94 protein-coding genes, 1 tRNA gene and 5 pseudogenes are annotated in these 109,092 nt (G+C 35.8%); 54 read left to right on the plus strand and 46 right to left on the minus strand.

Going from position 1 to position 109,092, the window contains the following annotated elements; all coding sequences use genetic code 11:
* Positions 1 to 231: 231 nt before the first annotated feature.
* Positions 232 to 1,281, plus strand: a complete 1,050-nt coding sequence (gene allD / locus ABN256_RS09560) for an ureidoglycolate dehydrogenase (protein ID WP_196553344.1) — start codon at positions 232 to 234, stop codon at positions 1,279 to 1,281.
* An 82-nt stretch (positions 1,282 to 1,363) separates the two neighbouring features.
* On the opposite strand, the gene ABN256_RS09565 is transcribed toward allD, so the two are convergent.
* The 5 genes from ABN256_RS09565 to ycaO all read right to left on the minus strand — a co-directional run bounded on the left by ABN256_RS09565 (position 1,364) and on the right by ycaO (position 9,259).
* Positions 1,364 to 2,242, minus strand: a complete 879-nt coding sequence (locus tag ABN256_RS09565) for a BPSS1780 family membrane protein (protein ID WP_196553343.1) — start codon at positions 2,240 to 2,242, stop codon at positions 1,364 to 1,366.
* 545 nt (positions 2,243 to 2,787) lie between these two features.
* Positions 2,788 to 3,528, minus strand: coding sequence for a pyruvate formate lyase 1-activating protein (gene pflA, locus ABN256_RS09570; RefSeq protein ID WP_036938126.1), 741 nt, complete (start codon positions 3,526 to 3,528; stop codon positions 2,788 to 2,790).
* A gap of 109 nt (positions 3,529 to 3,637) precedes the next feature.
* Positions 3,638 to 5,920 carry a formate C-acetyltransferase gene (gene pflB, locus ABN256_RS09575; protein ID WP_196553342.1) on the minus strand — a complete coding sequence of 761 codons (2,283 nt, stop codon included), beginning with the start codon at positions 5,918 to 5,920 and terminating at the stop codon, positions 3,638 to 3,640.
* 54 nt (positions 5,921 to 5,974) lie between these two features.
* Positions 5,975 to 6,829: a formate transporter FocA gene (gene focA, locus ABN256_RS09580; protein ID WP_109408791.1), complete on the minus strand. Its 855-nt coding sequence runs from the start codon at positions 6,827 to 6,829 to the stop codon at positions 5,975 to 5,977.
* A 672-nt stretch (positions 6,830 to 7,501) separates the two neighbouring features.
* Positions 7,502 to 9,259 carry a 30S ribosomal protein S12 methylthiotransferase accessory factor YcaO gene (ycaO, locus tag ABN256_RS09585; protein WP_196553341.1) on the minus strand — a complete coding sequence of 586 codons (1,758 nt, stop codon included), beginning with the start codon at positions 9,257 to 9,259 and terminating at the stop codon, positions 7,502 to 7,504.
* 228 nt (positions 9,260 to 9,487) lie between these two features.
* Between ycaO and ansB the strand changes: the two genes are divergently transcribed.
* The gene (ansB, locus tag ABN256_RS09590; RefSeq protein ID WP_196553340.1) at positions 9,488 to 10,525 is read left to right on the plus strand and encodes an L-asparaginase 2; all 1,038 of its coding nucleotides are present in this window, start codon (positions 9,488 to 9,490) and stop codon (positions 10,523 to 10,525) included.
* A 69-nt stretch (positions 10,526 to 10,594) separates the two neighbouring features.
* Here ansB and ABN256_RS09595 read toward each other — a convergent pair whose 3' ends face one another.
* Complete coding sequence (locus ABN256_RS09595; protein WP_196553339.1) at positions 10,595 to 12,025, minus strand: MFS transporter; 1,431 nt, start codon at positions 12,023 to 12,025, stop codon at positions 10,595 to 10,597.
* 136 nt (positions 12,026 to 12,161) lie between these two features.
* Here ABN256_RS09595 and serC point away from each other — a divergent pair, with 136 nt between their 5' ends.
* From serC to kdsB, 11 genes and pseudogenes are all read left to right on the plus strand, one after another.
* Complete coding sequence (gene serC / locus ABN256_RS09600; RefSeq protein ID WP_197269377.1) at positions 12,162 to 13,250, plus strand: 3-phosphoserine/phosphohydroxythreonine transaminase; 1,089 nt, start codon at positions 12,162 to 12,164, stop codon at positions 13,248 to 13,250.
* Between the two features lie 193 nt (positions 13,251 to 13,443).
* Positions 13,444 to 14,730 (plus strand): 3-phosphoshikimate 1-carboxyvinyltransferase, encoded by a 1,287-nt coding sequence (gene aroA, locus ABN256_RS09605; protein ID WP_349439419.1) that lies wholly within the window; start codon positions 13,444 to 13,446, stop codon positions 14,728 to 14,730.
* 313 nt (positions 14,731 to 15,043) lie between these two features.
* The gene (cmk, locus tag ABN256_RS09610) at positions 15,044 to 15,730 is read left to right on the plus strand and encodes a (d)CMP kinase (protein ID WP_109408797.1); all 687 of its coding nucleotides are present in this window, start codon (positions 15,044 to 15,046) and stop codon (positions 15,728 to 15,730) included.
* Between the two features lie 173 nt (positions 15,731 to 15,903).
* Positions 15,904 to 17,577 (plus strand): 30S ribosomal protein S1, encoded by a 1,674-nt coding sequence (gene rpsA, locus ABN256_RS09615; protein ID WP_036938108.1) that lies wholly within the window; start codon positions 15,904 to 15,906, stop codon positions 17,575 to 17,577.
* 63 nt (positions 17,578 to 17,640) lie between these two features.
* Complete coding sequence (gene ihfB, locus ABN256_RS09620; protein WP_006537420.1) at positions 17,641 to 17,928, plus strand: integration host factor subunit beta; 288 nt, start codon at positions 17,641 to 17,643, stop codon at positions 17,926 to 17,928.
* Positions 17,929 to 18,347: 419 nt separating this feature from the next.
* Positions 18,348 to 20,713: pseudogene (locus ABN256_RS09625) on the plus strand (DNA internalization-related competence protein ComEC/Rec2).
* A gap of 36 nt (positions 20,714 to 20,749) precedes the next feature.
* Entirely contained in the window at positions 20,750 to 22,495 is a 1,746-nt protein-coding gene (gene msbA / locus ABN256_RS09630; RefSeq protein ID WP_072069672.1) for a lipid A ABC transporter ATP-binding protein/permease MsbA, read from the plus strand.
* Positions 22,492 to 23,481, plus strand: coding sequence for a tetraacyldisaccharide 4'-kinase (gene lpxK, locus ABN256_RS09635; protein WP_349439420.1), 990 nt, complete (start codon positions 22,492 to 22,494; stop codon positions 23,479 to 23,481). Before msbA ends, lpxK begins: the two co-directional genes overlap by 4 nt.
* Positions 23,482 to 23,996: 515 nt before the next feature.
* Positions 23,997 to 24,212, plus strand: coding sequence for a cold-shock protein (locus ABN256_RS09640; protein ID WP_023581324.1), 216 nt, complete (start codon positions 23,997 to 23,999; stop codon positions 24,210 to 24,212).
* A 414-nt stretch (positions 24,213 to 24,626) separates the two neighbouring features.
* Positions 24,627 to 24,806 (plus strand): Trm112 family protein, encoded by a 180-nt coding sequence (locus tag ABN256_RS09645; RefSeq protein WP_004244593.1) that lies wholly within the window; start codon positions 24,627 to 24,629, stop codon positions 24,804 to 24,806.
* Between the two features lie 4 nt (positions 24,807 to 24,810).
* Positions 24,811 to 25,572, plus strand: coding sequence for a 3-deoxy-manno-octulosonate cytidylyltransferase (kdsB, locus tag ABN256_RS09650; RefSeq protein WP_196553336.1), 762 nt, complete (start codon positions 24,811 to 24,813; stop codon positions 25,570 to 25,572).
* Between the two features lie 81 nt (positions 25,573 to 25,653).
* Here the strand turns inward: kdsB and elyC are convergent, their stop codons facing one another.
* Positions 25,654 to 26,484, minus strand: coding sequence for an envelope biogenesis factor ElyC (elyC, locus tag ABN256_RS09655; protein ID WP_349439421.1), 831 nt, complete (start codon positions 26,482 to 26,484; stop codon positions 25,654 to 25,656).
* A gap of 377 nt (positions 26,485 to 26,861) precedes the next feature.
* Between elyC and cmoM the strand changes: the two genes are divergently transcribed.
* From cmoM to ABN256_RS09695, 8 genes are all read left to right on the plus strand, one after another.
* A complete protein-coding gene (gene cmoM, locus ABN256_RS09660; RefSeq protein WP_109408802.1) occupies positions 26,862 to 27,635 on the plus strand; it encodes a tRNA uridine 5-oxyacetic acid(34) methyltransferase CmoM in 774 nt (257 codons plus the stop codon).
* Positions 27,636 to 27,644: 9 nt separating this feature from the next.
* Positions 27,645 to 28,967, plus strand: a complete 1,323-nt coding sequence (mukF, locus tag ABN256_RS09665; protein WP_072069667.1) for a chromosome partition protein MukF — start codon at positions 27,645 to 27,647, stop codon at positions 28,965 to 28,967.
* Positions 28,948 to 29,679, plus strand: coding sequence for a chromosome partition protein MukE (mukE, locus tag ABN256_RS09670; RefSeq protein ID WP_166539631.1), 732 nt, complete (start codon positions 28,948 to 28,950; stop codon positions 29,677 to 29,679). The genes mukF and mukE overlap by 20 nt, the downstream gene beginning before the upstream one ends.
* On the plus strand, positions 29,676 to 34,136 hold the full coding sequence (mukB, locus tag ABN256_RS09675) for a chromosome partition protein MukB (RefSeq protein WP_340895829.1): 4,461 nt from the start codon (positions 29,676 to 29,678) through the stop codon (positions 34,134 to 34,136). Before mukE ends, mukB begins: the two co-directional genes overlap by 4 nt.
* Before the next feature lie 225 nt (positions 34,137 to 34,361).
* Positions 34,362 to 35,075, plus strand: coding sequence for an acid phosphatase AphA (gene aphA / locus ABN256_RS09680; RefSeq protein ID WP_072069664.1), 714 nt, complete (start codon positions 34,362 to 34,364; stop codon positions 35,073 to 35,075).
* Positions 35,076 to 35,426: 351 nt separating this feature from the next.
* On the plus strand, positions 35,427 to 37,154 hold the full coding sequence (ldtD, locus tag ABN256_RS09685; protein ID WP_349439422.1) for a L,D-transpeptidase: 1,728 nt from the start codon (positions 35,427 to 35,429) through the stop codon (positions 37,152 to 37,154).
* 329 nt (positions 37,155 to 37,483) lie between these two features.
* Positions 37,484 to 38,032, plus strand: a complete 549-nt coding sequence (gene mepK / locus ABN256_RS09690; protein ID WP_072069662.1) for a peptidoglycan L,D-endopeptidase MepK — start codon at positions 37,484 to 37,486, stop codon at positions 38,030 to 38,032.
* Between the two features lie 37 nt (positions 38,033 to 38,069).
* Positions 38,070 to 38,720, plus strand: coding sequence for an MBL fold metallo-hydrolase (locus tag ABN256_RS09695; protein ID WP_072069661.1), 651 nt, complete (start codon positions 38,070 to 38,072; stop codon positions 38,718 to 38,720).
* A 155-nt stretch (positions 38,721 to 38,875) separates the two neighbouring features.
* Here ABN256_RS09695 and ABN256_RS09700 read toward each other — a convergent pair whose 3' ends face one another.
* From ABN256_RS09700 to pncB, 4 genes are all read right to left on the minus strand, one after another.
* Positions 38,876 to 40,066: an amino acid aminotransferase gene (locus ABN256_RS09700; RefSeq protein WP_340895838.1), complete on the minus strand. Its 1,191-nt coding sequence runs from the start codon at positions 40,064 to 40,066 to the stop codon at positions 38,876 to 38,878.
* A gap of 412 nt (positions 40,067 to 40,478) precedes the next feature.
* A complete protein-coding gene (locus ABN256_RS09705; protein ID WP_269436239.1) occupies positions 40,479 to 41,591 on the minus strand; it encodes a porin in 1,113 nt (370 codons plus the stop codon).
* 340 nt (positions 41,592 to 41,931) lie between these two features.
* The gene (gene asnS / locus ABN256_RS09710) at positions 41,932 to 43,332 is read right to left on the minus strand and encodes an asparagine--tRNA ligase (protein ID WP_072069658.1); all 1,401 of its coding nucleotides are present in this window, start codon (positions 43,330 to 43,332) and stop codon (positions 41,932 to 41,934) included.
* Between the two features lie 257 nt (positions 43,333 to 43,589).
* Entirely contained in the window at positions 43,590 to 44,804 is a 1,215-nt protein-coding gene (gene pncB, locus ABN256_RS09715; protein WP_115350973.1) for a nicotinate phosphoribosyltransferase, read from the minus strand.
* A 341-nt stretch (positions 44,805 to 45,145) separates the two neighbouring features.
* Between pncB and pepN the strand changes: the two genes are divergently transcribed.
* From pepN to ABN256_RS09730, 3 genes are all read left to right on the plus strand, one after another.
* The gene (gene pepN / locus ABN256_RS09720; RefSeq protein ID WP_349439424.1) at positions 45,146 to 47,761 is read left to right on the plus strand and encodes an aminopeptidase N; all 2,616 of its coding nucleotides are present in this window, start codon (positions 45,146 to 45,148) and stop codon (positions 47,759 to 47,761) included.
* Between the two features lie 204 nt (positions 47,762 to 47,965).
* Positions 47,966 to 48,976: a quinone-dependent dihydroorotate dehydrogenase gene (gene pyrD / locus ABN256_RS09725; RefSeq protein WP_036912193.1), complete on the plus strand. Its 1,011-nt coding sequence runs from the start codon at positions 47,966 to 47,968 to the stop codon at positions 48,974 to 48,976.
* Between the two features lie 218 nt (positions 48,977 to 49,194).
* On the plus strand, positions 49,195 to 49,746 hold the full coding sequence (locus ABN256_RS09730) for a cell division protein ZapC (RefSeq protein ID WP_340895846.1): 552 nt from the start codon (positions 49,195 to 49,197) through the stop codon (positions 49,744 to 49,746).
* A gap of 268 nt (positions 49,747 to 50,014) precedes the next feature.
* On the opposite strand, the gene ABN256_RS09735 is transcribed toward ABN256_RS09730, so the two are convergent.
* Positions 50,015 to 51,139 (minus strand): YcbX family protein, encoded by a 1,125-nt coding sequence (locus ABN256_RS09735; protein WP_349439425.1) that lies wholly within the window; start codon positions 51,137 to 51,139, stop codon positions 50,015 to 50,017.
* Positions 51,140 to 51,246: 107 nt separating this feature from the next.
* Here ABN256_RS09735 and rlmKL point away from each other — a divergent pair, with 107 nt between their 5' ends.
* The 7 genes from rlmKL to rmf all read left to right on the plus strand — a co-directional run bounded on the left by rlmKL (position 51,247) and on the right by rmf (position 60,035).
* Positions 51,247 to 53,361, plus strand: coding sequence for a bifunctional 23S rRNA (guanine(2069)-N(7))-methyltransferase RlmK/23S rRNA (guanine(2445)-N(2))-methyltransferase RlmL (gene rlmKL / locus ABN256_RS09740; protein ID WP_196553329.1), 2,115 nt, complete (start codon positions 51,247 to 51,249; stop codon positions 53,359 to 53,361).
* 6 nt (positions 53,362 to 53,367) lie between these two features.
* Positions 53,368 to 55,299 carry an ABC transporter ATP-binding protein gene (locus ABN256_RS09745; RefSeq protein ID WP_196553328.1) on the plus strand — a complete coding sequence of 644 codons (1,932 nt, stop codon included), beginning with the start codon at positions 53,368 to 53,370 and terminating at the stop codon, positions 55,297 to 55,299.
* Between the two features lie 89 nt (positions 55,300 to 55,388).
* The gene (gene pqiA, locus ABN256_RS09750; RefSeq protein ID WP_349439426.1) at positions 55,389 to 56,678 is read left to right on the plus strand and encodes a membrane integrity-associated transporter subunit PqiA; all 1,290 of its coding nucleotides are present in this window, start codon (positions 55,389 to 55,391) and stop codon (positions 56,676 to 56,678) included.
* On the plus strand, positions 56,671 to 58,323 hold the full coding sequence (pqiB, locus tag ABN256_RS09755; RefSeq protein ID WP_196553326.1) for an intermembrane transport protein PqiB: 1,653 nt from the start codon (positions 56,671 to 56,673) through the stop codon (positions 58,321 to 58,323). Before pqiA ends, pqiB begins: the two co-directional genes overlap by 8 nt.
* Positions 58,323 to 58,895 (plus strand): membrane integrity-associated transporter subunit PqiC, encoded by a 573-nt coding sequence (pqiC, locus tag ABN256_RS09760; RefSeq protein ID WP_340895860.1) that lies wholly within the window; start codon positions 58,323 to 58,325, stop codon positions 58,893 to 58,895. Before pqiB ends, pqiC begins: the two co-directional genes overlap by 1 nt.
* Before the next feature lie 89 nt (positions 58,896 to 58,984).
* Positions 58,985 to 59,398 (plus strand): ASCH domain-containing protein, encoded by a 414-nt coding sequence (locus ABN256_RS09765; protein WP_340895863.1) that lies wholly within the window; start codon positions 58,985 to 58,987, stop codon positions 59,396 to 59,398.
* Positions 59,399 to 59,864: 466 nt separating this feature from the next.
* On the plus strand, positions 59,865 to 60,035 hold the full coding sequence (rmf, locus tag ABN256_RS09770; protein ID WP_023581348.1) for a ribosome modulation factor: 171 nt from the start codon (positions 59,865 to 59,867) through the stop codon (positions 60,033 to 60,035).
* A 399-nt stretch (positions 60,036 to 60,434) separates the two neighbouring features.
* On the opposite strand, the gene fabA is transcribed toward rmf, so the two are convergent.
* A complete protein-coding gene (gene fabA / locus ABN256_RS09775; RefSeq protein ID WP_072069647.1) occupies positions 60,435 to 60,953 on the minus strand; it encodes a bifunctional 3-hydroxydecanoyl-ACP dehydratase/trans-2-decenoyl-ACP isomerase in 519 nt (172 codons plus the stop codon).
* Between the two features lie 83 nt (positions 60,954 to 61,036).
* Positions 61,037 to 62,779, minus strand: a complete 1,743-nt coding sequence (locus ABN256_RS09780) for an AAA family ATPase (protein WP_349439427.1) — start codon at positions 62,777 to 62,779, stop codon at positions 61,037 to 61,039.
* A 364-nt stretch (positions 62,780 to 63,143) separates the two neighbouring features.
* On the opposite strand from ABN256_RS09780, the gene matP reads away from it, so the two are divergent.
* Positions 63,144 to 63,605, plus strand: coding sequence for a macrodomain Ter protein MatP (matP, locus tag ABN256_RS09785; protein WP_072069645.1), 462 nt, complete (start codon positions 63,144 to 63,146; stop codon positions 63,603 to 63,605).
* A gap of 184 nt (positions 63,606 to 63,789) precedes the next feature.
* On the opposite strand, the gene ompA is transcribed toward matP, so the two are convergent.
* Positions 63,790 to 64,881 (minus strand): porin OmpA, encoded by a 1,092-nt coding sequence (gene ompA, locus ABN256_RS09790; RefSeq protein WP_072069644.1) that lies wholly within the window; start codon positions 64,879 to 64,881, stop codon positions 63,790 to 63,792.
* 349 nt (positions 64,882 to 65,230) lie between these two features.
* Positions 65,231 to 65,782, minus strand: coding sequence for an SOS-induced cell division inhibitor SulA (gene sulA, locus ABN256_RS09795; protein ID WP_115350979.1), 552 nt, complete (start codon positions 65,780 to 65,782; stop codon positions 65,231 to 65,233).
* A gap of 230 nt (positions 65,783 to 66,012) precedes the next feature.
* On the opposite strand from sulA, the gene ABN256_RS09800 reads away from it, so the two are divergent.
* Positions 66,013 to 66,621 carry a TfoX/Sxy family DNA transformation protein gene (locus tag ABN256_RS09800; protein WP_072069642.1) on the plus strand — a complete coding sequence of 203 codons (609 nt, stop codon included), beginning with the start codon at positions 66,013 to 66,015 and terminating at the stop codon, positions 66,619 to 66,621.
* Between the two features lie 75 nt (positions 66,622 to 66,696).
* Here ABN256_RS09800 and yccS read toward each other — a convergent pair whose 3' ends face one another.
* The gene (gene yccS / locus ABN256_RS09805; RefSeq protein WP_072069641.1) at positions 66,697 to 68,865 is read right to left on the minus strand and encodes a YccS family putative transporter; all 2,169 of its coding nucleotides are present in this window, start codon (positions 68,863 to 68,865) and stop codon (positions 66,697 to 66,699) included.
* A 113-nt stretch (positions 68,866 to 68,978) separates the two neighbouring features.
* Here yccS and helD point away from each other — a divergent pair, with 113 nt between their 5' ends.
* Positions 68,979 to 71,030, plus strand: coding sequence for a DNA helicase IV (gene helD, locus ABN256_RS09810; protein ID WP_349439428.1), 2,052 nt, complete (start codon positions 68,979 to 68,981; stop codon positions 71,028 to 71,030).
* A gap of 2 nt (positions 71,031 to 71,032) precedes the next feature.
* Here the strand turns inward: helD and ABN256_RS09815 are convergent, their stop codons facing one another.
* A complete protein-coding gene (locus ABN256_RS09815; RefSeq protein WP_072069639.1) occupies positions 71,033 to 71,491 on the minus strand; it encodes a methylglyoxal synthase in 459 nt (152 codons plus the stop codon).
* Between the two features lie 137 nt (positions 71,492 to 71,628).
* On the opposite strand from ABN256_RS09815, the gene ABN256_RS09820 reads away from it, so the two are divergent.
* On the plus strand, positions 71,629 to 72,042 hold the full coding sequence (locus ABN256_RS09820) for a CoA-binding protein (protein WP_072069638.1): 414 nt from the start codon (positions 71,629 to 71,631) through the stop codon (positions 72,040 to 72,042).
* A gap of 79 nt (positions 72,043 to 72,121) precedes the next feature.
* On the opposite strand, the gene hspQ is transcribed toward ABN256_RS09820, so the two are convergent.
* Complete coding sequence (hspQ, locus tag ABN256_RS09825; RefSeq protein WP_181879868.1) at positions 72,122 to 72,442, minus strand: heat shock protein HspQ; 321 nt, start codon at positions 72,440 to 72,442, stop codon at positions 72,122 to 72,124.
* 197 nt (positions 72,443 to 72,639) lie between these two features.
* On the opposite strand from hspQ, the gene ABN256_RS09830 reads away from it, so the two are divergent.
* Positions 72,640 to 72,921 (plus strand): acylphosphatase, encoded by a 282-nt coding sequence (locus tag ABN256_RS09830; protein WP_072069637.1) that lies wholly within the window; start codon positions 72,640 to 72,642, stop codon positions 72,919 to 72,921.
* 38 nt (positions 72,922 to 72,959) lie between these two features.
* Here the strand turns inward: ABN256_RS09830 and tusE are convergent, their stop codons facing one another.
* A complete protein-coding gene (gene tusE / locus ABN256_RS09835) occupies positions 72,960 to 73,289 on the minus strand; it encodes a sulfurtransferase TusE (RefSeq protein WP_072069726.1) in 330 nt (109 codons plus the stop codon).
* A 182-nt stretch (positions 73,290 to 73,471) separates the two neighbouring features.
* Here tusE and ABN256_RS09840 point away from each other — a divergent pair.
* A tRNA-Ser gene (locus ABN256_RS09840) sits at positions 73,472 to 73,559 on the plus strand.
* Between the two features lie 161 nt (positions 73,560 to 73,720).
* A pseudogene (locus tag ABN256_RS09845) lies at positions 73,721 to 73,987 on the plus strand (Arm DNA-binding domain-containing protein); the annotation flags it as partial.
* Between the two features lie 73 nt (positions 73,988 to 74,060).
* On the opposite strand, the gene ABN256_RS09850 reads toward ABN256_RS09845, so the two are convergent.
* Complete coding sequence (locus ABN256_RS09850; RefSeq protein ID WP_231619318.1) at positions 74,061 to 74,261, minus strand: hypothetical protein; 201 nt, start codon at positions 74,259 to 74,261, stop codon at positions 74,061 to 74,063.
* Between the two features lie 42 nt (positions 74,262 to 74,303).
* On the opposite strand from ABN256_RS09850, the gene ABN256_RS09855 reads away from it, so the two are divergent.
* The 4 genes and pseudogenes from ABN256_RS09855 to ABN256_RS09870 all read left to right on the plus strand — a co-directional run bounded on the left by ABN256_RS09855 (position 74,304) and on the right by ABN256_RS09870 (position 76,319).
* Positions 74,304 to 74,570 (plus strand): phage tail fiber protein, encoded by a 267-nt coding sequence (locus tag ABN256_RS09855; RefSeq protein ID WP_196553318.1) that lies wholly within the window; start codon positions 74,304 to 74,306, stop codon positions 74,568 to 74,570.
* 152 nt (positions 74,571 to 74,722) lie between these two features.
* Complete coding sequence (locus tag ABN256_RS09860) at positions 74,723 to 74,959, plus strand: hypothetical protein (RefSeq protein WP_349439429.1); 237 nt, start codon at positions 74,723 to 74,725, stop codon at positions 74,957 to 74,959.
* 777 nt (positions 74,960 to 75,736) lie between these two features.
* Positions 75,737 to 76,048 (plus strand): annotated as a pseudogene (locus tag ABN256_RS09865) (colicin E3/pyocin S6 family cytotoxin); the annotation flags it as partial.
* Positions 76,049 to 76,064: 16 nt separating this feature from the next.
* On the plus strand, positions 76,065 to 76,319 hold the full coding sequence (locus ABN256_RS09870; RefSeq protein ID WP_196553317.1) for a colicin E3-like toxin immunity protein: 255 nt from the start codon (positions 76,065 to 76,067) through the stop codon (positions 76,317 to 76,319).
* A 360-nt stretch (positions 76,320 to 76,679) separates the two neighbouring features.
* Here the strand turns inward: ABN256_RS09870 and ABN256_RS09875 are convergent, their stop codons facing one another.
* From ABN256_RS09875 to ABN256_RS09905, 7 genes are all read right to left on the minus strand, one after another.
* The gene (locus ABN256_RS09875) at positions 76,680 to 76,910 is read right to left on the minus strand and encodes a DNA polymerase III subunit theta (protein WP_196553316.1); all 231 of its coding nucleotides are present in this window, start codon (positions 76,908 to 76,910) and stop codon (positions 76,680 to 76,682) included.
* A 713-nt stretch (positions 76,911 to 77,623) separates the two neighbouring features.
* Positions 77,624 to 78,073, minus strand: a complete 450-nt coding sequence (locus ABN256_RS09880) for a hypothetical protein (RefSeq protein WP_349439430.1) — start codon at positions 78,071 to 78,073, stop codon at positions 77,624 to 77,626.
* A 238-nt stretch (positions 78,074 to 78,311) separates the two neighbouring features.
* Complete coding sequence (locus ABN256_RS09885) at positions 78,312 to 79,244, minus strand: nucleoside hydrolase (RefSeq protein WP_349439431.1); 933 nt, start codon at positions 79,242 to 79,244, stop codon at positions 78,312 to 78,314.
* A 76-nt stretch (positions 79,245 to 79,320) separates the two neighbouring features.
* On the minus strand, positions 79,321 to 80,508 hold the full coding sequence (locus ABN256_RS09890) for a NupC/NupG family nucleoside CNT transporter (RefSeq protein WP_196553314.1): 1,188 nt from the start codon (positions 80,506 to 80,508) through the stop codon (positions 79,321 to 79,323).
* Between the two features lie 52 nt (positions 80,509 to 80,560).
* A complete protein-coding gene (locus ABN256_RS09895; RefSeq protein ID WP_340895988.1) occupies positions 80,561 to 81,760 on the minus strand; it encodes a ribokinase in 1,200 nt (399 codons plus the stop codon).
* A gap of 283 nt (positions 81,761 to 82,043) precedes the next feature.
* Positions 82,044 to 82,238, minus strand: a complete 195-nt coding sequence (locus tag ABN256_RS09900) for a hypothetical protein (protein ID WP_196553312.1) — start codon at positions 82,236 to 82,238, stop codon at positions 82,044 to 82,046.
* 664 nt (positions 82,239 to 82,902) lie between these two features.
* Positions 82,903 to 83,355, minus strand: a complete 453-nt coding sequence (locus ABN256_RS09905) for a multidrug/biocide efflux PACE transporter (RefSeq protein WP_196553311.1) — start codon at positions 83,353 to 83,355, stop codon at positions 82,903 to 82,905.
* Between the two features lie 100 nt (positions 83,356 to 83,455).
* On the opposite strand from ABN256_RS09905, the gene ABN256_RS09910 reads away from it, so the two are divergent.
* A complete protein-coding gene (locus tag ABN256_RS09910; RefSeq protein WP_072069628.1) occupies positions 83,456 to 84,328 on the plus strand; it encodes a LysR family transcriptional regulator in 873 nt (290 codons plus the stop codon).
* A 68-nt stretch (positions 84,329 to 84,396) separates the two neighbouring features.
* Here ABN256_RS09910 and ABN256_RS09915 read toward each other — a convergent pair whose 3' ends face one another.
* The 3 genes from ABN256_RS09915 to dkgB all read right to left on the minus strand — a co-directional run bounded on the left by ABN256_RS09915 (position 84,397) and on the right by dkgB (position 86,242).
* Positions 84,397 to 84,735, minus strand: coding sequence for a DUF1869 domain-containing protein (locus ABN256_RS09915; protein ID WP_196553310.1), 339 nt, complete (start codon positions 84,733 to 84,735; stop codon positions 84,397 to 84,399).
* A gap of 4 nt (positions 84,736 to 84,739) precedes the next feature.
* Entirely contained in the window at positions 84,740 to 85,072 is a 333-nt protein-coding gene (locus ABN256_RS09920; protein WP_196553309.1) for a TehB family protein, read from the minus strand.
* A gap of 366 nt (positions 85,073 to 85,438) precedes the next feature.
* A complete protein-coding gene (gene dkgB, locus ABN256_RS09925; protein ID WP_197269368.1) occupies positions 85,439 to 86,242 on the minus strand; it encodes a 2,5-didehydrogluconate reductase DkgB in 804 nt (267 codons plus the stop codon).
* A gap of 377 nt (positions 86,243 to 86,619) precedes the next feature.
* On the opposite strand from dkgB, the gene cbpA reads away from it, so the two are divergent.
* The 3 genes from cbpA to ABN256_RS09940 all read left to right on the plus strand — a co-directional run bounded on the left by cbpA (position 86,620) and on the right by ABN256_RS09940 (position 89,899).
* On the plus strand, positions 86,620 to 87,561 hold the full coding sequence (cbpA, locus tag ABN256_RS09930) for a curved DNA-binding protein (protein ID WP_196553307.1): 942 nt from the start codon (positions 86,620 to 86,622) through the stop codon (positions 87,559 to 87,561).
* Entirely contained in the window at positions 87,561 to 87,869 is a 309-nt protein-coding gene (gene cbpM, locus ABN256_RS09935) for a chaperone modulator CbpM (RefSeq protein ID WP_349439433.1), read from the plus strand. The genes cbpA and cbpM overlap by 1 nt, the downstream gene beginning before the upstream one ends.
* Positions 87,870 to 88,402: 533 nt before the next feature.
* On the plus strand, positions 88,403 to 89,899 hold the full coding sequence (locus tag ABN256_RS09940; protein ID WP_196553305.1) for a C69 family dipeptidase: 1,497 nt from the start codon (positions 88,403 to 88,405) through the stop codon (positions 89,897 to 89,899).
* Positions 89,900 to 89,972: 73 nt separating this feature from the next.
* Here the strand turns inward: ABN256_RS09940 and ABN256_RS09945 are convergent, their stop codons facing one another.
* Positions 89,973 to 90,869, minus strand: a complete 897-nt coding sequence (locus ABN256_RS09945; protein ID WP_115350998.1) for an AraC family transcriptional regulator — start codon at positions 90,867 to 90,869, stop codon at positions 89,973 to 89,975.
* Between the two features lie 357 nt (positions 90,870 to 91,226).
* Here ABN256_RS09945 and ABN256_RS09950 point away from each other — a divergent pair, with 357 nt between their 5' ends.
* The 4 genes from ABN256_RS09950 (at position 91,227) to lpxL (ending at position 95,078) form a co-directional block, all read left to right on the plus strand.
* Entirely contained in the window at positions 91,227 to 91,559 is a 333-nt protein-coding gene (locus tag ABN256_RS09950) for an MliC family protein (protein WP_349439435.1), read from the plus strand.
* A gap of 629 nt (positions 91,560 to 92,188) precedes the next feature.
* Entirely contained in the window at positions 92,189 to 93,046 is an 858-nt protein-coding gene (locus ABN256_RS09955; protein ID WP_196553303.1) for an alpha/beta fold hydrolase, read from the plus strand.
* Between the two features lie 425 nt (positions 93,047 to 93,471).
* Positions 93,472 to 93,684: a transcription antiterminator/RNA stability regulator CspE gene (gene cspE, locus ABN256_RS09960; RefSeq protein WP_193014255.1), complete on the plus strand. Its 213-nt coding sequence runs from the start codon at positions 93,472 to 93,474 to the stop codon at positions 93,682 to 93,684.
* 464 nt (positions 93,685 to 94,148) lie between these two features.
* A complete protein-coding gene (gene lpxL / locus ABN256_RS09965) occupies positions 94,149 to 95,078 on the plus strand; it encodes an LpxL/LpxP family Kdo(2)-lipid IV(A) lauroyl/palmitoleoyl acyltransferase (RefSeq protein ID WP_340896001.1) in 930 nt (309 codons plus the stop codon).
* Positions 95,079 to 95,457: 379 nt separating this feature from the next.
* Here the strand turns inward: lpxL and ABN256_RS09970 are convergent, their stop codons facing one another.
* Positions 95,458 to 95,769: a YmdA family protein gene (locus ABN256_RS09970; RefSeq protein WP_349439436.1), complete on the minus strand. Its 312-nt coding sequence runs from the start codon at positions 95,767 to 95,769 to the stop codon at positions 95,458 to 95,460.
* Between the two features lie 523 nt (positions 95,770 to 96,292).
* Here ABN256_RS09970 and ABN256_RS09975 point away from each other — a divergent pair.
* A complete protein-coding gene (locus ABN256_RS09975; protein WP_196553300.1) occupies positions 96,293 to 97,045 on the plus strand; it encodes a class I SAM-dependent methyltransferase in 753 nt (250 codons plus the stop codon).
* 607 nt (positions 97,046 to 97,652) lie between these two features.
* On the opposite strand, the gene ABN256_RS09980 is transcribed toward ABN256_RS09975, so the two are convergent.
* Positions 97,653 to 99,074, minus strand: a complete 1,422-nt coding sequence (locus ABN256_RS09980; RefSeq protein WP_349439437.1) for an SMI1/KNR4 family protein — start codon at positions 99,072 to 99,074, stop codon at positions 97,653 to 97,655.
* Positions 99,075 to 99,846: 772 nt separating this feature from the next.
* On the opposite strand from ABN256_RS09980, the gene ABN256_RS09985 reads away from it, so the two are divergent.
* Both ABN256_RS09985 and ABN256_RS09990 read left to right on the plus strand, forming a co-directional pair.
* Complete coding sequence (locus ABN256_RS09985) at positions 99,847 to 100,782, plus strand: 5'-nucleotidase (protein WP_196553298.1); 936 nt, start codon at positions 99,847 to 99,849, stop codon at positions 100,780 to 100,782.
* 259 nt (positions 100,783 to 101,041) lie between these two features.
* Positions 101,042 to 101,221 (plus strand): hypothetical protein, encoded by a 180-nt coding sequence (locus ABN256_RS09990; protein ID WP_115351004.1) that lies wholly within the window; start codon positions 101,042 to 101,044, stop codon positions 101,219 to 101,221.
* Between the two features lie 151 nt (positions 101,222 to 101,372).
* Here the strand turns inward: ABN256_RS09990 and ABN256_RS19220 are convergent.
* Positions 101,373 to 101,519, minus strand: a pseudogene (locus ABN256_RS19220) (DUF1543 domain-containing protein); the annotation flags it as partial.
* A 288-nt stretch (positions 101,520 to 101,807) separates the two neighbouring features.
* On the opposite strand from ABN256_RS19220, the gene ABN256_RS09995 reads away from it, so the two are divergent.
* Positions 101,808 to 101,987, plus strand: a complete 180-nt coding sequence (locus ABN256_RS09995) for a hypothetical protein (RefSeq protein ID WP_196553297.1) — start codon at positions 101,808 to 101,810, stop codon at positions 101,985 to 101,987.
* 357 nt (positions 101,988 to 102,344) lie between these two features.
* Here ABN256_RS09995 and ABN256_RS10000 read toward each other — a convergent pair whose 3' ends face one another.
* From ABN256_RS10000 to ABN256_RS10050, 11 genes and pseudogenes are all read right to left on the minus strand, one after another.
* The gene (locus ABN256_RS10000; protein ID WP_349439438.1) at positions 102,345 to 102,941 is read right to left on the minus strand and encodes a hypothetical protein; all 597 of its coding nucleotides are present in this window, start codon (positions 102,939 to 102,941) and stop codon (positions 102,345 to 102,347) included.
* 698 nt (positions 102,942 to 103,639) lie between these two features.
* On the minus strand, positions 103,640 to 104,299 hold the full coding sequence (locus tag ABN256_RS10005; protein ID WP_164526101.1) for a hypothetical protein: 660 nt from the start codon (positions 104,297 to 104,299) through the stop codon (positions 103,640 to 103,642).
* The gene (locus ABN256_RS10010) at positions 104,299 to 104,724 is read right to left on the minus strand and encodes a hypothetical protein (RefSeq protein ID WP_164526102.1); all 426 of its coding nucleotides are present in this window, start codon (positions 104,722 to 104,724) and stop codon (positions 104,299 to 104,301) included. The genes ABN256_RS10005 and ABN256_RS10010 overlap by 1 nt, the downstream gene beginning before the upstream one ends.
* Positions 104,714 to 105,562 (minus strand): ParA family protein, encoded by an 849-nt coding sequence (locus ABN256_RS10015; RefSeq protein WP_164526103.1) that lies wholly within the window; start codon positions 105,560 to 105,562, stop codon positions 104,714 to 104,716. The genes ABN256_RS10010 and ABN256_RS10015 overlap by 11 nt, the downstream gene beginning before the upstream one ends.
* A gap of 80 nt (positions 105,563 to 105,642) precedes the next feature.
* Complete coding sequence (locus ABN256_RS10020) at positions 105,643 to 106,818, minus strand: tyrosine-type recombinase/integrase (protein ID WP_164526104.1); 1,176 nt, start codon at positions 106,816 to 106,818, stop codon at positions 105,643 to 105,645.
* A 1-nt stretch (position 106,819) separates the two neighbouring features.
* The gene (locus tag ABN256_RS10025; protein WP_164526105.1) at positions 106,820 to 107,032 is read right to left on the minus strand and encodes a hypothetical protein; all 213 of its coding nucleotides are present in this window, start codon (positions 107,030 to 107,032) and stop codon (positions 106,820 to 106,822) included.
* A gap of 60 nt (positions 107,033 to 107,092) precedes the next feature.
* Positions 107,093 to 107,485: a chromosome partitioning protein ParB gene (locus tag ABN256_RS10030; protein ID WP_164526106.1), complete on the minus strand. Its 393-nt coding sequence runs from the start codon at positions 107,483 to 107,485 to the stop codon at positions 107,093 to 107,095.
* 2 nt (positions 107,486 to 107,487) lie between these two features.
* On the minus strand, positions 107,488 to 108,171 hold the full coding sequence (locus tag ABN256_RS10035; RefSeq protein ID WP_349439439.1) for a hypothetical protein: 684 nt from the start codon (positions 108,169 to 108,171) through the stop codon (positions 107,488 to 107,490).
* Positions 108,172 to 108,173: 2 nt separating this feature from the next.
* Positions 108,174 to 108,347: a DUF7167 family protein gene (locus ABN256_RS10040; protein WP_173403211.1), complete on the minus strand. Its 174-nt coding sequence runs from the start codon at positions 108,345 to 108,347 to the stop codon at positions 108,174 to 108,176.
* Positions 108,348 to 108,386: 39 nt separating this feature from the next.
* On the minus strand, positions 108,387 to 108,869 hold the full coding sequence (locus ABN256_RS10045) for a single-stranded DNA-binding protein (RefSeq protein ID WP_349439440.1): 483 nt from the start codon (positions 108,867 to 108,869) through the stop codon (positions 108,387 to 108,389).
* Positions 108,859 to 109,092: pseudogene (locus ABN256_RS10050) on the minus strand (exonuclease); the annotation flags it as partial. The gene ABN256_RS10045 and the pseudogene ABN256_RS10050, both read right to left, overlap by 11 nt.

A 109,092-nucleotide genomic window follows, 5' to 3' on the forward strand; every position in this document is an offset into this window, starting at 1 on the left:
AGTCAGTGGAGCAAGAAATTGTTCCACTTTTTTGTTTATAACAAGGGCTATTATAAAAAGGTTTTTAATAAAGAAATGACTATTTAACAAAAATATAACGCAATCCTTCATTGGTTAAACCGATCACGGCAGATCCTATTTATGCTGTTAAATTAGACCTATCGCTCGAATTTACCTCAATTATTTTATGACGTTTCTATTTACATAGAACCCTACAAAAGAGCATATTCTATGATAGTTTCTAAACCGCAGTTACATCAATTAATCAAAAATAAATTACATCATGCAGGACTAAATGAAGCGCATGCAGATACGGTGGCTGATGTCTTAGTCCATGCTGATGGTAAAGGCATTCACTCTCATGGTGCTGTGCGTGTAGAGTATTATGCAGAGCGCATTAGCAAAGGTGGTACAAATACCACACCTAACTTTACTTATACTGAAACTGGACCTTGTAGCGCTGTATTTGATGGCGATAATGGTGCTGGGCATGTTGCAGCTAAAGATGCAATGGAACGTGCTATCAAAATGGCACAAGACAAGGGCGTTGCTGTTGTCGGTGTTCGACGCATAGGTCACAGTGGAGCACTATCTTATTTTGTCGAGCAAGCATCACAAGCAGGAATGATTGGTATCTCACTTTGCCAATCTGATCCTATGGTTGTTCCTTTTGGTGGCTCAGAAGTGTATTACGGTACAAACCCTATCGCGTTTTCTGCCCCAGGTGTAGGTGATAAACATATTACATTTGATATGGCGACAACCGTGCAGGCATGGGGTAAGGTACTAGATGCACGTTCAAGACATACTGATATTCCTGATACTTGGGCGGTAGATGAAAGCGGAAAACCTACGACAGATCCTTTTGCGGTAAAAGGCTTATTGCCTATTGCTGGTCCTAAAGGTTATGGCTTGATGATGATGGTCGATGTGTTGTCAGGTATTTTGCTTGGACTTCCTTTTGGTAAACATGTTAGCTCGATGTATCACGATTTAACGCAAGGACGAGAGTTGGGTCAATTGCATATTGTAATTAATCCAGCATTCTTTACTGATGCGACATTATTTAGAGAGCATATCTCACAAGTTATGGGGGAATTAAATGCCATTAAGCCGGCCCCTAATGTTGAAAAAGTCCTTTATCCTGGTGAAAATAGTCAAATAGAAGAACAGAGAAGTGAAAGTGAAGGTATTGAAATTGTTGATGAAATTTATGACTATTTAATATCTGATGCACTTTACAATAAATCTTATGATAATAAAAATCCGTTTGCGGGTTAATGATAATAGCTATTTATACTAGACAATAAAAAGCAGTAGAATTTACGCTCTACTGCTTTTTTATTTAAGTTAATGCTAAGAATTAACTAACTAATTTACCAATATTAGACTCAGCGGTTTTATTTAGAGAAATTGTTCCATTTCCACCGTTATTTCCTTGATTTCCTATATTATGGTGATAAAAAACGTCACGATAAGAACCATACATTGCAGTATAGGAAAGAGGGATGGTAATAAGTAAACCTAAACCAAATGGAATAATACTAATAGCAATAATAAAGAACAGTAAAATAAAGAAGAAGAAACCACCAGATAAGTTTATTTTTACTGCTGAAAGGCTTGCTTTAACTGCAGGGAATGCTTTATAGCCATTGACTAATACCAGAGCTGGTACAAACCAATAGGCTGCAGTGCTTAACGCGCCAAAAATAGCGATAATAACAAAAAATAATGTAAACCCAGATGAGTTATCCATCATCATTTCAGCAATGATTTCGTCAGGGTAATCGCTATTGATAGCATAAAAAATATCCATCATAGCAGCACTGCTGACGACAACCGCAAGAATAATCCCTACGAGTAAGATAAGAAAGCTGATCCCATAAGCGCCCATTAAACTGAGATAGCGCTTGTTATAAAAACCAAAAAATAAATTATCAACATCAATACGCTGTGTTTCATACTGTTGATGAGCAATTGCCACGACACCTGCGGCTAATACAGTAGTAATAAAAGGTGAGATGATTGGACCAATTAGTGGAATAAACCCAAGAATGGTCGAGATAATAAGACTAACGATAAAGTAGATAATAATAACGCCTATCCACATCCAAAAACGTTCTTTTATTAAATCCCATCCTAGCCCTAACCAGCGAACACCGCCTGAGGCACCTCGCGCTTGAGGGATAGGCGTAAATACCTCTTGTGGTTCTGTTTGCGATGAATTGTTGTCTTGTTCCATTTCCTGTACCTTAATCCCAATATCTTTGTTTATAAATATAAGCGCTCTATAATATCTTTTTGTTTTGTTATTAATCAACTGTATTAAACTTAATATAGGTTAAGGATAATCTTATTATGAGGTTAATTTTATTTTGCCTATAAAAATATTCGATGTGAGTTTGATAAAAGCAGAATAAAGATAATTAATTGTCTTTTTGATAAAGGATTAGTTTATTTATAGGCATATAGAAAATTTACAGTTCAATTATGATGAAGTACTACATTGCTCACTTTAAGTTGATACCATCTTTCTTATATTAAAATATACGTGAATTAAATAAGAAGTATATCATGGGGAATAAAACAGGCGCTAAACCTGCTGCAAAAGCGACAGGTGAAACAGATAAGCGATGAAGAGTAACACCTGTAAGTAAGAAGAAACTCCCTGATTTTAAAGTTCATGATCATAAAAAAGGTGATTAATATAAGCTTTTGCTAATTTTAGTAAAACAAAAAAGCAGCGCTAAAAACGCTGCTTCTTAAATTAATTTTAAGTAGAAAAACTTAATACATGACTTTATGGCCGTAAGACTCAAGAATAGATTTTACATTTTCCATTGTCTCTTTTGACGGTGGATGAATACCATCTAATTTGTATTCTTCGCCTAAAGCGACCCATTTATGTTTGCCGAGTTCGTGGTAAGGTAGTAGCTCTACTTTTTCAATGTTTTTCATATCTTTAATAAATTCGCCTAAACGATGAGCAGAATCATCATCATCAGACCAACCCGGAACAACCACATAACGAACCCATGTTTTTTGGCCTCGTTTTGCTAAATAACGCGCAAATTCAAGTGTACGTTGGTTTGATACGCCCACTAATTTTTGGTGAATTTCATCATTGACTTGTTTTAGGTCGAGCATCACCAAGTCAGTAGCATCCATTAATTCATCAATAACGGGATCATAACGACGAACAAAGCCGTTAGTATCTAAGCAAGTATGGATATTTTCTTTTTGACATGCGCGGAACCAATCGCGCACAAACTCTGCTTGCAAAATCGCTTCGCCACCAGAAGCAGTAACACCGCCACCAGAAGCATTCATAAAATGACGATAGGTTACCGCCTCTTTCATTAATTCATCAACTGTGACGATTTGCCCACCATGAGTATCCCATGTGTCACGGTTGTGACAATAGAGGCATCTCATTAAGCATCCTTGAAAGAAAACAATGAAACGTATTCCGGGACCGTCAACAGTACCGCAGGATTCAAATGAGTGGATACGACCAAGTACGGACATAACAGGGTTACTCCAAAACTGTCTAGATAAAAAGGCCCCAAAGTAGGGGCCTTTATTCTAAGCGATTTTATCTACTTTCTCAGTAAATAAATGCATATAGTTATCTTTATTACATTGTTTGTGTAAATGTACGGGTGATAACGTCTTGCTGTTGCTCTTTAGTCAGTGAGTTAAAGCGAACTGCATAACCAGAAACACGGATAGTTAACTGAGGATATTTCTCAGGATCTTCCATTGCTTCTAACAGCATTTCACGATTCATCACGTTAACGTTCAGATGTTGACCACCTTCAATGCCGGCTTCATGGTGGAAATAACCATCCATCAGACCCGCAAGGTTCGCTTTACGAACATCATCATCTTTACCTAATGCATTAGGTACGATTGAGAAGGTGTAAGAAATACCGTCTTTTGCATAAGCAAATGGCAGTTTAGCAACTGAAGTCAGTGAAGCAACAGCACCTTTTTGGTCACGACCGTGCATTGGGTTAGCACCTGGTCCGAATGGTGCGCCTGCACGACGACCGTCTGGAGTGTTACCTGTTTTCTTACCGTAAACAACGTTTGAAGTGATAGTCAGGATAGACTGTGTAGGTACCGCATTACGGTAAGTACGCAGTTTCTGAATTTTCTTCATGAAACGTTCAACTAAGTCACAAGCGATATCATCTACACGAGAATCGTTGTTACCAAATTGTGGGTATTCGCCATCAATTTTGAAGTCAACTGCTAAGCCGTTTTCATCACGGATTGGAGAAACTTTTGCATATTTGATAGCAGACAATGAGTCAGCTGCAACAGACAGACCTGCGATACCACATGCCATTGTACGATATACATCACGGTCATGAAGTGCCATCAGAGCTGCTTCATAGCTGTATTTATCGTGCATGTAATGGATAACGTTCAGTGCAGTTACGTACTGAGTTGCTAACCAATCCATAAAGTGGTCCATTTGGTTCATCACAGTATCGAAGTCTAAGACTTCATCCATGATTGGCGCATGTTTTGGACCTACTTGGATCTTCAGTTTTTCGTCAACACCACCATTGATGGTATACAGTAAGGTTTTCGCTAAGTTTGCACGAGCACCGAAGAACTGCATTTGTTTACCAACAACCATTGGGCTAACACAACATGCGATTGCATAGTCATCGCTGTCGAAGTCAGGACGCATTAAGTCATCATTTTCGTACTGGATTGAAGAAGTATCGATTGAGACTTTCGCTGCGTATTTTTTGAAGTTGATAGGCAGTTGTTCTGACCACAGGATGGTCATGTTTGGTTCCGGAGATGGACCCATTGTGTACAGGGTATTTAAGAAACGGAAAGTATTCTTAGTTACCAGAGTACGGCCATCTAAACCCATACCAGCTAAAGATTCTGTTGCCCAGATTGGGTCACCAGAGAACAGTTCATCATATTCAGGAGTACGTAAGAAACGAACCATACGTAATTTCATGACTAAGTGGTCAATTAATTCCTGAGCTTGTTCTTCTGTCAGTAAACCAGCTTCAATATCACGTTGGATGTAGATATCTAAGAAAGTAGATACACGACCAAATGACATTGCAGCACCGTTTTGAGATTTAACAGCGGCTAAGTAACCGAAGTAAGTCCATTGTACTGCTTCTTTTGCGTTTTGAGCTGGGCGAGAAATATCGTAACCGTATTTCGCAGCCATTTCTTGGATTTGACCTAAAGCAGCATGCTGCTCTGCGATTTCTTCACGCAGTTGGATAGTCATTTCCAGATCTTCGCCTTTTTCCATTCTTTCTTGTAAAGAAGTGAACTGAGCGAATTTGTCTTTACGCAGGAACTCGATACCGTACAGTGCAACACGACGGTAGTCACCGATGATACGGCCACGACCATAAGCATCTGGTAAACCTGTTAAGATACCAGATTTACGGCATTTCATGATGTCTGGAGTATAAACATCGAAAACGCCTTGGTTGTGAGTTTTACGATAATCAGTAAAGATTTTTTTCAGTTCTGGGTCCAGCTCACGGTTGTAAGCGTGGCAAGAACTTTCAACCATACGGATACCACCGAATGGGATGATCGCACGTTTCAGAGGTGCATCAGTCTGTAAACCTACGATTTGTTCTAAATCTTTAGTGATGTAACCCGCATCGTGTGATGTGATAGTTGAAGCAACAGAAGTATCAAAATCAACCGGCGCATGCGTACGGTTTTCGATTTTGATGCCTTCCATAACTTGTTCCCAAAGTGTATCAGTTGCTTTAGTGGAACCTGCTAGGAAAGATTCGTCGCCTTCATATGGAGTATAGTTTTTTTGGATAAAATCACGAACGTTAACACCGTTCTGCCATTCACCTTCAGAAAAACCTTTCCATGCTTCAGCAAATTTTTCATTTAAATCAGACATGATACTTCTACCTTTTTACAATGGAACTTAAGAAATCAGTCATACCTGCACGGATTAATGTTTGTCACCGCGCAGATGCATTAACCAGTATACCAGACCGACTAGGACTGCCCCGCCAATAATGTTACCGATAGTGACAGGCAATAAATTATCAGAGAGAAAATTTGATACCGTTAAATTTGAAAATTGTTCGGGTGATGCACCTACTTTAGTCCAGAATTCTGCGGGTGCAAAATTCTTAATAACAATACCTAAAGGAATAAGAAACATGTTAGCGATACTGTGCTCAAAACCGCTAGCAACGAACATACCGATAGGTAAAATCAGTGCAAAAAGCTTATCAATGAGTGTACGACCTGCATAGCTCATCCATACTGCAAGACAAACCATTAAGTTAGCTAGAATGCCTAAACAGACTGCTTCGATAAAGGTGTGTTCAACTTTATGTTGTGCAGTTTGTAAAACGTTTAGCCCCCAAAGCCCATTTGCAGCCATATGTTGGCCAGCAAACCACATTAAGGCAACAAAAAAGAGTGCGCCAATGAAGTTACCAAGATAGACATTTATCCAGTTAGCAAACATTTTGCCCCAAGATATACGTCCAGTCGCTTTAGGAATAATAGTCAGAACAGTTGAGGTAAATAAATCTGCGCCACAAACGACGACGAGCATTAACCCCAGAGAGAAGCAGATCCCGCCAACTAATTTAGCCAGCCCAAATGGAACAGATGCGGTGCCTGTAGTAGCAGTAATATAAAAAACAAAAGCAATTGATATAAACATTCCCGCAGTAAATGCAGATAAGTAAGTCGTTGGAATATGTTTATTTGCTTTATAACAACATGCATCATCGGCAACTTTTGCCATATCAGCAGGTGATAATAAATTAAAAGGGCTGTCAGCTTTCATACTAACACTCTCTTATATGTTGGAATAATTATAGCACGCAATAATAGTAGCAAAGGGGCTTACTTCTAAAATTGATATGGATCATGGTCGCTTATTAGAAACCCGTTTTTAGTGCGTAAAAACCCGTTATTTATGCTATAACCATTTGATTAATAAAGTAAAAAAATTTTTTAAAAATTATCAAAAAATTTTAGGGTAGCTGGATAAATAAAGTAAAAAGTAAAGATAAAGTATTATTTAGACTCCGTATGTTAAGAATTAAAAATCAAATTTAACGCCTTATTTACTTTTGCTATAAATATAAACATTACTTTATTTGTGGTTAATCAAGATTGATTACTCCAGACATATAACCATTATAAAAATAAGGTTTTTAAATTTTTGAGATCTGGTTAAACAAATAGCAATTTAAACTACACTTAAGCACTATTCTTAGTGCAAAAGTTTAATATCCATTTATAGTGTCGTATTAAATATCTCAAATCGTCACTTTTGCCATATTTTGGCAATTTTGTCGGATGGCATATTTGTCAAGTTGACAAAATTGTCAAAAATTTATTTTTAGCAAAATAAAACACTCTACTTTTCAATAGAGTGTTTCAATTTAAATACGCGCTTATTATTCAGTTAAATCTAGTGATTATTTAATAAGTCATCCTAAATAAAATAGGCTTATTTGTTCGATTGACGTTTTGCTTTTTGTAATTTTTCATAAGCAGCAAGTAGCGACTGATGAATAGGTAAATTTGTTAAGTCAGCATCGATAGGCTGTAAACCATAAAATGCTTGTTTACCTTGTATTGCGTTTAAGGCTGCTTGTAATGTTTCTTCTCCATACATACGAGAGAATGCATACATGTATTGCGCAGGTTCACGTTCAGTCTCTTGTTGTAATAATAAGAGATTGTGTAAGCAACGATAATAATTTTGGCGTTCTGGCGTAAATAAAGAAGCATTGAAATCTTGAGTCCATTCAACCCAAACAAGCGCTTGGTCAAGATCACCACCAGCAAGTGCAAGCATGGATTTTAATTCACCCACTCGCAAATGGCTCCAGCCATTATCTTTACCCGGTGCAATACCAATCATTTCTCTGATGCGAGTAAAGTCGTCTAAACCATCTTCATCAAATTGACCGATAAGTGATAAATATTCTTCTTTTGTACCTTCGCTTGTTGGTAACGAAAGAATGGTATCACGCCAATGTACACCCATAATGTTATTGGCTAACTGTAGATCTTCTGCAGGGTAAATATCCGATAAACCAGGCACTAAAATACGGCATGCATAAACGCCTAAGTGTGAGTAATCCATAATATAGACTTCAGCATCACACTGTTGACATAGTGCCATTAAGGTATGGAACTCTTCTTCAGTGGTGCCACTGAAATTCCAATCAGCAAAAGTATAATCGGCATCTTTCTTAAATAGATCCCAACTAATTAAACCACTTGAATCAATGAAATGTGTTTCAAGATTGGTGTGATCACCCACTTCTTCATCATCAAAGCTTGGTGGGTTGAAAACATCAAGATCTTTAAGACTACGGCCTTGTAATAATTCAGTGACAGTACGCTCTAAAGCGACACCAAAATCAGGATGAGCTCCAAAAGAAGCGAAGCAAGTTCCATTTTGTGGGTTAAATAACACGACACAAATAACAGGGAATTTTCCCCCTAAAGAAGCATCAAAGCTAAAGATTGGGAAACCTTCTTGCTCTAAGGTATTAATCGCTTCAATAACAGCAGGGTAGCGAGCTAAAACCTCTTTAGGAATTTCAGGTAAGCTAATTCTTTCGGTGATAATGCGGTTTTTCACATAGCGTTCAAAAACTTCTGAAAGCCCTTGGACACGAGCTTCATTCTTAGTGTTACCCGCAGACATACCATTAGAGGCATACAAGTTAGCGATAATATTTACAGGAATATAAACCGGTTTTTCATCTGATTGACGTATAAATGGTAGTGCGCAAATTCCACGATCATGATTACTTGATTGTAAATCAACTAATTCACTACCACATAACTCACCTTCAGGATCATAAAATTCACGTAAACGTGCATCCAATAAGCCCGTAGGAACAGAATCATCCTCAGTGAGAGGGAACCATTTTTCACTTGGATAGTGAACAAATTCACCTTCTGCAATATCAGTACCTAGCCAGAAATCAGAGAAGAAATAATTAGTTGAAAGACGTTCAAAGTATTCGCCTAATGCGGAAGCTAATGCTGCTTTTTTGCTGGCACCTTTACCGTTAGTAAAACATAAAGGGCAATCTTTATCGCGAATATGAACAGACCAGACATTAGGAACTGGGTTTAACCATGAAGCTTCTTCGATGTTAAAGCCTAAGTCGGTTAATTTTTTTTGGAAGCTAGCGATAGAATCTTCCAGTGCGGCATCTTTGCCAGGAATGAATGTTTGTGACATGGCAGGTTTCATTAATATTTTGCGGATGATAGTTAGGGGCACATGATACTGAAATCCCTTGTTAAGCACTAATAATTTCTCTTATTTCGAACAGGCTAACCATATTCTTCACTAATAAATTGTTTAACATATGAGTTTTTTTAATAAATACGTTCGATTTATCACGGAATTAATAATTTTAAATCATCATAATTAGATTTATTTATAAACTCATAAGGGATCAGTTCGATGATGAAAAAAACATTGCTTGCCAGTCTATTAGCTGTAGTTAGTGGTTCTGTTTTCGCCTTACCTAATGTCACCATTTTAGCGACTGGTGGTACCATCGCAGGTGGTGGTGATTCAGCAACAACATCAAGCTATACAGCGGGTAAATTAGGTATTGATACGCTAATTAATGCCGTACCTGAGGCTAAAAAAGTCGCTAATTTAAAAGGCGAGCAAGTCGTTAACATTGGTTCTCAAGATATGAATGACCAAGTATGGCTTAAGCTGGCTAATAAAATTAATGCAGATTGTGATAAAACGGACGGATTTGTTATCACTCATGGTACTGATACCATGGAAGAGACGGCTTACTTTCTGGATTTAACAACAGCCTGTAAAAAACCAGTTGTTATGGTTGGTGCAATGCGTCCTGCAACTGCATTAGGTGCTGAAGGTCCTTTAAATCTTTTTAATGCAGTTGTGATTGCCAGTGATAAAGCCTCTGAAAATCGTGGTGTGTTAGTCACTATGAATAATGCGGTGATCGGCGGTAAAGATGTCGTGAAAATGAATACGACTGAAGTACAAGCATTCCAGCCGGTTAATGCAGGCGCTCAAGGTTACGTACACAACGGCAAGGTACATTATTATACTGCAGCATTACCTCATGCTGATAAGCCTGCGTTTGATATCAGTAAACTAACTGAATTACCAAAAGTGGGTATTGTTTATAACTATTCAAACGCTTCTAATTTACCAGCAAAAGCTTTTATTGATGATGGTTACAAAGGTATTGTCAGCGCCGGTGTTGGTAATGGTAACTTATATACTGATATTTTTGATACTTTAGCTGATGGCGCTAAAAAAGGTGTCGTAATTGTTCGTTCAAGCCGTGTACCCGTTGGTTTCACTACACAAAATGGCGAAGTCGATGACGTAAAATATGGTTTTGTGGCATCAGAACGCCTGAATCCACAAAAAGCAAGAGTATTATTACAATTATCACTCACACAGACTCAAGATCCTGCTAAGATCCAAGAAAATTTTGAAAAGTATTAATTTAAAATAGCTTGAATAATAACAAGGCCTCATTAAAGAGGCTTTGTTATTTTTAGCAATAAAATCAGGTTAATTTTTTTTGGTTCGAGACACGACTATTTGTGCTGTAAAGAAAGCAATTAGCGGAGTTACTGCAAAAACAATAAATAACCAATGTGCTGCATTTTGTGCACCCTCCAATCCCCCTGGCTCAGTCAAACCAGCCATATTAACGACAGTACCTGATATCGAAGCACCAACTGCGGCTGAAAATAATTGAATTGTCGTAATTGATGTCGCTGCTTTTTGAGCCTCTTGCCCCTGAGAGACATGTAATACACGGGTTAAATAATGAGGCCAAGCCATACCAATTCCTGCACCAGTAAAAAAGAGTGCTACACAAATAACGACAATTTGCCCATAAGGTAATGTGACGTTATTGGATATAAATAAACCAAGGATCACTATGGCAGAAAAATTAATCATAGGGCCAAAGCGCATTAAGCGTTGAGCAGTATATTGTTGGCTAGATGAAGAAATAATCGCAGAAAAAGACCAGCCAGCGCCCACTAATGCTGCTAAATAACCGGAAAGCAATGGGGTAATATTATGAATAGTCTGTAAAAAATAGGGCACAAAAACTTCAGTTTGTACACTTATACCTAATAATGCCATGGTGAGATAAATAGGGGCTAAAGGTGCAGAAAAAGAGAATGTCCCTTTAGGAAATAAGCCATCATTTGATTTTTTATCTATGTGTATTAAAAGTAAAATAAAGATAATAGCAAAGAAAAATGATAATACATGATACAACGTGGTGTTATAAAGACTGCCGATTGAAATAGATAACACAGCAACCATTAATAGAAAAAGTTGCTGATAGGGCAAAGGCGATTTGGCGATGATATTATCAGCATTATTTTCAGTAGGAAGAATAGTAAATAATAAAATAGCATAAGGAATACCTACGAATAGAATAGACCAAAATGCACCGCGCCAAATATCATATTCTGCAAATACTCCACCTAATGCAGGGCCTAACAGTGTTGATATTCCCCACATACTTGACATTAATGCCATAGCTCTAGACCAAAGTGGCTGTGGAAACATCACTCTAACTAGAGAATAAGCTAGTGCAAGCAACATGCCGCCACCCGCCCCTTGAATAAATCGGCCTAACAGCAATATCTGCATAGAAGGTGCTGTTGCACAGATAACGGAACCGATTAAAAAACAAAGCGTAGCAATCATGTAACTATTACGAGGTGCAAATTTGCTCAACAAACGAGACGTCAACGCGGAAAAAAGAATAGAGGCTAAAATAAAAACAGTCGTATTCCATGCATATAAATTGAGCCCACCTATATCTCGGACAACTGAAGGTAGTGTTGTTATCGTGATATAAACATTAATTGCATGTAATGCAACGCCTCCTGCTAAAGCTAGCGATTTTAGACTATTTTTTCCATGAAGAAGCATTCCCCAGCTTGCTTCTTCTTTTTTATTCACACTCCCCGACATAAAACACTCCTAATCGTTATTTTTACGCACTGCGTATTATGCGTTAGCTCACAATAATCATTGCGCCAATTTAATGAGAATGATACAACCGATAAAGGTCATTTTGTAAAAACATATTCAGATAGGGTGAATTTGAATGAGTCAGGTATATAACTTTAGTGCAGGTCCGGCTATGTTACCGGCAGAAGTCCTTCGTCGTGCAGAATTAGAATTATGCAATTGGCATGAACTTGGGCGCTCGGTCATGGAAATCAGCCACCGCAGTAAAGAGTTTCTTGAAGTTGCTCATCAGGCAGAGCAAGATCTTCGTGATCTTCTCAATGTGCCAGAAAACTACAAAATTCTTTTTTGCCATGGTGGGGCGCGAGGCCACTTTGCAGCTTTACCTCTCAACTTATTAGGTGAGAAGACAACGGCTGACTATATTGATGGTGGCTATTGGGCGAAAAGCGCAGCTGAGGAAGCTGAAAAATATTGTTCGCCAAATATCATTAAAATTAAAACAGAAATTGATGGTAAAATTGGTATTAAGCCAATGAAAGAATGGCAATTAAGTAATGATGCTGCTTATGTACATTATTGCCCAAATGAAACTATCGATGGTATCGCCATTCATGAAGAACCCAATTTTGATGACAACAAAATTGTTATTGCAGACTACTCATCTTCTATTTTATCCCAACCACTAGATATTAGTCGCTTTGGTGTAATTTATGCTGGTGCACAAAAGAATATTGGCCCTGCGGGTTTAACCATCGTTATTATTCGTGAAGATCTATTAGGTAAAGCTCGTAAAGAAACACCATCAGTGTTTGATTATACAGTGCTCGCTGAAAATGACTCAATGTTTAATACACCACCTACCTTTGCTTGGTATTTATCAGGTATGGTCTTTAAATGGCTAAAAGAGCAGGGTGGTTTGCAAGAAATGGCAAAACGTAACTATGAAAAAGCGACGCTTCTTTATAGTGCTATTGATAACAGTGATTTTTATATCAACCGTATTGCAACAGAAAATCGCTCATTAATGAATGTACCTTTCCAAATGTCTTCTCCTGAATTAGATTCAGTCTTCTTAAAAGAGGCAGAAGCACAAGGCTTAGTCGCATTAAAAGGTCATCGTGTATCAGGTGGTATGCGTGCATCAATTTATAACGCAATGCCATTAGCTGGTGTTCAAGCATTAGTTGATTTTATGGCTGATTTTGAGCGTCGCCACGCATAATTGATACATTATATGTTTAGGAAGCCTATGTGAAAGTGGGTTTCCTTTTATCCAAAGATGTTGATAATGATAATCAAATTATCCCAGTACTAAAAATAAATAAAAAATAATAAGTACCTAAGTCGTTTTCTTATTTTTTGATTAAACCGTATCCCATCTTATTTTATTTGTTTATCGGAGTTCTTACCTGTTTATGGAATCGTTGACATTACAGCCTATTGCTCATATTGAAGGCACTATTAATTTACCAGGTTCAAAAAGTGTCTCTAATCGTGCGTTATTATTAGCCGCTTTAGCTAAAGGTAAAACACGTTTAACTAATCTATTAGATAGTGATGATATTCGTCATATGCTAAATGCATTAAAAGCATTAGGTGTGCAGTATCAATTATCAAATAACAATACAGTCTGTGATATAGAGGGTTTAGGTGGTGAATTTAAAACTAATTCACCATTAGAACTCTTCTTAGGTAATGCAGGTACAGCAATGCGTCCATTGGCAGCTGCATTAAGTCTAGGCTCGCATGATATTGTATTGACGGGTGAGCCACGAATGAAAGAGCGTCCCATTGGGCACTTAGTTGATGCTTTACGCCAAGGTGGAGCGAGTATCGATTATCTCGAACAAACGGATTATCCACCTATTCGTTTACGTGGAGGTTTTAAGGGGGGGAATGTAGAAGTCGATGGCAGTGTTTCAAGCCAATTTTTGACCGCCTTATTAATGACCGCTCCATTAGCTGAGCAAGATACAACTATTACAATTAAAGGTGAGCTAGTATCAAAACCGTATATCGATATTACCTTAGCATTGATTAATACCTTTGGTGGCAAGATTGAAAATCAAAATTATCAACAATTTGTTGTGAAAGGCGGCCAACAATATCAATCACCTGAAAAATACCTTGTAGAAGGAGATGCATCATCAGCATCTTATTTCTTAGCAGCCGCGGCAATTAAAGGTGGAACAGTCCGAGTGACAGGTATTGGCAAAAATAGTTTGCAAGGCGATATTCATTTTGCTTCTGTACTTGAAAAGATGGGAGCGAAAATACGTTGGGGCGATGATTATATTGAATGTGAACGTGGCTCGTTAAAAGGCATCGATATGGATATGAATACTATTCCTGATGCAGCAATGACCATTGCTACTACAGCACTATTTGCAAAAGGTGATACTGTTATTCGTAATATCTATAACTGGCGAGTAAAAGAGACCGACCGATTGGCTGCAATGGCTGCGGAGTTGCAAAAAGTAGGTGCAATTGTAGAAGAAGGGCATGATTACTTAAAAGTAACGCCACCACAGCAGTTAACAACTGCAAATATCAAAACTTATAACGATCATCGTATTGCTATGTGTTTTTCGCTGGTGGCATTGTCTGACACACCTATTACTATTCTTGATCCGGGTTGTACAGCCAAAACATTCCCAGATTATTTTGATAAGTTAGAAACTCTTTCTCAGCATCATGGTTAATATCCATTATATTTAATAAAAACCAGTCAAATTTAAATCAGTTAAATCGGCAGTATTGGACTTTTAAAAGCACAATATTGCCGATTTTTTATTATATTCGGATAAAATTTTCTAAAAAATAACCTATCTATAAAAAATTGTATTGAATAAATCTCTTTGGCCTTTATCTGCTTGTTTCTTCCTATACATTGTATGCGTATAATGACGCGCATACATTAATACTGTTTTTCTCTGTTTGAATTTTAAGCCTGTTATATCAATGTAATAAGCGCGATAAACACAGAAATACAGTGCCCACGAAAAGGAGAAACTCATGGCGGTTATCGTCCCTGTTATAACTGTTGATGGGCCTAGCGGAGCCGGTAAAGGAACATTGTGCCAAGCATTGGCGAAAGCGTTTGGCTGGCATTTACTCGATTCTGGCGCTATTTATCGTGTATTGGCATTAGCTGCATTACATCATCATGTCGATATTACTTCTGAAGATGCATTAGTACCTCTAGCAGCAAATTTAGATGTACGTTTTGTTCCTAATGAGAATGGCTTAAGTGTTATTCTCGAAGGTGAAGACGTGTCGAATGAAATTCGTACTGAAACAGTTGGGAACACGGCCTCACAAGCAGCAACTTTTCCTCGTGTAAGAGAAGCATTATTGCGTCGTCAGCGAGCATTCCGTACAGAACCTGGTCTTATTGCTGATGGGCGAGATATGGGAACGATAGTTTTCCCTGATGCTCAAGTGAAAATTTTTCTTGAAGCCAGCGCAGAAGAACGAGCGCGTCGTCGCATGTTACAGTTGCAGGAAAAGGGCTTTAATGTTAACTTTGAGCGCCTTTTATCTGAGATAAAAGAACGCGATCACCGTGACCGGAATCGCGCGGTTGCGCCACTTGTTGCAGCGAAAGATGCATTAATTCTCGATTCTACAAGTTTGTCTATCGACGAAGTTATTGAAAAATCGTTAACTTATGCTAAAAAAAATCTGCAATTATCAGCGTAATTAATTTTTATTTCGTTTATACTAGGTAATTATCAAAATCGGGTTGACGTGTTAATGAAAACACAATAATGCCCGATGACCTTGTCACAAAGGATGTAACGAGGTATGTGAAACAACCCCATTCGGCCGGATGCTAAATGGACGTTAATTAAATTTACTTGAAGATCATTAACATGACAGAATCTTTTGCTCAACTCTTTGAAGAATCCCTAAAAACAATCGAAACTCGTCCTGGCGCTATCGTTCGCGGCGTTGTAGTTGCTATCGATAAAGACGTTGTTCTGGTTGATGCAGGTCTGAAATCAGAATCTGCTATTCCTGTAGAACAATTCAAAAACGCTCAAGGCGAATTAGAAATCCAAGTGGGCGACGAAATTGATGTTGCTCTGGACGCGGTTGAAGATGGCTTCGGTGAAACCGTTCTGTCTCGTGAGAAAGCTAAACGTCACGAAGCGTGGCTGATGCTGGAAAAAGCTTACGAAGAAAACGAAACTGTTGTTGGTATCATCAACGGTAAAGTTAAAGGTGGTTTCACTGTTGAACTGAACGGCATTCGTGCGTTCTTACCAGGTTCACTGGTAGACGTTCGCCCAGTTCGCGATACAACTCATCTGGAAAACAAAGAGCTTGAGTTCAAAGTCATCAAATTAGACCAAAAACGTAACAACGTTGTTGTGTCTCGTCGTGCGGTTATCGAATCTGAAAACAGCGCAGAACGCGATCAGTTATTAGAAAACCTGCAAGAAGGCATGGAAGTTAAAGGTATCGTTAAGAACCTTACTGACTACGGTGCATTCGTTGATCTGGGCGGTGTTGACGGCTTACTGCACATCACTGACATGGCTTGGAAACGTGTTAAACACCCAAGCGAAATTGTCAATGTTGGCGACGAAATCACTGTTAAAGTCCTGAAATTCGACCGTGAACGTACTCGTGTATCATTAGGTCTGAAACAACTGGGCGAAGATCCATGGGTAGCTATCGCTAAACGTTATCCAGAAGGTACTAGACTGACTGGTCGTGTAACTAATCTGACTGATTACGGCTGCTTCGTAGAAATCGAAGAAGGCGTTGAAGGTCTGGTACACGTTTCTGAAATGGATTGGACTAACAAAAACATTCACCCATCTAAAGTTGTTAACGTTGGTGATGTTGTTGAAGTTATGGTTCTTGACATCGATGAAGAACGTCGCCGTATTTCACTGGGTCTGAAACAGTGCAAATCTAACCCATGGCAGCAGTTCGCAGAAACTCACAATAAGAACGACCGTGTTGAAGGTAAAATCAAGTCTATCACTGACTTCGGTATCTTCATCGGTTTAGACGGCGGTATCGACGGTCTGGTTCACTTATCTGACATTTCTTGGAATGTTGCAGGTGAAGAAGCAGTTCGTGAATACAAAAAAGGCGACGAAATCGCTGCTGTAGTTCTGCAAGTTGATGCTGAACGTGAACGTATCTCACTGGGCGTTAAACAATTATCAGAAGATCCATTCAATAATTACCTGTCTGCTCACAAAAAAGGTGCTATTGTTTCTGGTAAAGTAACTGCTGTTGACGCTAAAGGCGCAACTGTAGAATTAGCTGACGGTGTTGAAGGTTACCTGCGTGCTTCTGAAGCTTCACGTGACCGCGTTGAAGATGCAACTCTGGTTCTGAATGTTGGCGAAGCTGTTGAAGCTAAATACACTGGCGTTGACCGTAAAAACCGCGTTATCAACTTATCTGTTCGTGCTAAAGACGAAGCAGACGAGAAAGACGCTATCGCTTCTGTAAACAACAAAGAAGAAGTTGGTTTTTCAAACAACGCTATGGCTGAAGCTTTCAAAGCAGCTAAAGGCGAATAATTTAAGTTATTAACGGAGGCAACGTTAATCGTTGCCTATATATCGGTAGTTTAGGGAGGTAATATGACCAAGTCTGAGTTAATCGAGAGACTTGCAGGCCTACAATCTCATCTTTCGGCTAAGACGGTTGAAGAAGCTGTAAAAGAAATGCTTGATCATATGGCTGATACTTTAGCTGATGGTGAGCGTATCGAAGTCCGCGGATTCGGCAGTTTTTCTCTACACTACCGTGCGCCGCGTACGGGTCGTAACCCGAAAACTGGTGATAAAGTAGATCTGGAAGGTAAATACGTTCCACACTTTAAGCCAGGCAAAGAGTTACGTGACCGTGTAAATATTTATACGGAATAATAACTCCTGTCGAAATGGCACGATGTTAGTTAACTTTCTCAAAAACGGTGCTTCGGTGCCGTTTTTTATTATCTTTTATTTGTGTTGATTATTTTTGATTACTTACATACATTAGTTTTTGATTGTTAGTCCTTTACTTCATTTACCATATTTACTTATTTTCCTTTTCGTTCCCCTTTTTATTCTCTTTACTTACTTTTCTTTGTGTTACTTTATTGTATTTCTCTCGTTATTTCTTTATTTAATTATCACAATTGTTGACTTGTTTTGTTTTTTTCGAGTTTCTTCTCAAAATATAGTGTATACGACAATAAAGAATTTTCTTTTTATAGCGAAGTACAAAAAAATGCTCTAAAGAGCTACCTTTAATAAAAATATAACTTCATGATATTTAGATATGCTTATGAAGGGATGCAAAAATGATTCTATTGAGAGGAATAATAAGTATTTTGAGGTTGAAAATATTATCAATAAAACAACACTTCTTTTATTCAAAATATTTTAAACAGTTTTACTTCACAACACTGAGTTTAGATAGTATTGCTTTGACAATATTATTAGGTTGTTTACCTTTATTATTTCAGTATACGCTTTTTAGTTTAACGACTTATTATATTGCAATTATTATTGCAGTATTTTTATTACTTATTCCTTTTTCATTAATTCGTTTCTTAGCATTTTTTTTGTTTTTCTGGGTTTATTCTAATCTTATCGCACACTCATTGATGGCAAGAACAGTTCAACTTGTTGATAATATTGTGTCATTTGAAACAAATATTGTTGAATATCGTCAATTATCAGATGGTAATCTTATTATCAAAATTCCCGTTCCCAAAGAGACATTTTTTTCATCTTCTATTTACGCTAACGTATATTGGAGAAACCCACCTAAAAATATTGAAGTAGGGCAAATTTGGAAATTTAAAATCCAATTCAAAGCTGTACACAGCTATTTAAATGATGGGGGATTTGATAGCCAAAAATATGCAGTTTCTAAGAAAGAAACCTTAGCGGGGAAAGTGATGTCAGCTACATTCGTTTATGCTGATATTTCGCTACGTACTCAATTTATTCATTCACTTTTAACCTATTGGCAAACAGCAAAAAATAAAGGTGAGATTATTGCGTTAGTTTTAGGTGATAAACGCGATATAGAGTATGAAAAAAAAGATCTTTATATGAAAACCGGAGTTGCACATCTTATTGTTATATCGGGATTACATATTGGATTAGCCGCGCTTGTAGGGTGGGTTATAGCAAGGGGTATTCAGTTCTTATTTCCTATTAAATGGATAAATACACAATTTCCATTGTTAATGGCTTGGGGATGTGGTGTATTTTATGCAACTTTATCGGGCTGGGGAATACCTGCAACAAGAGCTGTTATCGGATTAAGTGTTTGGGTTATTTTACATTGGCAAAGCCGGTTATTTCTGCCTTGGCAATGGGCTCTCTGGAGCGCTGCTCTTATTTTGATTATTGAGCCACTATCGATACTTTCAGTCAGTTTTTGGCTTTCATTTTCAGCTGTATTTGCCATTATTTTTTGGTATTGGATGTATCCATTAAAAGCTAAATATAATTATCAAAAACGGTGGTTTATTTTAAGGCTAATGCACTTACAATTTGGATTGTTGATTATTTTATTACCTTTTCAACTTTATTTAGTGGTGCCAATTTTTTTAGTTTTATCGTTAATTTATGGGCAGTTCCTATTATTTCATTTATTACCGTACCGTTAATAATGCTTGGATTATTGACATCTTTTTTCTCATTTTTACAACCAATAATTTGGCACTGGGTTGATCTTTCTATTAATCTTGCTTTTTGGTGTGCTCCTTTATTTTTACCTTATTGGCAATATAGTGGTGCTATTCCTTTTTTATTAGGGTTTCTCGGGGTTGGTATTATTTTAATTATAAAAATGTCATGGTGGCGCCATCATTTTATTTTGCTTATTGCTAGTGGTATTCTTTTATATTGCGAATTCACTACTTTCTCACGATATCAATGGCGTATGACTATGCTAGATGTTGGTCATGGTTTAGCTATTATTCTTGAAAAAGATAGAGAAGCGATTATTTATGACACAGGAATACGTTGGAAAAGTGGTGGTTCAATTGCAAAAAGTGTCATTATTCCTTATTTAAAATATCATCGACTTAATCCAGTGGCATTAATAATCAGCCATGATCATTTAGATCATACAGGTGGTATTAATGATTTAATGATGGCTTATCCTAATTTAACACTTCGTAGTAGTTTTGATAATTCTTCACATTTACCCTGTTTACAGGGGAGATCATGGCTATGGAAAGGGATTAAGTTTGATGCATTATGGCCACCCAATAAAGCTCTTTCACCTAAAAATAATCAATCATGTGTGATCAATGTAAGTGATGGTAAATATAATATACTGTTGACAGGTGACATTGAAAAAGAGGCAGAAATCCAATTAATAAGGTCGAAAAAACACCAGTTAAGTGCTGATATTTTGCAGGTTCCTCATCATGGTAGCCAAACATCGTCCACATTGGCGTTTATTCAAACAGTGTCGCCCAAATTTGCACTCGTTTCTGCCGCTCGTTATAGCCTTTGGCGTTTACCTTCTGATAAAGTACACCTTCGTTATAAAAAAGAAGCTATTAATTGGCTAACAACCTCTATTAGTGGGCAGATATCGATCGAGTTTAATCAAGACAATATTGATGTATTTACCTATAGACGAGATATTTTACCTCGTTGGTATCATCAGTGGTTTGGTGTTTTGACGTTTCCCGAGTAGAATGACCGGCTAATTATTAAAAGTTTGGTAATATATATGAATGATATAGACCTATCAACGTGGCAAACATTCCGACGCTTATGGCCGATGATTCGGATTTTCAAAGCGGGTTTGATCGCTGCAGCAATTGCATTAATCGTCAATGCGGGTGTGGATGCATTTATGATTTCTTTATTAAAACCACTGCTTGATGAAGGTTTTGGTAAAGCAAGTAATGACGTATTAAAATGGATGCCGATTGCTGTTATTGGACTGATAGTTCTGCGTGGTATATCTAACTTTATTTCAAGTTACTGCCTTTCTTGGGTATCTGGGAAAGTTGTAATGAATATGCGTCGCCGACTGTTTTCCCATATTATGGGAATGCCGGTGAGCTTTTTTGACCAGCAATCAACAGGAACTTTGCTTTCTCGTATTACATATGATTCAGAGCAAGTTGCTTCTTCATCATCAGGTGCATTAATTACAGTTGTTCGTGAAGGTGCTTACATTATCGGGCTCTTTGGCTTAATGTTTTACTATAGTTGGCAATTATCTATGATCCTCATTGTTATTGCCCCTATTGTTGCCATTGTTATTCGTTTGGTATCAACACGTTTTAGAACGATCAGTAAACGTATTCAAAATAGTATGGGACAAGTAACAACTAGTGCTGAACAGATGCTGAAAGGGCATAAAGAAGTACTTATTTTTAATGGTCAAGAAGTCGAGAATAAGCGCTTTAATCATGTGAGTAACCATATTCGTCGTCAAGGTATGCGTATGGTTGTTGCATCGTCAATTTCAGATCCTATTATTCAATTAATTGCTTCCTTCGCATTAGCATTTGTTCTATACGCGGCGAGTTTCCCTGACATTATGGATACATTAACCGCAGGTACAATCACTGTTGTTTTCTCATCAATGGTTGCATTAATGCGCCCATTGAAATCATTGACGAATGTAAATGCTCAGTTCCAAAGAGGTATGGCGGCTTGTCAGACCTTATTTGCTATTCTCGATATGGAACAAGAGAAAGATACAGGTAAGCTAGAACTGAAAAAACCAACGGGTGATATTGAATTCCGTAATGTGACTTTCCAATATGTGACAAAAGATACACCTGCCTTGAAAAATATGTCATTTACTATTCCAGCAGGAAAAACTGTTGCATTAGTGGGGCGTTCTGGTTCCGGCAAGTCAACAATAGCTAATCTGATCACACGTTTTTATGATATCAATGAAGGACAAATATTGATTAATGGTCATGATATTCGTGAATACACATTGAAATCTTTACGTAATCAAGTTGCTCTTGTTTCTCAAAATGTTCACTTATTTAATGAAACAGTAGCAAACAATATTGTTTATGCGTGTGAAGACCAATACAGCCGTGACGATATCGAAAAAGCAGCCAAAATGGCGCATGCAATGGACTTTATTAATAAAATGGATAAAGGCCTAGATACTGAAATTGGCGAAAATGGTGTTCTGCTTTCGGGGGGGCAACGTCAACGTATCGCGATAGCAAGGGCTTTACTACGTGACTCACCAATTCTTATCCTTGATGAAGCCACATCAGCACTTGATACAGAATCAGAACGAGCTATTCAATCGGCACTTGATGAACTGCAAAAAAATAGAACCTCTTTAGTGATTGCTCACCGATTATCAACCATTGAAAAAGCAGATGAAATTTTAGTTATTGAAGATGGTGAAATTGTTGAACGTGGCTCACACATTGATTTAATCGATCAAAAAGGTGTTTATGCCCAACTTCACAGGATGCAATTTGGTAAATGATTGAACGGATTTGGTCTGGTAAATCTTGGTTTTATTTCCTCTTACTTCCATTTTCATGGTTGTACGGTGCAATTACTCTATTAAGGCGCTTTGCATATCAAAAAGGATGGTTGTCATCATGGAAAGCTTCTGTTCCTGTTGTGGTTGTTGGTAACTTAACAGCAGGTGGCAATGGCAAAACACCGGTTGTTATATGGCTCGTTGAGCAATTAATACAGCAAGGATTTAAACCAGGCATTGTTTCCCGTGGTTATGGCGGAAAATCAGATCATTATCCATTACTGCTAACATCAGAGACCACACCTGCAATGGCAGGTGATGAACCTGTGTTAATTTATCATCGAACAGGTGCACCCGTTGCGGTTGCACCTAATCGACGAGATGCAGTAAAAGCCTTATTAGCGCAACATGAACTTGATGTAATTATCACTGATGATGGCTTACAGCATTATGCACTACAGCGTGATTATGAAATTGTTGTTATTGATGGGCAGCGTCGATTTGGTAATGGCTGGTGGCTTCCTGCTGGTCCTATGCGGGAACGAGCGAGTCGCTTACATTCAGTTGATGCAATTATCGTTAATGGTGGTTTAAGCCAAGATAATGAGATAGCTATGGTTTTAGCGGGTGATATTGTGGTGAACCTTAAAACAGGTGAGAAAAAGCCAGTTCAACAGATCGCTAAAGCGGTAGCAATAGCCGGAATTGGTCATCCCCCTCGTTTTTTTAATTCTTTGCGTGAAAAAGGAATTCAATTAATTTCAATTAAAGCATTTAGTGATCATAGTGATTACAGTGCCAAAGAATTACAAGATTTAACACCTTTCAATGAAACCCTTATTATGACAGAAAAAGATGCTGTTAAATGTCAGCATTTTGCTCAAGATAATTGGTGGTATTTGCCAGTCAGTGCTGAATTAAATAGTCAATCGGTGCTAAAACAAGTCAGCAATTTAATTTACAGCTCGAAAAAAACTTGTATCTGATCTGAAACAATGATATTTATAGTGGAAATCAGGATAGCGTTACATAAAAGATTACCTACCCACAGTCGCATATCGCTTTTGTCGTAGTTCAATTTAACTCGCCAATACCTTATCTACTCAAAAGCCTTGTGTGGAGATTTTGTGGATCTTTAATGTAGACGTAATATTTTTATGCTGTGAATGCAATTGGCTTTGCACCTAATGGATTGTAGAAACTATTTTGAATGGTGATTATTAATCCTTATATATGATTATTTTATTTATAGGTGCACAATAAAATATCTTCCTCATGTCATCTTTTTGTCATGTTGATACTGTAAATATTGAGCCTTAGAATATTCATTAAGCTTAGCTATCACGGTTTTGAACATTTATATTAAATAATAAAATGCACTACTTAAATTAATGTGTTCAGAATTTAATTGGGGTTTTATATAAGAAGACATAATAAAAAGTAGGATGCATTAGTATAGAAAAATAAAAACTATACGAAGAACAAAAGGAGTTTATCTACCATGACATTACAATTAAGAATGGGTCGCGTAAAATGGTTTGACAATAACAAAGGTTATGGTCTTATTGTTGCAAGAGATATTGAACAAGAAGTTTATGTCAATAAAAAAGCGATTGCCAATACAAAAAACAAAGCATTAACAGAAGGTCAAGACGTTGAATTTTCTGTTATCAGAACAGCCGCTGGCCTAGAAGCCGCTGATGTTATCGGATTTTAAATAAGGTTTACCTTGTTGATGATGTAGTTGAAACGATAGTTTAACACTGAGATTGAATTATCGTTTATACCTATTTTGGGGCAGGTAAGGTCAAATAGCTTACTACCAAGCCGAATAAGTAATATAAAAGAGTTATAACGTTAATTAGAATGCAATAAAGATAATAAAAAGGTTAAATTATTATCAATAAAAGCGGAATGTAATTCTTTATTAATGATGTTGCAGACTCAACGATAAAAAGCCACATTAATGTGGCTTTTTTGTTGCCTATAGTAAAAAAGAAAATAATAAATTTATTAATAACTAAAATAATTTTCGAATTATCACTAAACGAGAGGCTTTGAGTATTAACGCAGATCCTTCCTTATGATATCCTTTTGCTATATAAAATGATTAACCCTTGAGAGGGACAAAATGGATCACCGCTTACTTGAAATTATTGCTTGTCCAGTTTGCCACGGCAAACTTATCTTTGATAAAGAAAATTCAGAGCTTATCTGCAAAATTGATCATTTAGCTTATCCTGTTCGTGACAATATCCCCGTTCTTCTGGAGAATGAAGCAAGAGAATTATCACTAGAAGAGGAAAAGTAACTTCATGTTCACGGTCATAATCCCTGGTCGATATGCATCGACCCGCTTACCGGGTAAACCCCTCGCGGATATTCACGGTAAGCCTATGATTGTTCGTGTTATGGAACAGGCTATGCGTTCTGGAGCAAACCGTGTCATTGTCGCAACCGACAACTTAGATGTTGTTGCCGCTGTGGAAAAGGCGGGTGGGGAAGCGTGTATGACTCGAGAAGATCACCATTCGGGTACAGAACGTTTAGCTGAAGTCATTGAAAAATACCAATTTGCAGATGACGAGATAATCGTTAACGTACAAGGTGATGAGCCTCTTATTCCTCCCGTAATTATTACTCAAGTTGCTGAAAATTTAGCAAGTTGTGGTGCCGGAATGGCAACATTAGCAGTGCCTATTGTTGATTCAAAAGAAGCTTTTAATCCTAACGCTGTGAAAGTGGTGATGGATGCAAAAGGTTTCGCACTTTATTTTTCTCGTGCAACCATTCCTTGGGAAAGAGACCGTTTTAACTTATCACACGATGAAATTGGTGAGCATTACTTACGCCATATTGGAATTTATGCTTATCGTGCAGGTTTTATACGTCGATATATTACTTGGGAACCGAGCCCATTAGAATCTATTGAAATGTTAGAGCAACTGCGAGTGTTGTGGTATGGCGAAAAAATCCATGTTGCAAAAGCATTAGAAGTTCCTGGCGTGGGTGTTGATACTCAAGATGATCTTGTCGCAGCCAGAGCTGCATATCGAGCACTTAACCAAGAGTTCTGATCTTTTAACGGACACAAATAAATTTCAACGGCACTTCAATTAAGTGCCGTTTTTGTATCAGTCGGTAATGATATTTTTTAATTATTGGTTTTCTTCTTTATCTGATTGATGACTTTCATTTTCAGGAATAGTGACGGGTTGTCCTGCTGGTTTTACTGATTGCCACATTGAGCCTAAAAACTCATACCATGCACGTTCACTATGTTGAAAATAGGTTGCTGAAGGGAAATATTTCTCCCAAGGATGTAATGGCGAAGTGATAGCCAATTGGTTAGCTGGTGCAACGATAGGTTTCATGCCTCTAGCTAAAAAGAAACGTTCGGCGCGTGCTAAATGGTTAGCGGACGTCACAAGTAAAAATGGTTTCTTACCAATTAATTTATCAACTTCATAGGCTTCTTCTTCAGTATCTTTCGGTGTTGATAATGCGATAGTTCTTTCAGGAGGTACACCTAAAGATTGTGCCACCTGAGCTGCCACCTCTGCACTACTTATTTGATTAACACCTGCACCACCTGTAAAAATCAGTGTCGAATTAGGATTGCGATAATAGAGTCTTACACCTTCAGCAACACGAAACAAACTATTATTAAGAAGATTAGAACTGGGTGCCCAATCTGGGTTATAAGTAAACCCACCCCCCAAAACAACAATGTAGTTCACATCTTGTTGTGAATTTTCTCGTAATTCATAACGAGCTTGATACTCTTTTTCACTTGGCATTAGTAATGTATCAGCAACAGGCTGTATGCCTAACATCGTCAATAAAATAAGGACAACAGTAAGTAGGCTTTTTCCTGTTTTTTGCCAACGAGTAAACCAAAGTAGAGCTAAGGCAAAAAAGGCGATTAATAAGAGTAAAGGCAAGGGCATTAGAAAACCTGCAACATACTTTTTGAGCAAAAACAGCATAAATCATCCTAAATTGAGTGAAATACATGCAATTGATAGAGAAAGCTTAGTGAAAACTAGGGGATCACAGAGGCATTGTGTCAAAATAGTCGCTACAACAACGTTTCACTAAGTTTTAATCAATAGAAATAAAGAACCGTTAAATTATTTATAAAACGATAAGCGTTCGAACATTAATTTTTTCATTAATAAGCGTTATATTTATACTGCGCTTTGCGAATAATCTGATTCATGGCTTATTTCTTTAGAGAAAACAGTCAGTATCATAGAACACTGGTAAAATTGCCGTCTTAATTTTATGTACAGTGTCTCATATTTTTTGAATTTATCAGAATGCAAAGAGCGCAAGTAGCAAGTTGTTATCATGAGGCGTTTTAATGTCAGATCGTAATTTTGACGATATTGCAGATAAATTCTCCCGCAATATCTATGGCACAACAAAGGGTAAAATTCGCCAAGCAGTGATTTGGGAAGATTTACAACAATTATTAACCCTTCTGCCTAATCGCACTTTGCGTATTTTAGATGCCGGAGGTGGAGAAGGGTATTTTTCTCGCCAATTGGCTAAATTAGGACACCAAATTATCTTATGTGATTTATCACAAGAGATGCTTAATCGTGCACAAGAAGCGGCGATTGATGAAGGTGTTGCTGAGAACATGACGTTTATTTGTTGTGCTGCTCAAGAGATTAAAGAGCATATAGATGAAAGAGTTGACTTAATTCTGTTTCATGCCGTATTGGAGTGGATCACGGATCAGAAAGACGCCGTAAATGTTCTTACCGATATGCTACTACCTAATGGTATCTTATCGCTGATGTTTTACAATGCGAATGGCATTGTTATGAGAAATGCGATATTGGGGAATTTTCATCTGGCAAATCCTGAAATTCCTCGAAGAAGAAAAAAATCATTATCGCCTCAAAATCCATTGCAACCTGAAGATGTTTATCAATGGCTGACAGAATTTTCAATGACAATATTAGGAAAAACGGGAGTTCGTGTTTTTCATGATTATTTACAAAGTCGCCAGTTGCAAAATAAAGATTTTCCATCGTTGCTTGCATTAGAGCAACGTTATTGTCGGCAAGAGCCCTATATCAGTCTGGGGCGTTACATTCATGTCATGGCACAAAAGCGTGTAAATTAAGGATGTACTATGAGTGATTTTACCCAGACCGTTCCTGAGTTAGTGTCTTGGGCGAGAAAAAATGATTTCTCAATCTCACTGCCACCTGAAAGATTAGCTTTTTTGATGGCAGTCGCTGTATTAAACAGTGAACGCCTTGATGGCGAAATTAGTGAAGGGGAGTTAATTGATGCCTTTAGAGAGGTCTGTAAAGGCTTTGAGCAACCCGCAGAATCAATACAAGTTCGTGCCAATAACGCCATTAATGATATGGTTAAGCAACGGCTTTTTAATCGTTTTACCAGTGAATTGGTAGAAGGCAATGCAATATACCGTTTAACACCGTTAGGCATTGGAATTAGTGATTATTATATTCGCCAACGTGAGTTTTCATCGTTACGTTTATCTATGCAGTTATCTATTGTAGCGGGAGAACTCGATTCTGCTGCAAGTTCTGCTGAAGATGGTGGCGATGAATATCATTGGCATCGTAATGTTTTTGCGCCACTGAAATATTCAGTCGCAGAAATTTTCGATAGCATTGATTTGTCACAGCGAATAATGGATGAACAGCAAAATACAGTAAAAGAAGATATTGCAGCGCTATTAAATCAAGACTGGCAAGCCGCTATATCAAGCTGTGAACAACTGTTATCTGAAACCTCTGGCACATTAAGAGAGCTACAAGATACGCTTGAAGCCGCAGGTGATAAACTTCAAGCTAATCTATTGCGTATTCAAGAAGCAAACATGAATACGGGTCATGTTGATCAAATAGATACGTTAGTATTTGAGCTACAAAGTAAGCTAGACCGTATTATTAGTTGGGGTCAGCAATCTATTGATTTATGGATTGGCTATGATAGACATGTCCATAAATTTATTCGTACTGCGATTGACATGGATAAAAACCGTATATTTTCTCGTCGATTACGTCAATCAGTACAAAACTATTTCGACAGCCCATGGGCATTAACTTACGCTAATGCAGATAGGTTGTATGATATGCGTGATGAAGAACTGACTTTACGAGATGAAGAAGTCACAGGTGAATTACCTGAAGAACTCGAATATCAAATGTTCAGCGAAGTGAATGAACAAATAGCGCAATGGGTAGAGCAAGAGCTTGCTTCTTACAAATTAGAGCAACGAGCATTAGATCTCAGTTCAGTATTAGTTGAATATCTTGATCGTTACCCGCAACAGAAACATTTTGATGTTGCCCGTATTGTTATTGATCAGGCGGTACGATTAGGTGTAGCAAAAGCTGAGCTCGCAGGATTACCTGCAAAATGGTCAGAAATTAACGAATATGGAGCTAAGGTACAAGCGCATGTCATCGATACATACTGAACAATTTATGCCAGCAAAACTAGCGCAGGCATTAGCGAACTCACTTTTTCCTGAACTGGATAGCCAGTTACGTGCAGGTCGACATATTGGTATAGATTCTCTGGATAATCATGCTTTCTTGATGGACTTTCAAGATGAATTGTCAGATTTTTATGCGCGTTATAATGTTGAATTAATCCGAGCTCCAGAAGGCTTCTTCTATTTACGTCCTCGCTCAACTACGCTTATTCCCCGTTCTGTATTGTCTGAAATGGATATGCTGGTGGGGAAAATTCTTTGTTATCTCTATCTTAGCCCAGAGCGATTAGCGAATCAGGGTATATTTACTGTTCAAGAACTATTCGATGAGTTAAGAACGTTAGCAGATGAAAATAAATTATTACGTTTAGTGAATCAGCGTTCCACCGGTTCTGATCTTGATTTGCAAAAGCTACAAGAAAAAATGAGAACCTCTCTAAATCGTTTACGTCGTTTAGGTATGATCTCATTCTTATTAAATGACTTGCAGCGTTTTTCAATAACAGAATCAGTGTTCCGCTTTGGTGCTGATGTGCGTAGTGGTGATTCTCCACTTGAAGCTCAAATGCGAATGATCCGTGATGGTGAAGCGATGGCGCTTGATACAGGATCAGAGACACCAAACGATGATGAAGAAAATGAAGATGAGCAATTACAATCAGGTGAAGATGATGCGGAGGAAGAAAATAAATGATTGAACGTGGAAAATTTCGCTCATTAACACTGATCAACTGGAATGGGTTCTTTGCTCGCACTTTTGACTTAGATGAATTGGTGACGACATTATCAGGCGGGAATGGTGCAGGTAAATCAACCACTATGGCTGCATTTATCACAGCAATGATCCCTGATCTTACTTTACTGCATTTTCGTAATACTACTGAAGCTGGATCAACAAGTGGCTCTCGTGATAAAGGATTATATGGAAAGCTACGCCCGGGAGTTTGTTACGCTGTATTAGATGTGATCAACTCACGTCATTTACGTGCTGTGGTAGGGGTTCGTTTACAGCAGATTGCTGGTCGCGATAAAAAAGTTGATATCAAACCCTTTATGATCCAAGGGTTGCCAATGGCAGAAAACCCAACAGAAATTCTGACTCAAGCTGTTGCAGATCGCCAAGCACGGGTTTTACCACTCAATGAACTAAAAGAAAAAGTTGAAGCCATTGATGGGGTTGTTTTCAGACAGTTTAATTCAATTACTGACTTCCATGCAGTGATGTTTGATTTAGGGGTGATCCCTAAGCGCTTGCGGTCAGCCAGTGATCGTGCCAAATTTTATCGTTTAATTGAAGCTTCATTATATGGTGGTATTTCAAGTGCGATCACTCGTTCTTTACGTGATTACTTACTACCTGAAAATAGCGGAGTCAGGAAAGCATTCCAAGACATGGAAGGTGCGTTGCGGGAAAACCGTATGACGCTTGAAGCTATTCGTGTCACACAATCAGATCGTGATTTATTTAAACACCTGATCACAGAAGCAACATCTTACGTTGCGGCAGACTATATGCGTCATGCAAATGAACGACGCGTTCATCTTGATGAAGCTTTAGAAGTTCGCCGTGAATTATGGAGCCAGAGAAAATCCATCAATAACGAGGCATATCGCTTTGTTGAAATGGGTAAAGAGCTGGAAGAACAACAAGCACTTTCTTCTGATCTTGAAGCGGATTATCAAGCAGCAAGTGACCGATTAAACTTAGTACAAAATGCAGTTCGTCAACAAGAAAAAATTGACCGTTATGTTGCCGATGTGGAAGAAATAACTTTCCGCTTAGAAGAACAAAGTGAAGTCGTTGAAGAAGCCGCGTCTAAGAAAGAAGAACTTGAAGCACGAGTAGAATCGGCAGAAGAAGAAGTCGATGAACTGAAAAATCAGTTAGCAGACTATCAGCAAGCATTAGATGTACAACAAACACGCGCTATTCAATATCGCCAAGCTGTGCAGGCTTTAGAGCGAGCTAAAGCACAATGTGATATTGCTGATTTAGATGAAAGTAATGCTGATCAGTGGGCTGAACGTATTCAAGCAAAAATTCAGACCATTACTCATTCACTACTTTCTATGGAACAGAAACTTAATGTTTCTGAAGCAGCGAAAACACAGTTTGACCAAGCTTATAAATTGGTTAACGCTATTGTTGGTGAGGTTGATCGTAAAGATGCATGGAGTGCCGCCAAAACGGCATTACGTGAATGGTCTTCGCATCGACACCAAGCGGATAGGGTTCATCCTATTCGTATGCAATTAGCAGAATTAGAGCAACGTTTACATCAGCGAAACAATGCTCAGCGTCAACTTGAAGAATTTAATAAACATCATGGCAAATCAATGGAGCCAGATGATCTTTTAATTTTACAAGATGAGTTAGAAGCTAAAATTGAAGAGCTTAGTGATTATGTTAATGAGTCTGGTGAACATCGCATGCAAATGCGCCAAGAGCTAGATCAACTCAAGCAACAAATTGAAAAGCTGAAAAAACAAGCCCCAGCATGGCTTGCAGCACAAGATGCATTAACGCAACTGTGTGAGCAAACTCGTCAATCTTTTGAAACAGGTCATCAAGTAACTGAATATATGCAACAGTTACTTGAAAAAGAGCGCGAAGCCACCGTATTACGTGATGAAACAGCAACACGCAAACAACAAATTGAAGCACAAATTGAACGTTTAAGTCAGCCAAGTGGTGCTGAAGATGGGCGGTTAATTACGTTAGCAGAGCGTTTTAATGGGGTTTTATTATCAGAGATTTATGATGATATTACATTAGATGATGCACCTTATTTCTCAGCGTTATATGGCCCTGCACGTCATGCCATCGTAGTACAAGATCTCTCTCTTGTTCAGGCGCAATTAGAAACATTAGAAGATTGTCCTGAAGATCTCTATTTTATCGAAGGCGATCCTCAATCTTTCGATGATAGTGTATTTAATGCACAAGAGATGGATAAAGCGGTTCTTATCAAGAGCTCTGATAGACAATGGCGTTATTCTCGCTATCCTGAGATCCCACTTTTTGGTCGTGCTGCGCGTGAAAATCAATTAGAAATATTATCTCGTCAACGCGATGAGCTTTCTGAACTTTATGCAACGCAAGCTTTCGATGTGCAAAAAATTCAACGAGCACACCATGCCTTTAGTCAATTTGTTGGGCAACATATTTCCGTCGCTTTTGAAGCCGATCCTGAAGAGGATATCCGCCAGCTTAATCAAAGACGTAATGAGCTAGAAAGAGCATTAGCACAATATGAAGAAAGTACTCAGCAGCAACGCCAACATTATGCTCGTGCCAAAGAATCACTGAATCTGCTTAATAAACTGATCCCTCAAGTGAATATCTTGATGGATGAAACATTGATTGACCGTGTTGAAGAGCTACGTGAAGAGCTATATGTCGCTGAAGAGTCTATGCGCCACTTACAGCGTCATGAAAAAGCACTAGCAACGCTAGAACCTATTGCGTCAATTTTGCAAAGTGATCCACAAGAGCATGAGCAATTAGCGCAAGACTATGAACAAGCAAAGGAAGAACAACAGCGTTATCAACAACAAGCTTTCTTGTTGGTGGAAGTCGTACAACGTCGTGCGCATTTTAGTTATAGCGATGCAGTTGAGATTGTGAGCGAAAATAGCGATCTTAATGAGAAGTTACGTCGTCGTTTAGAGATGGCAGAAACAGAACGATCTACAGCAAGAGAGCTTTATCGCCAACAACAAGCGCAATGTGCTCAATTTAATCAAGTGCTCGCATCATTAAAAAGTTCTTTTGATACTAAATCTGAATTGCTTAGAGAGCTTGAGCAAGAGATGCGTGATACGGGGATACATATTGATGTTGGCGCAGAAGTAAGAGCAAAAGAACTGCGTGATCAACGTTATTCTGCCGTTAGTGCTAACCGTACTCGTATTAGCCAACTTGAGCGCGATATCGCACTTAGTGAAGCCGAACGCGATAATTTAACCAAAAAAATTCGTAAACTTGAGCGTGATTACACTCAAATTCGTGAGCATGTTGTGAGTGCAAAAGCGGGTTGGTGTGCAGTGATGCGATTGGTGAAAGAAAATGGCATGGAACGTCGTTTACATCGCCGAGACTTCGCTTACCTTTCTGCTGATGAATTGCGTTCAATGTCAGATAAGGCACTAGGTGCATTACGTCAAGCTGTTGCTGATAATGAATACTTACGTGATGCATTACGTCGTTCTGAAGATGCTAAATATCCTGATCGTAAAGTTCAGTTCTTTATTGCGGTATATCAGCATTTAAGAGAGCGTATTCGCCAAGATATCATTAAAACTGACGATCCAGTTGATGCAATTGAACAGATGGAAATTGAGCTGGCTCGCTTAACGGAAGAACTGACAAGCCGTGAACAGAAATTAGCGATTAGCTCACGAAGTGTAGCGAATATTATTCGCAAAACCATCCAACGAGAGCAAAACCGTATCCGTATGCTAAACCAAGGTTTACAAGCGGTTTCATTTGGCCAAGTGCGAGGTGTTCGACTTAACGTCAATATTCGTGAAAGCCATCAAGTGCTTCTTGATGTGTTATCAGAAGAAGATAATCAATACCAAGACTTATTTAAAAACCAAAACCTTACCTTCTCTGAAGCGATGGCGAAGCTCTATCAACGTTTAAATCCACAAGTAGATATTGGGCAACGTATGCCACAAACGGTGGGAGAAGAGCTGTTAGATTATCGTAATTATCTAGAAATGGATGTCGAGGTTAATCGTGGGCCAGAAGGGTGGTTAAAAGCGGAAAGTGGCGCGTTATCAACGGGTGAAGCGATTGGTACTGGTATGTCAATTTTGGTGATGGTTGTACAAAGTTGGGAAGAAGAATCTCGGCGCTTAAGAGGAAAAGATATTTCCCCTTGTCGTTTGCTTTTCCTCGATGAAGCTGCACGTTTGGATGCTAAATCTATTGCAACGCTATTCGAGCTTTGTGATCGTTTAGATATGCAGTTAATCATTGCGGCACCAGAAAATATCAGTCCAGAAAAAGGTACGACTTATAAACTCGTCCGTAAAGTGTTCAATGGTACAGAACATGTTCACGTTGTGGGTTTAAAAGGTTTTGGTCAACACGCAGAAAAAGATAAAATCGCATCATCAAATGTTGCTGAAATAACAGAATAATTTTATTTGGTTATCAGCTAAAAATAGGCAAATAGAAGGCGTTACGGGCATATGTTCATAGCGCCTTCTTTTTTTCAAAGTGTTAGACAGATCAAAAAATGAAAGTAAATTAACAAAAAAATGAAAATTTAAATGATATAACGTGCGCTATATCTCATTTAAATGTAAGCGTGATGTCTATGATTGTTCCCGTATGTGATTAATATAAAAATTAAAGGAAAGAAAATGCGTAAAGTCACGTTAGCTTTTAGTGCAATTGCTTTAGCGTTAAGTTTAAATGGCGCGGCAATGGCAAAAGTTCATATGCCAGAAGTTGTAAGCCCAGGTGTTACTGTTGCTCAATTAGCACAACAACAACCAATTAATTGGGTTTCTGTTGCAGAAATCGAGAAAAGCTTAGCTGGTCAAGCACCGATGGCTGTTGGTTTTGATATTGATGATACTGTTTTATTCTCCAGTCCAGGTTTTTACCGCGGTAAACTAGAATATTCTCCAAATGATTTCAGTTATCTGAAAAACCCAGAGTTCTGGGAAAAAATGAATAACGAGTGGGATAAATTCAGCATGCCTAAACAAGTCGGTATCGATCTTGTTCAAATGCACTTAAAACGTGGTGATACTGTTTATTTCATTACTGGTCGTACTCAAACTAAAACTGAGACTGTGACCAAATATGTTCAAGAGGGTTTAAATATCCCTGCTGATAAAATGCAGCCTGTTATTTTCGCGGGTGACCAACCTGGTGCAAATAATAAAGTAAGCTGGATGCGTGATCATAAACTGAAAATTTACTACGGTGATGCGGATGCAGATATCGCAGCTGCAGATGAACTGAATATCCGTGGTATTCGTATTCTGCGTGCGGCTAACTCTTCTTACCAACCACTGCCAAAAGCAGGTCAGTTTGGTGAAGAAGTCGTTATCAATTCAGAATACTAATCTTTACCCTTTGTTTACCTTTATTTGTAAGGCGTAGGAAACTACGCCTTTTTCTATTTTTGATCCCTTTCTATTCAATCATTTCTTTTATTTCGTCGCTATTTTTAATCTTAATTGAAAAGTTATTTTAAATTTATGCATTCGTTGTTTATTTATTGTACATTTTTATTAAATTATATTTTTGAATATAAAATCGGCTAAGTAGTCATTTTTTGATTAAATAAAATCAAATTCCCGTCAAAGGTTTATAAAACTTTAAAAATATTAGTTTATTCCTATAAAACTCTTTTCCAAGCTCATCTAATATTCTAGGATACCAAAATAATAATAAGGGATGAGGGTAGAGGATTTATGGCGCACCAACCAATTAAAAGAGCAATCGCATATTCAGTTGTTGTAGGTACACTGCTTTCTGGGCATTATGCTATGGCGACTGAAACTAAATCAGTTGTATTATCTACACCCGAAACAGAAACTATGACATTAATGCCTGTCATTAATGAAACGATGCTAACATCCACCAATGTAGCAATGAATATCCCACAAGTGACCGAGCTAGAGGCAAAAGCAAAGTTACAGTCTTGGCTCCCAATAGGATATAAACCGTCATATTTAACTCAACTGGTAAAAGTCTACCAAGCAAATAACCTCGCACTGATTTGGCAAGATGAAAAAATTGCACAGCAATTACAGGAACAAATTGCAGAAGTGGCTATTTCAGGTATTCAGCCTCAATTTGGACAATGGTTAGTACAATTAGAAACACCGGAGTTAACAAAAGAAGGGCGTGATATTATTTTATCAGACGCATTTTTAGGTTATATCAGTTTTGTTGAGCAAGTGAATAAATCAGGTGCGTCTTTGCTGTATCGTAATGGCTCACAAACTTTGCCATCACCATCAGATAAATTTGTGGTTGACCTGCAACAAAATATTCAAAATGGCACTTTAGGCAGTTTCGTTATTTCTTATGCACCTTCTCATCCTTATTACAGTTTAATGAAAGAAGAAGTGCACAAACAATTACATAGTGCAGTTGTTTGGCCTGAAATGAAAGGAACAGGATCATTAAAGCCAAATCAATCCTCTGAAGAAGTCTTAGCACTTAGACAAATTTTACGCCATTTAAAATTGATCCCTGAATTAGCAGAAAATGAACAAGAAATTGCCACAACTGTTTATGATGCTCCTTTAATTTCCGCAGTTAAAGTGTTTCAAACAGCTCACGGATTAGAGCCTGATGGCATTATCGGGCGACAAACGCGAGTGTGGTTGAATATAACTCCCGAACAACGTGCCAGTATTATGGCACTAAATATTCAACGTCTTCGCTTAACTCCGGCCATAGGTGATACTGGAATTTGGGTGAATATCCCTGATTTCTCGCTTTATTTTTATGCCAATAATGAACTTATTCTTGATTCAAAAGTGATTGTAGGCAGACCAGATAGAAAAACACCGATTATGAGCAGTGCGTTGAACAACGTAGTGGTTAATCCACCTTGGAATGTGCCAACAAGCATGACACGTAAAGATATTGTGCCTAGAGGTAAAGCAGATCCTAGCTACTTTAGTCGTAAGGGATATACCATTTACTCTGGATGGGGAAATGATGCTTATCCAATTAATCCTTATGATATTGATTGGCAAAATATGAGTGCAGCAAACTTTCCTTATCGTATTTGGCAGGCACCGGGTCCAACCAATTCATTAGGTCGCTATAAATTTAATATGCCAAATTCAGAAGCGATTTATTTACATGACACTCCAAATCATTCACTATTCTCAAAAAATATGAGAGCAATCAGTTCCGGTTGTATTCGTGTAAATAAAGCCTCTGAGCTTGCTTCAATTTTATTGGGTGATGCAGGATGGAAACAAGATAGAATTGATGCGGCGTTAAAACGTGGTTCAACACAATATGCTCCAATTCCTGAACGTATCCCAGTTTATTTATATTATCAAACAGCATGGGTAGCACAGGAGAATGCGCCTCAATATCGTGTAGATATTTATGGTTATGACAAAAGCATTTCAAATGCACAACCTTATTTAGAGAATATTAAGAAATACTTGTAATATAAAAAAACATAAATTGAATAAAGGGTGGTTAAACAGACTGCCCTTTTTTTATATACAAATCAATAATATATTTTATTTGTTGTATTTTTTTAATAAGAAAATCAAAAGAATAATAAATATACAAAATATTTTTAAAATTTCTATTAAAAATAGAATGATAAAAAGAGTCTTTAGTATAAATAACTAAATTAATAAGATTTGAAATTCTTATAAATAAAAACGAAGTGTTATTTACAATACTATACAAACCATAAGAAACAATTCGGGAAAAATATTGTCATAATAAAGGTTCTTCCTCCTGAAATAATTTTTTGAGTGCATATACTATGGATATTATTGATTCACACCGCCGTAAGTGGCTGGGGTTGGGTATGGCGGCAGTGGGGTTAGGTTTATTGCCTTCTCATGCTTTTGCTTCGTTAGCTACACCTCGTCCAAAAATCCTTCGCTTTAATAATTTAAATACAGGTGAAACTATTAAAGCCGAGTTTTTTGATGGTAAACGTTATAATAAACATGAGCTAGCTAAGCTAAACCATCTATTTAGAGATTACCGACAAAATAAAATTAAAACGATCGATCCCGCCCTGTTTGATCAAATCTACTTATTGCAAGTGATGCTGAATAACAATAAACCAGTTGAACTTATTTCAGGTTATCGCTCTTTAGTGACGAATAATAATCTACGTAATAGTAGTAGTGGAGTAGCAAAAAAGAGCTATCATACGCGTGGACAAGCAATGGACTTTCGTTTGGTTGGTACTGATCTTTCTAAAGTGCGCCAAGTTGCATTAAGAATGAAAGCGGGTGGTGTTGGATATTATCCAAGAAGTAATTTTGTGCATATTGATACAGGACCAGTTCGCTCATGGTAATCTATTGAGAATTAGTTAATAGAGAGTGGAGTGATTCATGATGTATCACATTGTACCTGTGACAAACTATATGCAAAATTGCACCCTTATTTGGTGTGATGAAACGAAGGAAGCGGCAATTGTTGATCCTGGTGGAGATGTCGAAACGCTTATTGCGGAAATCGAAGCCCGCCAATTAACATTAACCAAAGTATTATTAACTCACGGACACTTTGATCATATTGCAGGCACCTCTCAAATTGTTGAACATTTCAATGTTCCTGTTTATGGGCCTCATAAAGATGATAGTTTTTTACTTGAAGAATTAGAACAACAGTGTCGTATGTTTAATTTTCCTTGTGGAAAATCATTTACACCAGATAGTTGGTTAAATGAGGGTGATACCGTGACAATAGGTAAAACAATTTCGTTATCTGTTTTACATTGCCCTGGTCATACACCAGGACATATTATTTTTGTTAATCACCAGAATAAACTTATTTCAATGGGTGATGTGTTATTTAAAGAAAGTATTGGTCGTACCGATTTTCCACGCGGAAACCATGCTGATCTTATTGCATCAATCAAAAATAAAGTCTTACCTTTAGGTGATGATTATCTGTTTATTCCGGGACATGGCCCTATGTCTAACTTAGGCCATGAGCGCCAATACAATCCGTTTTTACAAGATGAAATGCCAATTTGGTAATAGTGCGCTGATATAAGTGAATAAATATGAAAGCGCTTTATTATAAAGCGCTTTTTTATCAGTAAAAAATGAGATTTATATTTCTTTGATTCTAAATATAAATGCCACATTATTAAATAACGTGGCATTTATCTTAATTACACTTTAGAAGTCAATTAAAGCACAGCAACAATGGCTTCACATAGTGGAACCATATTTTCAAGGGTTAAACCAGCTACGTTAATACGGCCTGATCCTACAATATAAATACCGTATTCAGCGCGTAAACGCTCAACTTGTTCTTTATTTAAACCACTAAATGAGAACATCCCATTTTGGTCAATAATAAAGCTAAAGTCTTGCTTAGCACCTTTTTCTTGCAGTGTCGTCACTAACAGCTGACGCATACGCTGAATACGTTCGCGCATAGTTGTTAGCTCTTCAATCCATTCTTCTTTTAACTCAGGGTTAGAAAGAATGGTTGTTACTACTGAAGCACCGTGTGCTGGTGGATTTGAGTAGTTGGCACGAATAATTGCTTTTGCTTGGCTAAAGGCTTTTTCAGCAGTATCGCTGTCTTTGGTGACAATGGTGCATGCACCTACACGTTCATTGTAAAGGCCGAAGTTTTTAGAATATGAACTTGCAACAATAAGCTCAGGATTTTTTTCTGCAAAGAGGCGTAAGCCTTGTGCATCTTCTTCAAGACCACGAGCAAAACCTTGGTATGCAAAGTCAAAAATAGGTAACCAGCCTTTTTCTGCGGATAGTGTCGCTAGTTGGCGCCATTGTTCTTCTGTTGGATCAATACCACTTGGGTTATGGCAGCAACCATGGAATAAGACAACGTCACCAGCTTGAGCATTTGCAAGACTTGCTAACATACCGTCAAAATCTAACCCGCGATTTTCTGCATCATAATAATCATAATTACAGATCTCAAGACCTGCAGTTTGGAAAATATTATTATGGTTAGGCCAAGTTGGATTACTTATCCAGACGCGTTTTGCAGTGGTTTGTTGAGCAATAAAATCTGCAGCAATACGTAAAGCTCCTGTACCACCAGGGGCTTGTGCTGTGCGTGCGCGTTTTTCAGTGATGATAGGGTGTTGTTCACCAAACAAGAGTGCTTGGGTCACATTACCAAATTCAGGAATACCGCTAATAGGAAGGTAATTTTTAGTGGTTTCGTTTTCTAACAGGTATTTTTCTGCTTTTTTAACAGTGGTTAAAACAGGAGTTTTGCCTGTTTCATCCTTGTAAACACCAATCCCTAAATTAATTTTGTTTTCACGAGGATCAGAACGGAAACTATCAGCTAAACCCAGAATAGGATCGGCTGGTGCAGCAATGATTTTCTCAAACATAGTGTAATTGTTCCCTAAGCTCAAAACGAAGCCGAAATATGAGTATCAAGAGTAACGCTATGAGGACTTTTTGCCAACTGTTTGTAGAGAAATTAACAAGAAGTTGTGAACTAAGTGAGAATAAATAGCAAATCAAGATGTAAATAAGTGAATATCCTGTGATTACATTAACATGTAAAAATAATCACTGAAAAGTCATAATTGTTTAGTATGATAAACTTTTATGATTTTAAAAAAGAGAAGTAAGGGGATTTATTGTATTCAATAAGCTAGTTGGGTGTGATTGGTTTAGGTAAAAAATAAGCAAGTAGGGAGGAGAGAGTGATGGTTAAATTGTACAAATAAAAAAGCAACACCGAAGTGTTGCTTTTCAAATCAATTAACTTGACTGTTTAATTACCTATAAGGGTAATTAGAACTGATAAGTCAGACCTAAACCAACTACGTTATCAGTTGCAACGCCGTAAGTTTTAGTGAAGTCATTTTCATCTAACAGGTTGATTTTATAATCAACAACTGCAGTCATGTTTTTGTTAAATTTGTAGAAAGAACCTACAGAGATATATTTAACTAAATCTTGATCGTTGCCTTGAGCAGTACCTAAGTCTTTACCTTTAGATTGAACATAACCTAAAGATGGTTTCAGACCTAAGTCAACGAAGTCATACTGTGCAGTTAACTCGATGTTTTGAGTTTTGTTAGCGATCAGAGCATCTGAACCGTAGTAGTTCATGTTACGGCTTTCACCGTACATAGCTGCTAAGTAAACGTTGTTAGCTGCGAATTTACCACCGAAGTTCCATGCTTCTGCATTTTTACCAGTAGCAGAACTGTGGTGTTCCTGCCAGTTAGTACGAGCAGAGTTAGAGTAACCACCACCCAGTGTTACGCCCCAGCCTAAGTTATAAGCTGTAGAGAAACCGAAACCGTCGCCATTAGCTTTAGCTGTGTCAACACGTTTGCTGCTGTTGTTAGTGTTTTCGTTGTTTTTGCCTTGATATTGCAGAGCAAAGTTCAGGCCATCAACGTAACCGAACATATCAGTGTTACGATAAGTTAAAACACCAGTAGTACGGCCAGTCATGTAAACGTCAGACTGAGACATTGAGTCACCGCCCCATAAAGGCAGAACGTCTGTCCATGCGTTGGTGTCGTAAATTACACCGTAGTTACGACCATAGTCTAATGAACCGTAGTCAGCAAATTTAAAACCAGCGTAAGCAAAACGAGTTTTAGATGAGTTTTCGCTTTCAGTAGTGTTAGTTTTGATTTCATACTCAAAACGACCGAAACCAACTAAATCTTTATTGATTTGAGTTTCGCCTTTGAAACCGATACGTGCACGTGAAGCGTCACCGCTTTCGTGATCACTCTTAGAATCAGAATCTGCGAAGTAATGACGAACGTCAACTTTACCGTAGATGTCTACTTTGTTGCCGTCTTTGTTATACATTTCAGCTGCGTTTGCTGCACCAGCAAACATTAAAGCTGGGATTACCACTGCAAGAAGATTGCGCTTCATCATTATTATTACCCTCATTGGTGTTATTCAGACACCTTTGCCACTGCCAGAAATAGTTTCTTAATTTTTATGGAACTATTTATGAGAGTTAAGTGTCGTCTGTGTCGGGTGACAGTGTTCCATTGGTAAAAAATTTTATCTACCCCCAATTTGCTACAAAAACGAAAAAAGTGTAACAAATTGTAACTATGTATTTCAAAGTATGTATTTCGGGGAACTTTTGAATCAAATAACAGCCATGCATAAAAAAAGCCAACCTTGCGGTTGGCTTCTTTACTTAAGCTAAATCTGCACAATAAAACAGCACTGCAAAATTTTAACTGAATACTAATTAATCACTAAATTAAAAATCTGCATTTCTTGGTGTGCGTGGGAACGGAATAACTTCACGAACGTTTGCGACACCGGTCACATAAGCAACTAAACGTTCAAAACCTAAACCGAAACCTGAATGAGGTACTGTGCCATAGCGACGTAGGTCGCGATACCACCAGTAGTCTTCTTTATTCATCCCCATTTCTTCTAAACGTTTATCAAACATATCTAAACGCTCTTCACGCTGAGAACCACCAATGATCTCACCAATTCCTGGTGCTAATACATCCATTGCTGCAACTGTTTTACCGTCTTCGTTCATACGCATATAGAATGCTTTGATATCTTTCGGGTAGTTTTTCACAACCACGGGTGCTTTAAAGTGTTTCTCTGCAAGATAACGCTCATGCTCAGAAGAGAGGTCAACACCCCAATAAACTGGGTTTTCAAATTTCTCACCACAGTTTTCAAGCACAGTAACTGCATCGGTATAATCAATTTGAGCAAAATCAGAGGTGATAAAATTCTCTAAGCGTGTGATAGCGTCTTTATCGACACGTTGTGCAAAGAATTCCATATCATCTTTACGCTCTGCTAATACGGCTGCAAAGGTGTATTTCAGCATTTTTTCAGCAAGTGCTGCGATATCGTTAAGATCAGCAAATGCCACTTCAGGCTCAACCATCCAGAATTCAGCAAGGTGACGACTGGTATTTGAGTTTTCAGCACGGAATGTTGGGCCGAAAGTATACACTTTGCTTAATGCAGAGGCATAAGTCTCACCATTTAATTGACCTGATACGGTTAAAAACGCTTCACGGCCAAAAAAGTCTTCACTGAAATCAACTTCGCCTTTATCTGTACGTGGCAGATTGTTCATATCAAGTGTAGAGACACGGAACATTTCACCAGCACCTTCTGTATCAGCCGCTGTAATTAGTGGCGTAGAAACCCAGAAGAAGCCTTGTTCATCGAAGAAACGATGTAGTGCTTGTGCTAATGTGTGGCGAACACGAGCAACTGCACCAATTAAGTTAGTACGAGGACGAAGGTGAGCAACTTCACGCAGGTACTCAATACTATGACGTTTGGCGGCCATCGGATAAGTTTCCGGATCATCGACCATTCCTACCACAACAACATTGGTGGCGTGAATTTCAAAGTTCTGTCCCTGGCCCGGAGATTCAACAATTTTACCGGTGACTTCCACAGAACAACCTGTGGTTAAGTGCAGCACTTCATCTTGATAATTCGGTAAATTATTATTAATGATGGCCTGTACTGGATTAAAGCAGGAACCGTCATAGACGGTAAGAAATGAGATACCAGCTTTTGAATCTCTTCTTGTACGTACCCAACCGCGAACGGTGACGTCTTCGCCAACCGCGATACGGCCTTGCAGTACGTCGACTACAGGCGCAACGATCATAAATAAATCTCTCTTCGTTTAATTAAAATAATTGTTTGGTTAATTCACTCTGCCCCTGTCGGACAGTTTTTCTATGTTACTTGCAATAGCGCAGGAAACAAGTAGGAAATTTTAGTTTAAAGAGTCAATAAAGAAGAGAAAAGCTTTTGTATAAAATAAATTGGCAAAAATAGGAGAAATATTGATAAAAGTAGGAGTTATGACAAAAGAAAGGGTAATTATTACCCTTTCTTTCATTAATGAAGATTTTTAGCTAATTAACAGGCTTGTTTGACAAGTGGAACATCAAAGGCTTTGCGTAGCTTGTCAACAAAATCATCGTCTTCGCAAATCGTTTTACCTGGACTATCTGATAATTTAGCAACTGGCTTACCATTACACTCCACCAGCTTAATGACAATATTAAGTGGTGTTATTTCTGGAATGTTACAGGTGAGCCGAGTACCAATACCAAAGATTAAACGAATACGTTTATGGAAATGTTTATAAAGTACTAATGCCTTTTGAAAATCGAGGCTATCAGAAAAGACTAATACTTTACTCATTGGGTCGATGCCCAGTTTCTCATAATGCGCAATCGCTTTTTCACCCCATTCAATAGGATCACCAGAGTCGTGGCGTAAACCTTGATAACTCTCTGCGAAGGCCTTATCAAAATCACGCAAAAAAGCATCCATCGTAATACAGTCTGTTAATGCAATACCTAATTGATCGGGGTATTCATCTAACCAAGATTGTAAAGCTGCGCGCTGACTATTGGCCAGCTCTGGGCTAATTTGCTGATGTGCCTGAAACCACTCATGAGCTTGTGTACCCACAGGGGCTAATTGCATGCGTTCTGCTAAATGATAGTTACTTGTACCAATAAGATAAGGGAAATGATTTTTCAGCTCATCCACAATGGCGCACTGCACATCATAAGAAAAACGGCGACGAGTACCAAAATCCATCAATTTAAAATCAGCTAAGTCAATCTGCTGCTCAGCGGCATCACGGTAGAAAATATCAATTAATTTACGTAATTGATTAACTGCGTCATCTGGTGTGATTTGAGGTGAACGAGCACGATGTACAATTTCACTCACTAAAGCCAACAAAGGTACTTCCCATAAAATAACTTCACGCCAAGGGCCTGTGATTTTAATGGCAAGTTGGTTTTCAGGTGTGGTTGAAATATGGACTTGTTCTGGTTTAAAACGGAAATGCTTAAACCATTGCAGATAGTCATTTTTGAAAAAAGGGAGACTCTGAAGATAGTCAAATTCTTCATTCGTTAATGACAAGTCTGCCATCATATTAACTTGATGGCGTAAGGTTGTTGCATATTCACCTAGACGTTCATCACTCCGACAACGGAACTCAGCAACGACAGGAATATCACTATAATGATGGTAAACCGCTTGCTGCATGTGGAGCTTGTATGCATCGGTATCCAACAGTGATGTAATAATCGGTGTAGCGTCTAAAATCATAGCGCGTCAAGCATCCTCACGGAGCGTTTTTATGTCTGCTAAATCGTTAAGGTTGGAGAGTATACCCGAATATGGCGACAAAGCGTCACTATTCAACAATATTTCTCTGCAACATAAAAACAAGCTGTAAAACTTAGATGAGTTTACCACGTTAAACATAATTTGGGAGTATATTAGCATCATTTACCAAATAAATTGATTACATGTATTAATAAACTATTAACATTCTGTTGACTTTTAATGTTTTCAATTGAATATTCGACTGGCTAAACAGATTTTTGACGAGTAAGCTTTGGCAATATAACCGTTAAATAGTCGTGTTAACTAAAAGGTTTTTTTCTATGACACAACAAAGAATCGCGAAATTTCGCAAAGATTATCGTGCCCCTGACTACACAATCACCGATTTACATCTTGATTTTATCTTAGATAAAGAAAGCACTCAGGTTACAGCAATCAGTCAATGTAAACGTCTAAACTCAAATGTGACGGTATTAGTATTAGATGGTGAAGATTTAACATTAAAATCAATTTCAGTTAATGATGTTGCTTGGACACACTATAAAGAAGAAAACGGCAAACTCATCATTGAACAATTACCAGAGCAATTTACATTAAAAATTATCAATGAAATTAATCCATCAGCCAATACAGCATTAGAAGGACTGTATGTGTCAGGTGATGCATTGTGTACACAATGCGAAGCTGAAGGTTTTCGCCATATTACTTATTATTTAGATAGACCTGATGTGCTAGCTCGTTACACCACGACAATCACCGCAGATAAAAAACAGTATCCTTATTTATTATCTAATGGTAACCGCATCGCACAAGGTGAACTTGAAGATGGACGTCATTGGGTAACATGGGAAGATCCACATCCAAAACCAAGTTACTTATTTGCGGTTGTTGCAGGTGATTTTGATGTACTACGAGATACTTTTATCACCAAAAGCGGTCGTGAAGTTGCTTTAGAGCTTTTTGTTGATAAAGGTAATTTAGATCGTGCAGATTGGGCAATGACATCATTAAAAAATGCGATGGCATGGGATCAATCTCGCTTTAATTTAGAATACGATCTTGATATCTATATGATAGTTGCTGTTGATTTCTTTAATATGGGTGCAATGGAGAATAAAGGGCTGAATGTCTTTAACTCTAAATATGTACTAGCGAAAAGTGAAACGGCAACTGACAAAGATTACTTAGGCATTGAGTCTGTTATTGGTCATGAATATTTCCATAACTGGACAGGTAACCGCATTACTTGTCGTGATTGGTTCCAACTAAGCCTAAAAGAAGGCTTAACGGTTTTCCGTGACCAAGAATTCAGTTCAGATTTAGGCTCTCGTTCCGTTAATCGTATCAACAATGTACGAGTAATGCGTACTGCTCAGTTCGCAGAAGATGCAAGCCCAATGGCGCATCCAATTCGTCCTGATAGTGTGATCGAGATGAACAACTTCTATACTTTAACAGTATATGAAAAAGGTTCAGAAGTGATCAGAATGATCCATACATTATTAGGTGAAGAGCAATTCCAAGCGGGCATTCAAATGTATATTCATCGTCACGATGGTAGTGCTGCAACCTGTGACGATTTTATTCAAGCGATGGAAGATGCTTCTAATGTTGATCTTACTTTATTCCGTCGTTGGTATAGCCAATCAGGTACACCACAACTGACAGTGCGTGACAGCTATGATGTGAATAAAAAACAATACACCTTAACTGTTGGTCAAATGACACCACCAACAGCTGATCAAGCAGAAAAACAAGTACTACATATTCCATTAGATATTGAATTGTATGATCATAAAGGCAATGTGATCCCTCTGCGTTCACAAGGTCAGGCGATTTCTAATGTATTAAATGTCGTCCGTGAAGAACAACAATTTGTATTTGATGACGTTCCAGAACAGCCAATTCCCTCTTTATTACGTGAGTTCTCTGCACCTGTAAAACTTGATTATCCATTTACGGATGAACAATTGTCCTTTTTAATGAAATATGCTCGTAATGCATTTTCACGTTGGGATGCGGCACAATCATTGTTGGGGCGCTATATAAAAGAAAATGTTACTCGAGTGCAAAAGGGTGAAAACTGCATTCTTCCTGAAATGGTAATTGATGCTTTCCGCGCAGTATTGCTGGATAAAGATATCGATCCTGCATTAGCAGCACTTATTCTGACATTACCAACAGATGTTGAAGCGGGTGAGTCATTTAGCATTATCGATCCAATAGCTATTCATGAGGTACTTGGTTTTATTCGTAAAACACTAGCAACTGAAATGGCAGATGAATTCTCTGCTGTTTACCATTCTATGCATATTGACGCTTATCGTGTTAATCATGAAGATATTGCAAAACGTGATTTACGTAATGTTTGCTTAGGTTATTTAGCGGTTGAAAATGAGCAAACAGGTAACAAACTTGTTGATGCACAATATCACAACAGCGATAACATGACTGATGCTCTTGCGGCGCTTCATGCTGCTGTAATGGCGCAGTTACCTTGTAAAGATGAGCTATTACAAGAGTTCGATGATAAATGGTATCAAGATGGATTAGTGATGGACAAATGGTTTAGCTTGCAAGCCATGAGCCCAGCAAAAGATGTGTTACAAAAAGTACGTAGTTTGTTATCTCATCGCTCATTTACACTAGCAAACCCTAACCGTACTCGTGCATTAATTGGCGCATTTGTAAATAATAACCCAGTCGCTTTCCATGCTGAAGATGGTTCAGGTTACTTACTATTGACAGAAATTCTGACTGACTTAAATAGCCGTAACCCACAGGTTGCTTCACGCCTTATTGAACCTTTTATTCGTTTAAAACGCTATGATGCAACACGCCAAGAAAAAATGCGTGCAGAGTTATTAAAACTGAAAGCACTTGAGAATTTATCTGGTGATCTCTATGAGAAAATTACCAAAGCGTTAGCTGATTAATATCGTGCTTAATATCACTTTATAAGTGAATAAGTAGCGAAAAATTAGCATGATAATCAGATCCCCAGCATAGCCTGGGGATTTTTTATGGCAAATTGTGAAATTAGAGCGTTTACTTTTCATGCTTTTATCTATATTATGCTCGACGCTTAAATCGTCGTAGACATATCATTCCTAATACCCGATATTCTCAATGGAGATCGTATGTATTATTCCTTAGTAAGGAAGGCATTGTTTCGGCTAGATCCTGAACGTGCCCATGATTTTACCTTCCGTCAGTTAAAACGTTTATCTCATTCCCCATTTCAATTTCTTATTCAGCAATCACTTCCTTCAAAACCTGTTTCCTGTATGGGACTCTCATTTAAAAATCCACTTGGTCTTGCAGCTGGTCTTGATAAGAACGGTGATTGTATAGATGCCCTTGGTGCTATGGGATTTGGTTTTATTGAAGTCGGCACAGTGACACCACGCCCTCAAGTGGGAAATGATAAACCGCGTTTGTTTCGGTTAGTGGAAGCTGAAGGGTTAATTAACCGTATGGGATTTAATAATCTCGGTGTTGATAATCTTATTGAAAATGTAAAACAATCTCGTTATGGCGGTGTGCTAGGTATTAATATTGGTAAAAATAAAGATACTCCTGTAGAGCAAGGCAAAGACGATTATCTGATTTGTATGGAAAAAGTTTATGCACATGCTGGTTATATCGCGATTAATATTTCATCCCCAAATACTCCAGGCTTGCGTACACTGCAATATGGCGAAGCATTAGACGATTTGTTATCTGCAATTAAAAATAAACAATTAGAGTTGCAAGGAAAATATCAAAAATATGTTCCTGTTGCCGTCAAAATTGCACCTGATTTAACACATGAAGAATTAATTCAAGTTGCAGATAGCTTAGTGCGTCATCATATTGATGGTGTTATTGCGACAAATACCACATTAGATAAGTCATTAGTCAGTGGATTAGATCATTGTAATGAAGCTGGGGGATTAAGTGGTCGTCCTGTACAATCAAAAAGCACACAAATAATTCGCCAATTAAATGAAGAATTAAAAGGCGCATTACCTATTATTGGTGTAGGTGGAATTGATTCATTAACAGCAGCCAGAGAAAAAATGGATGCCGGTGCTTCTCTTATTCAAGTCTATTCAGGATTCATTTATCAAGGTCCTGCACTTATCAAATCCATAATTAATCACATATAAATACATTTAATAATGAGTTAAGGGCTTTTCTTCTGCCCTTAACTCGTTTATATTGCCCCTAGTTGGTTATTTTTTATTAAATTGCACTGATTGTGCTTAATTAATAGTAAAATGAATCCTGTTTTTGTTAGGCGATATTAAATATTTTATTTATGTCATTTAATTTTGATTATTTGTCAGAGTATAAAACAGGTAATGAATCGAAGGGGGATTAATTAGTGATAATAAAACCCGATGATCGCTGGCGTTGGTATTTTGATGTTGAGCAACAAAGATTAATGCTTGATTTAGCCAATGGCATGGTTTTTCGTTCTCGCTTTCCAAGCAAAATGCTAAGTGAGAGTGCTTGCCAATCAGCATCTTTTACCGTCGATGACGCAGCTCTTTATTATGGATACGATGAGCAGATCCGCCAGATTGATATGCCGTCAGAATCAAGAGCTGAATTAGCTTTAAATGCATTAATAGCCCATCGCTTTTTAAAACCGCTGATGCCTAAGAGTTGGTATTTTGAAGTTAACAATAATCCAGCCAACCCTTATTTATCGCAAGTGGTAGGGGCTTCATTAAAAGATGGTAATGAAACAGCCCTTTTTTTAGTGGCAGAAGTAGGTACTCAAGCTTGTTTATGCTTATTAGCGCAACCTCAATTAACGTTATTCGATAGAACACTTAATTTTTGTGACCCAATAAAAATTATGAATGACAGGTTAAGCAATTACCATAAAGAATCGGAGTCAGGATCATTTTTGTACGAAAAAGTTATTTAACAAAAAGAGTAAAAAGGACTTACTCTTTTTATTATTACTCATTAATTTAACATCCCAAAAAAAATTTACCTTAAACAACACTTCCTAAAACCAAATCTCTATTATTCTTTTCTTACAATACACTTCTAGAAACAAATAAAGTGAGTTCATTGATAATTTATCACTCAGGTCTTAATAAGATAATTCTTATTAAATAAACTGTTTTATTTAAAATAAAAAAGAAGATAAGGACAAATTACCTTCTTTTAATTTGTGATAAAGATAAGTGTTATTTTTTGTTAAATGAAAGTTTTACATTACTTTTAGGTATGCAACTGCACGCTAAAATTTTACCTGCACGTTTAATGGCTCCTGCTTTTAATGCGTTAACATCACCTTCATCTAATTGAATTAGACAAGAGCCACAAAGACCAGCTCGACAACTATAAGGAATGGTATAGCCATTATTCTCAAGTTGCTCTAATAGCACTTCTTGATTATTGCCTTCAAAAACTTCACCATTAAATTCAATGCTGACAGTCTGTTTTTGTGTGTTTTCAACAATAGGTGTTAATTGTGTTTCAATAGGAGCTGTTACAAGATACGGTTTTGCTTTTTTATAAGCTAATACCTCAACAGTATCTCCCACACGAATAATGCCAGTTTGGCGAATGATGACATTTTGACCAAAATCGACATCACCTGTTTCATCACTACGGAATGTTTGCAGTGTTGCAAGTGGTTCTGTGTTAGGATGTTTAACGCCTTTATCAATGCTAATTGTAGTCATAATGCAACGGCTACAAGGTTTCATCAGATCCATCACAACAGAACCAACACGAATAGTCTGCCAAGTATCTTCTTCAAAAGGCTTTGCACCTGTTATGAGGATATTACCTCGAAATTGCTCAATATTAATTGAAGCGGGGCAACGTTGTTGTAAGTATTGAAATGAGGCTTCATTAATTAATAAGTAAGGGTAACCATCAGCGAAAGAAACAGAGGTTTCCGGATTTTTCTTCACTCGGCGCGTCGATTTTTCGCCAGTCCAACGAAGTTGAACATCCATATTTAAATAACGACTGAACCACTGATTTATTTCATCTGGAGCCACATACGCGGTAAAATGGTTGCCCCAAACTTCTGTCGGTTGCAATGTGGTCTCAAAATCTTGATAAGTGATAGCAATACCCTCACCATCAGGTGCTTGAATATAAATACCATTTGCCATGACAGTGGGAATAAAACACAGCAAAACGGGAAATTTTCGTGCCGTGATAAAAGTCCCTTCAGGGGTAGTTATCATAAAATCGCGATCAAACGTGAATCCGCTCTCACGAGCAAATGCATGAGAAAGGCGAATTCCCTTCATTGATTTAACTGGGTGTATATAAAGGCGTGAAACGTTGATCATCGGTGCTCCCAAAAGACATTATTATTTTTTATAGCCAGTAACTTTATGACAACGTAATACAATTAGCTATAATGCCCAACAATTTTATTTTAGGTGGTAACAATACTATGCGCTCTCTGTTTGCCAGCACAGGCCGAGGTCTGGAAGAACTATTAAAATCTGAACTTGAACACCTTGGTGCTCAGGCTTGCCAGATAACCCAAGGCGGTGTTTATTTTCGTGCAGATGATAAAACCATGTATCAGTCTTTGCTTTGGAGTCGTTTAGCGTCACGTATTATGCTGCCGTTAAATGAATTCAATGTGTATAGTGATCTAGACTTATATCTTGGTGTGCAGGCAATTGATTGGAGTGAGATTTTTACTGTTAATCAGACCTTTGCTATCCATTTTAATGGTACTAATGACATTATTCGTAATAGCCAATATGGTGCATTAAAAGCAAAAGATGCCATCGTTGATTCATTTCAACGCAAAATAGGGCAACGTCCTGATGTAGCTAAACAATCTCCTGATATCCGCTTAACGATCCATCTTCATAAAGAAAAAGCATCACTCTCTTTAGACTTAAGTGGTGATGGCTTACATCAACGAGGTTATCGTGATTTAACTGGGCAAGCACCTTTAAAAGAAAATTTAGCGGCTGCGATCATTATGCGTTCTGGTTGGAAAACCGATACACCATTAATTGATCCAATGTGTGGCTCAGGAACATTATTAATTGAAGCTGCTATGATGGCGACAGACTGCGCTCCAGCATTAAATCGAGTTCATTGGGGCTTTCGTCATTGGTTAGGCCATGATGAAGCATTATGGAAAGAAGTCACTCATGAGGCTTTTGCTCGTTTTCGTGAAGGTAAAAAGAATACCACTGCTCGTTTTTATGGTTTTGATGTTGATAAACGTGTGTTGGATATGGCAAGAGCTAATGCGCGTAGAGCTGATGTTGCTGATTTAATTACTTTTGCTCATGGTGATGCGGCAAAACTGACTAATCCTGTGTCAGCAGAAATAAAAGGAACAATTATCAGTAACCCGCCTTATGGTGAGCGTTTAGAAAGTGAGCCAGCACTAATTGCACTGCATAGTCAATTAGGAAGAGCTATAAAGGCACACTTCCCAGGTTGGCGATTATCATTATTTAGTGCATCACCTGAGTTATTGAGTTGTATTCAATTACGTGCAGAACGCGAGTTCAAAGCAAAAAATGGCCCTCTTGATTGCGTACAGAAAAACTATTTACTTTCTGATACCCCATCAACAATTAACACTGGGCTTGCTGAAGATTTTGCAAACCGTTTGCGTAAAAATGAGAAAAAACTCGCGAAATGGGCAAAACAACAGCAAATTGAATGCTATCGCTTATACGATGCTGATTTACCTGAATATAATGTTGCCGTAGACCGTTATGGCGAAAAAGTCGTTATTCAAGAATATGCACCACCTAAAACTATTAATGAACATAAAGCTCGCCAACGTTTGTTTGATGTTATTAGCGCTACGATGGAAGTATTAGCATTACGTTCTGATCAACTGATTTTAAAAACCCGTCAACGCCAAAAAGGTAAATTACAGTATGAAAAAATGGCAGAGAAGGGTGATTTCTTTTTAGTTAATGAATTTGGTGCAAAATTTTGGGTAAATCTTACGGATTACCTCGATACAGGGCTGTTTTTAGATCACCGTATTGCACGAAAAATGCTGGGTGAAATGAGCAAAGGAAAAGATTTCTTAAACCTCTTTGCTTATACCGGTACTGCATCTGTACATGCTGGGATTGGTGGTGCAAAAAGTACGACGACAGTCGATATGTCACGCACTTATCTTGAATGGGCGGAGAAAAACTTCCAAGCAAATGGCCTATCAGGTAGACAACATCGTTTAATGCAGGCTGACTGTTTACAATGGTTAATGCAAAGTAATGAACAATTTGATGTGATTTTTATCGATCCACCTACGTTTTCTAACTCAAAGCGTATGGAAAATACCTTTGATGTTCAACGTGATCATATTGAATTGATGAAACATCTAAAACGTTTGTTGAGAAAAGGTGGCACGATCATGTTCTCAAATAACAAACGTGGGTTCAAAATGGAACATGAAGAGTTAGCAAAAATAGGATTATCCGCAAAAGAGATAACACAGAAAACATTATCGCAAGACTTTGCGCGTAACCGCCAAATCCACAATTGCTGGCTGTTAACTCATGCTGGTGAGGAATAATTTACAATGCCGTTAATTAGTTTGACAGGGGCTTATTTATCTTTCAGTGATGCTCCTCTATTAGATAGCACCGATTTATTTATTGAAGAAAATGAACGCGTTTGTTTAGTTGGTCGTAATGGTGCCGGAAAATCAACACTATTAAGAGTGTTATCAAAAGAACAACCTTTAGATGATGGTCAAGTTGTTTATGAGCAAGATCTTGTGACTGCTCGCTTACAGCAAGATCCTCCAAGAGATATTGAAGGCACTATCTTTGATTTTGTTGCTGAAGGTGTTGAAGAGGATGCTAAATATCTAACGGATTATCATCATATTTCTAAATTGATTGAAACAGATCCTTCTGATAAAAATCTCAATAAAATGGCAGAGCTGCAAGAAGTGCTCGATAGTCGTAACTTATGGTTACTTGATAGCCGAATTGCAGAAGTGCTAGAGAAACTTGGTTTAGATGGTGAAGCTGAGCTTTCTTCTTTATCAGGTGGTTGGTTGAGAAAAGCGGCATTAGGGCGTGCATTAGTTAGCGCACCAAGAGTGTTATTTTTAGATGAACCAACAAACCACCTTGATATTGAAACGATCCTTTGGCTTGAGAAATTTTTAAAAGATTTCCAAGGAAGCATCGTATTTATTTCCCATGACCGTTCCTTTATTCGAAATATGGCAACCCGTATTATCGATCTTGATCGAGGCAAACTTTCTTCATGGCCGGGAAATTACGATAAATATCTTGAGAGCAAAGAAGAAGCATTACGTGTTGAAGAGCAACAAAATGCAGAATTTGATCGCAAATTAGCGCAAGAAGAAGCGTGGATACGACAAGGGATTAAAGCACGACGTACTCGTAACGAAGGTCGTGTACGTGCTCTAAAAGCATTGCGTGTTGAACGTAGTGAACGCCGTGATGTGTTAGGCAGTGCGCGTATGCAAGTCGAAGAAGCAACTCGTTCTGGTAAAATCGTATTCGAGTTAGAAGATGTTAATTATAGTATTGGAACCCGCAAGTTAGTTCGCGATTTTTCTGCCAAAGTACAACGTGGCGATAAAATTGCGCTGGTGGGACCAAATGGTTGCGGTAAAACTACATTGTTAAAACTGATGTTAGGTGATTTAAAAGCTGACAGTGGTCGAGTGCATTGTGGTACTAAACTTGAAGTGGCTTATTTCGATCAACATCGTGCCACTCTTGATCCAGATAAAACTGTGATGGATAACCTTGCTGAAGGTAAGCAAGAAGTAATGGTCAATGGCCGCCCTCGTCATGTATTAGGTTATTTACAAGACTTTTTATTTCCACCTAAGCGTGCAATGACACCGGTTCGGGCACTTTCAGGTGGTGAAAGAAATCGTTTATTACTGGCTCGTTTGTTTTTAAAACCAAGCAATCTACTTATTCTCGATGAACCAACCAATGATCTTGATGTTGAAACATTAGAGTTATTAGAAGAACTCGTGGATGCGTATCAAGGCACTGTTTTACTGGTTAGCCATGACCGTGAATTCGTTGATAATAGTGTCACGGAATGTTGGATCTTTGAAGGTGATGGCGTTATTAATAGTTATGTAGGTGGTTATTACGATGCTCAGCAACAAAGAGCACAAACAGTTTCACTGAGAAGTGAACAAAATAAATCACGTAATGCACCAGAAAAAGCTGAAAAAGAAGCTAAAACTAAAGATAGCGCTAAAAAGAACACCCGTAGTGGCAATAAGTTAAGTTATCATTTAGCGCGTGAACTTGAACAATTGCCCGCTAAACTAGAAAATTTAGAAACACAGTTAAGTGCCTTACAAGAAGAAGTAAGTGCCCCAGACTTCTTTACTCGTCCCCATGAGGAAACTGAAAAAGTCTTGAAAACACTTGCGGATAAAGAACAAGAGCTTGAAACCGCTTTTGATCGATGGCAAGAGTTAGAACTGATGCAAAGCGGTGAATAAATCGCCAGCCGAAAACGGGGCATTTGCCCCGTTTCACTTTCTGGATTAAATATTCTTTTATTGATCATTAAAAAATAAGAGGTGTCACTGTGTGTTCTGGTCAACAACATCGTCATGAACATAAGCATGAGCAAATATTATGTCCTCAGTGCGATCTGGTGGTCAGTGTTCCTGAATTAGTGCAAGGAACCAAAGCAACATGTCCTCGTTGTCACACAGTGCTAACGGCACGTTGGCGCCAGCCTTTTTATCAACCTGTAGCATTGGCAATCAGTGCATTATTTATGTTACTGATGGCGAGTCAGTTTACGTTTGTCAGTATGGAAGTTGCAGGTATTGCTAATAACGTAACATTGATGCAGATCCCAAGAGTGATGTTTAGTGAAAACTACATTGAATTGGGGGCTTTTTTCTTACTATTTGTTCAAATTGTGCCTGCTTTTTGTATGGTGGCAATTTTATTACTGTGTACCCCAATCAAACTGCCTAGAAAATTACAAATCTGGTTATCTCGTATTTTATTCCAACTTAAATCATGGTGTATGGCTGAAATTTTTCTCGCGGGAATTTTAGTTAGTTTTGTAAAATTAATGGCTTATGGTGATATTGGTTTAGGGTTAAGCTTTTTACCTTATGTTTTATATTGTTTATTTCAAATCCGCGCCTTTCAGTGCCTTGATAGACATACACTATGGGAAAAACTAGAGCCACGCCCTGATTATCCTAGTATTAAATCAGGTAAATCAGGATTAAAACAAGGCGTAAGATTATGTCGCTCATGTACGGCAATCTTACCAGTAGATCAATACGAATGTAGTCGTTGTGAAGTTAAAGGACATGCAAGAAGACCGAAAAGCTTGCAATGGACAGTCTCACTGTTGATTACATCACTTATTCTTTATATCCCTGCAAATTTATTGCCTATTATGGTGACCGAATCGCTAGGTAATAATCTTTACTCTACGATTATGGCTGGGGTGATTTTGTTATGGGAAGATGGCTCTTATCCTGTTGCGATGGTGATATTTATTGCCAGTATTATGGTGCCAAGTTTGAAAATGATAGCAATAGCTTGGCTATGTTGGGATGCACACAAATCCAATGGTAAAAGAGATCCTGCTAGAATGCATTTTCTCTATGAAGTTGTTGAATATGTAGGGCGTTGGTCAATGATTGACGTCTTTGTTATCGCTGTTTTAGCTTCATTAGTCAGAATGGGACGTCTGATGAGCATCTATCCAGATTTTGGTGTAGTGCTATTTGCAGTAGTTGTCGTATTAACGATGTTCTCTGCAATGATGTTTGATCCTCGGTTGACGTGGGATAAATGTACAGCCGATGATGATAAACCGATGATTAAGGAGCCTAAGGGTGACTGAACAGAATGAAACTGCTTTAACAGAAGCAAAAATTAACAAACTAAAAAGCTGGTCTCCAGTTTGGATCATACCGCTTGTCACCTTATTGATTGGTGCATGGATACTTTATTATCATTTCAGCCATCAAGGTCCAGAAGTTACCTTAATTACTTATAATGCTGAGGGCATTGAAGCGGGTAAAACAAAAATCAAAAGTCGTAGTGTTGATATTGGTTTAGTCGAAAGTGTTACACTCGATAGCAATTTTAGTCGTGTTATTATTAATGCGCGCCTAGATACAGGTATGAATGAGCTATTACGGTCAGATACCGCTTTTTGGGTTGTAAGACCCCAAATAGGTAAAGAAGGGGTGACCGGATTAGGTACCTTGCTTTCTGGTGCCTATATTGAATTACAACCAGGTTTAACTGGTAAAGAGAAAGGTGAATTTAATCTTCTTGATGCACCTCCTCTTGCTTCACCTGATGCAAAAGGTATTCGCATAAACTTGGTGAGTGAAAGAGCTGGGCAGTTAAATGCGGGAGATCCTGTTTTATTCAGAGGTTATCAAGTTGGCTCTGTAGAAACCAGTGAATTTAATATTGATAGCCGAGACATGCATTATCAACTCTTCATTAAAGCGCCTTACGACAAAATGGTGACATCCAATGTTCGTTTCTGGAAAGATTCAGGAATTGCTTTTGATATGTCTTCATCGGGTGTGCGTGTTGAAATGGCATCACTTTCTACACTCTTTAGTGGTGGCGTGAGTTTTGATGTGCCGGCTGGTTGGTTGCCTGGTGAACAAATCGCACCTAAAACAGAATTCAAACTCTACGATAATGAAAAGAGTATTCAAAACTCCTTATATACAGATTATCGCAGTTACATCATGTTTTTCTCTGATTCAGTAAGAGGGTTACAAGCTGGAGCACCGGTTGAATTCCGAGGAATTCGAATGGGGACTGTTGTGCAAGTGCCTTATTACACGAAAGGAATGCAACAATCGCTTGATAAAGATTTTCGTATTCCAGTGCTTATCCATGTTGAACCAGAACGTTTTGCCAATGATGTTGGTGAAAGTTTTGATTTCGTTAAAGAGATCTCTTCAGCTTCTAATAATGGTCTAAGAGCTTCATTAAAATCAGGAAATCTTTTAACGGGTGCTCTGTATATTGACCTTGATTTCTATCCAGACGAAACAAAATGGGAAGGACCTCAAGAGGTCGCTGGTTTTCAACAAATTCCTACTGTTAGCTCAGGTTTAGCGCAAATTCAGCAAAAAGTGATGACATCGCTTGATAAGATCAACAATCTTCCGGTTGAACCGATGCTTAAAGAGATGACAGCAACTTTATCTGAAAGCCAAAAAGCAGTAACTGAGGCAAAAGAAACACTGAAAGCATTAAATGCCATGATTGGCAGTGATGAATTTAGAAATCTTCCTAATGATATTCAACAGTCATTGAAAGAGATCAATCGTAGTATGCAAGGGTTCCAACCAGGCTCTCCGGCATACGGAAAAATGATCGATAATATGCAGCAGCTTGATCAGGTTTTAAGAGAAATGCAGCCTTTATTGAAAACATTAAACAATAAAAGTAATGCATTAATTTTTGAGGCAAAGGAAGGTAAAGATCCAGAACCAAAGAGGGCTGAAAAATAATGAGATATATCATTGGAATATTTGTTTTGATGCTAACGGCATGTTCAAGCCAAACTGAGAAAACCTATTACCAGTTACCTGATATTTACCAAACAGGGGTATCAACTCAAGTCACGACAACACAGTCAGCGAAAAGGCCTCAAATTTGGGTTCAGCCGATCCGTTTGTCCAATATGCTGGTTAATGCTGGTATTGTTTATCAAACAACAGATATTAACTATACCGTAGCAAATCAGCATTTATGGATAAACCCACTTGATCAGCAATTACAACAGAACCTCATTTCAGGTTTAACAAAAGCACTACCAGGAACTGTTGTTGCGAACCAACCGATTGAAGATAATTTGGCAAAATTAACAGTTACAGTTAATTACTTTCAAGGTCGTTATGATGGGAAAGTGATCATTTCTGGTGATTGGATTTATACTGAAAATAATAAAGTGATTAGTCAGCCATTCTCTCTTGTGTTGACACAAACAGAAGATGGTTATCCTGCTTTAGTCCGTACATTAGGGCAAGGCTGGGAGCAGGTTGTTTCTGATATTGCGGCAACAATTCAAACTCAATATTAACTGGCTTAGCATACATTTATTTAAACCCAATATTCTCTTAAATTGCATTTAAGTTGAATATTGGGTTTTGTTTATAAAAAAGGAACAATATGTTAGAAATGCTTAAAAAGAAATATCCCTCTGCAATCAGCTGGTCATTTGGTGATAATGCTCAGTTAGTGGATGAACTTGCAGTACTGGTGGCAGAAGGAAAAAAAACGGCAACGTGTAGTTCATTAAGCGGTTTTTTTAGTGACAGTACTATTCCTGTTATTGGTGGTTTTAGCATTATTTTAAATAGTCAAAATGAGCCAGTTTGCGTTATTCGCACACGTTCTTTGCAGTTAATCCGTTTTAATGAAGTCACAGAAGAACAAGCTAAGAAAGAAGGGGAAGGGGATTTAAGTTTGGCATATTGGCAAGACGGACATAAAACTTTTTTTACTCTAGAAGGCCATTTCTCAGAAGATATGGAGTTGGTATTTGAAGAGTTTGAATTAATAGAAGTATGTAAGAGGTATTAATAACTTATTTTACTTTCTAAGATGGCTAATTCCTTAATAACAATAAGGTAATTCTAATAGGCTTTTCTATAAATAAATAAAAAAAGAGCAAAAAGTTATATCGTCTAATAATAGCTTATATTGACATTACTTTAAAAATAAAGATTATTTTTGTTTATTTAATTTGTTGATTATCTAAGATAAAAACAGATCTTATTATCTGAAATATTTTTAAATTTATTCATATCAATAGGTTAAATCAGTCTCCATTTTAAATCTTAAATTTAACCCTACAAATATTAATTAAATAAAGTTAATGATAACAAGTGTTATTAAAATTAAATTTAGCTCGGCTTCACAAATATGACATTTGTATTAACTTCTTTACTTGCTTAAATGCTCAATAAAGCGTATCAATTTATAGTGGTTGTTGAAAAAACAATCATTATCTTTCCGCTTAAACTTAGAACGTGAGGGTTGTCTAGACATGAAAAGACAGAAACGAGATCGTTTAGCAAGAGCATTATCGAAAGGTTATCAAGCTGGTATGCAAGGCCGTTCAAAAGAGCTTTGTCCTTATTTCGCGATTGATGCGCGTTCACATTGGCTGGGAGGTTGGCGACAGGCCATGGAAGATCGCCCGAGTCTGGTAAAATAAATAACCCGTCGTAGTAAAATAAACAATGGTGATATTAAATATAATCACTAAATTTTGCCGACGAACAGAATAAGGGTTATTTATATATTTCTGTGCTCACATTGAACACAGGACAATTTGAGTATAAATAACAAACAGTAGTTATAAATTGAATATAAAAAGGCTTGCATATTTTGCGAGCCTTTTTACATCATACTGGCATTGTTTTTATATTCAGCTGTACTTATTTTCTTACGTAAACGAAACCCATAAATGGTGAAAAAATATATTGATAAAAACTAAAATGAATATGATCTGTTTTTTATAAAGAAAATAAATACATTATTAGTACAGATAAAAAAATACCGTGTACTGTATATTACACGGTATTTCTATAATAATTTTTTGGAATTACCGATCTTAGAATGCAGTCGTATCTTTAAATAAGCCAACTTTTAAATCTTTTGCTTCATAAATCAGCTTACCATCAACATACACTTCACCGTCGGCGATACCCATAATTAGTCTACGATTGATAACACGTTTGAAATCAATTTTATAGGTAACTTTTTTTGCAGTTGGTAATATTTGTCCAGTGAATTTAACTTCACCTACACCAAGAGCACGACCTTTTCCTTCACCGCCAAGCCAGCCAAGATAAAAGCCAACAAGTTGCCACATGGCATCAAGGCCTAAGCAACCCGGCATCACAGGATCATTGACGAAATGGCAATCAAAGAACCATAAGTCGGGCTTGATATCGAATTCTGCTTCGATAAAGCCTTTATTATGGGAGCCGCCATCTTCAGTCATTTTAATGATGCGATCCATCATTAGCATATTACCAGACGGCAGTGGTGGGCCATCTTGGCCAAATAATTCACCACGGCCTGAAGCAATGAGGTCTTCTTTAGAATAAGATTCGCGTTTATCAACCATTGTCTATATAGCCTTTATCAAGTGTAAGACAACAGAATAGCTTACACTTGTACGCTGAACAACTCCGATCACTTGAAACAGAATTATCTGAATAGGCGTAAGAACCAAGGTAACTTAGGTCTATCTTGATTATTTGCAAGTGTTATACGGTCATGGATCACAGCTAACAAGTGTGCATCAGATTGTTCTGGCTCACATTGCTCTTCATAATATGGCTGATGAGTTAGTAATGTTATGGCTTCAGCAACATGTGTTACAGGCCAAATATGAAATTTCTCTTCTTTGACTGCTTGTTGAACATTTTCATTTAGTACTAGATGACGAATGTTCGCGAGAGGAATAATTACACCTTGTGATCCAGTTAATCCTCTTTGCTGGCAAATATCAAAGAAACCTTCGATTTTTTGGTTTACGCCACCAATAGGTTGAACCTGACCAAATTGATCAACAGCACCCGTTACCGCAATTTGTTGATCTATCGGCTGCAGTGCAAGTGTACTAATTAATGCACACAGTTCAGCGAGAGAAGCGCTATCACCATCAACCTCACCATAAGACTGCTCAAAAACAATAGAAGTGCTAAATGGTTGTGGTTGGTCTAAACGTAATTCTGAGTTTAAGTAAGCTTGCATGATCATCATTCCTTTAGCATGAAGATTACCACCAAGCTCAGCTTTACGTTCAACATCAGTAAACTCGCCATCACCAATATGGGCAACACAAGTTATACGAGTAGGTTCACCAATTAAATCAGGATAACCAGGATAATCTAAGACAGAAAGTCCATTGATTTGGCCAATGGCTCCACCTTCTGTTTGTATCATTACCTGATCTTGCAAAATTTCATCACGACTACGTTCTAACAGATAACTATGTCGCCATAAGCGATTTTCTTCTGCTTTTTTTAGTGCGTCTGCGTTTAGATAAGCATCATGATTAAAACGCATTGCGTAACGGAGTTGACGTAAGATCCATTCTAAATCTAAGCTCAATATCAATTGATCTTCATGTTGCCTTGCCGCTTGTGTTAATAACACTTCCCAAGCATCTGCTGATAAAGAAGGGAGGCGGTATTTTTGGCACAATGCATTTACAAAACCACACCATTGAGAAAGTGCGGCCTCGTCTTCTAAATACATATCGTATTCATATTCGCCATATAAAGCCACGTTACTTAATTCTGGCTCCATAAATTCGAGCTCTTCAAGGCTTAATCTATCGCCAACTAAAATCACTCGCAGATTGAGAGGCATACTTTCAATGGGTAAAGGCAATGATTGATTATCATTCCAAACAAGCCATTCAAAGCGTTGCTCTTCAACCATTTTTTTTAGGCGAAACCACATTAATGGTTGAGCTAATAAAGATTTAATGGAGAGAACAAGAATTCCGCCATTCACTTTATGTAATAGACCTGGGCTGACAGTGATATTATCTTTATGACAATAGAAAGAGCCAAAGAGTTGTTCGGGTTCTATCCACTGGCAGCAAGTAATAGATTCTGATGATGAAAATGTACCTTGTACATTTTCTTGCCAATAGATTTTATTTGATTCTGCTTGATAGGCACCAACAACCGGATAGGTTTTGATCTCTGATTGCGTTAATGTGTCTGTCAGCATATCAAAGTAAGCGGTAGAATCATCGGCTTTTAACAGCATAAACTGGCCTGAATCTGCATTATTTAGCCATTGTAGGCTTTCATACAGTCGAGGCTGAACCTCACGTAGTAGTGATGCAGGTAATTGTGATGCTGTTTGAAAGAAAGTCTGGTAGGAGGCGTAATCAGGACGTAACGCCTGCCATTCTAATTCGTTGTTTTTCAAGGTTACCGTTTTTATTATTGGTTAGTGAAAAGAGATTTATTAGATGCCACTATAAGTGGGTATCTATCCTGCAATAAGACGGTTCTTTAACTGTCATCAACTGCATAGGCAGGGAATATGTATCGCTACGACCTTATAGTGATGAGCTAACAAATCAGCCATTAAGTTTTATTATAGCGACGCACGATTCTATCATAACGTGCCTAGAAAACTATCCCTTATCAAGGCTTGTTATTAATTGATAAAAAAAGATTATCCAAAATATCTTTGCTTATAAAATAGGCAAAAAATTTCGGTTCAGTGGCAGTATTTTTGTAAAATTGTTGATATGCTAGTATATAGTTACGTTGTCACGGGGATTTGTATGAAATATCAACAGTTAGAGAATCTAGAATGTGGCTGGAAGTGGGCGTATCTCGTCAAAAAGCATCGTGAAGGTGAGTTAATTACCCGTTATATTGAAAAAAGTGCGGCTGATGAAGTTGTCGAGCAATTATTGCTGATAGAATCACAGCCATTAAAAGTTTTAGAGTGGATAGACTTGCATATGAATCCTGATCTATCCAATAAGATGAAACAAACTATCCGTGCTCGTAGAAAGCGGTATTTTAATGCAGAGCACCAACATACACGAAAAAAATCGATAGATTTAACATTTAAAGTTTGGCAGCGCTTATCGGCTTTATCGCAACGCCGTGGAATAACATTATCAGAAACAATAGTACAATTAATTGAAGATGCTGAACGAAAAGAGCAATATGCTTTAAAAGTACATAGTTTAAAAGACGGGTTAATTGAATTATTAGAACGAGATAAAGAAAAGTAATCGATATTATTTTTTTATCTGTGTTAACGACATCTCTTTTTTATTGTGATACTTCATATCCCTTTTTATTTATTCAATCTTTGCCTCTCTATTTTTAATTGTATATTTTTTCTTCCCATAAAGAAAAACCCTGCCAGAGGCAGGGTTTTGAATTCATCAACAGTAGATTATTCTACTATCTGAATTATTTACCAGGTTGAACAACAACTTCAGTTGTACCTTGGATTTCGATTTCAACACGACGGTCTGGCGCTAAGCAATCGATCAGAGCTGAACGAGCTTTAACGTTGTCACATGTGTTGCCAGTAACTGGATTTTCTTTACCACGACCTTCTGCAGAGATGCTGTTTGCAGGGATACCTTTAGATACCAGGTAATCAACTACAGATTGCGCACGTTTTTCTGACAGAGGCAGGTTGTAGTTTTGAGAACCGATACGGTCAGTGTAACCAATAACTACTACACGACCTTGAGTTGGGTCGATGTTAGCCAGTTCATTGTACAGACCATTCAGAGCTTCTTGACCTTCAGCTTTCAGGGTAGATTTGTTGAAGTTGAACAGAACGTCTGAACGCAGAGTAAAGGTTTTGTTCTCAACAACTGGAGCTGGAGCTACAACTGGAGCTGGAGCTACAACTGGAGCTGGAGTTTCTTGGTTGAAGCGGTAAGCAACACCAACACTCAGCATGCCGTTGTCTGGACGCGCATTCAGAGTACCTTTATCACCAATGTTGTTGATCCATTGATATTCAACACGAGTAGCGATGTTTGGAGTGATCGCGTATTCAGTACCTAATGCGAATACTGGAGAAACGCCAGTGTCGTTATTAGAGAAGCTTTTCTGAGTTGGAGATGGTGAAGTTGCGTTTTTAGTTGCAGAAGAATCTGCACGCCACACCATACCACCTAAACGTGTATAAACGTCTAAGTCTTCCATTACTGGATAACTTAATTTAGTGGTTAATTGGATACCTTGAGCACGGAATGCGCCATTGTCATATGAACCTTTATAAGTCATACGACCTAACCAATCATAACCCAGTTCAAAACCTAAGTATTGGTTGTACTGATAACCAGCAAATGCACCTGCACCTAATTGATCACGGTGAGTGTTACCATTACCGATAGAAGTACCATCAAAATGGTTGCTAGTACCTTGGTATTGAGACCAACCTAATTTACCACCGGTATACCAGGTATTGTCTTTTGGAGCTGCTTGCGCTGCAGTTGCGAAAGCTGCCACTGCCACTGCTAATGCGATAGCTGTCTTTTTCATTTTTACGCCTCGTTATCATCCAAGTTAGGCATTTGGCTTTAAGCCTTATTATTTGCCCTTGGTTAAATTATTGTTAGGAATCCAATGCTTTCATCAAATGATGATCCCAAAAAATGGGATTTAAAGCATAACCTTAACGACATAAAGTCTACAATGAACTTAAAAAGTTACAAGTAATCCTTTAAAATTCGACTTAAAATTTTAAAAAGATCTGTCTAATTCCACAATGGGTAAGATTCTGTATTTTTGTTAAAATTATTGTAACTGTATGATTTATGTTATAAATACTTTTAACTTATCTTAAATGATATTGAGGTGTTCTGAGTATTAGGAAAACTCTTAAATTTCACTAATGGTAGTGAATTGAATGAATTTTTACGGAATTCAAATGTCGTTTAGATGTATTAGTACTTTCTAAATGGATATTTGTATTAATTTGTTGACGCATGATAAACCCCAAACTTTTACCTTTGCTTGCAGCAGATTCTAATCTTTTCATCTCTTCTGGCGATATTTCTGGTAACCAAGCTAGAACGACACTGTAATTTCCACTCATTAACGCTTTTTCCATCAAATCAACCGTATTGATTGTATTTGCATGATTTAATTGAATTATTTTATCAAGAGGTAATCCTGCGTTTTTCAACCAAGAGCGATTGAGTCTTTGTTGTGGGCTTAACCACAATAACCAACGTGATTCATGGCTATACTGTTTTAATAATGGCAAAAGGATGTGATTAATAACGAGTGGATTTTGGTAGAGAAGTTCACTTACCATGCCTTGTTTATTATCACTCTCCAGAGTAACCCTTGCTGAAGGGATAGATAGAGGTAATACCTCATTCGAGATCTCTTGGAGAATGGTGTTTTGTCTTATCGGAGATGATGTTGAGATTTTCATATTTACCCCTGCCTATGTATACTGTATGAATATACAGTATCTCTAAATTTCGCTTAAATCAAGCTCAATTTTTTGAAAGTTCCTCTCAAATTTTATGTAAATCTCTATTTTCAAGTTGTTAGCTATTGGCAATAAAAAGGAAATTCTTTATTGTCTTTATGGTAAGTTTTATATGCATGTTTTTGAATTCAAAGATAAAAATTAACATCAATGTTTATGTTGGAGTTTTAATGTCATTTTTACCTGAGCAACGGAAGGCTCATTTACTATCGCGTATTGCGAAATATGGAGAGTTAACAACAAAGTCTCAATTTGGTGGTGTTAGCTTAATGATTGATGACGTTATGTTTGCTATCACGTCTGATAATCAACTTTATTTAAAAGGAAGCGATTTTTTAGAGACGCTTTATAAGGCAACAAAAATGGAAGCCTATATATATCTGAAAAAAGGAAAGCCAATAACGTTACGTTATTATAAAATCACAGCTTCTTTATGGGAAAATCAGCAAAAATTAGATCAATATATTGATTTGTCATATCACTACAGCATGCAAGAGTATTTAGGCCAACGGAAAAGGCCTTGTCGAATAAAAGACTTACCTAATTTAGGCGTTATATTAGAGAAAAGACTAAGCCAAATTGGGGTTAATAAAGTTGAAGAATTACGACTTATTGGTGCCAAAGCCTGTTATTTGAAATTAATGCGCAGTCATAATTTAAAAAATAGTGAGCTTTTACTTTCATTAGCGGGGGCAATAATGGGTTGTCATCGTTCAGTGTTACCTAACCAATTAAAAGCAGAACTATTAGATTGGTATAATGAATTGTCTTTTCAATAAGATGAACCCAAGGACAGTTATTTTCTCTGATCTTCATATGAAATTAGAGAAAATAACGTCGATTAGGTATTAATGCTAATGTTGTGGTTCAAGTGCTTTGTTTGTTTCTCCTTGCTCAATCATTTGAATGCAGTTAATGATTTGAGGGAGCAAATCTAGTAATAATCGAATCTGAGTAATGACTAATTGAATTCGGCCATCATCAGCATTAGGTAATGAATTGATCCGTTCAATTAACTCGATATGAGATTGTTTAAATGCTTTATCTTGCGCTGTCTTACGACGCAAAGCAGCGTCGATATAACAAACAGTATCATTAAGCAACGTAAGTACTGTTTCATCTTCGATTTTAGAACGATGAACACCAAGTGCCGAAATATAACTAAGCAAGGTGTGATTCAAGCAGAGTAACTGGAAAGCGACCTCTTGGGAGGCTTGATAACTTTTTGGCTCTGATGACATATTCGAGATAAGTGAAGCGAGTTCACCATCACTACTATGAGCATTACGGCGAGCAATTCGATAACCTAAACTATTATCTTTTCCTTGATAATACTGAATAAGGATAGCATCAAGGTAATAGCAGTTATTTGTCATTGTTTTTTGAATAACAAAAGGTAATTGGCGGAACTTCCAATCAGGCCAAATAAAACTGACCGCAAACCATGCAATAGCACAACCAATTAAGGTATCAATAATTCGAGGAAGAGCGACATCATAGCCTTCACCAAGTAAATTAAAACTTAGCAAAACTAATAATGTAATAAATAGTGTGGCATGTGCATATTGTATCGTTCTAAATGCAAAAAAGAGCGTGCCGGTTATTACGATTAAGACCAGCTGTCCTTCAATAGAGGGAACAAAATACAAAATAGGGAAACCGATTAAAATACCAATAATGGTGCCACTTACACGTAATGTTAAGCGTCTACGTGTTGCATTGTAGTTAGGTTGGCACACAAACAAGCTGGTTAATAATATCCAATAGCCTCTGTCTAATTGGAAAAATTGAATAATTGCATAACCAATACAAAGCACGAGTGACATTCTAACCGCATGCCTGAAAAGCGCTGATTTAGGAGTGAGATGTTCTTTTATTCTTAATGCGATATCTCTCCATCCGGTTAAACCATCATCGGAGAGTTGCGTTTCTTCTTTTTGGTCATGAGATATTTGGTACTGCTCTGTACTAATACTGCGTAAAAGAGCATCAATCCCTTGAAGGTTTTGCAATAAATTATTCAAAGGAGTCATTAATTGCGGTTCTGAGGTTGTATTTTTTAAATGATTGAGGGCATTTTCTAAATAATTAATGGAACGCTCAAGAGCGGGATTATGCTGATATTTTTTATGCCAAAGAATGGATTGTGCAACTTGCTCACAAGCCCGAGCCTGCATAGAAAGTAAACGTTGAAAACGAAAAAGTACATCACTGTGGCGCAATTCATTACTCAATAATTGATATTGGACATGAGATGAACTGGCTCTTTCATGAATATCTTGAGCTACAAAATAGTAATGAAGTGTAAAGCGACTACTGCGCTGACCTCTATCACCTTTGAGTCGGCTTAATAATGTGACTTTAGTTTGATTCATTGTGTCAATAAGCTGGCTGTTTGCCATAGCCAAACTATAAAGCGAGTGTTGATAGTCATCTTCAATATCAGGATCAAATAAAGTTGCTTTTGCCTCTAGGTACGTTGCAAGTTGCTGATAGCAGCGAGTCAAATTATCTTGTACAGGGCGAATAGGAAATAATAAGTGACCAACCAAGGTTAGCGAATTGTACCAAATAGCACCTAACAGCAGCAAAATAGGTTGTTCATACCAAACGGGGAAAATAGGCATGCCGAGCATAGTGTAGATGGCAATTAATAAAGCTCCAAAAGCAATGGTAGCGTAGCGTTGTCCTAACGCACCTAATAAAATAAATCCCCAAGTTGAAATCGCTAAACCACAAAAGAATAAAATAGGATAGGGGTAAAGCAATCCTATTGATGCTGATGCAAGAAGAAAACAGCATAAGGTAATGACCAGGTTTTTTAAACGCCCGACAAGTCTGTCATCTAAGTCCGTTAATGCTGCTGCGACCACACCTAAAGTCAGCGGAATGGTATATTTAGGCTCTTGACCTAACACCCAAGGAAACAAAGTCGTTCCCGTAAGTGCGATTATTATGCGAATATAATAGAGAAAGTGGCTATTATAGATAAATCGGCGGGCGCCATTTAGCAAAGTGAACACAAAAAGCCCTTAAATAAACAAGATGGAGATAATTACCTCTTAGAATATAGGGTTTATCACCGATTAAAAAGAGCTTAACAACAGACTATTGTTATTTATTGCAGGAATTACGTATGGAACTGAAATCCACTCCGATGGGGCAACGTTTAGCACAGCATCCTTATAATAGAGTCAAATTGTTAAATGCAGGTATTGAAGTCAGTGGTGAAAAACACCAGTATTTAATTCCTTTTAATGAATTGATTGATATTCACTGTAAAAAAGGGATTGTGTGGGGCGAATTAGAATTTTTATTGCCTGAAGATAAAGTGGTTCGATTACATGGAACAGACTGGGAGGAAACACAGCAGTTCTATCGATATCTATTCCAGACATGGCAAATTTGGAGTCAAGAAATGAGTGAAATAAGTGCTCAAGTTCTTGAGAAACAACTCCAAAATATTACTGAAATTACGCAATCTAATAAATGGATAAAACAATCTAACCTTAGTGAAATTCAACAATCTATAAAAGAAAGCTTCTCGGCTATTCCACTTCCACTCGAACGCCTTACCCAATTTGATAATTGCCAAGTGCTTTATCAGCAATGTTTAGAGTGGTTAAAACAAGGTGAATCACTTATTAATAAAGAAAATTCTGCATGGATAACACAAATGCTAAATGAGCATGCGGAGTTTTTTAATTCGATTGAATCATCTCCACTCAATGGATCACAATGTCGCGCGGTTATTAATGGTGAAGAGAATATTTTAGTCTTAGCGGGGGCAGGAAGTGGTAAAACATCTGTATTAGTCGCAAGAGTAGGATGGTTATTACGTCGAAATTTAGCGCAGCCAGAGCAAATTTTGTTATTGGCATTTGGGCGTAAAGCGGCGCAAGAAATGAATGAACGTATCTCAGCGCGTTTAAATGCCGATATTATGGCGAAAACATTCCATGCATTAGCATTATCCATTATTCAACAAGCGACAAAGAAACAACCTAAAATTAGTGAACTTGAAATAAATAGTGAAAAAAGAAGAGCATTATTATTAGGCGAATGGCGAAATCAATGCCAGCAGAAAAAAGCACAAGCAAAGGGATGGCGTGAATGGTTATCTCAAGAGCTTGATTGGGATATTCCAGAAGGTGAATTTTGGCATGATAAAAAATTAGAAAATCAAGTTGCTGTAAGGTTAGAACGTTGGATTGGCTTGTTAAGAATGCAAGGCGGTAGCCAAAAATCACTGATTGAAAGTGTACAATCTGAATATACAGATGCATTTAAAAAATATTTAAAATTGTTATCTCCTTTATTAAAAGCATGGAAGATGGCATTAAAAGAAGAAGATGCGATAGATTTTTCCGGTTTATTACACCAAGCTATTAATCTTATTGAAAAAGGGCGTTTTATTAGCCCATGGAAACATATACTTGTTGATGAATTTCAAGATATTTCGCCACTTAGAGCATCATTATTAACAGCATTAAAGCAGCAAAATAAACAAACGTCTTTATTTGCTGTGGGTGATGATTGGCAGGCTATTTACCGTTTTAGTGGTGCAGAATTATTATTAACGACCTCTTTTCATCATTCATTTGGAGAAGGCGCCGAATGTGCATTAGATACGACCTACCGCTTTAATGACGTAATTGGTGATGTTGCTAATACATTTATTCAACAAAATCCAATGCAATTATCTAAGCCTTTAAATAGCCTAGTTAAAGGTAATAAAAAAGCGGTTGTTTTATTATCAGATGATCAGCTTGAAAATCTATTAAATAAAATGAGTGGTTACGTTGGTGACAATGAAACGATCCTTTTACTCGCCCGTTATCATTATTTAAAACCTGAGTTATTAAAAAAAGCTAAGACACGTTGGCCTAAATTAAATTTAGAATTTATGACTTTCCATGCATCGAAGGGACAACAAGCTGATTATGTTATTATTTTAGGTTTACAAGAGGGTAAAGATGCTTTCCCTGCACCTGCAAGGGAATCAATTATTGAATTAGCGTTATTACCAAAAGTTGAAGATTATCCTAATGCAGAAGAACGACGTTTAATGTATGTCGCATTAACAAGAGCAAAAAAACAAGTATGGCTATTATTTAATAAACAACAGCCATCTTGTTTTGTTTCAGAGCTAAAATCTCAAGGTGTCCCTATACAGCGAAAACCTTAGAATTATTTTAATCTTTCTTTTAAATAACCTTCGTAATCAGGAATTTTAATTGTGGATTCTTGTGAAAACAGAGGCGATGAAATTAAAAAGTTTGCAGTTGCACGATTGGTGGCAACCGGAATGTTCCATACTGTTGCTAAGCGTAGAAGGGCTTTAACATCTGGATCGTGAGGAACGGCGTTCAATGGGTCCCAAAAGAAAATCATGATATCGATTTTCTTTTCAGCGATCATTGCACCTATTTGTTGGTCACCACCCATTGGGCCACTTAGCATTTGAGTAACACTTAGGCCTGTGTGGTGGTTAATTAAATTTCCTGTGGTTCCTGTTGCAAATAATTTATGTAGAGACAGTTGTTCACGATTATTTTGAACCCATTCAAGTAATGAGCTTTTACAGTGATCATGGGCAACAAGCGCGATATTTTTTTCTTTTAAGAGCGTGCGGTCAATTTGTTCCATTTGATACCTTTAAAAATAAATATAGTTATTGTTCCAGCTGTCAAAATACCTTTTTTTTATCTTACAAGCTATGAACGGATCAAGATACTATGATGTATCATAATATTTTCAATCTTCATGATGAACGGAGTATATAAATGGTGGACTCAGATATTTATGACATTTTAAGAAGTGTCAAAACAATTGCACTTGTTGGTGCGAGTAGCAAAGAAGATCGTCCAAGCTATAAAGTCATGAAATTCTTATTAGAACAAGGTTATGATGTTATTCCTGTAAACCCAGGTATGTCTGGACAAACATTGTTAGGTCAACAATGCTATACCTCATTAAAAGATATTCCTGTCTCGATTGATATGGTTGATGTTTTCCGTCAATCATCTGCCGCATTAGAAATCGCAAAAGAAGCGATTGAAATTGATGCCAAAGTCTTATGGTTACAAATTGATGTGATTAATGAAGATGCCAAAGAGTTAGCAGAAAAGGCAGGATTACGAGTGGTTATGGATCGTTGCCCTAAAAAAGAAATCGAAGCACATGGCCTTCCTTGGTAAGAAATCAAAATAAAATCGCCGAAAACAAATTCGGCGATTATCATATTTATTCAGATCACAGCTTATTTAGATTATTCGGTTAATTTCTTAATCGTGGAGCCTGTAATTGGCTACGAATTGACTGCGATAGCTCATCCAATGAGTCATTATCTAAGTGTTCATCTGAGACTTCATAAGTTATCTGCGCTTCAGCAAGATAAGTATGAATAGGTTGTCCTTCATCATCTTCCATCACAACATGGTACCAAGGTGCTGCTCGCAAGGTCACATTAGATGCAATATCATCCTCATTAGGCTGATCAAGGGAATATTCAGCATCCACATCGACAACAACGCCTAAGTAGCCGAGTAATTTATGTCTAACTTGCTGTCCTATCCCAAATTTGCTGGCGGTCATCATAGTATCACCTCCATATAGCCTTGCTTATTGGTTATATATATGAGGGCACAAAGTGAAATATCAAGGATTTGAAAAAAATATAATCCTTTGCTTTCATTATGAATAAAGAACCTCACAAAATTAGATTATCTATTGTATAAAGAAAAGACAATAACCTGAGTGGAATTTTTATTTTAACAATACTATCAGGAGAGCATATGAAAAAAGGTAGAGAATATATTATTCAAGGGCGTGTACAAGGTGTTGGATTTCGTTTTTTTACTTATCAATGGATGAAAAAACAACCAATAACAGGTTATGTTTGGAATCGTGACGATGGTAGTGTGGGAGTAAGAGCGTTTGCAAAGGAAGATGTATTCAAAGAATTTGAAAATTGGTTAGAAGCTGGTGGCCCTAGAAGCGCCAAGATTACATTTTGGTCTGCCACACCTTGTGAATATGAATCAATGGCAGATTTTTCAATCCGCCATTATGAGTAATGTAGCTTTTAATTATTTTTTTATTAAAAGCTAATGTTTTAAATACATTTAACGGGTTTAGGCAAACCAGCCAGTTTTGTGGCTTGCTTCGCTGGGCCTTTAGGAAATAGGCGATAAAGGTAGCGACTATTGCCTTTCTCTTCGCCATATTTTTGCGCAAGGGCTTTTACCAGCATACGAATAGCAGGGGAGGTATTAAATTCTAAATAAAATTGGCGAACAAAGCGGATAATTTCCCAGTGCTGTTCTGTCAGCTCAATTTCTTCTATTTCAGCTAATGTTGGAACCATATCTTCGCTCCATTCATTGCTATTTTTTAGATAACCGTGACTATCTGTCTCGACTTCTTTTCCGTTAAATACAAACATATGCATTATGACCAATCAAAAATAATAGCGTTAATTTAGCAAAAATAAGGAAAATACCCAAGCAGAACCCATAAATCGTTGATTAATTAAGCCATTGACTTGTAATACGTTTAATTTTACAGCAAACAGTACAATAAGACCTTTACAATATAAGCCTAGGTGTTTATATTGCTCCCCATTGCGGAGGGGTGGCCGAGCGGCTGAAGGCAGCGGTCTTGAAAACCGCCGATGGGAAACCATCCGAGAGTTCGAATCTCTCCTCCTCCGCCATCTCAACATCTCCTAGCGTCTCCTGAAGTTTCCTTATCCCAGTAAAATCAAACCTTCGCACTAAATCATTGTCTCTTGAAGTCTCTTAACGTCTCTTGAAAGCTCTACCACTTGTTGTATAGTTTTTTGTATAGAATTACCCTATACAAAATTGGTGATTTATGAAGCTAACGGACATGGCGATTAAAAAAGCCAAACCACGCGAAAAAGTTTATTCACTGGGTGATGGCAACGGATTGTCTTTAATTGTTGAACCTAACGGGTCAAAAGGGTGGAGGTTCAGATATCAGTTCAATGGTAAATCAAAGATGATATCGCTTGGCATATACCCTGTTATTACATTAAATGAAGCCAGAGAAAAAAGAGATGACGCTAGAAGATTGGTTGCAAATGGAACTGATCCAGCAGAAGTAAGAAAAGAAGAAAGGAATAACGCCAATTAAATGACTATCAGGTGGCGCTACTGATGGGCTATATCCGTGAGACTTCTTAAACCAGACTTCAAATGCTTCTTCTAATATATCCATCACTCCACCTTTTTAATTCTTCAATACCTAACTCTGTTAATTGCCATCCGTCCTTTGGGTGAAGCTTAATAAGCCCTTTATTCTCCAACGAGAAAATTGACATACTATTGCTTAACTGACCATATCCATTATTTATATTTTTTAATGTGCTAATTTGACGTTCTGTTAATTTCATATTCATTCCTCTTCATTGCATCCCTGTGAGTTAAATTAAGCTGTGCGTATTCTCGTTAAAACGTATCACCGAACTCATCCTAATGCGCCAGAGTTTGCCAATAATACAATTGATGGTTTCAACGATGGGGATCCAATTGATATTCCTGATGGTCGTTTTATCTCTGTTCGTGTGCAGATGCCAGAACAATCAATCTATAACGTGAGAATGCGTGAAATGGAAGAAGCGCAGAAAGCTGAAGAGGAGCGTAGACAAAAAGAAGAGGAAGAAAATCAGGACACCAATAGCGCACCAGAAATTGATAACTAGCTGATTATATTTATTTGACTCAAGGATGAGTTAAATGCTAATGATAACCATTCCGAACATGGCCGAAATAAGACGATTGCTTAGTTATTTATATAGGAGTACTGTTTTTATACACAGTGATTGTGTGATTTTAAATATAAAAAGGAGTTTGTATGAGTAGTCGCGTCAAGCCAATTGAGGTCATGAAGCGTAATATTTGTCCCGTATGTGCAAAAATGGACTGCCCATTCTTGACAAAGGATAAGCATTGCAAAGAGATGATGGATGCTTTCAGGGAAGGTGATATAACCAAAGCGATAAAAATTTATTCTCAGCGTTATTTACAGTATGCGGGGCTGATGAGTGGTAGCTTAAAGAAAGCGATTGAATCATACGATTCCATTGTTTAAATGGTTACTTCAACACCTAAGCAACAAATCAGTATTCCTGCTGAGTTAAATACAGCAATAACATCCGCTCAGTCAACTTTAATCCCTGGAAAGACTATTGATAAAGCCACTTTAGCACCAGTTGCTATTTTTACGCCAGCAGTAACAACGACAAGCGCAACGTCCGCGACAGAAACGTTGGGGGCTATTTTAGGGCGCGCATTAGGTTTGGGTGCTGGTCTTATGCTGTATTCTCCTCCCGTTGGTGTAGGCAGTGATAGATATCCTTCCGTCATTTACCAAGAGTATCCTAAAAACCAAGAAACCGCACTTACTGTAGCTGGACAGAGATTAAACATCCCTAAAGAAGCACATTTAAGAGATATTGCAAAGCGAAAAGGTATCATTAATACCTCAGCTACTGTAATTGAAAAGGTCGTTAATGGAGCGAAGCAAATTGAGTTAGTGCAAACGGATACACCAGTTAAAACTCGTGTGGTTGAGGCGAGAAAAACTGCTGAGAAAGGCATTTTTGCTTATACATTACCACATGAAAAGCAGGAAAGAATGGCTCAAATTGGTAATGTGGCGATATTAACGGGTGCGGCTTTACCTGAGCCTGAAAAGCATAAATACATACCAGGCGGGGTATATGATATTCCTAGGTTTAATAAGCTACCTTTAGAGGCTCCAACCTTTTTTACAGAAGGCGAGAAAAAGCTGTCCACATTGAAAGAGCCTATAATTTTGGTATTTCCATGGGAATTAGGAATAAAGCCAATTTATTTATCGACGGGTAAAAAGGATAAAGCTCGTCAAGGAGTTAAAGAAAAAGGGCATAGTTACCACCCCGCGCCTAAGACCGAAGAAATTAAAGGGTTAGGGGAGTTAAAAAAAGGTCAGAAAAAGACCCCCAAACAAAGTGGAGGGGGAAGACGAGATCGCTGGATTGGCGACAAAGGTCGAAAAATCTACGAGTGGGACTCACAGCACGGTGAACTGGAAGGGTACCGCGCTAGTGATGGACAGCATATCGGTGCATTTGACCCGAAAACCGGTAATCAGCTGAAGCCAGCCGACCCGAAACGTAATATCAAAAAATACCTGTAACGACGGAGATAACATCATGGGATTGAAATTAAGATTAGAGTGGTTTGATAAAAAAACGGAAGATTTTATTGGTGAAGAGTATTCGGTAGATCTGGGTGATGATGATACGGTTATTGAACAAACCGTTAAGCCGACAGAAAACATCATCAATAACGGCGGTTTTGATGTTATTTCTGCTTGGGTTCCTTATCTTCAGAAGCATCTGACTCATAAGATTGAGTTGGATAAATACACTTATTTCATTTCATTTGATTACAGGGATAAGTGGTAATGAACAAACGTATATAATATTTATTCGTATCGTTTTGAAAGCCTCTTAACGGAGGCTTTTTTTGTTCCAAATGACGATCTAGAAAAATCAGTAAGTTAATCAGTCTTAACACACTCACCTTCAATAAAATCCTCTCCGTCATTTTCGTATTTCACCAGGCGACACTCTCCTAGTAAGCCATACCGACTAACTACACAGCGAACACCAGGTGATGAACTTGAGCTTTGGTGTTTGTTTTGTCTTCACTCGTAACTGGACACTTTCTCTAGCAAAGCATCTTTAACCATGCTATCTAATGTTCTGCGGGTAGATTCGAGAATATTTTTCTTATCAAAAGAATCTATTTCTTTAAGCATCGCACTACTCTATTTTCAAATACTGCACCGAATTCCCATCTGGCAACTTCTTACTTCTCTCACGATAAAACGCTAGTCGTTCATTTAAGTGCTCGCGTAAATGTGCTGGTTGTTGTCGTTCAACTTCGGACGCAACAACTGGCATATTGAGTCGTTCTTTATATGCGACACCACTTGCAGCTAAATCGACATTGATCTTGTCTTTTTCTTCTTGAGTTAGGTTTGCGATGTTCATAATAGATCCGGTTAGTTTTTGGAGAGTATAGCAGGGTGTGGAATTAAAGATGAGGAGGTGGTATAAAAGCATCACCTTTCTTTTTTACTGTTCAAAAAATATCTAGCATCAGTCGTGGTTGTATAGGATTTTGTATATAATAATAATTATTATTAAATTTACACTTATAAATCAACGCTGTATTTCTTTTGTTTTATTCTCTCCTCATCCGCCATCTCAACATCTCCTAGCGTCTCCTGAAGTCTCCTAATTCCAGTAAAATCAAACCTTCGTACTAAATCATTGTCTCCTGAAGTCTCTTGAAAGTTCCATTTTTTGGGTACAAATGGGGGAACATTATACCCCCTTAATACTTAATACCCTCAATATGAAACCTCAGATATTTAATCATGAAACTGGTGATGAAGATGATCTCTATTTAATCAATGCAAAATTGAGTAGGGATAAGTTTGAAAGACTTTCTATTAAAAACATTTCCATGTGTGACCCTATTCAGTATCTATCAGGATTTAAAGCATTAGTTAAAATGAATGCAATCGACCTGAAGTGGTAGTTTGCTACTATTTGCTACTATAAGTAACTATACCAAAGAAAATAAAAGTACTGCGGAATCATTGCCATTTTAGGGCTGTTTTTTCATTCTATTTTATAGGTGAGAAAATAATCAATGAAACTCACCTATTTAGTATTAGTATCAAAATAATTTTAAAGGCTTATTTGTTGATTTCATTATTTTGAGCTTGAAGAAAATCAGTGAGAAATGCTTGTGCATTACCTTCATGGGATATTTCTTCAGAGTAATTTACTGATATAGGCTGAGGTTCTCCTGGTATATAAAGGTTACCACAGCATTTATTCTCAATAATTAGGGTAACAAATTTATTTCCATTAATATTTATTGAGTACCGGGTATCTCTAGTGGTTTTTTCGACCTGCATTTTTTGAATTTTTAAATTCCAGTCATGGTCAATATTTTCGATCTGTACTAATGCTTCATTAGCACTACGATCACCAACACGTAGAGTCCAAACAATCACTCCTTGTTGACCTTTATAGGCAATGACATTATCTGCCACATCAGGGCGTTGCTCTGCATGTGCGCTCCCTATTATGCAGGTAAATAATATAACGATTAGTGCTATTAAATTTTTATAACTAGTCATATTTTCTATCCTAATTTATTGTTATATATAAATAATTATGTAAATACTAATATTCTATTACTATGATGTTAGTCATCATAATAGATTTATTTATTTTTAAACATAGCACGAATTTACTATTAGGATATTTCTTGTTTAATTTTCAACAAAATATTAATCAATTCTTTTTAAGAAAAAAATAATATAATAAAGATTGATACAGAGAAGCTACACTTCTCTGTATTTTTCTTGATTTAGTTTATAAAGATAAAATTCGTTCAGATATCAGCGACATTAATTTCTCTGATTGAACATCAGTGATTATCATCGTATTCATGCGGCATTCATTTGAATTGCCATTACTTCTAGATGGTGTTTGGTCATCATGGATTGTTGCGAAGCTTAGACCAAAGAGTTTGCCTGATTCGTACTCAATATCAATATGACCGTTTATACCTGTAAAAATATCTGGTCGAATTAGATAACCTATTACACAGGGATCATGTAAGAAGGGATCAAATGCAGCATATCCACGAGCCATTTTTGCTGCTGTTCTAGCAATAACGTTACCTTGCTCTAACGATTGACATAAACCAGCTCGAATATCAGCTTTATGGGTTACATCTAATCCCAGCATCGTAATATGCTCTGCTGTATCAAAAACAATATGTGCTGCATGTGGATCAACATAAAAATTGAATTCAGCGGCAGGTGTTATATTTCCACCGCGAAATGCGGCGCCTCCCATTAGAACAATATCTTTTACATTATCTTTAAGCCTTGGTTCTTTGAGCATAGCCATTGCGATATTGGTAAGTGGTGCTGTTGGACAAAGGGTAACTTCTTTAGGGTTAGACATCACTGTATCAATAATAAAATCCACTGCATGTATATCGGGATAAGTGTAATTGGATTTCGGTAACGTAACCCCCGCAAGACCATTGTTGCCGTGTACTTGAGTCTTATTTCCTCTGCGTGCTATCAAAGGTCGTTCACATCCTCTTGCTAGAGGTATATCGGGTCGTGATACAAATGAGAGAATATTACGAGCATTCTCATGAACTTTATCCAACTCAATATTTCCGGCTACGGTTGTGATCCCCAGAACTTTAATTTCTGGTGATGCTAATGCAAGTAAAATTGCAATAACGTCATCGACACCCGGATCACAATCTATAATAATTTTAGTCATATAACTTCTCCTTTGATAACTTACATAACACATTGAATAACAAATAAAACTAAAACTAGGACTAAGGAAATAAATATCAACTGACAAAAATACCGACTATTGTTGCAGATAAGCAACTCACCAACGTTGAACCGACTATCAGTCGAAAACTGTTTGCCGCTATCATTTTTCCATGTTCTTTACTGATACTGGCGACACAGGCAATAATCATTCCTATTGAACCAAAATTTGCGAACGAAATTAGGAATACAGAGATAATGGCTTCTGTTCTCGGGCTTAAATCATCCAATTTGCTATAATCAAACATTGCAACAAACTCATTTGTTAAAATTTTTGTGGCAATAATTTGCCCAAACTGAATACTGTCTTGCCATGGAACACCAAGTAAAAACGCAATGGGTGAGAAAATATAGCCAAGAAGACCTTGGAAACTAATTCCTATGCTGTATAAAAAAATATCATTCAACATGCTAATCAGGGCAATAAAGCCAAGAAGCATTGGAACTATAGCTAGAATTAATTTAAAACCATCAAGCATATGTTCTGTTAGTACTTCAAAAAAACTATGATGCTCATTTTTAGGGGCAAAAAAATGGCTCGATATTTCAATGGGATCGTTAGGATTAATAATAGAAACAATAACAAAAGTACTAAAAAAGTTTAGACATACACCAATAAAGACAAATTCAGGTGATAACATTTGAGTGTATGCACCCAGTATTGCGATATCCACAGTAGACAACGAGCATGCAGCTATTGTGTACATTTGTGGTTTTGTTAAATTGGGAATGTATTCTTTAATCGAAACATATACGGCCATCATACCTACAATAACAGCACTAACTGCTGAAAAAGACTCAAGTTTACCGACTTTTGCTATTTTATTAATAAGGTAACCAATAGTAAGAATAATCAATCGTAGAATACCAAAATATTTTAATATCCCAATAATTGAACAAATAAATACTAAAGGCATTAGAGCAACAATAACAAACACAATAGGTGTTTTTGTGCTTATATCTCCAAATACAAAATCAATTCCTTTATTTGCATGATGTATTAAATATTCTATACCTATATTCGTTGTATTAAGAATTGTGATCCCAATAGTTGTATGTAAAAGTATAAAAGCAACGGTGGCCTCTATTAATAGAAGAATAATTATAGGAATAAATTTCATTTTTATTTTATTAGCATTAAAACTAATAGAAGATGCCACTATAAAAATTAAGAGAAGGCTAATAATGAAAATTAAATATTTCATAACGACCTCGATTATATAATTTATTAACGGGGGGGTTATTTATGCACTTCCCTTACATACGCTCTTTTTTTAATCTGGCATCAACACTTGTCCTAGATGGCATTGATGATGCACCTTTTTTTTCAACGGCCAATGATGCATAAGCAATAGAAAATTTAATTGCTTCATCCATATTTTTACCTTCTATTAATTTTGCGGCCAAAGCACCAGTGAATGCATCACCTGCACCACTTGTATCAACGACAGATGCACTCATCGCTTTGTAATATTTCATAGTTTTACCATTGAAATAAAGAGCACCACTGTCACCAAGTGTCATTACTATTTCTTTAACACCTAAATTGTGTATTGCTTTTATGGCTTCCTGCGCTGAAATAACGCTATCAATTTTAATGTTTGATATTAGTTCTGCTTCTGTTCCATTTGGTATTAATAAATCAACAGATGGCAAATGTGAGACAATGTGCTCTGAATAGGGTGCTGGATTAAGAATGACATAACATCCCGATTTTTTTGCTATTTCAATCGCAAACTTAGTTGCTTCTATATTATTTTCTAATTGAGTAAGAAAAATTTTTGCCGATTGTAGATTATTAATATCTGAAAGAATTTCAGCTTTAGTAATGGTTGCATTAGCCCCTAGATCAATAACAATACTATTGTTACCGGTGGTGCTCTCAACCATAACTAATGCATTCCCTGTCTTTGCATTGGCATCCTTAATTAAGGTATATGAACTTATCTTTGTAGTTCCGAAATATTTCTCTGCAGTAGCGCCGAATGAATCGTCGCCTACTTTAACAAAAAAATGCACATGGTCATTTAATTCAGCCGCCGCAACTGCTTGATTAGCACCTTTCCCACCAGGAAAAAAATTTGTAGAGATTGCTTTGATTGTCTCTCCGACAAAAGGAAATCTTTCAACTTCTGTGACAACATCTAAATTGAAAGATCCTAAAATATATAATGAGCATTTATCTGCAGTTTTTTTATCTCTACTTTGTTCTTCATAATTAAATTGAAGTACTCTGGTTTCATCAATAGTTCTATTTATTATTGGTTCTAATTCAATTTTTTGTAATCTCACTCCACCATGAAATTTAGTTGCTATACCTAATAACTGTAATTCATCTATGTATCTTCTTACTGTTCTTTCCGATACATGAAGTAGCGTACTGAGCTCTTTCACGTAGATAGAATTATCTTTCACTAATTTTTTTCTGATAAATGCAATACTACTCTTTTTTTTCATATCACCTCTCATTTGTTAAAAAAATGTTTTACTATTTGTTAACATAATAGAGGTTAATTAAGTTTATTCTGCCTGAGTAGTCACGTTTTTTGCTCGTAATTGGACAATTAACTGTCCGTTTAGATAAGTTTTAAGGAAAATATATGAATAATGCGATTTGCTTGTATTGGATGATTATCTAAAATCGTAATGGAATTATTGAAAATATTTAGACCAAAATTAATAAAAATATAAGATAAAGAAAAACAACCTCGATAGTATTTTCATATAAATTTCAATCAAATCAAAGTAATTGACTGAGTAAAATAAAAATCAAACAAATATCAGCGATAACAAGTAAGACGCCAATAAGTGTTCTGACCAAAAGGCATGAAAGTGCTGTAGAAGGAGCTTTAGGAAATAATGCAGAAAAAGACCAATGAGCCAGTGCGGCAATCAAAAATATAGCGAGTATCATATAACTTATAAAAAATACCATCATAAAATCCTTTAGACTAAGTGTTATATTTTCTTCTAAAAAAGAATACCTTTATTTTTTATAGAACTTTTATAATTCTAATTTACTATTGAGATAATTTGAAGCATGTTAGTATGATGATAGTCATTAATTTGATTATTACTATCTTTATATTAAGAGATTTATACTATATTTGTACTAGTAATTGTTTTTTTAGATGTTTTTTGTGTGTTTTTTTATTTGTTTCTGGTTTTTATGAAATCTAGGAGATTACTTGGATTATAATTCTGATATTATTTTTATTTTTATTTTTCTTTTTCTCATCATGTTAGCTTTGTGTTTTTATATCGAATTTATTCTTTGATATGGTTTTAATTAAATTAATGCTTTTTATTTGTATAAATACAAGGTTCTTATATCAATGAGGTCAATATGTTCCAACTTAAACGCAAGCTAGTTTGCATTAGCAAATTTCCCTGTTCAAGATCAAACGGTCAATATTAAATTTACCTCTAACTATTCACTATAGTAACGATCCAGTTAAACATGATGAAGCGAATGGCAAAGTAGATTTCACATTTACCTATGATTAATTATGAAAAATAAGTAAAAAAGCACCTAATGGAATATGAACTATCCAATAAACTGGGGTCATTTCAATATCAAAGGGTGCTTTTTTGAGATTTTAATTACGTGCAACAATACGTTTTTCTTTATGGCTGAACCAGCTTTCGCGTAATTTATCGTAACTAAGATTAAATGCATAAGTATAGAAAAGGAAGAAGATAAAAAATCCTATTTCTAATAAAAATGCATCCAATAGCGACATATTTAATAAAAATGCCAGTATTGGCAAACCGATAATAACAAAACTAAATTCAAAACCAATTGCGTGCATAATACGTATTTTTGTTGGCCTTGGTCCTTTAGATAAAGGCCAATAACGATCGAAAATCATGTTATAAAATAGGTTCAATAGCATCGCTAACGTTGATAAAACAATAGCCACTGTGCCCATTTGAAAAATGGAGCGACCCAAAAGCCATGCACTAAGCGGTGCTGTTATGGCAATAGCAATTGCTTCAAATGTAACAGCGTGAAAAACGCGCTCAGTAAATGTTTTTTGATATTGGCTCATATCCCACCTCAAATTAATTATTTAACAAAAAACGAGTGCAATTATTGGTGATATTTTGTATATATACAAAATAGGTGCCATCGAAAAAACCGATACCATAATGAATTATTCCATAGAAACTTTACGTACATTTATTGAAGCTGCTTCATTAAAATCATTTTCTGCAGCTGCTCGAAAATTAAATAAAAGCCAATCTACGGTCAGTAGCACAATAACTGGTTTTGAAGATGATATGGGGTTTGAATTGTTTGAGCGCAAAGGAAGAGAATCAACACTCACTTTTGCAGGACAGAAAGTATTAAGCCTCGTTGAAGATATCTTAGCCGCTGATGAGCGATTACAGGCATTAAGAATAGAACTATCGCCTGAAATGGAGCCTCGTTTAAGTTGTGTATTCTCTGATATGTATCAACCACCTTATTCAGAGAAACTCTTGAAAATTCTAGATAAAGAATTCCCACATCTTGAATTTGAGTTTCTTGTTGCTGAGAATGATGATGTGATTAATATGCTGCAAAATAATCAGGCGCATATTGGTATGATGGAATCACGAATAGAATATCCTGCTGATATTGCTTTTGCCCGATTACCTATACAAGGTGAGCTAGGATTATATGCACATAAAGCCCACCCTTTGGTGAAAGAAAAGCAGATAACTTATCAGCATCTCACAATGAATCGTCAGCTTAGATTAAGTAGTCGTGCTCAATTTGTTATTAATAGTGAGAAAAACTGGCAGGCACCTAATTATCTATTATTGCTCGAAATGGCAGAACAAGAGATGGGATGGGCGATACTACCTACATGGCTAGTAAAGCAATTTGGGCATGGCTTATTAATGAGCTTAAATTACGATCAATTTCCTAAAAAAATAGATATTGATTTAGTTTGGTCTAGAAACAATCCGCCAGGAAAAGCAGGGTATTGGATGATAGATAGGCTCTTAAAAAATGATCTTCAATTTTCTCTCTAAGTATTAATCAATCACCTTCATTATCAATATATATAGTGAAGGTGATATATTCCTTTCACGACATCAGATCACCAACCACAAACATTTGTTTCTTCATCCATATCATAACCACGTACAATATTGATAAGATCTTTTACCATTAAACTTGATGTATCAGCATCGAGTAAATCGGTTAAATAACACTCTTGATCAACAGAAACGCCATTATTTTTGTTCGTGAGTTCCAAAGAGAGTTCTTGAGTATCAAGATTTATTTTATTTTTTAATTCATCAACTAATGATAAAATTTCTTTTGTTGCGATTTCTGGAATATATAAAATTTTAGGGTTAAGAAAGATTTTTTCAGCTTTTTCATTATCATTAGTGTTAATCAATGCTAATAAATAACCTTTGTTTTCATTTTCCATATTATTAACCTTCAGCAAGGACTTTGGGATCGACATAAAAATCGACATTAAAAACAGTATCTTCAGTTTTTGCTTCTATTTTGTGCCATGTTTCTGGTGGGAATACACCAAATTCACCCGCATTAATCACTAATGTTTCTGTTGGCTCCGGGCTAATTTCATCTGCATATGCGTAATAAACAATCACTCCTTGCATAACAGATAGTTTTGGGTAAACCCCTTGGCGAGTTCCTTTATCTAAATGTCTTTCCCATATTGATTTTGGGGCTGTATCTACAGTCCAAAGTGGCGTTGAGCGTACATGAATATAGTGAGTAGGGATAATAATCCTTTCCATTTTACCGCCCTTATTGCATTGAATAATGTGATTTATCTGCTTTTTATCTTAGTCAGAATAAAAAGCTAAATTTGTCACTAGGTAAATGACTTTTCTTAATGACAAATCTACCTCGTATAAAAAAGTATTTCAAATGCCACTTAACAATAAATTGCTAAAAATAGACGGAGGGTTAAATAAGATATTGTTTTTACTTAATAAAAAATATTTTAAAAAATAAAAAATATTTTAAGTGAGAGGGTTAAATGATAACACCATGTTATTTAATTTGTTTATAAGGTGTCTCATTATAGTGCGAAAAAATAAAAAAATAGGGTGAAAAGTCATCTTTTCACCCCATATTTGACAAAATTTGTCGCTATTTCATTAATCCCAATTAGGTGCTAATCCTTCAGGGCTAACTAAACGATCATTACAATCTAGTGCTGCAATTGCTTTTTTGTCTTCAGCATCAAGTTGAAGATGAAGGCTTAATAAATTACTCGCTAAGTTTTCACGTTTTGTTGAAGATGGAATAACAGAATATCCTTCACTTATTGCCCAAGCTAAAATAACTTGTGCTGCAGTAGCATTATGTTTTTTAGCAATTGCCTGAATAGTTTCATCTTTTAATGCTTTACCATAGGCTAATGTCATATAAGATGTAATAGGGATCCCATGTTCTCTCGCCCAATTAACAACATGATGACTTTGCAAATAAGGTGATAATTCGATTTGATTAGTTGCGATATTTTCTACTCCAACGGCGTTAATTGCTTGTTCCATTAATGGGATCGTAAAGTTAGAGATCCCAATTTCACGTGTTAAACCTTGTTTTTTTGCTTCTAATAATGCTTGCATAAATTCTTCTACTGAAACCGCATTATTAGGTGATGGCCAATGAATAAGAGTTAAATCAACATAATCGGTTTGTAAATCACGTAAACTTTGTTTTAAGCTCGGGATCAATTTGTCTTTAGGTAAATTTTCTATCCAAATTTTAGTTGTGATATAGAGATCTTGACGTGGAATACCACTTTCACTGATTGCTTGACCAACGGCTACTTCATTGCCATAAATTTGAGCAGTATCAATTGCACGATATCCTAATTCTAACGCTGTTTTTACAGAGGCAATAACAACGTCATCTTTTAAACGAAAAGTACCAAGACCTAATACTGGAACGCTCATAATATTCTCTCTTAATAAATTGAATTAATTTTAAAGCACAATTCAATATTCATGATGGGTTAATACAGCACATGCTCATAACTTATTGAATTTAGCTATCGTTACTTGCTGCTATAAGCTCATATTGATAGAAGGTCGTGCTATTCATAATGTTTCGATGGCAGTTATTGTATTCTTATCTGTTTTTCTAAAAAGAGGGATAAAAACAAAAAACTTTTGCTAAATAGGCAATAATGAAAGGGTAAATCTATATGTTATAAACTAAAAAATTCTGCTTTAAAGCGTTTCATTAACCAACGTAGTTTCTCTGTTCTATAATAAATTAAGTATAAGGTATTAATATTTTATTTGTTATTTAACGTAATTGAGATATCACTATGGAATTAAAGGATTATTACGCCATTATGGGCGTTAAACCTACGGATGATATTAAGACGATTAAGACAGCATATCGCCGTTTAGCAAAAAAATATCACCCTGATGTCAGTAAAGAGCCTGATGCTGAGGCGCGTTTTAAAGAGATTGCTCAAGCTTGGGAAGTTTTAGGTAATGAACAACGTAGGGCAGAATATGATGAGCTCTGGGCTCATCGCAACGACCCGAAATTTAGGCAATTTACGCAACAACACTCAAATCAAAACCAAGAAAGCTTTAGCCAAGAAGAGTTTGACGATTTTTATACCTCTTTTTTTGGACACCATTCTCCATTTGAAGGGCGACGAGCTCAACAACCTCAAAAACAACGTGGTCATGATTTAGAAATAGAATTAGCTGTTTTTTTAGAAGAGTCGCAAGAAGAGCATAAACGTACAATCAGTTATCATTTACCGGTTTATAATGTGTTTGGGATCTTAGAAAAAGAAATACCTAAAACATTGAATGTTAAAATTCCTGCTGGTGTTATTGATGGTCAACGTATTCGTTTAAAAGGGCAAGGAACAACCGGCGAGAATGGTGGTGAAAACGGTGATTTATGGCTAACAATCCGCATTGCACCACATCCTTTATTCGATATTAAAGGCCATGATTTAGAAATCGTTGTTCCTGTTGCACCTTGGGAGGCTGCATTAGGTGCAAAAATTCCTATACCCACAATAAAAGAAAAAATCTTATTAACGATCCCTGCAGGAAGTCAAACTGGGCAAAGATTGCGCATTAAAGGGAAGGGATTGGTTAGCAAAAAAGTCAGTGGTGATTTATATGCAATTATTAAAATTGTCATGCCACCGAAACCGGATGAAAAGACACGCGAATTATGGCAACAAATTGCAGATAGCCAGGCCGATTATAATCCACGTAAAGACTGGGAGAATAAATAATGGGTCAATTAACAACAACAGTATTTACTGTTACTGAATTTTGTCATCATACGGGAATATCCAGAGATGATCTCAAAGAATTTGTCGCACTTGGCGTTATTGAACCATTAGAAATTGAAACTCAAGAATGGTTTTTTGATGATAATGCGATTGTAGTAACACACCGCGCATTAAAACTGCATAAAGAACTTGCATTAGATTGGCATGGGATTGCGATAGCGCTCACTTTATTAGATGAAAATGAGCAACTTAAACAAGAAAATAAACAATTACGTCAGCAGTTAATGCGGTTTATCGATAAACTCTAGTTAAATAACATAGCCATTAAAGACATTAACTCTCTTAGTGGCTATTTTATTATTTTCTGACTTTAGCCACTTTTTATGCACTATTAGATACAGGATATAGAGTTATTTATACAAGTGCAGTAGAGCCTAACAAAGAGATCTACTATTTATTAGAATTTATAAAAAAACGCATCATTTAAATTTAATAAGAGAATAAATATTAATAAATGGGGGGTGTTTATTAAATCACAATGGAATTAACATAATTTGTGCATTATATAATGATTTATTACATGAAGTGATTACTAATAACAATGTTTTTTAATATTTAATTGCATTCTAAATATATCTTTTAATAAAGATTATTAATATTAATACGATATGATTAAATAATGTTTTTATTTCGAAATATAATGCTTGTTGAGATATAAATCACGGAAATACTCTCTTTCTCATTGCTAATATTCTATCTCCAATTATCTATCTGGTTTTTTATTTCTTTATAGATATTTAATTAATATACAAATTATAAATAACAAGCAAATGGGAGTTTTATGTCTTTATTCAAAAAAGGCATTATTGCCTTATCAATTAATATAGCACTTGCTTCTTCTGCATTAGCATGTACCACGCTTTTAGCTGGCACTGAAGCAACAAATGATGGTTCATATATCATTGCTCGTAGCGCAGATAGTGATGCATTAAAAGCACAACATTTTGTTATTCATCCAGCAAAAACAAACCAAACAGGCATCTATAGCACTAAAGAGCATAATGGTGTTAATAACTTCACTTATCCATTACCTAAAAATTCATTACGTTATACCACTGTACCTAATTGGAAAACACAATTGCATGGTGCAACTGGGTTTAATGAATTGGGTGTTGGGGTTAGTGGAACAGAATCTATCTTCGCCTCACCTCAAGCACTTGCATTTGATCCTTATGTTGAAGATACAGGAATAACAGAAGATGATATTCCTGATGTGTTACTTTCAAGAGCAAAAACAGCGCGTGAAGCAATCGAATTATTAGGAAGTATTATTGAAAAACAAGGGGCTGGAGAAGGATTCGGAGTTGCAGTTGTTGATAAAAATGAACTTTGGTATTTAGAAACAGGGACAGGACATCATTGGGTTGCACAAAAATTGCCTAAAGATAAGTATTTCGCAACAGGCAATCAAGGCAGGCTACAATTTTATGATATTAAAAGAGATGATGTTTTAGGTTCTAAAAATTTAGTGGAATTTGCGATCGAAAAAGGACTTTATAACCCAGAAAAAGAGGGGGTTTTTAATTTCTCTAAAGCTTATACGCGTGATGATGAACGTGATCGCACCTATAATGATCCTCGAGTGTGGATCATTCAACAACAATTTAACCCATCACTAAAACAAGCTGTCGATGATGGGCGCAATTTTGCACCTTTATTAACGCCAGAGAAAAAAGTTTCTGTTGAAGAAGCTAAGGCAATGTTACGTAATCATTTTGAAGGTACAGAGCACGATCCTTATACCAATGGATTAAATGGTAAAGAGCCATGGCGCCCAATTAGTGTATTTAGAACTTATGAAGCACATGTAATGCAAGTTCGTCCTGAACTTCCTCAGGAAATAGGTGAAGTAACTTATGTTGGTTTAGGTATGGCGGATTTAACTGCATTTGTTCCGTATTACAGTGGACTAAAAGCTTATCCTCAACATTATGGAATAGGTACAAATAAAGCAGATAGCGATTCTATTTATTGGAAATATCGAAAATTACAAACATTAGTGATGACAGACTATCCAAAACTTGCACCAATAGTAAAAAAAGCCTACCAAGAATGGGAAGAAAAAACAGCATTAGAGCAAAAAGAAATGGAAGCTAAATATCTTGCTATGGTTAAAACAAATAAAGTAGGTGCAGATAAAATGCTAAATGAATTTAATTTACGTGTGATGGCAAGTGCGGAGTTATTGACCGAAAATTTAACAAATGAATTATTTACTGTAAAAACAAAAGATATTCAAGATGATATTTTCTTTGCTAATAAGTCTAAAAAAGACTGATAAAGAAATATTGTTTTAAATACAATTTAGACAAAAGATCCCAAATTGTTGGGATCTTTTTAATAATAGGCCATTAAATAACAGGAATATAGTAGCTAATTTTTTGCAAATACTGCCCACTTTGATCAAGTAATTTATCGTAACTCACTGGCTCTTTTAGTGTATATCGTTCAATATCAGGGCCAGGTCTACGTAATAAATTCATTTTTGGTAATACCTTAGTATATACCGTATAAATAATGTCATCATAACCCGTTAATGAATCCAAAATTTCATCCATATGGAAAGTAATTTCTAAGTAATTACCACTGGGTAGTTCTAATTGTGACATTGCTGAGATATTAGCTGCCGTTGATAGCTTTTCTTTATCAACCGCAGTGTTATAAATGTACATGGTGTCATCTAATGTACTTGCAGATGCTCTGTGCATTGCGTATAACTCAGTCGGTATTGTATGTACATCTTTCAAAAATTTACGCCAAAACTCCCTTCTGAATTTTTTCTTGTCTGAATTCCACGTTGAAATGGGTTTATTATACTGGTGTGACATGCCGGCTAATTTTAGAGAAGGGAAGGTAACGACCTCATATTTGGCACTTAGCTCAACAGTTTCTAGTGCTGGAAAAATAAGCTCACTAATATCCCAACCTGGTTTTTTTCTATACTCGGAAGGGGTGATATTAAATTGTTTTTTAAATGCACGACAAAATGTTTGCTGAGAGTCAAACCGGTATTTCAATGAAATATCTAGCAGACTGCAACGTGTAATACGTAAGGCATAAGCACCACAAGATAAGCGGCGGGCGAGTATGTATTTTCCTAAAGATATTCCTGTATATGCTTTAAATAAGCGCTGAAAGTGCCACTTCGTATAGCCTGATTTTTCAGCAACGATATCTAATGATAAACGTGAATCAAGATTCTGCTCGATCCAAACAATGATATCTTTAACAACATTCTCTTGAAGCATGAATATTCCTATTATTTTTCTCTATCGATATTTTTCAATAAGATCGATTTAATTTATTGAACTACAATAAATTTATAGGTGCTAGGATAATAGCATATCGTATAGTGGTAGTTACATTGAATAAAGTAAAATAGGCGAGTATTAATGTAAAGTTATGTATTGAAAATTATTTGAATTAAATTTGATTTTAAATAAAAAATAACCGGCGAGGTCATTAATCAATGATTGATTTTATTTATTCAAATAAAGATAAATTTTTTGTTTTCATTAAATGCGGAAGTATCCTATTTTGTCTTTAAAAGAAAGCGCCTAGCTTTATTGTATTAGTGAAATTCATTTACTATTTTAGGAGATATAATGAATAAGTTATTTTCTATTTCAGCTGTTGCTTTAGTCTCATCGTTAATAGCAGCTCCCGCTTTAGCTGCTAAAACGGATACTTATAATTGTGAAGGCCAGAAAATTAGAGTTTCATTTCCTAATGAACAGCTTGCTATTATGTACTACAGCGATGAAATTATTGTTCTACAAGAGGCTATTGCGGCGAGTGGTGCTCGTTATGTTGGTGAAAATTTCCAAATATGGGGAAAAGGGAAAAATGAGTTTAACCTCGCTACCATTTCAGAAGATGATGCTATAAATGGACGTGTTGCCGAAGATAAAGGGCGTATGTGCGAATTAGTAAAATAGCTTCGTTATAGCAATAATGTTTAAAATTAAAGGGGAGTGTGTATAACTTCCCTTTTATTTACAAATCAGGTTGAATGTAAAATATTTCCATAGAATGCAATTAGTTTTAGCATATCTATTATCAATTTAGTAGCTTTTAAAATTTAAAAATAAAAAGATCATAAATATAACTATAATAATTCCTGTGCTGTTAAATATAAGTTGGTGTTTTTACTGTTGTTCAATAGAAGGGAGAATATACTGTTTTTTTATTTAACAAATAGAAAAGGAAATTATTTGAATTAAAAAAATATACTTAAAAGTACACGGAGGATAATGATAAAGGTGTTATTTTGAGCTCAATAAATAAGCTTAATTTAACTATATAGTGATATTGTGATTTAAGTAGTGATGACAGTATAAATAGGCTCTTAACGAATGGGCTCATTTTAGTTATACTGTGTGAAATAACATAAAAATTATTCGTTTCTTACCTTGAACACTATCAGAAAATTTATTGTGAGTTTATATGAAATCTTATCCTTAGCTAGTCTCATATTAGTTTTTAAAAGTTAAATTTAGAAGATAATACACCGCTATTTAATATAGTGGGAATTATACTATCAAAAAATTAATAGAGAATAAATCTAATGAAAGTTAAAAATTCAAGAAAATATAATGTAGTGTTACCTGATAATAGAATTTTAGAGTGGTATGAGTCTGGGTCAGAACAAGGTAAACCAGTGGTATTTTGTACTGGTGCAGGTATGAGTGGTCTATTAGGTGTGGACATTGAATATCTAAATAAGCTTAATATCCGTTTAATTACTCCAACTCGTCCAGGATTAGGTAATTCAACGTTCGATCCTCATAAAACGTTAAAATCTTTTTCTCAAGATATTTTATTTTTACTCGAACATCTTAATATTAAAAATTTTAATGTAGTGGGATTTTCTCAAGGGGCTGTATTTGCTATGGCACTTTGCTTTTATTGTCATGTAGACAAATTAGCCATTGTCGCAGGACAAGATCAATTTGATTATCCTGATACGCGAAACCAACTCACAGACGATGTTGCTAATATGCAACAGCAGGCGGTGAGTGCTCCTGACGTATTAGCTTCTTGGATTAAGCAAAATATATCAGCTAATTGGCTAATGGACTTTATTCTAAATTACAGTGCAGATGTTGATTTAGCTGTTTATCAATCGATAGATTTTCTTCCTGTTTACCAAGAATGTATGGCTGAAGCTTTTAAACAAGGTAATGAGGGATATACTCAAGATCTTCTTATTGCTATGCAATCATGGGGCTTTTCACCAGAAGACATAAAAACGCCAACAACATTATGGTATGGCATGAAAGATACGAGTACCGTTCATTCTCCTGATTTTGGAGCATTGTTGTTTCAACGTTTTCCTAATGCACAACGACATTTATGGCCAGAAGAAGGCGGATCACTTCTGTGGACAAAAACTGAAGATATTTTATTAGAATTAGTTGATTAAAACTAAGCACTATATTATTGATGGAGTAGATACTGCGTATTATAAAAAATAACAGTATCTACTGTTTTAAGGTATATTTAATCGATTTACTTCAGTTCTACCGGAAAATACAATTATAAATATGGTTTTCGGTTGGATGGATAATTACTCTTATATTATAATTATTTTCTAAATTGCCAAAATGACATTTTTTTTTAAATAAATTTGAAAATAATTTGCTATAGATCGAATTATATGACTTAATAGCGCCACTGGTTTGGAAGTACAGACCTATTTATGTTAGTGCAGTTTTAAGTAGTTCACCGTTTAGCGTTATCCATGATACCTCTTCGTAGCGAATTCCTTCAAATAGTGACCATAAGTAAAATCCGAAATCAAACCGCAAACAATGCCTTATGGCAAAATAATTAATTAAAGGAAATCTTATGTCTAATACAATGACTGGTACAGTAAAATGGTTTAACGATGATAAAGGCTTCGGTTTTATCACTCCTAAAGATGGTAGCAAAGACGTATTCGTACACTTTTCAGCGATCCAAAGCGAAAGCTTCAAATCTCTGAAAGAAGGCCAAGAAGTTTCATTTTCTATCGAAAATGGCGCTAAAGGCCCTGCAGCCGCGAACGTAATCGGTCTGTAATTTTTAGTCATGATTAAATAAGATATTACGTTAAGTAATATTAAATTTATTAATCAGGCTAATAAAAAACCTCGCTTCGGTGGGGTTTTTTTGTGTCTGCTTTTTATATCCGCTTTTTATGTTACTTTATTTTTATTTTCACGTAGTAAGATATATAAGTCATTTTATTAAAGTTAAGTAAATATTTAATGTAAATAATTTAAATTACCATAAGTATATTTACCTTTATAATTGGTATGATAGATAAAATAATAAGATTCTTATAATGCTGAAATAAAGATAGCAAGATATTGTCTTCTCGATGAAAAGAAAGAAAAAAACTTCATTAGAATAGAAAGATATCAGATAAATCATAAAAAATAATTTAAAGAAGAATATTAAATTAATATTTAATGACTTATCTAAAAAAAATGCTGTCTAATTCAATGTGGCTTAAATGCTTTTAGTTCTCTAAGGACAAACTTGTGTACGCTAAAAATTTTTTTTCATTGCATCTGTTACACCCAAAATATTTTTTAACTTGGTTTGGTGTTTTTATTCTTTTTCTATTAGTACAATTACCCTATTCTTGGTTACTTTTCTTAGGTAAACGTTTAGGGTTACTATCTCGTTTTTTTGTAAAAAGAAGAGTCTCTATAATAAAGCGAAATTTAGAGCTATGTTTTCCTAATAAAGATAAATATGAAATAAATAAACTCGTCATGGAGAATTTATCTTCACTTGGTGTTGCTTTATTTGAAACAGGAATGGCTTGGTTTTGGAGTGATCGCCGATTAAAAAAACTTTTTGTAGTACAGGGAATATCCAATTTTACAAATGCTAATGAGAAAAATGCAGGAATTTTATTAATCGGTATACATTCGATGTCGCTAGAGTTGGGTGGGCGTATCATGGGGCTTTGTTTCCCTGTTAATGCCATGTATAGACCGCATAATAATAAAGCGATGGAATATATTCAAACTAAAGCGAGATGCCGTTCTGATAAAGGGATGATAGATAGACGTAATTTAAAATTTATGGTTATGGAGCTAAAAAAAGGAAGGGCAATTTGGTTTGCTCCTGATCAGGATTTTGGTTTGAAAGGAACCACATTCTCACCTTTCTTTTGTGTCGAAAAAACATCAACTTCGAAAGGTGTTGCAATATTAGCCAAATTATCAGGAGCACCTTCTTTAACTGTAACGCTGATTAGAAACGAAAATAAGAAAGGTAAACAATACAGCTTAATTATTGGTGAAGAGTTGGTTAATTACCCTAGTGAGAATATTCAAAACGATACAGATAGAATGAATAAGTTGATTGAAACAGAAATCATGAGGGCGCCAGAACAATACTTATGGGCCCATAGACGATTCAAAACACGACCTGCAGGTGAAGCGAGTTTCTATCATTAACCTATTTATAAATAGGTTAATAAAAAAAGACCAACACATAATGTGTTGGTCACAGTAAATACTGGAAGCAATGTGAGCAATGTCGTTGTAAAGGTTGAGTAAAAAACTCAATTATTTACAATCTAAAAGATAATCATTATCAATTATCTTGTCAACCCTTACGTTTGTATGGATTAATGAAAAATGAAACAAAAGGATAGAATGGAAAATAAAAAGGTAAGAAGAAGAATAGAGTTAGCAGGTATATAAATTAATTACACCTGCTTAATATATTATGATCATAATAGAAAAATACCATTTATATAAATATAGTAATAACTTCTAATGTTCGAAAATATATACTCATTATTTAATAATAAATATTAGATTAGAGAAGTGATTAATTATATACTATATCCATTATAGCTAAATTTTCACTAAGCCAATTTATATTCATTGAACCTCTATTTTCATTTAAATTAGCATTAAATATTTCATTTGGTTCAATTTTATGCTGTGTTTCCTCCATTTCAACACCATTCCAGCAATTTGTCTTAAATATATGTCCGACAGAGTTAATCATACAATTACCTTCTACGATAGAGCCTGTAAAAGTAATTGTTCCTGAACCAATAACCTTATTATTATTTGCGAGGGTAGGAGATGATAATAAAAATGTTAAACAAGCTCCTATAATAAGATTCTTTTTCATTTTATATTCCTTAATATTATTCTATTGGTCAAATTTAATAATTGATCTCTATTGTGAAAGATCTGTATTTTTTGTACTGGGCTGATGGAAGGAATATTAGAGAAAAAAAATATATCAATCTGTAAAAAAACTTGATGGATAATGACAATTATATAAACATTTATGAATGAATTATTGAAGGCTACAATAATAGAATAATAATTGAAATAAAAAATAGCTTACATAACTAGTTGAATAGTATTAATTTGATAAAATTAGGTCTACTTTTATTAACAAACTAAATTTATTAAACATAAGTTATATTACTTAATTTTTTCATGATACATTTTGTTGTTAAAACAAAAAATTAATAATCTGAGCTATTTAAATATGACAAAAAATTTGTCAAAATATTTCGACGAAGTTACTGTAAAAATAAAAACTATATCTTTATTTGATGATTTTTATCTAGTTAAGCATTGATATCTTAATTTATCACTTTATTATCATTTAAAATAAACAACAAAAAGAGAATAAAATATTTATGCAGAGTTATCATTCACTATCAGCCCAAGTTTACCAAATAGATAAACCTATAGGATGTAGTTTTGGTGATGTAGAATATTATCAAGAGCGTCTTAAGGATGTTAATGGTAAAATCTTAGAACCCGCTGCGGGAACTGGGCGTATTTTGATCCCTTTATTAAAGGCTGGGTTTAATATTGAAGGGTTTGATCTTTCAGATGAGATGCTTTATTTCTGTATGGAAAATCTAAGAAGTCATGGATACCCCCAAGATAAAGTGACTAAAGATAATTTGTTGACATTCCAAGTTGAGACACTTGTTGATGCAATAATTATTCCGACAGGAACTTTCTTATTGTTAGATAGCGAAACAAAAGCACTACAGTCACTTCAACAATGTTATAACGCATTAAATCCAGATGGACGTTTGCTAATTGACATTAGTCTGGCGCATACCTTTACCAAAGGCCAATGTTTTAGTCGACAATTTGAAACACCGGAAGGGGATTTAATTACCTTGCAGATGGTGAATGCCGAAATAGATTATATTAATCAATTAATAATATCTCATCACCGTTATGATAAATGGAGAAATGGGAAAATAATTGAAAGTGAGTGGGAAGTGTTTAAATTGAAATGGTTTGGTATTTATGAATTTAAACGGCTCCTTGAGTTTATTGGTTTTAAAAAAATAACAATTTCTGGAGATTATCAATATTTACGCGAACCAAATAATGAAACAGAAATTATTACTTTTGAAGCTTATAAATAGAAATGAAATAAAATAGTGATAAAAAGGTCATAAAAATAATGGCCTTTTTAACTTGTTAGTTTTTTTTGGTTTTTTCTTGAGAAATTAAATTTTATCTTAGCTATAAAAAAAAGTGAACATTTAATTTGAAAGGAACAGTAATTTTATTTACCAGTATTAAATTGAGTTCTTGAGATAAAAAAATCCCCGCACTAGGCGGGGGGAAATTAAATATCTATCAGTGATGAAATACTGAAACCAATAGTAAGGGAAAAAAAGATATCAATCTGTAACAAACTTTAAAAAAAAATAATGAAAATAAGTGTGAAACTAAAAGTGTTTTTTGAAAAAATCAATAGATACTTGATTTATTTTTAATGTAATTGATTGTTTTTAATCTATTTTTAATTTATTGGGAACTCAGGAGTGGATCATATAGCTAATAATCATATTAATTTAGCAATAAAATTTGTATACATTTAGCTGAGAGCATTGATAAATTTCTTAATCTTTAGAACAAAAAAATACGTATTTATAATTGTTTAGGGTGAAAATTAGGCAATAATAATGATTGATTATTGCCTAATTAGAACAGATGCAAAAAGATGATAGGGTGTCTATCTATTAACTACCATTGTTTTACATCAATCATATTGTTTGGGTATGCCTTAGCGATATAAGAAGAGATATTATTGCGAATATAGGGACTTTTTTCTTCAGGATACATTTCCCAAGCTTTTTTTAAATAACCCAATAGCTCACTATTGATATAATTTGAACTAGATAATGCCTGAATTGCGCCTAAGCTGATTTCTGCGTTATCAGAGATAGTTAGTTCAAAAAATGCTGAAATTTTATATTTTAAATTAGTATCATGAGAGGCTGCATAAATAGCACTTCTTATGATCTCTACATTTTGATGAGTAAAGAAAGGCTGAAAGTCCTCAACAAAAATAGTTTCTAGCTCTGTTAAAATGTAGCCGATAAAGCGCAATGTATCTTCGTGATTGGTTACTTTAAGAATAGAAATAAGACTTTCTTTAAATTGTGCATATTGGTCTTTATATTTGAAGTAAATAACAGCAATCGCAATGTCTGTTTTTTTATCATATGGCGTAATTAATGCTCGTTGAATATGAGGTAAAGCGAGTTCTTTAAAATAAGTTGCTAAGACATTTAAAGAGGCTTTATATAACTCAATACTTTCGGTTTGTAGTTGTTGCTCTAAAAAATATAAACTCCTATTTGATAATTTAGGTAGTTTAGTTAATGAGTTGATAGCATTGATTTTTCTAGTAATATCATCGTTATCGTTGGCAAGACAAAGTAGAACTTCTTCATTACCTCCCATACGATGACCAAACCAACTTGTGTCATAGCCTAAAATAACTTCATCTAACCAACGTTCATACCATTGTGTAAATGATGTCTCATAAGAAAATGTGTAGGGAGTATCTGAATTTACCCAATCAGATGTATATAAAATATGACCTTTATAATCACCATTCACTACTAATAAAAGATCGTACTCACAACCACAGGTTCCTAAATAGAGTGTACCTTGGTGAAGCCTATCGTAAATATTATCAAATTCTTCATCACTACAATCATCAGGTACATGACATAGTGCTTTCCATTCATCAATATCCATATTAGGGCTAAGCAAGCAGGGTAATGCGTAGTTTTTTATATCATGTCTATCTATCGCGTCATCAAAAGCGTAGAGCCCATAATAAGGGCCTGCACCACCATAAGAACCTGTACCACCATGACCAATTCGAGTGATAAAGTCGATATAGTCCTGTGGAAATTTACATCCAGCTTTTTCTTGTAACTGATTAGCCTTTTCTATAGAGAGTGGTGGGTTTAATTGATAGTTATGGTTATTAGCGCCAAATTCTTTGTGTTCGTGATCGACAATAGCAACAAGTACTAATTTTTCACGGATACGCTCAATAGGATTATCTGCATATTTCTTATTTATTTGTTCCCATTGTTGCAACGATGTAAATTTGTTCTCTTTTTCAAAGAGAGATGAAATAAAGCCCATAAAGTAAAATCCCTATTGATGATATGGTTTAAGTCTAAAATGCTTATTTAACAATCCATTATTATGGGTAGAAAACTAAATATAAAATAATTTTCTTACTGAAATTACACTATAAACTATTTTATCTTTAATAAGAAAATAGTATTTTTAGGTAATGCTTTTCTTTATTTATTATGAAATGAGTATAAATATGCAATAGATAAAAAAAAGACCAACGCTAGGAGAGTTGGTCAATAAATACTAGAAGCAATGTGAGCAATGTCGTTGTGAAAAACCAAGTAAAACACTCAACTATTCACAAGGTAAAAGATAATCATTATCATTTGATATGTCAACCCCACTAAGATTATGGTCACTATTTATTCACACTAAAAGCTAACAAAACAATCTAGTTTATAGAAACTAAAGTTGGTAATTTATCAATTATAACAATGAGATCACTTTTTTCTGATTTAGTATTTATCGCATTCTCAATGATTTTCATTTTTTTTATTTTATTGATTAAATCCTTAGCGTGTCGAGATCGTAAATGTATTGTCTTTTTAACCATGAGTTTTCTCCTTATTTGTGATAACCACTACGATAATAGTGATAATACTCAAATGCAAATGATAATCAATATCATTTATTGTTTTGTATTGAGGAGGAGAATAAATTCTTGGTAAAGACTGTGACACATCTTATCCATACTTTATGCACAGATTTTCTTATCTCAGCACTATTAAAAAAATGATAGTATAAATAATCAGAGCTTTAATAAGGAATTGACGCTATGGCATATGATTTAACAAAAAGATTAGTCATAGGGCTATCTTCTAGTGCGTTATTTGATTTAGAAGAGTCAGATAATATATTTCGTACTGAAGGTGAGGAGTCTTATCGAAAATATCAGCGAGAAATGCAAGATATTCCATTAAGTAAAGGTGTTGCATTTCCGTTTATTAGCCGACTTTTAAAGTTAAATAACATTAGAATTGATGATCCTTTGGTCGAAGTTATTTTATTATCTAGAAATGATCCTGATACAGGATTAAGAGTGATGAATTCTATTGAGCATTATGAGCTAGGGATCACCAGAGCTGTATTTCTTCAAGGAAAATCACCTCATATTTATATTCCAGCCTTTGATATTGAATTATTTTTATCAGCAGATCATGATGATGTTATACAAGCAATTAAAGCTAATTATCCCGCAGGACAAATATTAGCGGGCCATGTTAATGATGATAATGCAGATGAATTAAGAATTGCTTTCGACTTTGATGGTGTCATCGCTGATGATGAGGCTGAGGTTATTTACAAAACATCGGGAGAATTATCACAATTTCATCTTCATGAGGCCAAAATGGTTGATACTCCTCATAACCCAGGGCCGTTAAAAAAATTTCTACTGCGCATTTCAGATATTCAAAAACTAGAATTAGAAAAAGTAAAGCAAGATCCTAGTTATGTTCCATTACTTAAGATCTCCATTGTTACTGCACGAAATGCACCGTCTCATAAGCGAGTTATTAATACCATGAGGGCATGGGGAATTTCTGTTAATGAAGCCTTTTTTATGGGAGGAGTAGAGAAGGCAAATGTACTAAAGATTTTAAAACCACATATATTCTTTGATGATCAAAAATTACATTTAAAATCCTCGTCTGAACTTCCTTCTGTACATATTCCGTTTGGAATAGCGAACAAAGATATAGATAATAAATAAATTATTATAATAAAAAAGGTGTGTGATATTTATATCATACTCTCTTTTTTTATTTTGTCTAATATTGCCTTTAGTGGGAATATTCTATTTTTATTGTTTTATTTTTGTTTTTTAAATAAAAGTAAGAACAAAATTGGATCTATTTTTATAGAAGTAGTATGGTGTTGGATGATTTATATATACTATAAATTAATAATATATATAAATATTTTATCTTAAGAGGTATCTAATTAATTAATATTAAATAAGGAAAATTGAAATGGATAATAATCATAGATTTTTTTCTGATGATGTATGCCCTAAAACTGCATTATATGGCCAATTTTATGGTGATAATCACTATGCTGGCCGAGATTATGAGCGGAAAATATATAATGGAAATAAATTTCCAAAAACTAAAAAAGGATTCTATTTTAAAAAATTAATGAATTTCAAATAATAAAAGTAACAAGCAAGTAATATAAATTTATTTTAAATAAAAATATCAATATTATTTAATACGTTCAAATTGATATTTGAAAATGAGTTGATGATTGCATAATTAGGGGAATTTACTACGCTGATAATTTACAGTGCAGTAAAAATAATTATTAATTTTTCTCAATACCAATCGGTTGATAACTTTGCCATAAAGGTTTGAAATATTCACCTGAATTATTTGGTATTAGATGAATGTAGTGATCACCGATTTTGCTCAATAAAATGCAATCATCAACATCTTTTAAATTATCTTTATGTTATTGCTGTCTATTGAATAAAATTGTTGTGATGACTTTTGGGGATCTTATTTGTTGATTGTGCAACAAATTGAATATCGTGAACTTCGATATTTTACTTACCGATATTGTCACCAGCATAAATAATTTCATTAAGAATCCATTTTTTGTATTATTATCAATATATTATTTATTATATAATCATATTGAGAGTAAGTGTAAAAAATGAAAATGATTGGTTTTGTGAACTAATTTATTCATTTTTACTCTAAATACTTGCTATTAATTTAAATGTTATTTGGGGTAGATATGAGGTTACTTATGCTTTTGAGTGTTTTTTTTATTTCTGCTTGCTCATCAACAGGAGCAATAGAATCTCAAGGAAGTAAAAGTCATAAAGAAGATCCATATTCTGATAGTACATTAAATAGTATTAAAACTAATCAGAATATTTATATTGAACAGCAACGTAGTAAAGGAAATTTTTAATCTATTAACTATAGGTCCAGATGAGGCTAAACTTAAATTATCAGATGTGTCTAGCTCTTTATTAATATCAGGCAGACCTACACCTGTTCTAGTGACCAGTAGTTACTTAAAAGATTTTCTATCAAGTTTGGAAAAATAAAGTAGCATTGGTAATAAGCCTCTTCAAACAGGAGAGGTTTATTATCTAAAAAATATAGGAAAATCAGGTTTAGTGGATTAGTTTTTATAGAAGGCAGCTATATTAGCCAGTTACATAATATTTGTGAGAGTAATTTAATGTGCATAATACCTACTAAAAGAGAGACAGAAAGCAAAATAAAAATTATCATTTAAATGATATGTTGTGAAAGACCAGACTTAATCATAATTAGAAAAAGACTTTCTTATCGTAATAATAGTTACTGCCCCAAAAAATATAATAAAGAAAATAAGCGAATAAAATGTTAAAAAATTAATATCGCTTTCTTTAAATAACATCATTATCAATAACATCATTATCAATAATAAAAACAGAGAGAGTAAAAGGAATTTTTTGTTACTATTAATCATGCAATATATGAAAGAAACAAAAATAGATACGAAGAGAAAAGAAAAATAAGCTATAAGAAAAGCAATAAATTCCACACTATTAAAAAAATCAGAGGGTACTTTTTCTTCATGGAGTATAATTATCAACACTATGGCGGTTGCTATAAAACTCATTAAAGTAAAGATTAAAATAACAAATTTATTAGTATATAAAAATGATAGCTCTTTAAAATAAATAATTTTTATAGAAATTTCTAATGAAGATATAAATATGAAAAAAGCGATAAAGAAAATAACAGAAGAAATAGCTAGCCAAATAATATTATTACAGCCAAATGTAGATATGCTGATATAGAGTGATATCGTCAAAGATAATAATGGAGATGCAAATGTTAATAATTTTTTGTTTTCTTGTTTATCGTTCATATTCCTATCCATTGTAAAAATAACAGGATATTAATTAGACAGTGGCAATGATAACTGAATGATTATCTCGCTTAGTCAGTTACATTGAGCATTATTTACCACGTTTAGTTTTGTTAGACCTTCGATACAGAGAAGCCGTTTTTGCTAACTAAGCTGATTTTATTTTATATGAGATAGTATCTGATTTATCCAACGAGAAGAATATGCAACTATTCAAAAATGTGGTTAATGTGATAATACCAAGTATGCATATTATTTTTTCATATTACGCATCAAATATTTATTGTTTTTCTCTTAAGTAATGATACCTGCTATTTTATTTTTTTAGTTATCCAGTAAGAATCTTTTTACATAAGTTTTGCTAATGATTTTGGCAAAATAATCGCAATAAGAAAAGGGCAATTTTATAAGCGAAAGAAAGGACTGTTTTGAGGGATTCATTGTCGGGGTTTTACCAGTGGCAAATTTCAGGCATAAAAAAACCAACCCTAAGCGGTTGGTTTTCTTAAAGATGTTTGGTCGGCATGATAGGATTTGAACCTACGACCCCCGACACCCCATGATAACGACTGCAATCGTTATAACATATTGATTATAATTACATTTATTCACTTTAGCTGTGTAAACAAACAGTGCTTTTTTATCATTATTTGCACTATACGAATCAAGTACTTACATCTTATTTTACCACTAATTTGTTATAGCTCATTATACATAGTAAATAATGATGGGCTGATTAAGAATTTTAATTCCTTTTTTGTCCTGATGAATATATCTGATATTTCAGTATGAAAATTAACTAATAGTACTTTCGTTATATGATGTAATGTTCTTTGAAGAGTCTCAATTTGTTTGGTTCTGTTTGTACAAGTATCATTGTTCATTAACTGCTCAAATGTGTGTGTTATGTTTAGTTTTGCCTCTGGGGATGAGTGGATGTATAAGCATGCTCGTGAGTAAATTTGGTGAAGATAATTCCAAGTTCTCATATCATTATTTCTTTTAAGAACTGAGAAATCCTCTGTTTTTATGAAATCACTATATTCAGTATTATCAATATTATTCTTAAGCGTAATTCTTGCTATATTTTCTACGATTGATCTTAGGTTTAATTGCAAATATCTTTCTTTATTTGTAATGATTGATATTATTGAGTTAAGTGAGTCATAAATAATACCTTGTAAATATTGATAAAAAACATCTTCACCGGAGATATGGTTGTAAAAAATAATATTTTTAAAACAATTTGTTATGAGGTTTCTCTCATGATGTTCAAGAGGATATGCCTCGATAAAGCTGTTAAGAGCCTGTAATTCAACTTTGAATTTATATGGATCTGATATTGTATATATATTCATTATTTGTTTTTATTTTTTATCCAAAGGTTCATATTTTCTAAGGCATTATTCTTCTTTTGTTTTATTTTATAGTTTTCATTTTTTACGTTTACAACAATATCGCTACCTATATTGGTTTTTTTAGGTAGTACTTCTGACATAAGGTAATCATACACCTTTATTGAAATATGGTTTATTTCTTGAGCATTTAACTCTGAACAAAATTTGCAAACTTTGGCTACCATTAATGTTCTAGATCTAACTGCATAAGGTAAAAACTTCACTCCAAGAGAGTTAAAAACGAGGTCAGAAACATCAGTATTAAAACTAAATAATTTTTTTGATAACATCAGCAGAACTATATAACCTATAAATGACTCCTTTGCCGTAGCATTAAATCTCAGCTGATGAATTATTTTTATTTCATATTTTAAATCATTCTCCATTTCGTGCCTCCTCGAGCGCTGAAACTCTATTCATAAGTTCTTGACAAATATTGTGTATATCTTGCCTTGATTTTGTATAAGCAGATGCTATGTTACCACCACCGCCAACCATTAAATCTCTCAGATATGATAATTTACTATTAAAAAAATATTTATCTGTAAATTTAGGATTTTGTTCAAAATCTCTTTTTATTTTTTGGGTTTTATCTGTAAGTCTATTTTCTGTATTACTATACACAAAACCTAAATGTTGTATAGATGGGTTATGATTTTCTTTCAGATAATCAATGACATTGATTAGGTTGGATGCACCAAGAATAGAGTAGTAATCGATTTTTATTGGGGCAACATAATAGTCAGAAGCTATCAATGCAGCATCAGTAAAAATTGAAATAGTAGGAGGGCTATCAATTAATATGTAATCGTATTTACTTTTTAAATCATTATCAATAATAAATTTATTAAGTTTTTTTACTCTGATTGAAACCTGATCAGTATCAAAAATAATATCCATGTTACCAAGGATTATATCTAAATTATTAGTTATTTCTGTTATAACATCGTCAATATTTATTATTTCTTTAGTTGTAGATATTGAATTTTTTGTTTCTAAAATTTTTCTAATTGTCTTGTTGTTTGGTTGTAATGTATTTATATATTCCTCAACCCTATTATATTTACCCATAATAGATTGAGTAGCATTAAATTGAGGGTCAATATCAATTAGTAAAATTTTTTTACCTAGGTAGTTTGATAAATACTCAGCAATACCAATACATAGCGTCGTTTTACCAACACCACCTTTCATATTTATAAAACTAATTACAGGTGCCGTCACTATCTTTCTCCATAATATCAAATTTATGTAATATTACAGCTAAAGATAAAATTTACATTCCTGTTATTTATACAGTATGCTTAAAGTAATTCACAATGTGGCACTTCAACCCATTGTACATGGTTTTCTGTATAAATTTTGGTTGACTCCGCATCACTATGGGCCATTCTTGCTTGTGGATCGAAACCTCGCATTTTAAACATGTGTGCAGCTAGTGCTCTTATCTCATGAAAGGTTGGTCGTTCAACTGGTGGTAGATTAGAGGCTACGCCAGCTTTGTCTCTTAGTTTTGAAAAAGCTCTACTTAAATAATCTGGAGCGACTTGAGTAGGGTGGTTTACTTCTTGACTTATTTTATTTGGTAACCTTTCCGGGATGCGATGCACAACATACGGGCTAGCGATATTATCTCTGCTATTGTCTATAATTTCCTTTAGTGCTTTCCCGATTGGGATCGCTACATGTGACGCTTCTTTATGTTGTACTTTTTGCCGATGAATATATAACATTCCATAAATGCCATTTCTTTCCTCTTCATACCACACGCAACCACAAGTACCCTCTTTTGGGGCTTTAATATTGTATTTTATTCTCGATACTTCCAGTCTTGCTTGTGTTGTTTGTAAAGCCAGATCCATTGCAGTTTTGAGCCATTTGTCAGCTAATGTTCGAATTTTTATAAAATCATCATAGGATAATCTCCTACGCTGTTTGATATCGGTTCTCTTCATTTTTTTACGCTCAGCTGGATTATCAAACATAAGCGATTCATCCATTGCGTAAGAGAATATTTTCTTTAGAAAGCCTACCTTCCTATTTTGAACGTTAGCTGATGCTGTTTCATGATACTGAGAAATAAAACCATTCACATGTTCTAATGTTATTTCATTTGCTGGAATATCTTTAAAATACTCTTTCATTCTAAAGATATTATTATTCCAGTCGGCCTGAGTATCTTTTGATGGTTGTTCATCCTTAACTACACGTTCAAATAATTTATCTAAATGCTCTGTTAACGGCAAAGACTCCCCATATTTTCCACCAGACTCATTAATTAGGGTGTTTACGGTGATCTGGTTAGATGGACGCATAATATTGTTGTATTCGCGAGCAATTGCTATTGCGACAGCTTTGTCTGCGCCAACACATTTTCGTTTACCATTAACTAACGTTAATCGATATTGTTTTATTGATAAATCATAGTAAAGAAAGTCAGGCAAATGCCTAAACTCTCTTTTTCTTGGTCGTGATGCCATGTTAAGAAGCCTTAATTAAATTATTAACACATGACGAAATGACTGATTCAACCCCCCATCTTTCTGATGAGTTGACTAAAATAGATCCATCGACAATTCGACCTTTTAGTTTTCCTATTTCGATCCAGCGCTTAATAGTTCTATTATCTGGAATTGAACCAATTTCAAATTCTCTTTTTGCCCATGCGCTAGCCTTCATTAATTTTCCTGACATCTTTTCTCTCCACACTGTCCGTACACAGTTTAAATAGATATTATTTAATGCTGGTGGTTATTACTGATACAATTTTAATCCGTTTGTTAGATTTCGTTGAAATGACATATTATTAAAATCTGGTTCCATTAACTCCTGCACAACCTCACCTGTATTTACATCATATAAATGGCTATCAGTTAGGTTATTTATAATAAAAGTTTCTCTTTCACTTTGAGACCAGGAGTTAAATGCTTTTAATAATTTTTTAGGTGTTCTGTATTGTGGTTTTATCCCTAACCTTTTTGCAGCTGCGAAATTATGATGCCCATTTACTAATAATGTATATTGCTTACCTCTTAAAGTTACATGCAATATATCGACAATAAACACTTTAAATCTTTTAACTTTATCTAAAACAACATATTCATTTAAATAACGCTGACTACTAATTAATTGACCTTTTATTTCCATCATTAAATCCTTTTAAACTCAATCACCCACACCCACGGATTATCTGCATATTTAAAGTTAGTAGGTGACACTGAATCCCAAAGGTTACGAAACCAGCAAAACGGATCCATACTACCACCAGTTAATTCACGTTCTAAAGGGTAACCTTCAGCTTTAAACTCAGTACCGCCAGCATCCTTTAAACGCTCTATACGAACATCGGTGATCTCTAACTTGATGCGTGAAGCCCAGCGAGGCATGTGTATTGATGGTCGCCATGCTCCTTCGTATTTGCGGTTATCGGTATGGGGTTTCCAGTCAGCATCATCAGGGATTGACCATAGACCATAATCACCGTCTTTTTTCTCACAAGAGGCTTTATAAATTATTGCCGCTTGTTCTTCACCAGCTTTAAGAATATTGTCATTCCAATCGACACAAACCCCATCTTCGTTACCAAGTAATGCAAAAGTTTCACGAACCCAAAGGAGATCGCCAACCTTGCCAAGAGGGCAGGTAAACCAACCGCTAGTATCGTTATGTAAATCGCCAGCCCATCTGAAATTAAAATCATCTTGTTGTACGGAAATAGTCTCTTCTGGTAGTGTACAAGGCTGGTTGTTCATTACTCTACGAGTTTGAGTTTTACGCCCATCTAAAATGGCGCGCACCATTTCAGCATTAAAAATAATTCCACGCTCTTTCATATTCATTCCTCTGGTTGCACCCACCACTCACAAACATTACCCATGAACTCGCCAATAATCTGCTTTTGTTCTTCTTCGCTTAATTTATTCCATTCATCTTCTGTTATATCTAACTCAGTTGAACATTCAGAACCGACAGCGTTAGTTGATGCGTGTAAATACATTTGCTTGCTCATATCTATCTCCTGTTTGCATCCTTGCACTGAGTCCGTGGGTTAAATCACATTAATTAAATGGCGTGGATACATAAGCCCGATTGGAGCAAAGGGGATATCATCATCGAAATCCATCTGTGGCTCAGGATATTGTGGAGTTTGTTGTTTGGGTTGTTGTGGCTGACCCCACCCTTGAGTTTGTTGCGGTTTCTGGCTTCCTGCTTGATTACCACCGTTACCGCCAAAATCTAATTGGTTAACGATAATTACTGGTGCTGATTTTTTCTCACCACTCTGGCTTGTCCATTCTTCCATGACGAACTCACCAGTTACCATAACCTTCATTCCTTTGGTTAGGTGCGGAGGTAGCTTTTCAGCTTTAGGGCCAAACATCTTGCAGATAACCCAAGATATTTTTTCGTGTTCTCCGTAACCTTGTTTCACTGGTAAACTAAAAGATGCAACCGCCTTACCATTTGGCGTCCATCGCTGCTCGCAATCTTTACCTAAGTTTCCACTTGCCGTTATTGTGTTAATTGCCATATACACTCCATTGATTGCCAAACTGAATTCCTAACTTATTTAACCCATGATCCATTACTTCAATGAATTCAGGTACTAACTCGTCGAATTCTTTCATCATTTTTTCGTCACGCTCAACAGGGAAATATGCGATTTCTTTTCCTGCCGGCATTCGTGGGTCAAAATTTGCAAAATGCCAGATATCCTTACCTGTAACCCACATGGAATATTGAACTTGAGCCAC

The organism is Proteus sp. fly-1008 (assembly GCF_040140305.1).
Classification (GTDB): domain Bacteria; phylum Pseudomonadota; class Gammaproteobacteria; order Enterobacterales; family Enterobacteriaceae; genus Proteus; species Proteus vulgaris_B.

Excerpts from the sequence above, each read along its gene's own strand:
- ABN256_RS09820 (WP_072069638.1), top strand. The coding sequence starts at position 71,629 with ATGGTGGACTCAGATATTTATGACATTTTAAGAAGTGTCAAAACAATT.
- cspE (WP_193014255.1), top strand. The coding sequence starts at position 93,472 with ATGTCTAATACAATGACTGGTACAGTAAAATGGTTTAACGATGATAAA.
- dkgB (WP_197269368.1), bottom strand. The coding sequence starts at position 86,242 with ATGAGCGTTCCAGTATTAGGTCTTGGTACTTTTCGTTTAAAAGATGAC.
- ABN256_RS09985 (WP_196553298.1), top strand. The coding sequence starts at position 99,847 with ATGGCATATGATTTAACAAAAAGATTAGTCATAGGGCTATCTTCTAGT.
- ABN256_RS10000 (WP_349439438.1), bottom strand. The coding sequence starts at position 102,941 with ATGAACGATAAACAAGAAAACAAAAAATTATTAACATTTGCATCTCCA.
- ABN256_RS09940 (WP_196553305.1), top strand. The coding sequence starts at position 88,403 with ATGTCTTTATTCAAAAAAGGCATTATTGCCTTATCAATTAATATAGCA.
- aphA (WP_072069664.1), top strand. The coding sequence starts at position 34,362 with ATGCGTAAAGTCACGTTAGCTTTTAGTGCAATTGCTTTAGCGTTAAGT.
- ABN256_RS10025 (WP_164526105.1), bottom strand. The coding sequence starts at position 107,032 with ATGTCAGGAAAATTAATGAAGGCTAGCGCATGGGCAAAAAGAGAATTT.
- elyC (WP_349439421.1), bottom strand. The coding sequence starts at position 26,484 with ATGCTGTTTTTGCTCAAAAAGTATGTTGCAGGTTTTCTAATGCCCTTG.
- ABN256_RS09815 (WP_072069639.1), bottom strand. The coding sequence starts at position 71,491 with ATGGAACAAATTGACCGCACGCTCTTAAAAGAAAAAAATATCGCGCTT.
- ABN256_RS09975 (WP_196553300.1), top strand. The coding sequence starts at position 96,293 with ATGCAGAGTTATCATTCACTATCAGCCCAAGTTTACCAAATAGATAAA.
- rpsA (WP_036938108.1), top strand. The coding sequence starts at position 15,904 with ATGACAGAATCTTTTGCTCAACTCTTTGAAGAATCCCTAAAAACAATC.
- pncB (WP_115350973.1), bottom strand. The coding sequence starts at position 44,804 with ATGATTTTAGACGCTACACCGATTATTACATCACTGTTGGATACCGAT.
- cbpM (WP_349439433.1), top strand. The coding sequence starts at position 87,561 with ATGGGTCAATTAACAACAACAGTATTTACTGTTACTGAATTTTGTCAT.
- pyrD (WP_036912193.1), top strand. The coding sequence starts at position 47,966 with ATGTATTATTCCTTAGTAAGGAAGGCATTGTTTCGGCTAGATCCTGAA.
- ABN256_RS09850 (WP_231619318.1), bottom strand. The coding sequence starts at position 74,261 with ATGAAATTAACAGAACGTCAAATTAGCACATTAAAAAATATAAATAAT.
- allD (WP_196553344.1), top strand. The coding sequence starts at position 232 with ATGATAGTTTCTAAACCGCAGTTACATCAATTAATCAAAAATAAATTA.
- msbA (WP_072069672.1), top strand. The coding sequence starts at position 20,750 with ATGAATGATATAGACCTATCAACGTGGCAAACATTCCGACGCTTATGG.
- ABN256_RS09890 (WP_196553314.1), bottom strand. The coding sequence starts at position 80,508 with ATGAAATATTTAATTTTCATTATTAGCCTTCTCTTAATTTTTATAGTG.
- ABN256_RS10040 (WP_173403211.1), bottom strand. The coding sequence starts at position 108,347 with ATGAGCAAGCAAATGTATTTACACGCATCAACTAACGCTGTCGGTTCT.
- ABN256_RS10030 (WP_164526106.1), bottom strand. The coding sequence starts at position 107,485 with ATGGAAATAAAAGGTCAATTAATTAGTAGTCAGCGTTATTTAAATGAA.
- ABN256_RS09885 (WP_349439431.1), bottom strand. The coding sequence starts at position 79,244 with ATGACTAAAATTATTATAGATTGTGATCCGGGTGTCGATGACGTTATT.
- ABN256_RS09830 (WP_072069637.1), top strand. The coding sequence starts at position 72,640 with ATGAAAAAAGGTAGAGAATATATTATTCAAGGGCGTGTACAAGGTGTT.
- cmoM (WP_109408802.1), top strand. The coding sequence starts at position 26,862 with ATGTCAGATCGTAATTTTGACGATATTGCAGATAAATTCTCCCGCAAT.
- matP (WP_072069645.1), top strand. The coding sequence starts at position 63,144 with ATGAAATATCAACAGTTAGAGAATCTAGAATGTGGCTGGAAGTGGGCG.
- mukE (WP_166539631.1), top strand. The coding sequence starts at position 28,948 with ATGTCATCGATACATACTGAACAATTTATGCCAGCAAAACTAGCGCAG.
- ABN256_RS09990 (WP_115351004.1), top strand. The coding sequence starts at position 101,042 with ATGGATAATAATCATAGATTTTTTTCTGATGATGTATGCCCTAAAACT.
- ABN256_RS09980 (WP_349439437.1), bottom strand. The coding sequence starts at position 99,074 with ATGGGCTTTATTTCATCTCTCTTTGAAAAAGAGAACAAATTTACATCG.
- ABN256_RS10035 (WP_349439439.1), bottom strand. The coding sequence starts at position 108,171 with ATGAAAGAGCGTGGAATTATTTTTAATGCTGAAATGGTGCGCGCCATT.
- ABN256_RS10010 (WP_164526102.1), bottom strand. The coding sequence starts at position 104,724 with ATGGAGAATGATTTAAAATATGAAATAAAAATAATTCATCAGCTGAGA.
- ansB (WP_196553340.1), top strand. The coding sequence starts at position 9,488 with ATGATGAAAAAAACATTGCTTGCCAGTCTATTAGCTGTAGTTAGTGGT.
- ABN256_RS09870 (WP_196553317.1), top strand. The coding sequence starts at position 76,065 with ATGGGATTGAAATTAAGATTAGAGTGGTTTGATAAAAAAACGGAAGAT.
- mukF (WP_072069667.1), top strand. The coding sequence starts at position 27,645 with ATGAGTGATTTTACCCAGACCGTTCCTGAGTTAGTGTCTTGGGCGAGA.
- ABN256_RS09945 (WP_115350998.1), bottom strand. The coding sequence starts at position 90,869 with ATGCTTCAAGAGAATGTTGTTAAAGATATCATTGTTTGGATCGAGCAG.
- tusE (WP_072069726.1), bottom strand. The coding sequence starts at position 73,289 with ATGTTTGTATTTAACGGAAAAGAAGTCGAGACAGATAGTCACGGTTAT.
- ABN256_RS10005 (WP_164526101.1), bottom strand. The coding sequence starts at position 104,299 with ATGAATATATATACAATATCAGATCCATATAAATTCAAAGTTGAATTA.
- cmk (WP_109408797.1), top strand. The coding sequence starts at position 15,044 with ATGGCGGTTATCGTCCCTGTTATAACTGTTGATGGGCCTAGCGGAGCC.
- ABN256_RS10020 (WP_164526104.1), bottom strand. The coding sequence starts at position 106,818 with ATGGCATCACGACCAAGAAAAAGAGAGTTTAGGCATTTGCCTGACTTT.
- ABN256_RS09595 (WP_196553339.1), bottom strand. The coding sequence starts at position 12,025 with ATGTCGGGGAGTGTGAATAAAAAAGAAGAAGCAAGCTGGGGAATGCTT.
- ABN256_RS09565 (WP_196553343.1), bottom strand. The coding sequence starts at position 2,242 with ATGGAACAAGACAACAATTCATCGCAAACAGAACCACAAGAGGTATTT.
- rmf (WP_023581348.1), top strand. The coding sequence starts at position 59,865 with ATGAAAAGACAGAAACGAGATCGTTTAGCAAGAGCATTATCGAAAGGT.
- ABN256_RS09950 (WP_349439435.1), top strand. The coding sequence starts at position 91,227 with ATGAATAAGTTATTTTCTATTTCAGCTGTTGCTTTAGTCTCATCGTTA.
- rlmKL (WP_196553329.1), top strand. The coding sequence starts at position 51,247 with ATGCGCTCTCTGTTTGCCAGCACAGGCCGAGGTCTGGAAGAACTATTA.
- asnS (WP_072069658.1), bottom strand. The coding sequence starts at position 43,332 with ATGATCGTTGCGCCTGTAGTCGACGTACTGCAAGGCCGTATCGCGGTT.
- helD (WP_349439428.1), top strand. The coding sequence starts at position 68,979 with ATGGAACTGAAATCCACTCCGATGGGGCAACGTTTAGCACAGCATCCT.
- ABN256_RS09910 (WP_072069628.1), top strand. The coding sequence starts at position 83,456 with ATGAATTATTCCATAGAAACTTTACGTACATTTATTGAAGCTGCTTCA.
- ABN256_RS09955 (WP_196553303.1), top strand. The coding sequence starts at position 92,189 with ATGAAAGTTAAAAATTCAAGAAAATATAATGTAGTGTTACCTGATAAT.
- ABN256_RS09640 (WP_023581324.1), top strand. The coding sequence starts at position 23,997 with ATGACATTACAATTAAGAATGGGTCGCGTAAAATGGTTTGACAATAAC.
- ABN256_RS09895 (WP_340895988.1), bottom strand. The coding sequence starts at position 81,760 with ATGAAAAAAAAGAGTAGTATTGCATTTATCAGAAAAAAATTAGTGAAA.
- pflB (WP_196553342.1), bottom strand. The coding sequence starts at position 5,920 with ATGTCTGATTTAAATGAAAAATTTGCTGAAGCATGGAAAGGTTTTTCT.
- kdsB (WP_196553336.1), top strand. The coding sequence starts at position 24,811 with ATGTTCACGGTCATAATCCCTGGTCGATATGCATCGACCCGCTTACCG.
- focA (WP_109408791.1), bottom strand. The coding sequence starts at position 6,829 with ATGAAAGCTGACAGCCCTTTTAATTTATTATCACCTGCTGATATGGCA.
- pqiC (WP_340895860.1), top strand. The coding sequence starts at position 58,323 with ATGAGATATATCATTGGAATATTTGTTTTGATGCTAACGGCATGTTCA.
- fabA (WP_072069647.1), bottom strand. The coding sequence starts at position 60,953 with ATGGTTGATAAACGCGAATCTTATTCTAAAGAAGACCTCATTGCTTCA.
- ABN256_RS09765 (WP_340895863.1), top strand. The coding sequence starts at position 58,985 with ATGTTAGAAATGCTTAAAAAGAAATATCCCTCTGCAATCAGCTGGTCA.
- ABN256_RS09800 (WP_072069642.1), top strand. The coding sequence starts at position 66,013 with ATGTCATTTTTACCTGAGCAACGGAAGGCTCATTTACTATCGCGTATT.
- ABN256_RS09880 (WP_349439430.1), bottom strand. The coding sequence starts at position 78,073 with ATGACTAGTTATAAAAATTTAATAGCACTAATCGTTATATTATTTACC.
- ABN256_RS09875 (WP_196553316.1), bottom strand. The coding sequence starts at position 76,910 with ATGAACATCGCAAACCTAACTCAAGAAGAAAAAGACAAGATCAATGTC.
- ABN256_RS09915 (WP_196553310.1), bottom strand. The coding sequence starts at position 84,735 with ATGGAAAATGAAAACAAAGGTTATTTATTAGCATTGATTAACACTAAT.
- ABN256_RS09920 (WP_196553309.1), bottom strand. The coding sequence starts at position 85,072 with ATGGAAAGGATTATTATCCCTACTCACTATATTCATGTACGCTCAACG.
- ABN256_RS09695 (WP_072069661.1), top strand. The coding sequence starts at position 38,070 with ATGATGTATCACATTGTACCTGTGACAAACTATATGCAAAATTGCACC.
- ABN256_RS09700 (WP_340895838.1), bottom strand. The coding sequence starts at position 40,066 with ATGTTTGAGAAAATCATTGCTGCACCAGCCGATCCTATTCTGGGTTTA.
- ycaO (WP_196553341.1), bottom strand. The coding sequence starts at position 9,259 with ATGTCACAAACATTCATTCCTGGCAAAGATGCCGCACTGGAAGATTCT.
- ABN256_RS09970 (WP_349439436.1), bottom strand. The coding sequence starts at position 95,769 with ATGAAAAAGAATCTTATTATAGGAGCTTGTTTAACATTTTTATTATCA.
- mepK (WP_072069662.1), top strand. The coding sequence starts at position 37,484 with ATGGATATTATTGATTCACACCGCCGTAAGTGGCTGGGGTTGGGTATG.
- ABN256_RS09860 (WP_349439429.1), top strand. The coding sequence starts at position 74,723 with ATGAGTAGTCGCGTCAAGCCAATTGAGGTCATGAAGCGTAATATTTGT.
- ABN256_RS09995 (WP_196553297.1), top strand. The coding sequence starts at position 101,808 with ATGAGGTTACTTATGCTTTTGAGTGTTTTTTTTATTTCTGCTTGCTCA.
- ABN256_RS09735 (WP_349439425.1), bottom strand. The coding sequence starts at position 51,139 with ATGATCAACGTTTCACGCCTTTATATACACCCAGTTAAATCAATGAAG.
- ABN256_RS09705 (WP_269436239.1), bottom strand. The coding sequence starts at position 41,591 with ATGATGAAGCGCAATCTTCTTGCAGTGGTAATCCCAGCTTTAATGTTT.
- pflA (WP_036938126.1), bottom strand. The coding sequence starts at position 3,528 with ATGTCCGTACTTGGTCGTATCCACTCATTTGAATCCTGCGGTACTGTT.
- mukB (WP_340895829.1), top strand. The coding sequence starts at position 29,676 with ATGATTGAACGTGGAAAATTTCGCTCATTAACACTGATCAACTGGAAT.
- cbpA (WP_196553307.1), top strand. The coding sequence starts at position 86,620 with ATGGAATTAAAGGATTATTACGCCATTATGGGCGTTAAACCTACGGAT.
- ABN256_RS09645 (WP_004244593.1), top strand. The coding sequence starts at position 24,627 with ATGGATCACCGCTTACTTGAAATTATTGCTTGTCCAGTTTGCCACGGC.
- serC (WP_197269377.1), top strand. The coding sequence starts at position 12,162 with ATGAGTCAGGTATATAACTTTAGTGCAGGTCCGGCTATGTTACCGGCA.
- ompA (WP_072069644.1), bottom strand. The coding sequence starts at position 64,881 with ATGAAAAAGACAGCTATCGCATTAGCAGTGGCAGTGGCAGCTTTCGCA.
- lpxK (WP_349439420.1), top strand. The coding sequence starts at position 22,492 with ATGATTGAACGGATTTGGTCTGGTAAATCTTGGTTTTATTTCCTCTTA.
- hspQ (WP_181879868.1), bottom strand. The coding sequence starts at position 72,442 with ATGATGACCGCCAGCAAATTTGGGATAGGACAGCAAGTTAGACATAAA.
- ABN256_RS09900 (WP_196553312.1), bottom strand. The coding sequence starts at position 82,238 with ATGGTATTTTTTATAAGTTATATGATACTCGCTATATTTTTGATTGCC.
- ihfB (WP_006537420.1), top strand. The coding sequence starts at position 17,641 with ATGACCAAGTCTGAGTTAATCGAGAGACTTGCAGGCCTACAATCTCAT.
- aroA (WP_349439419.1), top strand. The coding sequence starts at position 13,444 with ATGGAATCGTTGACATTACAGCCTATTGCTCATATTGAAGGCACTATT.
- pepN (WP_349439424.1), top strand. The coding sequence starts at position 45,146 with ATGACACAACAAAGAATCGCGAAATTTCGCAAAGATTATCGTGCCCCT.
- ABN256_RS09905 (WP_196553311.1), bottom strand. The coding sequence starts at position 83,355 with ATGAGCCAATATCAAAAAACATTTACTGAGCGCGTTTTTCACGCTGTT.
- sulA (WP_115350979.1), bottom strand. The coding sequence starts at position 65,782 with ATGAAAATCTCAACATCATCTCCGATAAGACAAAACACCATTCTCCAA.
- ABN256_RS09745 (WP_196553328.1), top strand. The coding sequence starts at position 53,368 with ATGCCGTTAATTAGTTTGACAGGGGCTTATTTATCTTTCAGTGATGCT.
- ABN256_RS10045 (WP_349439440.1), bottom strand. The coding sequence starts at position 108,869 with ATGGCAATTAACACAATAACGGCAAGTGGAAACTTAGGTAAAGATTGC.
- ldtD (WP_349439422.1), top strand. The coding sequence starts at position 35,427 with ATGGCGCACCAACCAATTAAAAGAGCAATCGCATATTCAGTTGTTGTA.